This window comes from Labrys neptuniae, assembly GCF_040797145.1.
In the GTDB taxonomy this organism is placed as follows: domain Bacteria; phylum Pseudomonadota; class Alphaproteobacteria; order Rhizobiales; family Labraceae; genus Labrys; species Labrys neptuniae.
Window position 1 is genome coordinate 1 of record NZ_JBFNQD010000009.1, and the last position, 113,362, is coordinate 113,362.

At 65.1% G+C, this 113,362-nt stretch carries 104 protein-coding genes (1 of these 104 cut by a window edge); 49 read left to right on the forward strand and 55 right to left on the reverse strand.

The window, feature by feature from the left end; all coding sequences use genetic code 11:
• Positions 1-367: 367 nt before the first annotated feature.
• The 4 genes from ABXS05_RS22765 to addA are packed head-to-tail and all read left to right on the forward strand — an operon-like array spanning position 368 to position 7,723.
• The gene (locus ABXS05_RS22765; protein ID WP_367625481.1) at positions 368-838 is read left to right on the forward strand and encodes a hypothetical protein; all 471 of its coding nucleotides are present in this window, start codon (positions 368-370) and stop codon (positions 836-838) included.
• A gap of 3 nt (positions 839-841) precedes the next feature.
• Positions 842-1,129, forward strand: a complete 288-nt coding sequence (locus tag ABXS05_RS22770; RefSeq protein WP_149253385.1) for a type II toxin-antitoxin system RelE/ParE family toxin — start codon at positions 842-844, stop codon at positions 1,127-1,129.
• 43 nt (positions 1,130-1,172) lie between these two features.
• On the forward strand, positions 1,173-4,283 hold the full coding sequence (gene addB, locus ABXS05_RS22775; RefSeq protein WP_367625482.1) for a double-strand break repair protein AddB: 3,111 nt from the start codon (positions 1,173-1,175) through the stop codon (positions 4,281-4,283).
• Positions 4,280-7,723, forward strand: a complete 3,444-nt coding sequence (addA, locus tag ABXS05_RS22780) for a double-strand break repair helicase AddA (RefSeq protein WP_367625483.1) — start codon at positions 4,280-4,282, stop codon at positions 7,721-7,723. Before addB ends, addA begins: the two co-directional genes overlap by 4 nt.
• Positions 7,724-7,935: 212 nt before the next feature.
• Here the strand turns inward: addA and ABXS05_RS22785 are convergent, their stop codons facing one another.
• The gene (locus ABXS05_RS22785; protein ID WP_367625484.1) at positions 7,936-8,322 is read right to left on the reverse strand and encodes a winged helix-turn-helix transcriptional regulator; all 387 of its coding nucleotides are present in this window, start codon (positions 8,320-8,322) and stop codon (positions 7,936-7,938) included.
• 97 nt (positions 8,323-8,419) lie between these two features.
• Between ABXS05_RS22785 and ABXS05_RS22790 the strand changes: the two genes are divergently transcribed.
• A complete protein-coding gene (locus tag ABXS05_RS22790; protein WP_367625485.1) occupies positions 8,420-9,397 on the forward strand; it encodes a quinone oxidoreductase family protein in 978 nt (325 codons plus the stop codon).
• Positions 9,398-9,406: 9 nt separating this feature from the next.
• On the opposite strand, the gene ABXS05_RS22795 is transcribed toward ABXS05_RS22790, so the two are convergent.
• From ABXS05_RS22795 to ABXS05_RS22850, 12 genes are all read right to left on the reverse strand, one after another.
• Entirely contained in the window at positions 9,407-10,201 is a 795-nt protein-coding gene (locus tag ABXS05_RS22795) for an ABC transporter ATP-binding protein (protein ID WP_311937962.1), read from the reverse strand.
• Positions 10,202-10,211: 10 nt separating this feature from the next.
• Positions 10,212-11,153 carry an ABC transporter permease gene (locus ABXS05_RS22800; RefSeq protein WP_367625486.1) on the reverse strand — a complete coding sequence of 314 codons (942 nt, stop codon included), beginning with the start codon at positions 11,151-11,153 and terminating at the stop codon, positions 10,212-10,214.
• 182 nt (positions 11,154-11,335) lie between these two features.
• Positions 11,336-12,316: an ABC transporter substrate-binding protein gene (locus ABXS05_RS22805; protein WP_367625487.1), complete on the reverse strand. Its 981-nt coding sequence runs from the start codon at positions 12,314-12,316 to the stop codon at positions 11,336-11,338.
• Between the two features lie 96 nt (positions 12,317-12,412).
• Positions 12,413-13,378 carry an ABC transporter substrate-binding protein gene (locus ABXS05_RS22810; RefSeq protein WP_311937968.1) on the reverse strand — a complete coding sequence of 322 codons (966 nt, stop codon included), beginning with the start codon at positions 13,376-13,378 and terminating at the stop codon, positions 12,413-12,415.
• A 482-nt stretch (positions 13,379-13,860) separates the two neighbouring features.
• On the reverse strand, positions 13,861-15,558 hold the full coding sequence (gene rpsA / locus ABXS05_RS22815; protein ID WP_082980020.1) for a 30S ribosomal protein S1: 1,698 nt from the start codon (positions 15,556-15,558) through the stop codon (positions 13,861-13,863).
• 313 nt (positions 15,559-15,871) lie between these two features.
• Entirely contained in the window at positions 15,872-16,237 is a 366-nt protein-coding gene (locus ABXS05_RS22820; protein WP_367625488.1) for a cupin domain-containing protein, read from the reverse strand.
• Positions 16,238-16,269: 32 nt separating this feature from the next.
• On the reverse strand, positions 16,270-16,524 hold the full coding sequence (locus tag ABXS05_RS22825; RefSeq protein ID WP_367625489.1) for a formate dehydrogenase subunit delta: 255 nt from the start codon (positions 16,522-16,524) through the stop codon (positions 16,270-16,272).
• Positions 16,514-17,344 (reverse strand): formate dehydrogenase accessory sulfurtransferase FdhD, encoded by an 831-nt coding sequence (gene fdhD, locus ABXS05_RS22830; RefSeq protein WP_367625490.1) that lies wholly within the window; start codon positions 17,342-17,344, stop codon positions 16,514-16,516. Before fdhD ends, ABXS05_RS22825 begins: the two co-directional genes overlap by 11 nt.
• Positions 17,345-17,509: 165 nt before the next feature.
• Positions 17,510-20,341 (reverse strand): formate dehydrogenase subunit alpha, encoded by a 2,832-nt coding sequence (gene fdhF / locus ABXS05_RS22835; protein ID WP_311937977.1) that lies wholly within the window; start codon positions 20,339-20,341, stop codon positions 17,510-17,512.
• 18 nt (positions 20,342-20,359) lie between these two features.
• Positions 20,360-21,913, reverse strand: a complete 1,554-nt coding sequence (locus tag ABXS05_RS22840; RefSeq protein WP_311937979.1) for a formate dehydrogenase beta subunit — start codon at positions 21,911-21,913, stop codon at positions 20,360-20,362.
• Entirely contained in the window at positions 21,910-22,383 is a 474-nt protein-coding gene (locus ABXS05_RS22845; protein ID WP_105863428.1) for a formate dehydrogenase subunit gamma, read from the reverse strand. The genes ABXS05_RS22840 and ABXS05_RS22845 overlap by 4 nt, the downstream gene beginning before the upstream one ends.
• 183 nt (positions 22,384-22,566) lie before the next feature.
• Positions 22,567-23,031, reverse strand: coding sequence for a hypothetical protein (locus ABXS05_RS22850; protein WP_068293965.1), 465 nt, complete (start codon positions 23,029-23,031; stop codon positions 22,567-22,569).
• Between the two features lie 526 nt (positions 23,032-23,557).
• Here ABXS05_RS22850 and ABXS05_RS22855 point away from each other — a divergent pair.
• Positions 23,558-24,598 carry a carbohydrate kinase family protein gene (locus ABXS05_RS22855; protein WP_367625491.1) on the forward strand — a complete coding sequence of 347 codons (1,041 nt, stop codon included), beginning with the start codon at positions 23,558-23,560 and terminating at the stop codon, positions 24,596-24,598.
• A gap of 2 nt (positions 24,599-24,600) precedes the next feature.
• On the opposite strand, the gene ABXS05_RS22860 is transcribed toward ABXS05_RS22855, so the two are convergent.
• Positions 24,601-25,134 (reverse strand): DUF2569 domain-containing protein, encoded by a 534-nt coding sequence (locus ABXS05_RS22860; RefSeq protein ID WP_367625492.1) that lies wholly within the window; start codon positions 25,132-25,134, stop codon positions 24,601-24,603.
• A gap of 96 nt (positions 25,135-25,230) precedes the next feature.
• Positions 25,231-26,430 carry an MFS transporter gene (locus ABXS05_RS22865; protein WP_367625493.1) on the reverse strand — a complete coding sequence of 400 codons (1,200 nt, stop codon included), beginning with the start codon at positions 26,428-26,430 and terminating at the stop codon, positions 25,231-25,233.
• A 163-nt stretch (positions 26,431-26,593) separates the two neighbouring features.
• Between ABXS05_RS22865 and ABXS05_RS22870 the strand changes: the two genes are divergently transcribed.
• Positions 26,594-27,496, forward strand: coding sequence for a LysR family transcriptional regulator (locus ABXS05_RS22870; protein ID WP_367625494.1), 903 nt, complete (start codon positions 26,594-26,596; stop codon positions 27,494-27,496).
• 123 nt (positions 27,497-27,619) lie between these two features.
• Here ABXS05_RS22870 and ABXS05_RS22875 read toward each other — a convergent pair whose 3' ends face one another.
• The 5 genes from ABXS05_RS22875 to ABXS05_RS22895 all read right to left on the reverse strand — a co-directional run bounded on the left by ABXS05_RS22875 (position 27,620) and on the right by ABXS05_RS22895 (position 33,332).
• The gene (locus tag ABXS05_RS22875) at positions 27,620-28,804 is read right to left on the reverse strand and encodes an ABC transporter ATP-binding protein (RefSeq protein WP_367625495.1); all 1,185 of its coding nucleotides are present in this window, start codon (positions 28,802-28,804) and stop codon (positions 27,620-27,622) included.
• Positions 28,804-29,850 carry a Gfo/Idh/MocA family protein gene (locus ABXS05_RS22880; protein ID WP_367625496.1) on the reverse strand — a complete coding sequence of 349 codons (1,047 nt, stop codon included), beginning with the start codon at positions 29,848-29,850 and terminating at the stop codon, positions 28,804-28,806. The genes ABXS05_RS22875 and ABXS05_RS22880 overlap by 1 nt, the downstream gene beginning before the upstream one ends.
• 6 nt (positions 29,851-29,856) lie before the next feature.
• Complete coding sequence (locus ABXS05_RS22885) at positions 29,857-30,690, reverse strand: carbohydrate ABC transporter permease (protein WP_367625497.1); 834 nt, start codon at positions 30,688-30,690, stop codon at positions 29,857-29,859.
• 13 nt (positions 30,691-30,703) lie between these two features.
• A complete protein-coding gene (locus ABXS05_RS22890; RefSeq protein ID WP_311937996.1) occupies positions 30,704-31,621 on the reverse strand; it encodes a carbohydrate ABC transporter permease in 918 nt (305 codons plus the stop codon).
• A 274-nt stretch (positions 31,622-31,895) separates the two neighbouring features.
• The gene (locus ABXS05_RS22895) at positions 31,896-33,332 is read right to left on the reverse strand and encodes an extracellular solute-binding protein (RefSeq protein ID WP_367625498.1); all 1,437 of its coding nucleotides are present in this window, start codon (positions 33,330-33,332) and stop codon (positions 31,896-31,898) included.
• A 347-nt stretch (positions 33,333-33,679) separates the two neighbouring features.
• Between ABXS05_RS22895 and ABXS05_RS22900 the strand changes: the two genes are divergently transcribed.
• Positions 33,680-34,951: an ROK family transcriptional regulator gene (locus tag ABXS05_RS22900; protein WP_367625499.1), complete on the forward strand. Its 1,272-nt coding sequence runs from the start codon at positions 33,680-33,682 to the stop codon at positions 34,949-34,951.
• Between the two features lie 7 nt (positions 34,952-34,958).
• Here the strand turns inward: ABXS05_RS22900 and ABXS05_RS22905 are convergent, their stop codons facing one another.
• A complete protein-coding gene (locus tag ABXS05_RS22905; RefSeq protein WP_367625500.1) occupies positions 34,959-35,732 on the reverse strand; it encodes an SDR family NAD(P)-dependent oxidoreductase in 774 nt (257 codons plus the stop codon).
• Between the two features lie 454 nt (positions 35,733-36,186).
• Here ABXS05_RS22905 and ABXS05_RS22910 point away from each other — a divergent pair, with 454 nt between their 5' ends.
• The 6 genes from ABXS05_RS22910 to ABXS05_RS22935 all read left to right on the forward strand — a co-directional run bounded on the left by ABXS05_RS22910 (position 36,187) and on the right by ABXS05_RS22935 (position 42,890).
• The gene (locus tag ABXS05_RS22910) at positions 36,187-37,020 is read left to right on the forward strand and encodes a DeoR/GlpR family DNA-binding transcription regulator (protein ID WP_311938003.1); all 834 of its coding nucleotides are present in this window, start codon (positions 36,187-36,189) and stop codon (positions 37,018-37,020) included.
• A gap of 19 nt (positions 37,021-37,039) precedes the next feature.
• The gene (locus tag ABXS05_RS22915) at positions 37,040-37,840 is read left to right on the forward strand and encodes a BtpA/SgcQ family protein (RefSeq protein ID WP_311938005.1); all 801 of its coding nucleotides are present in this window, start codon (positions 37,040-37,042) and stop codon (positions 37,838-37,840) included.
• A gap of 102 nt (positions 37,841-37,942) precedes the next feature.
• On the forward strand, positions 37,943-39,442 hold the full coding sequence (locus ABXS05_RS22920) for an FGGY-family carbohydrate kinase (RefSeq protein ID WP_367625501.1): 1,500 nt from the start codon (positions 37,943-37,945) through the stop codon (positions 39,440-39,442).
• On the forward strand, positions 39,439-40,101 hold the full coding sequence (locus ABXS05_RS22925) for an HAD family hydrolase (RefSeq protein ID WP_367625502.1): 663 nt from the start codon (positions 39,439-39,441) through the stop codon (positions 40,099-40,101). Before ABXS05_RS22920 ends, ABXS05_RS22925 begins: the two co-directional genes overlap by 4 nt.
• A gap of 10 nt (positions 40,102-40,111) precedes the next feature.
• The gene (locus tag ABXS05_RS22930) at positions 40,112-40,432 is read left to right on the forward strand and encodes a N,N-dimethylformamidase alpha subunit family protein (protein WP_311938526.1); all 321 of its coding nucleotides are present in this window, start codon (positions 40,112-40,114) and stop codon (positions 40,430-40,432) included.
• A gap of 193 nt (positions 40,433-40,625) precedes the next feature.
• The gene (locus tag ABXS05_RS22935; protein ID WP_367625503.1) at positions 40,626-42,890 is read left to right on the forward strand and encodes a N,N-dimethylformamidase beta subunit family domain-containing protein; all 2,265 of its coding nucleotides are present in this window, start codon (positions 40,626-40,628) and stop codon (positions 42,888-42,890) included.
• Between the two features lie 29 nt (positions 42,891-42,919).
• On the opposite strand, the gene ABXS05_RS22940 is transcribed toward ABXS05_RS22935, so the two are convergent.
• On the reverse strand, positions 42,920-43,840 hold the full coding sequence (locus tag ABXS05_RS22940) for a hypothetical protein (protein ID WP_367625504.1): 921 nt from the start codon (positions 43,838-43,840) through the stop codon (positions 42,920-42,922).
• A gap of 79 nt (positions 43,841-43,919) precedes the next feature.
• Entirely contained in the window at positions 43,920-44,426 is a 507-nt protein-coding gene (locus ABXS05_RS22945) for a DUF2569 family protein (protein WP_311938532.1), read from the reverse strand.
• Between the two features lie 296 nt (positions 44,427-44,722).
• Between ABXS05_RS22945 and ABXS05_RS22950 the strand changes: the two genes are divergently transcribed.
• From ABXS05_RS22950 to ABXS05_RS22975, 6 genes are all read left to right on the forward strand, one after another.
• On the forward strand, positions 44,723-45,766 hold the full coding sequence (locus ABXS05_RS22950) for a LacI family DNA-binding transcriptional regulator (protein WP_311938534.1): 1,044 nt from the start codon (positions 44,723-44,725) through the stop codon (positions 45,764-45,766).
• Between the two features lie 73 nt (positions 45,767-45,839).
• Positions 45,840-47,117, forward strand: a complete 1,278-nt coding sequence (locus ABXS05_RS22955; protein ID WP_311938536.1) for an ABC transporter substrate-binding protein — start codon at positions 45,840-45,842, stop codon at positions 47,115-47,117.
• Between the two features lie 18 nt (positions 47,118-47,135).
• Positions 47,136-47,984, forward strand: a complete 849-nt coding sequence (locus ABXS05_RS22960; protein WP_367625505.1) for a carbohydrate ABC transporter permease — start codon at positions 47,136-47,138, stop codon at positions 47,982-47,984.
• Positions 47,981-48,820, forward strand: coding sequence for a carbohydrate ABC transporter permease (locus ABXS05_RS22965; protein WP_311938540.1), 840 nt, complete (start codon positions 47,981-47,983; stop codon positions 48,818-48,820). Before ABXS05_RS22960 ends, ABXS05_RS22965 begins: the two co-directional genes overlap by 4 nt.
• Positions 48,821-48,831: 11 nt before the next feature.
• Positions 48,832-49,869, forward strand: a complete 1,038-nt coding sequence (locus ABXS05_RS22970) for an ABC transporter ATP-binding protein (protein WP_367625506.1) — start codon at positions 48,832-48,834, stop codon at positions 49,867-49,869.
• 42 nt (positions 49,870-49,911) lie between these two features.
• On the forward strand, positions 49,912-51,195 hold the full coding sequence (locus tag ABXS05_RS22975) for an MGH1-like glycoside hydrolase domain-containing protein (RefSeq protein WP_367625507.1): 1,284 nt from the start codon (positions 49,912-49,914) through the stop codon (positions 51,193-51,195).
• A 6-nt stretch (positions 51,196-51,201) separates the two neighbouring features.
• On the opposite strand, the gene ABXS05_RS22980 is transcribed toward ABXS05_RS22975, so the two are convergent.
• The 7 genes from ABXS05_RS22980 to ABXS05_RS23010 all read right to left on the reverse strand — a co-directional run bounded on the left by ABXS05_RS22980 (position 51,202) and on the right by ABXS05_RS23010 (position 58,512).
• Entirely contained in the window at positions 51,202-52,692 is a 1,491-nt protein-coding gene (locus tag ABXS05_RS22980) for an HAL/PAL/TAL family ammonia-lyase (protein ID WP_367625508.1), read from the reverse strand.
• Positions 52,693-52,778: 86 nt separating this feature from the next.
• Entirely contained in the window at positions 52,779-53,558 is a 780-nt protein-coding gene (locus tag ABXS05_RS22985) for an ABC transporter ATP-binding protein (protein ID WP_068293909.1), read from the reverse strand.
• Positions 53,559-53,569: 11 nt separating this feature from the next.
• Positions 53,570-54,292 carry an ABC transporter permease gene (locus ABXS05_RS22990; RefSeq protein WP_311938549.1) on the reverse strand — a complete coding sequence of 241 codons (723 nt, stop codon included), beginning with the start codon at positions 54,290-54,292 and terminating at the stop codon, positions 53,570-53,572.
• A gap of 8 nt (positions 54,293-54,300) precedes the next feature.
• On the reverse strand, positions 54,301-55,047 hold the full coding sequence (locus ABXS05_RS22995; protein ID WP_311938616.1) for an ABC transporter permease: 747 nt from the start codon (positions 55,045-55,047) through the stop codon (positions 54,301-54,303).
• Between the two features lie 149 nt (positions 55,048-55,196).
• Positions 55,197-56,051 (reverse strand): transporter substrate-binding domain-containing protein, encoded by an 855-nt coding sequence (locus tag ABXS05_RS23000; protein ID WP_311938551.1) that lies wholly within the window; start codon positions 56,049-56,051, stop codon positions 55,197-55,199.
• A gap of 172 nt (positions 56,052-56,223) precedes the next feature.
• Positions 56,224-57,081: a transporter substrate-binding domain-containing protein gene (locus ABXS05_RS23005; protein ID WP_367625509.1), complete on the reverse strand. Its 858-nt coding sequence runs from the start codon at positions 57,079-57,081 to the stop codon at positions 56,224-56,226.
• A gap of 36 nt (positions 57,082-57,117) precedes the next feature.
• Complete coding sequence (locus ABXS05_RS23010) at positions 57,118-58,512, reverse strand: formimidoylglutamate deiminase (RefSeq protein ID WP_367625510.1); 1,395 nt, start codon at positions 58,510-58,512, stop codon at positions 57,118-57,120.
• 112 nt (positions 58,513-58,624) lie between these two features.
• Here ABXS05_RS23010 and hutC point away from each other — a divergent pair, with 112 nt between their 5' ends.
• The 3 genes from hutC to ABXS05_RS23025 all read left to right on the forward strand — a co-directional run bounded on the left by hutC (position 58,625) and on the right by ABXS05_RS23025 (position 62,833).
• Positions 58,625-59,428 carry a histidine utilization transcriptional repressor HutC gene (gene hutC / locus ABXS05_RS23015; RefSeq protein WP_367625511.1) on the forward strand — a complete coding sequence of 268 codons (804 nt, stop codon included), beginning with the start codon at positions 58,625-58,627 and terminating at the stop codon, positions 59,426-59,428.
• 83 nt (positions 59,429-59,511) lie between these two features.
• Positions 59,512-61,185 (forward strand): urocanate hydratase, encoded by a 1,674-nt coding sequence (gene hutU / locus ABXS05_RS23020; protein WP_311938558.1) that lies wholly within the window; start codon positions 59,512-59,514, stop codon positions 61,183-61,185.
• A gap of 457 nt (positions 61,186-61,642) precedes the next feature.
• Complete coding sequence (locus ABXS05_RS23025) at positions 61,643-62,833, forward strand: porin (RefSeq protein WP_311938560.1); 1,191 nt, start codon at positions 61,643-61,645, stop codon at positions 62,831-62,833.
• Positions 62,834-62,936: 103 nt separating this feature from the next.
• Here ABXS05_RS23025 and ABXS05_RS23030 read toward each other — a convergent pair whose 3' ends face one another.
• On the reverse strand, positions 62,937-64,469 hold the full coding sequence (locus ABXS05_RS23030) for an MFS transporter (RefSeq protein WP_367625512.1): 1,533 nt from the start codon (positions 64,467-64,469) through the stop codon (positions 62,937-62,939).
• Positions 64,470-64,650: 181 nt separating this feature from the next.
• Between ABXS05_RS23030 and ABXS05_RS23035 the strand changes: the two genes are divergently transcribed.
• Together ABXS05_RS23035 and ABXS05_RS23040 are read left to right on the forward strand one after the other, a co-directional pair.
• On the forward strand, positions 64,651-65,541 hold the full coding sequence (locus tag ABXS05_RS23035) for a LysR family transcriptional regulator (protein ID WP_367625513.1): 891 nt from the start codon (positions 64,651-64,653) through the stop codon (positions 65,539-65,541).
• Positions 65,542-65,640: 99 nt separating this feature from the next.
• The gene (locus ABXS05_RS23040) at positions 65,641-66,117 is read left to right on the forward strand and encodes a VOC family protein (RefSeq protein ID WP_367625514.1); all 477 of its coding nucleotides are present in this window, start codon (positions 65,641-65,643) and stop codon (positions 66,115-66,117) included.
• A 169-nt stretch (positions 66,118-66,286) separates the two neighbouring features.
• Here ABXS05_RS23040 and ABXS05_RS23045 read toward each other — a convergent pair whose 3' ends face one another.
• Positions 66,287-66,544, reverse strand: coding sequence for a hypothetical protein (locus ABXS05_RS23045; protein ID WP_367625515.1), 258 nt, complete (start codon positions 66,542-66,544; stop codon positions 66,287-66,289).
• Positions 66,545-66,638: 94 nt separating this feature from the next.
• On the opposite strand from ABXS05_RS23045, the gene ABXS05_RS23050 reads away from it, so the two are divergent.
• Entirely contained in the window at positions 66,639-67,556 is a 918-nt protein-coding gene (locus ABXS05_RS23050) for a LysR substrate-binding domain-containing protein (protein ID WP_367625516.1), read from the forward strand.
• Between the two features lie 73 nt (positions 67,557-67,629).
• Here the strand turns inward: ABXS05_RS23050 and ABXS05_RS23055 are convergent, their stop codons facing one another.
• A complete protein-coding gene (locus ABXS05_RS23055) occupies positions 67,630-68,058 on the reverse strand; it encodes an anthrone oxygenase family protein (RefSeq protein ID WP_367625517.1) in 429 nt (142 codons plus the stop codon).
• 50 nt (positions 68,059-68,108) lie between these two features.
• Between ABXS05_RS23055 and ABXS05_RS23060 the strand changes: the two genes are divergently transcribed.
• Positions 68,109-68,576, forward strand: coding sequence for a MarR family winged helix-turn-helix transcriptional regulator (locus ABXS05_RS23060; RefSeq protein WP_311938570.1), 468 nt, complete (start codon positions 68,109-68,111; stop codon positions 68,574-68,576).
• Positions 68,577-69,803: 1,227 nt separating this feature from the next.
• Here the strand turns inward: ABXS05_RS23060 and ABXS05_RS23065 are convergent.
• Complete coding sequence (locus ABXS05_RS23065) at positions 69,804-71,360, reverse strand: vWA domain-containing protein (RefSeq protein WP_367625518.1); 1,557 nt, start codon at positions 71,358-71,360, stop codon at positions 69,804-69,806.
• Positions 71,361-71,664: 304 nt separating this feature from the next.
• Here ABXS05_RS23065 and rtcR point away from each other — a divergent pair, with 304 nt between their 5' ends.
• Positions 71,665-73,260, forward strand: coding sequence for an RNA repair transcriptional activator RtcR (rtcR, locus tag ABXS05_RS23070; protein ID WP_367625519.1), 1,596 nt, complete (start codon positions 71,665-71,667; stop codon positions 73,258-73,260).
• Between the two features lie 227 nt (positions 73,261-73,487).
• On the opposite strand, the gene ABXS05_RS23075 is transcribed toward rtcR, so the two are convergent.
• Positions 73,488-74,093, reverse strand: a complete 606-nt coding sequence (locus tag ABXS05_RS23075; protein ID WP_367625520.1) for a TetR/AcrR family transcriptional regulator — start codon at positions 74,091-74,093, stop codon at positions 73,488-73,490.
• 84 nt (positions 74,094-74,177) lie between these two features.
• Between ABXS05_RS23075 and ABXS05_RS23080 the strand changes: the two genes are divergently transcribed.
• Positions 74,178-75,092: an alpha/beta hydrolase family protein gene (locus ABXS05_RS23080; RefSeq protein WP_367625521.1), complete on the forward strand. Its 915-nt coding sequence runs from the start codon at positions 74,178-74,180 to the stop codon at positions 75,090-75,092.
• Positions 75,093-75,134: 42 nt separating this feature from the next.
• Here ABXS05_RS23080 and ABXS05_RS23085 read toward each other — a convergent pair whose 3' ends face one another.
• The 3 genes from ABXS05_RS23085 to ABXS05_RS23095 form a co-directional block, all read right to left on the reverse strand.
• The gene (locus ABXS05_RS23085) at positions 75,135-75,656 is read right to left on the reverse strand and encodes a YegJ family protein (RefSeq protein WP_367625522.1); all 522 of its coding nucleotides are present in this window, start codon (positions 75,654-75,656) and stop codon (positions 75,135-75,137) included.
• Positions 75,657-75,941: 285 nt separating this feature from the next.
• Positions 75,942-76,547 (reverse strand): hypothetical protein, encoded by a 606-nt coding sequence (locus ABXS05_RS23090; RefSeq protein ID WP_367625523.1) that lies wholly within the window; start codon positions 76,545-76,547, stop codon positions 75,942-75,944.
• Between the two features lie 10 nt (positions 76,548-76,557).
• Positions 76,558-77,277 carry an SH3 domain-containing protein gene (locus ABXS05_RS23095; protein ID WP_311938582.1) on the reverse strand — a complete coding sequence of 240 codons (720 nt, stop codon included), beginning with the start codon at positions 77,275-77,277 and terminating at the stop codon, positions 76,558-76,560.
• Between the two features lie 151 nt (positions 77,278-77,428).
• On the opposite strand from ABXS05_RS23095, the gene ABXS05_RS23100 reads away from it, so the two are divergent.
• The 5 genes from ABXS05_RS23100 to ABXS05_RS23120 all read left to right on the forward strand — a co-directional run bounded on the left by ABXS05_RS23100 (position 77,429) and on the right by ABXS05_RS23120 (position 81,098).
• On the forward strand, positions 77,429-78,433 hold the full coding sequence (locus ABXS05_RS23100; RefSeq protein ID WP_311938584.1) for a 2-hydroxyacid dehydrogenase: 1,005 nt from the start codon (positions 77,429-77,431) through the stop codon (positions 78,431-78,433).
• 198 nt (positions 78,434-78,631) lie between these two features.
• The gene (locus ABXS05_RS23105; RefSeq protein WP_311938586.1) at positions 78,632-79,222 is read left to right on the forward strand and encodes a nucleoside 2-deoxyribosyltransferase; all 591 of its coding nucleotides are present in this window, start codon (positions 78,632-78,634) and stop codon (positions 79,220-79,222) included.
• A 69-nt stretch (positions 79,223-79,291) separates the two neighbouring features.
• Positions 79,292-80,041: an AraC family transcriptional regulator gene (locus ABXS05_RS23110; RefSeq protein ID WP_367625524.1), complete on the forward strand. Its 750-nt coding sequence runs from the start codon at positions 79,292-79,294 to the stop codon at positions 80,039-80,041.
• 83 nt (positions 80,042-80,124) lie between these two features.
• The gene (locus tag ABXS05_RS23115) at positions 80,125-80,736 is read left to right on the forward strand and encodes a LysE family translocator (RefSeq protein ID WP_311938590.1); all 612 of its coding nucleotides are present in this window, start codon (positions 80,125-80,127) and stop codon (positions 80,734-80,736) included.
• A gap of 65 nt (positions 80,737-80,801) precedes the next feature.
• Positions 80,802-81,098, forward strand: a complete 297-nt coding sequence (locus ABXS05_RS23120) for a DUF6958 family protein (RefSeq protein WP_367625525.1) — start codon at positions 80,802-80,804, stop codon at positions 81,096-81,098.
• Between the two features lie 52 nt (positions 81,099-81,150).
• On the opposite strand, the gene ABXS05_RS23125 is transcribed toward ABXS05_RS23120, so the two are convergent.
• The gene (locus ABXS05_RS23125; protein WP_367625526.1) at positions 81,151-82,167 is read right to left on the reverse strand and encodes an adenosine kinase; all 1,017 of its coding nucleotides are present in this window, start codon (positions 82,165-82,167) and stop codon (positions 81,151-81,153) included.
• Between the two features lie 102 nt (positions 82,168-82,269).
• Between ABXS05_RS23125 and murJ the strand changes: the two genes are divergently transcribed.
• Positions 82,270-83,841, forward strand: coding sequence for a murein biosynthesis integral membrane protein MurJ (gene murJ / locus ABXS05_RS23130; protein ID WP_367625527.1), 1,572 nt, complete (start codon positions 82,270-82,272; stop codon positions 83,839-83,841).
• Positions 83,842-83,887: 46 nt separating this feature from the next.
• On the opposite strand, the gene ABXS05_RS23135 is transcribed toward murJ, so the two are convergent.
• From ABXS05_RS23135 to nth, 7 genes are all read right to left on the reverse strand, one after another.
• Positions 83,888-84,451 carry a sugar O-acetyltransferase gene (locus tag ABXS05_RS23135; protein ID WP_367625628.1) on the reverse strand — a complete coding sequence of 188 codons (564 nt, stop codon included), beginning with the start codon at positions 84,449-84,451 and terminating at the stop codon, positions 83,888-83,890.
• A gap of 56 nt (positions 84,452-84,507) precedes the next feature.
• Entirely contained in the window at positions 84,508-84,813 is a 306-nt protein-coding gene (locus tag ABXS05_RS23140) for an NIPSNAP family protein (protein ID WP_367625528.1), read from the reverse strand.
• A gap of 202 nt (positions 84,814-85,015) precedes the next feature.
• Positions 85,016-85,759: a tRNA pseudouridine(38-40) synthase TruA gene (truA, locus tag ABXS05_RS23145; protein WP_367625529.1), complete on the reverse strand. Its 744-nt coding sequence runs from the start codon at positions 85,757-85,759 to the stop codon at positions 85,016-85,018.
• Between the two features lie 51 nt (positions 85,760-85,810).
• Entirely contained in the window at positions 85,811-86,737 is a 927-nt protein-coding gene (gene fmt / locus ABXS05_RS23150; protein ID WP_367625530.1) for a methionyl-tRNA formyltransferase, read from the reverse strand.
• Positions 86,738-86,741: 4 nt separating this feature from the next.
• A complete protein-coding gene (gene def / locus ABXS05_RS23155; protein ID WP_311938604.1) occupies positions 86,742-87,311 on the reverse strand; it encodes a peptide deformylase in 570 nt (189 codons plus the stop codon).
• A gap of 163 nt (positions 87,312-87,474) precedes the next feature.
• Positions 87,475-88,692: an MFS transporter gene (locus tag ABXS05_RS23160; protein ID WP_367625531.1), complete on the reverse strand. Its 1,218-nt coding sequence runs from the start codon at positions 88,690-88,692 to the stop codon at positions 87,475-87,477.
• A gap of 222 nt (positions 88,693-88,914) precedes the next feature.
• Positions 88,915-89,673, reverse strand: coding sequence for an endonuclease III (gene nth, locus ABXS05_RS23165; RefSeq protein ID WP_437178695.1), 759 nt, complete (start codon positions 89,671-89,673; stop codon positions 88,915-88,917).
• Positions 89,674-89,758: 85 nt separating this feature from the next.
• Between nth and ABXS05_RS23170 the strand changes: the two genes are divergently transcribed.
• Both ABXS05_RS23170 and ABXS05_RS23175 read left to right on the forward strand, forming a co-directional pair.
• Positions 89,759-90,226: a DUF2244 domain-containing protein gene (locus tag ABXS05_RS23170; protein ID WP_311938610.1), complete on the forward strand. Its 468-nt coding sequence runs from the start codon at positions 89,759-89,761 to the stop codon at positions 90,224-90,226.
• Positions 90,227-90,308: 82 nt separating this feature from the next.
• On the forward strand, positions 90,309-91,211 hold the full coding sequence (locus ABXS05_RS23175; RefSeq protein WP_367625533.1) for a methylated-DNA--[protein]-cysteine S-methyltransferase: 903 nt from the start codon (positions 90,309-90,311) through the stop codon (positions 91,209-91,211).
• Between the two features lie 112 nt (positions 91,212-91,323).
• Here the strand turns inward: ABXS05_RS23175 and lldD are convergent, their stop codons facing one another.
• Both lldD and ABXS05_RS23185 read right to left on the reverse strand, forming a co-directional pair.
• Positions 91,324-92,454 carry an FMN-dependent L-lactate dehydrogenase LldD gene (gene lldD, locus ABXS05_RS23180; RefSeq protein ID WP_311943633.1) on the reverse strand — a complete coding sequence of 377 codons (1,131 nt, stop codon included), beginning with the start codon at positions 92,452-92,454 and terminating at the stop codon, positions 91,324-91,326.
• Positions 92,455-92,577: 123 nt separating this feature from the next.
• On the reverse strand, positions 92,578-93,198 hold the full coding sequence (locus ABXS05_RS23185; RefSeq protein WP_311943636.1) for a 2,3-bisphosphoglycerate-dependent phosphoglycerate mutase: 621 nt from the start codon (positions 93,196-93,198) through the stop codon (positions 92,578-92,580).
• 172 nt (positions 93,199-93,370) lie between these two features.
• Here ABXS05_RS23185 and ABXS05_RS23190 point away from each other — a divergent pair, with 172 nt between their 5' ends.
• Together ABXS05_RS23190 and ABXS05_RS23195 are read left to right on the forward strand one after the other, a co-directional pair.
• Positions 93,371-94,453, forward strand: coding sequence for a cobalt-precorrin-5B (C(1))-methyltransferase (locus tag ABXS05_RS23190; protein WP_367625534.1), 1,083 nt, complete (start codon positions 93,371-93,373; stop codon positions 94,451-94,453).
• Between the two features lie 125 nt (positions 94,454-94,578).
• Complete coding sequence (locus ABXS05_RS23195; protein WP_367625535.1) at positions 94,579-95,217, forward strand: hypothetical protein; 639 nt, start codon at positions 94,579-94,581, stop codon at positions 95,215-95,217.
• A gap of 209 nt (positions 95,218-95,426) precedes the next feature.
• On the opposite strand, the gene ABXS05_RS23200 is transcribed toward ABXS05_RS23195, so the two are convergent.
• Complete coding sequence (locus ABXS05_RS23200) at positions 95,427-95,756, reverse strand: hypothetical protein (protein ID WP_311943640.1); 330 nt, start codon at positions 95,754-95,756, stop codon at positions 95,427-95,429.
• Positions 95,757-96,031: 275 nt separating this feature from the next.
• Here ABXS05_RS23200 and ABXS05_RS23205 point away from each other — a divergent pair, with 275 nt between their 5' ends.
• From ABXS05_RS23205 to ABXS05_RS23235, 7 genes are all read left to right on the forward strand, one after another.
• Entirely contained in the window at positions 96,032-99,391 is a 3,360-nt protein-coding gene (locus ABXS05_RS23205) for a transglutaminase family protein (RefSeq protein ID WP_367625536.1), read from the forward strand.
• 130 nt (positions 99,392-99,521) lie between these two features.
• Positions 99,522-102,053, forward strand: a complete 2,532-nt coding sequence (locus tag ABXS05_RS23210; RefSeq protein WP_311943644.1) for a circularly permuted type 2 ATP-grasp protein — start codon at positions 99,522-99,524, stop codon at positions 102,051-102,053.
• 122 nt (positions 102,054-102,175) lie between these two features.
• Entirely contained in the window at positions 102,176-102,523 is a 348-nt protein-coding gene (locus tag ABXS05_RS23215) for an endonuclease domain-containing protein (RefSeq protein ID WP_367625537.1), read from the forward strand.
• Between the two features lie 241 nt (positions 102,524-102,764).
• Positions 102,765-103,655 (forward strand): transglutaminase family protein, encoded by an 891-nt coding sequence (locus ABXS05_RS23220; RefSeq protein ID WP_367625538.1) that lies wholly within the window; start codon positions 102,765-102,767, stop codon positions 103,653-103,655.
• A 5-nt stretch (positions 103,656-103,660) separates the two neighbouring features.
• Positions 103,661-104,188 carry a molybdopterin adenylyltransferase gene (gene mog, locus ABXS05_RS23225; RefSeq protein ID WP_311943651.1) on the forward strand — a complete coding sequence of 176 codons (528 nt, stop codon included), beginning with the start codon at positions 103,661-103,663 and terminating at the stop codon, positions 104,186-104,188.
• A gap of 32 nt (positions 104,189-104,220) precedes the next feature.
• Entirely contained in the window at positions 104,221-104,628 is a 408-nt protein-coding gene (locus ABXS05_RS23230; RefSeq protein WP_311943653.1) for a VOC family protein, read from the forward strand.
• A 120-nt stretch (positions 104,629-104,748) separates the two neighbouring features.
• Complete coding sequence (locus tag ABXS05_RS23235; RefSeq protein ID WP_311943655.1) at positions 104,749-105,738, forward strand: GlxA family transcriptional regulator; 990 nt, start codon at positions 104,749-104,751, stop codon at positions 105,736-105,738.
• Positions 105,739-105,783: 45 nt separating this feature from the next.
• Here ABXS05_RS23235 and hrcA read toward each other — a convergent pair whose 3' ends face one another.
• Positions 105,784-106,857 (reverse strand): heat-inducible transcriptional repressor HrcA, encoded by a 1,074-nt coding sequence (gene hrcA / locus ABXS05_RS23240; protein ID WP_376717768.1) that lies wholly within the window; start codon positions 106,855-106,857, stop codon positions 105,784-105,786.
• A 141-nt stretch (positions 106,858-106,998) separates the two neighbouring features.
• Here hrcA and ABXS05_RS23245 point away from each other — a divergent pair, with 141 nt between their 5' ends.
• Complete coding sequence (locus ABXS05_RS23245) at positions 106,999-107,556, forward strand: DUF924 family protein (RefSeq protein WP_367625539.1); 558 nt, start codon at positions 106,999-107,001, stop codon at positions 107,554-107,556.
• Positions 107,557-107,680: 124 nt separating this feature from the next.
• Here the strand turns inward: ABXS05_RS23245 and ABXS05_RS23250 are convergent, their stop codons facing one another.
• Positions 107,681-109,024 carry a cobyrinic acid a,c-diamide synthase CobB gene (locus ABXS05_RS23250; protein ID WP_367625540.1) on the reverse strand — a complete coding sequence of 448 codons (1,344 nt, stop codon included), beginning with the start codon at positions 109,022-109,024 and terminating at the stop codon, positions 107,681-107,683.
• Positions 109,025-109,237: 213 nt separating this feature from the next.
• Here ABXS05_RS23250 and ABXS05_RS23255 point away from each other — a divergent pair, with 213 nt between their 5' ends.
• On the forward strand, positions 109,238-109,666 hold the full coding sequence (locus tag ABXS05_RS23255; RefSeq protein ID WP_068293755.1) for an Hsp20 family protein: 429 nt from the start codon (positions 109,238-109,240) through the stop codon (positions 109,664-109,666).
• A gap of 47 nt (positions 109,667-109,713) precedes the next feature.
• On the forward strand, positions 109,714-109,971 hold the full coding sequence (locus ABXS05_RS23260; RefSeq protein ID WP_311943662.1) for a BQ00720 family protein: 258 nt from the start codon (positions 109,714-109,716) through the stop codon (positions 109,969-109,971).
• A 144-nt stretch (positions 109,972-110,115) separates the two neighbouring features.
• Here ABXS05_RS23260 and ABXS05_RS23265 read toward each other — a convergent pair whose 3' ends face one another.
• The 4 genes from ABXS05_RS23265 to ABXS05_RS23280 form a co-directional block, all read right to left on the reverse strand.
• Positions 110,116-111,012, reverse strand: coding sequence for a DUF937 domain-containing protein (locus ABXS05_RS23265; RefSeq protein WP_367625541.1), 897 nt, complete (start codon positions 111,010-111,012; stop codon positions 110,116-110,118).
• Positions 111,013-111,283: 271 nt separating this feature from the next.
• Positions 111,284-112,066, reverse strand: coding sequence for a L,D-transpeptidase (locus tag ABXS05_RS23270; RefSeq protein ID WP_367625542.1), 783 nt, complete (start codon positions 112,064-112,066; stop codon positions 111,284-111,286).
• A gap of 194 nt (positions 112,067-112,260) precedes the next feature.
• Positions 112,261-112,992, reverse strand: a complete 732-nt coding sequence (locus ABXS05_RS23275) for a DUF2459 domain-containing protein (protein ID WP_311943668.1) — start codon at positions 112,990-112,992, stop codon at positions 112,261-112,263.
• 170 nt (positions 112,993-113,162) lie between these two features.
• Positions 113,163-113,362: the 3' portion of a hypothetical protein gene (locus ABXS05_RS23280; protein WP_311943670.1), read on the reverse strand. 22 nt of this gene lie beyond the right edge of the window; the window shows 200 of its 222 coding nt (coding positions 23-222); its start codon lies off the right edge, out of view; its stop codon occupies positions 113,163-113,165.

A 113,362-nucleotide genomic window follows, 5' to 3' on the forward strand; every position in this document is an offset into this window, starting at 1 on the left:
GTGTATGATCATCGCGCCTATCCCTGTGCTACGAGGTCCGGTGGTGCGGCCTCGATCAACTGTTCAGGTTGGGTACTGCAACGCGGGCGAGGACCAAGCCGGAAAACGGCCTCAAGGGGCCTGGGTGCACACGGTCTCTCGCCCGCACCCATCCTGACACAGTCTAACTACACAGGGTGCACGGGCATCCTGCCCGTTCTTGGAAACGCAACATTCACGGGAGAAGAAGAACGGGCAGGATGCCCGTGCACCCGGGTAAGGCCGACAATCCTCCAGCATTCGGAGGCGGCGGCTCCACAATCGCGATTGTCCTGCATCCGGAAGTTTATATAATAAGCTTCCGGAAATCATTGAATGAAAGTCAGGCATGGATAAGCCCGCCAAGACACCCGATCTCATCGACAGCAAAGCCGTGAAGGAACTGGTGGCGGCGCGCGCTTTGCGCGGAGCGACCGTGCTGGGGCGACCGGGCGGCTGGGGTGTGTTGGTACGCTACGGCAATGCCGAGCGCGCCGTCGCGGGCCAGAAATCGCGGCGCATGCGCCTGTGGCGCCATGCCGACAGCGCCATCGGCTTCGTGCGCAGCGAACTGGGCATGGACTGTTTCGACGTCGATGCGCAGGATTATCGCCCCGACGAAAGCGGGCGCCGGCGCCCGGATGCCTCGGAGCGGTTGAAGCGGCAGCAGGCGGTCATCGAGCATGATCGCTGGTTCCGCAGCCAAGTCCAAGATGCGATGAATGCCATAACAGAGGGAACGAATCCTCTGGTGGCTGAAGATGACCTGGCGAAGCGCCTCGGCTCACTCCGCGAGACTCTCAAGCGCAAGGCGGGCTGAACGATGCGAATCGTTTGGCGCGAAAGCGCGCTTGCGGATGTCGAGCGGGCGATCGGCTACATTGCACTGGAAAGCCCGAGGAGCGCAGAGCAACAACTGAGCCGCATCGAGCATCACGTACAGGTCCTCGTCGATCATCCGCGCATGGGCCGTGTCGGGCGTGTGACCGGGACGCGGGAACTTGTGGTCCCTCGAACGCCCTTCGTGATCGTCTACAGCCTGGGTGAGGACGTGGAACTGATACGTATCCTGCATGGTGCGCAACAATGGCCTCCGGAAGCTGAAGCCTGACACCTCTTGTCATCGCGGCGATCGCGCTGTTTATCTCTGCCCCATGGCGCATCGCCCGAATCTCCTGACCATCGCCCCCGGCTCGCCTTTCCTGGAAACGCTGGTCGACGCCCTGCTGGATGGAAGGCTGGTGCCGGGCTTCGCGCCGCGCGGGGACCCGCTCGCGCTGGCGAGCGCCACGCTCTATCTGCCGACCCGCCGCGCCATCCGCGCCTTGCGCGGCATCTTCCTCGACAGGCTGGGGAGCGAGGCCGCGCTGCTGCCCAATCTGAAGGCGCTTGGCGAGATCGATGACGACGAGGTCGCCTTCGCGGATGCGAGCGACGACCTGCCCGAACCAGTCGGCGGGCTCGACCGCCAGGTCGCCTTGACGCGCCTGATCCTGCAATGGAGCGCGGCGCTGAAGCAGGCCCTTCTGCCTATTCCGGGCGAGGAGGGCGCCGAGCCCCTGCTGATTCCCTCTTCGCCCGGCGACGCGGCAGGGCTTGCGGCCGAACTCGGCACTTTCCTGGATGGCCTGCAAATCGACCGGGTGCCGCCGGAGGCGATCCTCAATCTCGGCGAGAGCCATGCCGGGCTCTACGACAAATATTGGGACATCACGCTGCGCTTCCTCGAGATCGCCACCCTGCATTGGCCCGAGCATCTCAGGGAGATCGGCTGCAGCGACGCCGTTCTGCTGCGCAATGCCCGTATGGAGCGCGAGGCCGCCAGGCTTGCCGAGCGCCCCAAGACGGGCCCGGTGATCGTGGCCGGTTCGACCGGCTCCATCCCGGCCACCCGCGACCTCATCAAGGCGGTGGCTGCCCATCCCCAGGGGGCCGTCGTCCTGCCGGGGCTCGATCTCGACCTCGACGCCATCGGCTGGAACGCCATCGGCAAGGGCGAGGGAGCCCCCGGCCATCCCCAGGCCGGGCTTGCCGCTCTGCTGGCCGATATCGGCGCAGAACGCGCCAGTGTCACCGAACTCGCCGCGCCGCCGGCGCCCTTGGCGCTGCGTGCGGCCCTGGTGTCGCAGGCGTTGCGTCCGGCGGAGACCACGGATCTGTGGGCCGGCCGGCGCCATGCCGATCCCGCGGCGGTGGCCGAGGCCTTTGCGGGCGTCGCCCTCATCGAAGCAGCGCATGAAGGCGAGGAGGCCCTGGCGGCCGCCCTGGTGCTGCGCGAAGCCCTGACGGTGCCCGGCTGCAAGGCGGCGCTGGTGACACCGAACCGCCAGCTTGCCGAGCGCGTGGTCGCCGAACTCGGGCGCTGGGGCATCGAGGCGGACGACAGCGCCGGCCAGCCGCTGACGCAAACCCCGCCCGGCCTGTTCGCGCGCCTGGTGCTCGACGCCGCGCTGCATGATTTCGATCCCATCACCCTGTTGTCCCTGCTCAAGCACCCGCTCGCGCGTCTCGGCCTGCCCCGCGCGGATCTGGAGCGGGCGGTGACGGCGCTGGAAATCGGCGCCCTGCGCGGCCCCAGGCCGGCCGGTGGCCCGGCCGGTCTCGTGGCGGCCCTGGCGCTCGGCAAGGACTCGCTCGGCGATCCCCATTGCCCACCCGCTCGGCTGGTCCTCGGCGAAGAGGATTGGGCCGGAGCGGAGGCAATTATCGAGGCCCTTACCATCAGGCTCGAACCCTTCGCGGCGTTGCTGCGCCAGTCCGATCCCCTGCCGGCTGCCAGCTTCTTTGCTGCGCATCGCGCCGCCGTCGAGGCGCTGGGTGAAGCGGCGCCGGACGAAACCGATGCGCTCGGGGAAGGCGAGGCGGGAGAGGCGCTTGCGGGCTTCCTCGACGATCTCGGCACCATCACCCCCGAGGCCCTTGCCTTGCCGGCGCATGAATATCCCGGCCTGTTCGCGGCCCTGATCGCCGGGCGCTCGGTGCGGGGCGGCGAGCCCAAGCATCCGCGCATCGCGATTTACGGCCTGTTGGAAGCTCGTCTCCTGCCGGTTGACCGGTTGGTGCTGGCGGGGCTCGACGAGAGCGTCTGGCCGCCCGACGTCAAGACAGATCCCTGGCTGAACCGGCCGATGCGGGCGGCGATCGGCCTCTCGCCGCCGGAAAAGCGTATCGGCCTCGCCGCGCACGATTTCGAGCAGGCGCTCGGCTATGGCGACGTGGTGATCACGCGCTCGCTCAAGCGCGGCGGTTCGCCCAGCGTGCCGTCGCGCTGGCTGCAGCGGCTCGGGGCCTTCCTGGGCCCGACCTTCGACGCCATGCGCAGGCGGGGCGAGCATTATTGCGCCCTCGCGCGCCAGCTCGATGCGGCGGAAGGGCCGCCGCCCGTGCTCGGCGCGCCCAAGCCGACTCCGCCTCTCGCCCTGCGTCCGACCCGCCTGTCGGTCACCCAGATCGAGCACCTCGTGCGCGATCCCTATACGATCTACGCCCGCCACATCCTCAAGCTCGAACCGCTGGACGAGATCGCCATGCCGCCCGGAGCGGCTGAAAGAGGCACGCTGATCCATGGCGCGCTCGAGCGTTTCGCCGCCCTGTGCGCCGATGGCGTGCCGCCGGATGCCCTCGCGCTGATGATGGCGATCGGCGAGGAGCTCTTCGTCCCCCTCGCCGATTTTCCCGAGGTCCTGGCCTTCTGGCGGCCGCGCTTTGCGGCCATCGCCGAATTCCTGGTGGAATGGGAGCGCGAGCGCCGGCCACGCCTTGCCCGCGTGCTCAGCGAAATTCCCGGCAAGCTCGCCTGGCCGACCCTGGCCGAGAGATCCTTCACCTTGTCCGCCCGCGCCGACCGCATCGAAGTCGCTGCCGATGGCCGGGTCGCCATCCTCGACTTCAAGACTGGCCAGGCCCCGACGGCCAGGCAGGTCGAGACGGGGCTCGCGCCGCAATTGGCGCTGGAAATGGCGATGCTGCTCGAGGCCGGTTTCAGCGGCGTGCCGGCGCCTCAGGCGTTGGGCGATCCTGCCATCGTGCATCTTGCCGGCGGCGGCAAGGGGCCGAGCGAGAAACCGCTGATCTTCAAGGACACCACGCCGATCGAGGTCGCCTTGCAGAGCCTCGAACGGCTCAAGGCGTTGATCGACCGCTTCGAGAATGAGAAGATGCCCTATGCCTCGCTGCTGCACCCGATGTTCAAGGGGCGGCGCTATGGCGATTACGACCATCTCGCCCGGGTGCGCGAATGGTCCGTCAGCGCGGAGGAAGCATGACCCCGCGCAAGCCCTCTGTCGACACGGTTCACAACCAGCGCCTGGCCTCCGACCCCTCGCTGTCGGCCTGGGTGTCGGCCAATGCCGGATCGGGCAAGACCACCGTGCTGACGCGGCGTGTCATCCGCCTTTTGCTCGCCGGGGTCGATGCCTCCGCCATCCTCTGCCTCACCTTCACCAAGGCCGCCGCAGCGAACATGCAGAACCGCATCTTCGCCACGCTCGGCCAATGGGCCGTCGAGGAGGAGGGCAAGCTGGTCGCCGCGATCGAGGGCATCACCGGCTTCAAACCTGACGCAGCCGGCCTCAAGCGCGCACGCCAGCTCTTCGCGGCGGCGATCGAGACGCCCGGCGGCCTGAAGATCCTCACCATCCATGCCTTCTGCGAGCGTGTGCTGCACCTCTTCCCCTTCGAGGCCAATGTCCCCGCACAGTTCTCGGTGCTGGACGACAGGGCCGCGCGCGAATTGCTCGACACGGCCCGCACCAGCCTGATCCTGGAGGCGAACGCGCATCCCGAAGGCGGGCTCGGCCGCGCTATGGCGCGCCTCCTGGAGGATACCGGCGAGGGCGCCTTCGACGGGCTGCTCGCCGAGATCACCTTCGAGCGCGAAGCGCTGCGTCCCTTCCTGGGCGAGAAGGGCGCCGCGGACGCCCTCGACCAGTTGCGCGGCCTGCTCGAACTGGCGGAGGGCGAAAGCGTCGCCGCGATCGAGGCCGAGATCGACGAGGCCTCGATCCCCTTCAGCGAATGGGCGGCGATCGAGGCCGCTATGCGGGACTATGACGGCAAGCGCATCCTCGATCTGGCCGACAGGCTCGGCGCTGCCATCGCGGCGGCGCCGGCACGGCGTGCCGAGGCCTGGCGCGCTATCTACCTCACCGGTGCCGGCGAGGCACGCTCGGCCAATGCCTTCCTGGTCAAGGATTTCGCCAAGGACTACCCCGCCTATGCCGAGCAGCTCCTTGCCGAGCTGGAGCGCATCGCCGGGCTGCTGCTGCGGCGCAAGGCGGCCTCGGCCTATGAGCGCAGCGAGGCGCTGATCACTGTCGCTGCCGCCCTCCTCGGTCGCTACAAAGCCGGCAAAGTCATGCGGGCGGCGCTCGATTTCGACGATCTCGTGCAGAAAACAGCCGAGCTTCTTGGTAGGGCTGAATCAGCATGGGTACACTACAAGCTCGATCGCGGCATCGACCATATCCTGGTCGACGAGGCTCAGGATACCAGCCCTGCCCAATGGCATATCATCGCCAAACTGGCAGAAGAGCTCACCTCTGGCACAGGCGCGCGCAGCGAACGGCGCACCATCTTCGCGGTGGGAGACGAGAAGCAGTCGATCTTCTCGTTCCAGGGCGCCGCGCCGGCGGAATTCGCCCGCATGCGCAGCCATTTCCGACGCAAGGTGGATGAAGCCGAGGAGCGTTTCGAGGCGATCGAGCTCAAGCAGTCCTTCCGCTCGACGCCCGACATCCTCAGGGCGGTCGACCATGTCTTCGCCGCCGCCGACAATCGCCGCGGCCTGTCTTCGGACGACGTCGCCACCGTGCATGAGACCGTGCGGGCCCTCGATCCCGGCCGCGTCGAGGTCTGGCCGGTGGAAAAGCCGCAACCGGCGGCCGAGATCACCGCCTGGGACGCGCCGTTCGACGAGACGCCCGTCACCAGCCCGGTGGTGCGGCTGGCCCGCAAGATCGCCGCCGAGGTCGCGAACCTGATCCGCGAAGGTGATCCCGCAACGGGCGCGCGCTACGATGCCGGCGACGTCATGGTGCTGGTGCGCAGCCGCAACGCGCTGTTCGAGGCGGTGATACGTGCCCTGAAATTCGCCGGCGTGCCGGTGGCCGGCGCCGACCGCATCGTGCTGACGGACCATATCGTCGTGATGGACCTGATGGCGCTCGCCCGTTTCGTGCTGCTGCCGGCCGACGACTTGACACTGGCGACGGTGCTCAAGACCCCGCTGATCGGGCTCGACGACGAGGATCTCATCCGCCTGGCGCCGGGCCGCAAGGGCACGCTCTGGACCGCCCTGGGCGAAGCGTCGCGGGAGGATGAGCGCTTCGCCGCCGCCTTTGGCCGCCTCGCGGCCTGGCGCGCGGAGGCGGCCGGCAAGACGCCCTTCGCCTTTTTCGCCGACATCCTGGCGCGTGATGGCGGCCGGCGCATCATGCTCGCCCGCTTCGGCGCGGAGGCCGCCGATGCGCTGGACGAATTCCTGCGCGTGGCCGGCGACTATGAGCGGGCCAACACCGCCAGCCTGCAGGGCTTCCTCGCCTGGCTCGCCGAGGCCAAGGCCGAGATCAAGCGCGACATGGACGTGGCGCGCGGCGAAGTGCGCGTGATGACGGTGCATGGTTCAAAGGGGTTGGAGGCGCGGGTCGTCATCCTGGCCGACACCTGCAGCGCGCCGGACGGCCGGCACGATCCCAAGCTGTTTTTCCTGCAGGCGCCGGGAAAGCCTGCGGGCAGCGAGATCCCGGTCTGGTCGCCCAGCAAGACTGCGGACCCGGCGCCGGTCGCCGCCGCCCGCGATGCGATCCGGGTCGAGAACGAGGCCGAGCATCGCCGCCTGCTCTATGTCGCCCTGACGCGGGCCGAGGACCGGCTGGTCATTGCCGGCTTCGAGGGGGCCACGGCGCGGCGGCCAGGCAATTGGTACGACATGATCGCCGACGCTTTGCGCGAGGCAGGCGCCAGGGTCGAGCCGGACGGCGAAGGTGAGAGGCTGGTCTATGAGCCGACACCGCGGCGTGCGGTCGAAGGCCGGCCGGCAAGGGATGAGGAAGCGGCGGTGCCGGCCCCGGCCTGGCTGCGCCAGAAGGCGGTGGCGGAGCGGGCGGAGGAGGTCGCTCTCAGCCCGTCCGAGACGGAGCATCCCGAAGAGTTGGCCGGGTTGGCAGGAGCCTTGCCGGCCGATCCCCGCACCCTGCGGCGGGGGGCGTTGATCCACGCTTTGCTGCAATATCTGCCCGATATCGAGGCGCCGGTACGTCGCGACCAGGCCCTCGCCTTCCTCGGCCGGGCGGCGCCGCAATGGCCGGAGGACCACCAGGCCTGGGCCGAGGAGGCCCTGGCGGTGCTGGCCCTGCCTGATCTCGCACCGCTCTTTGCACCCGGCAGCCGCGCCGAGGTTGCCCTTGCAGGCCGCATCATCAGGCCGGGCCGGGCCGACTATGCTGTGTCCGGGCGAATCGACCGACTGGCCGTCGGGTCGGACACGGTCTGGATCGTCGACTTCAAGACCAACCGCCAGCCGCCGCGGGGGCTCGACGCGGTGCCGCAGGCCTATCTCGGCCAGCTCGGGCTCTACCGGCACCTGATGCTGCGGCTCTATCCGGGCAGGGAGGTGCGGGTCGCCCTGGTCTGGACCGCGACGGCCGCGATCTCGGAATTGCCGGCAGAGCGGCTGGAAGAGGCCGTGCAGGTGATTGTGGGGTGATTCCATACGCGGTGCGATACCCCTCATCCGGCTGCCGCCACCTTCTCCCGCAAGGGGAGAAGGGACTCGGGTGGTTCAAGTCGAGTTCAACCGGAGGGTCTTAAGGTGCCGCATCCAGAGCCCAATAAGCTCCCTTCTCCTCTTGCGGGACCCGGCACTTTCCTATGGAAGTGCCTTGGGTGGCGGCAGCTGGACGAGGGGAGAGGCTCCATCTAAGCTGCTCCCACCTGCCTCACCGGCCTGATGATGCAATCGCGTGTCTGGTCGAGCTCGTCGAGTTCGGCGGCGTGTCGCTGTCCCCAGTCGCACAGGGCCAGCAGCACCGGTTCGAGGCTCTGGCCGAGCGGGGTCGCCGAATAGTCGACGCGCGGCGGAACCTGCCGGAAGATCTCGCGATGGACGAGGCCGTGCTCTTCCATCTCGCGCAATTGCTGGATCAGCACCTTCTGGCTGATCTCGGGCACCAGCCGCTTCAGTTCGGACAGGCGCTTGGGGCTGTCCAACAGATAATAGAGGATCACCGCCTTCCAGCGGCCCGAGATCACCTTGAGGGCCCGCTCGACCGGCAGCATAGGCAGGCGCTTGATCAGCTCCGTCATGGTTACCTTCGGGTCTGTATGGCACGAAAGAGTGTGTAGAGACGAGAAGGAGAATAGCACAGAACCGGGGCATTCGAGACCAGCATCCGGTGATCCCATGCAAGCCATTCGTTTGAGCCGCTTCGGCGCTCCCGACGTCCTCGAGCCCGTCGAACTGTCCGTCCCCGCTCCTGGCAAGGGCGAGGCGCTGATCCGCATGCAGGCAGCGGGCGTGAACTATTTCGAGGTGCTGATGCGCCAGGATCGCTATGCCGTGACACCCGGACTGCCGATGGTGATGGGTGTCGAGGTGGCTGGCGTCGTCGAGGCCCTCGGCCCAGGCGCTGCGGGGCCGTCGCCCGGTACGCGCGTGGCCGCGCCGCTCTTCGCCATGGGCCGGGCCGGCGGCTATGCGCAGTTCGCCCTGGTCGACGCCGCCTTGCTGGTGCCGCTTCCCGAAGACTTGTCGTTCGAGGCGGCAACCGCCCTGATGGTGCAGGGCCTGACCGCGCTTCACCTTCTTCGCCGCAGCCCACCGGCAGGCAAGTCGATCCTGGTCAACGCCGCGACCGGCGGGGTGGGATCGCTGCTCGTCCAACTTGCCCGCAATGCTGGTGCGCGGCAGGTGATCGCTGCCGCCGGTTCGCCGGAGAAGCTCGATCTTGCCCGTTCCCTCGGCGCCGATGCCGGCGTCGATTATCGCAGCGCCGGCTGGGTCGACCAGGTGCTGGCGGCGACGCAGGGAGGTGGCGTCGACATCGTCTATGACCTTGTCGGCGGGGCGCAGACCGGTGCCTGCCTGGAAGCGCTCGCTCCAAGCGGCGAACTCGTCTGTGCAGCCATGGGACGGTTCGAACTCGGCCGGCCGGAGATCGAAGCCCTGCTCGGACGCAACCAGTCCGTGAAAGGTTTCGCCCTGCTGCCCCTGCTGGCGCCCGATACGCTGCGTGCCGATCTTGGCGACCTCTTCGCCCAGGCCGAGGCGGGCTCGCTCGAGGTCACGATCGGCGGCCGCTTCCCGCTGGCCCAGGCCGCCGAGGCGCATGAGAGCGTGCAGTCGCGCCGGAGTATGGGGAAGGTTGTCCTGATCCCCTGACGACGAGCCTCAGCCCAGCAGCAGGCTGTCGTCGTCGAGCTGTTCGCCGCGTACCTTGCTGAACAGCTTCAGCAGATCGGGGACATCGAGGCCCTTGCGATGCTCGGCGTCGAGATCGAAGGCGACCTGGCCTTCATGCAGCATCACCGTGCGGGTACCGTAATCGAGGGCGTGGCGCATCGAATGGGTCACCATCAGCGCGGTGAGCTGCTGTTCCTCGACGATCTTGCGGGTGAGTTCCAGCACGAAGTCGGCGGTGCGCGGATCAAGCGCCGCCGTATGCTCGTCGAGGAGCAGGATCTTCATGCCTGTCAGCGTCGCCATCAAGAGGCTGACAGCCTGACGCTGACCGCCGGAGAGCAGGCCCATGGAATCGCCGAGGCGATTTTCCAGGCCGAGGCCGAGCACGGAAAGCTTGTCGCGAAACACCGCGCGGCGGCTTCCGCTCAGCGAAGCGCCGAGACCGCGCGAGCGGCCACGCGCGAAGGCGAGTGCCATGTTCTCCTCGATCGATAGCCTCTCGCAGGTGCCGGCCATCGGATCCTGGAACACGCGTGCGATCAAGCTGGCGCGGCGCGGCGTCGGCCAGCGCTGCACGTCGACGCCCTCGATGACGATGCGGCCGCGCTCGGCCTGGGCATCGCCGCTCAGGACGTTGAGCAGCGTGGATTTGCCGGCGCCGTTGGAGCCGATCACGGTGACGAACTGGCCGGTCGGGATGGTCAGCGAAAGTCCCCGCAGCGCCCGGTTTTCCAGCGGCGTTCCGCGGCCGAAGGTGACGTGGATGTCCTTGATCTCGATCATCGCCGCCTCCTTACTTGGACGCTGATTTCGGCGCGGGCGAGAAGATCGCGCGCAGGCGGGGGAACTGGCTCGGCAGGATCAGCGCCAGGCCGACCAGCACCGAGGTCACCAGGTTCTGATCGCTCGAATTGAGCCCGATGGTGCGCGACCACTCGGAATTGAGCGCCAGCGCGATGGCGAGGCGATAGAGGATGGCGCCGACGATGCAGGCGACCAGCAGCCAGGCGATCGAGCGAGTGCGGAACAGGGTTTCGCCGAGGATGACGGCGGCGAGGCCGCCGACGATGGTGCCGGTGCCGAGCGTGATGTCGGCAAAGCCGCTGGTCTGGGCGAACAGGGCGCCGGCGAGGGCGACGAGGGCGTTGGAGATCGCCATGCCGACATAATTGTGCAGCTGGGTGGAGACGCCCTGCGCCCGCGCCATGCGCGGATTGGCGCCGGTCGCCCGCATGGCGAGGCCGAATTCGGAATTGAGAAACCAGCTGAGCAGCGCCCAGACGACCAGCACGATCACGCCGAGCATCCAGACCTTGAGCTGATAGGAGGGCGGTGCCCAGCCCAGGATCGCCGTCAGATGGTCGCGCGTCCAGGTTACCAAAGTCTCCTGGTTGAGCAGGGGAACGTTGGGCTTGCCCATGATGCGCAGATTGATCGAGTAGAGCGCCGTCATGGTCAGGATGCTGGCCAGCAATTGCAGGATGCGGAAGCGGATGTTGAGCCAGGCCGTCATCGCCCCGGCCAGGGCGCCGGCGACGATGGCCAGCGCCGTGGCCGAGAAGGGATCGAGGCCGGCGACGATGGCGGCGGCGGCCGTCGCGGCGCCCAGGGGGTAGGAACCGTCAACCGTCAGGTCGGGAAAGTCGAGCACCCGGAACGACAAAAACACGCCCAGCGCGATCAGCGCATAGATCAGGCCGATTTCAATCGAACCGATAAAAGCGAAAAGGCTCATGCATCAATCCCAACGGAATAGCGGGTCACGGGTGAATTGCGACGGCCCTGGTGCTCGACCGATCGGGCGTCATTGCGAGCGTAGCGAAGCAATCCAGGACCGGAATGCGTTGTACGCGGATGTGTGGATTGCTTCGCTACGCTCGCAATGATGCATGAGTCAATCACTACCGCCCGCGGATACTACTTTGCGACGTCCTTGGCACGAGCCAATACGGCTTGCGGCAGGGGCGCTCCCATCTTCTCGGCTGCCTTGGAGTTGACGACCAGGCTGACGCCCTTGGAGTTCTCGACCGGGATGTCGCCCGGTTTCTCGCCCTTGAGGATACGGGCCGCGACATGGCCGGCCTGGCGGCCGATCTCGAACTGGTCGAGGCCGAGGGCGGCGACCGCGCCGCGTCCGACGCTGTCGGGATCGCTGGCGAACACCGGAAGGCGGCTGTCGAAGCCGACCTGCAGCACCGATTCCAGCGCCGACACCACCAGATTGTCGTTAGGGATGTAGATCGCATCGGCCTTGCCCACCAGATTCTGGGCAGCCGAACCAACGTCGGAGGATTTGGTGGCCGGCGAGGGCAGGATCTCGAAGCCGCGTTCACCCGCCAGCTTGCGCAGGGCCTCGATCACCGACAGGCTGTTGACCTCGCCGGAATTGTAAACGACGCCCACGACCTTGGCCTTGGGCAGGACTTCCTTGATCAGGTCGAGCTGGCCGGCAGCCGGCGGAAAGTCGCTGACGCCGGTGATGTTGCCACCGGGCTTGTCGAGGGTCTTGATCAATTGAGCGCCGAGGGGATCGGTGACCGCGGCGAAGACGACGGGGATGTCCTTGGTCGCCGCGGCGACGGCCTGGGAGGAGGGCGTGGTGATCGGCACGATCACGGCCGGGGCCTCTCCGACGAATTTCTGGGCGATCTGGGCGGCTGTCGCCGGGTTGCCCTGGGCGGATTCGTAGAGGACGGTGATGGCCTCACCCTCGGCGTAACCCTTGTCCTTGAGGCCGGCCTTCACGCCCTCGCGGATGGCGTTGAGCGAGGGATGCTCGACAATGGCGGTGATGGCGACCACGGGCTTGTCCGCGGCAGCGGCCGCCTGGATCAGGCTGCCTTGGGCCAGGCTGGCGAGAAGAGCGGCGGCAAGGCCGAGGGAGCGGAGGGGGATCATGGCGCGGCGTGCTCGGAATGGGTTGATCTTACGAGGGCGGCCGCGCGTGGCGCGGCCGCTTTTCCGGTTATACGGATCCGGATTACTTGACGGCGGTCACTTGACGACCGTCTTGGCCTTGGCGACCAGATCGGCAGGCAGCGTCACACCCATCGGACCGGCGGTCTTCTGGTTGAGGAAGAGGTCGGTGGCGGAGGGAACGGCGACGGGAATGGCGCTGGGCTTTTCGCCCTTGAGGATACGCACCACCATCTCGCCGGCCAGGACGCCGGACTTGAAATAGTCGACGCCGATGGAAGCCACCGCGCCGCGCTCGACGCCGTTGGTGTCACCAGAGAAGACGGGGATCTTGTTTTCTGTACCGACCGTGATCACCGCTTCCAGGGCCGAGACCACGAGATTGTCGGTGGGCACGAAGATGGCGTCGGCCTTGCCGATCAGGCTCTGCGCCGCGGCGCCGACATCGGCCGACTTGGTGGCCGGTGCCTCGATCGTCTCGAAGCCGAGGGCGGCGGTTGCCTTTTTCATATTCTCGAGCTGCACGACCGAATTGGCCTCGCCCGGATTGTAGATGAAGCCGATCTTCTTGGCGTTGGGGGCGATCGCCTGGATCAGCTTGAGCTGGTCGGGCATCGGGGTCGCATCGGTCACACCGGTGACGTTGCCCTCGGGCTTGGCCGGATCCTTGACGAGCTGGGCGGCGACGGGATCGGTCACGGCGGTGAACACGATCGGAATGTCCTTGGTGGCGGCCAAGGCGGCCTGGGCCGACGGCGTGGCGATGCCGACGATCACGTCCGCTTTCTCGCCGACATATTTCTGTGCGATCTGCGCGGCAGTCGCCGGGCTGCCCTGCGCCGTCTCGAACTGGAAGTTGAGGGTATCGCCATCCTTGTAGCCGGCATCCTCCAGCGCCTTCTTGACACCGTCACGGGCGGCATTGAGGGCCGGATGCTCGACGATCGAGGTGACGGCCACGGTCTTCTTGTCGGCAGCAAAGGCGACGCTGCCGAGGAGGGCGAGTGCCACGCCGGCTACGAGTGTCAAACGATTGATACGCATGTGGTTGTTTCCCCCTTGCTCGCGAATTTCCCGCCGGGTGACGGCCATTCGGGGCTTGTAAGGCACAACCGATCAACCAAACGCTGCGGCAATGCAAGATGCTCATGCGCCGGAAAGGGGAAAAATTCACCAAACAAGCAAGGGCACCCGTTTAGGCGCCCTTTTTGGAAAGATTATTAAGCTGGAACGGTCCAACGCGAAATCTTGCCTGTGTATCGCTGGTACCAATTTTGCTGCCCGAACAGCTTTCGGCCGAGCGGTGTCAGGTCGGCCCTTGCAATCTTTTCTTCGCCGACGGTGCTGCGGTCCGAAGACCGGCACACCAGTTTGACGCGCCTTTCCCGGTGTGCCGGTCTTCAGACCGGCATGGGCCTCCGATGTTGGCGAGGGGCCTGAAAAGAAAGGGCGCGAACCCTGAAGGTCGCGCCCTTTCTGCAATCGTAGTGGTTCCGAGAGCCGGCTGAAAGCCGGCGGTCCCGGGCTTACTTCTTCTCGGTGCGGGCGCGCAGGGCGGCGCCGAGAATGTCGCCGAGCGAGGCGCCGGCGTCCGAAGAACCGTAAGCGGCGATCGCTTCCTTCTCTTCGGCCATTTCCAGAGCCTTGATCGAGACCTGGACCTTGCGGGCCTTGCGGTCGAACTGAATGACGCGGGCGTCAACCTTTTCGCCGGCAGCGAAGCGCTCGGGGCGCTGATCGGCGCGATCGCGGGCCAGATCGCCACGGCGGATGAAGGCCGTGAGGTCGGTGCCGGTGATCTTGACGTCGATGCCACCTTCCTTGACGTCGGTGACTTCGCAGGTGACGACCTGGTTCTTCTTCAGTTCGCCGGCATCGACGAAGGGGTCACCCGCAAGCTGCTTGATGCCCAGCGAGATGCGCTCCTTCTCGACGTCCACGTCGAGCACCACGGCCTTGACCATGTCGCCCTTGCGGAAGTCGTCGATGACCTGCTCGCCCGGACGGTTCCAGTCGAGGTCGGAGAGATGGACCATGCCGTCCACGTCGCCGTCGAGGCCAATGAACAGGCCGAACTCGGTCTTGTTCTTGACTTCGCCTTCGACCACCGAACCGTTCGGATGCTTGTCGGCAAAATCTTCCCAGGGATTGGAAAGGGTCTGCTTGAGGCCGAGCGAGATGCGGCGCTTGATCGGGTCGACCTCGAGGATCTGCACTTCCACTTCCTGCGAGGTGGAGACGATCTTGCCGGGGTGGACGTTCTTCTTGGTCCACGACATTTCGGAAACGTGGATCAGGCCTTCGATGCCCGGCTCCAGTTCCACGAACGCGCCGTAGTCCGTGATGTTGGTCACGCGGCCGGTGAACTTGGCCTGCAGCGGGTACTTGGCGTCGATGCCCAGCCACGGATCGGCCTGGAGCTGCTTCATGCCCAGCGAGATGCGGTGCGTCTCGTGGTTGATCTTGATGATCTTGACCTTGACCTGCTGGCCGATGGTCAGAAGCTCCGTCGGGTGGTTCACGCGGCGCCATGCGATGTCGGTGACATGCAGGAGGCCGTCGATGCCGCCCAGGTCAACGAACGCACCGTAATCGGTGATGTTCTTGACCACGCCGTCGACCACCTGACCCTCTTCGAGGTTCTGGACGATCTCGTGACGTTGCTCGGCGCGGCTCTCTTCGAGGACCGTGCGGCGGGAGACGACGATGTTGCCGCGGCGGCGATCCATCTTGAGGATCTGGAAGGGCTGCGGAACGTTCATCAGCGGGGTGACGTCGCGGATCGGACGGATGTCGACCTGGCTGCGCGGCAGGAAGGCCACGGCGCCGTCGAGATCGACGGTGAAACCACCCTTGACCTGGTTGAAGATGACGCCGTCGACCTTTTCATTGGCCTCGAACGACTTCTCCAGCTTGATCCAGCTTTCTTCGCGGCGAGCCTTGTCACGCGAGATGACGGCTTCGCCCAGCGCATTTTCGATGCGCTCGAGATAGACCTCGACCTCGTCGCCGACCTTGAGCGCGCTGTCGCGGCCCGGGCCGTTGAATTCCTTCAGAGCTACGCGGCCTTCGGTCTTGAGGCCGACATCGATGACCGCGAGGTCCTTCTCGATGGCGACGACGATACCCTTGACGACCGAACCTTCGGCCATATCGCCGGTGCCGAATGCTTCGTCGAGCATCGCGGCGAAATCTTCACGCAGCACGTTTTCCTGTACGGACATATGTTTTCCTGGCGCCGGCGGTTGGTGTTGATCATCGTTTCCGGAAAGCGGCAGGGCTGCTGGAGCAGCCACAGGCGGAGTGTTTTGAGAAAAAACACACCCGGCCGGCGCAAGGCCCGCAAGGCGGAAACGTCTTTCTGGTCTATTTTTCGAACGCCCGTCACATCTGCAATGACGGCTGAGCGTCAGATGGGCGGTTCCATATCAAGATGGAAGGGGCGGAGCAAGGCAAAAGGCGATTTTTTGCCGTTTTCCGGCCGGGAATCCTGCAAAAAAAGCCGAGGGACGCAGCGAGCGGGCGAGCGGGCTCCGATTAGTCCGGCATCGCCTGCTGCAGCACGCTGGGGGCGCCCGTGCGATAGTCCTCGCGCAGGGGATGGAAGACGTCCATCGTCCGGCAGGCCGTCAGGGCCCGGCCGGAATGCGGGGCGTTGGGTGGCACCACGGCGACCATGCCCGGCTTCAGCACCGTGGTAAGGCCGTCGACGGTGACTTCCAGCTCGCCTTCGAACTGATGCACCACCTGTTCATGCGGATGGGAATGCAGGGGCAACGTGGCACCGGCATCGATCTGCCAGAGCACGAAGGTCATCGCGCCCGAATGCATGAAACGGCCGTGGAAGCCGGGAATGACCGTGCGCGGTTCGATCTTCTCCCAATCGAAGAGGGTGTCGGACATGGAAATCTCCTGGATGCCTGTGATCCCGGAGTTCACGCCTTTTCGCGCAGGCTTTCCAGGGCCTTCTTCACCAAGGGATCGATGCCTTCGCCGCCGGCATCCAGATGCGCAAAGATCTGGTTGCGCATGCGCGGCTCCCAGAATTTGCGGATATGCTCGGCAATACCGGCGACCCGCACTTCCTCGCGCTGGGACGCGAAGAACAGGCCGATCTGGTTGGCCATCCTCACCAGCTTGGCGGAGGGGTCATGTGCGTGGCCCTCATGCGCGGCTTCATCATGCGACATGGGCGAGTTTCTCCGGAACGATACGGTGGGGATGGGTGAAGATCTCGAAGCCGTCGGAGCGGGCGATGCCGACCAGCGTGATGCCGGCCTCCTCGGCGGTACGGATGGCGAGGGCCGTGGGGGCGGAGACCGCCACCACGATGGAGGCACCCATCGCGGCCGATTTCTGCACCATTTCCACCGAGATCCGGCTGGTGAGGACGACGATGCCCGGCAGGCCTTGCGGTGCGGGGGCGATGGAACGCCGGGCCAGCGCGCCGGCGAGCTTGTCGAGCGCATTGTGCCGGCCGACATCCTCGCGCAGGGCGACGAGGCCGTCGGCTTTGGTCCAGAAGGCTGCAGCGTGCACGGCGCGGGTCTGCTGGTTCAGTATCTGGGCGGGCGCGAGTGAAGCGAGGGCGGTTTCGATATCGGCGGGTGACAGCTTGAGGTCACCGGCGACCGGCTGCGGCTTGCGTACCGCCTCGGTCAGGCTGTCGATGCCGCACAGGCCGCAGCCCGTGGGACCGGCCAGCATGCGCCGACGGGCGGCGAGCGCGGCGCCTCGATCGCCCTTCAGCCACATACGAAGTTCGACACCTTCCTCGTAATCGACGCGTTCGAACTCGGTGACGTCGTCGAGCGAGGCAATGATGCCTTCGGTGAGGGAGAAGCCGTAGGCGAAGTCCTCGAGATCGACAGGACTTCCCATCATCACGGCATGGGAACCGCCATCATAGACCAGCGAGATCGCCATCTCCTCGGGAACCATGCGCTCGCCTGGCGTGAACATGCCGTCACGCCAGGCAAAGCGGGAGATGGTGCGGACGGGATCGGTCATGGTGTTCTTCTCCTTCTCCCCCTGTGGGAGAAGGTGGCCGAAAGCCGGATGAGGGGTTGGATCAACCTCTCAACCCCTGATTTCAGCAATATGATCTGCATAGGTCACGAGACCCCTCATCCCCCTGCCGGGACCTTCTCCCGCAGGGGGAGAAGGGTGCTGTCCTCACTCCGCCGCGATGCGACGCGAGTTCTTCGCCATCGCCTCATATTCCTCCTGCCATTGCGACGGGCCGTTGGAAGGCATGACCTGAACCGCCGTCACCTTGTATTCGGGGCAATTGGTCGCCCAGTCCGAGAAGTCGGTGGTGATGACGTTGGCCTGCGTCGAGGGATGGTGGAAGGTGGTATAGACCACGCCCGGCGCCACGCGATCGGTGATGGTGGCCCGCAGCGAGGTCGAACCAGAGCGGCTTTCCAGGCGCACCCAGTCATGCTCGCGAATGCCACGCTGCTCGGCGTCGTGCGGATGGATTTCCAGCACATCCTCCTCGTGCCACATCGAGTTTTCGGTACGCCGGGTCTGCGCGCCGACATTGTACTGCGACAGGATGCGGCCGGTGGTGAGCAGCAGAGGGAAGCGTGCCCCGGTGCGCTCGTCGGTCGGGATGTATTCGGTGACCATGAAGCGGCCTTTGCCGCGGACGAAATGGTCGATATGCATGATCGGCGTACCCTCGGGCGCCTTGTCGTTGCAGGGCCACTGCACCGAGCCGTCCTGCTCCAGCTTCTCGTAGGAGACGCCGGCGAAGGAGGGTGTGAGGCGGGCGATCTCGTCCATGATCTGCGAGGGATGCTCGTAGGGCATGGGGAAGTCCATGGCTTCGGCGATCAGCAGCGTGATCTCCCAGTCGGCATAGCCGGCTTTGGGGGCCATCACCTTGCGCACACGCTGGATGCGGCGCTCGGCATTGGTGAAGGTGCCGTCCTTCTCCAGGAAGGAGGAGCCGGGCAGGAAGACATGGGCGTAGTTGGCGGTCTCGTTCAGGAAGAGATCCTGCACGACGACGCACTCCATGGCGGCCAGGCCCGCCGTGACATGCTTGGTGTCCGGATCGGACTGCACGATGTCCTCGCCCTGCACATAGAGGCCGAGGAACGAACCCTCGACGGCGGCGTCGAGCATGTTGGGAATGCGCAGGCCGGGTTCCTTTTCCAGGTGCACGCCCCAGAATTCCTCGAACATGTGGCGCACTTCATCGCCGGCGATGTGGCGATAGCCGGGCAACTCATGGGGGAACGAGCCCATGTCGCAGGAGCCCTGCACGTTGTTCTGGCCGCGCAGCGGGTTCACGCCGACGCCGCGGCGCCCGATATTGCCGGTGGCCATGGCGAGGTTGGCGATCGCCATCACCGTGGTCGAGCCCTGGCTGTGCTCGGTGACGCCGAGGCCGTAATAGATGGCGCCGTTGCCGCCGGTGGCGTAGAGGCGAGCGGCGCCGCGTACCAGTTCGGCCGGCACGCCGGTATATTTCTCCACTGCTTCCGGCGAATGCCTGGGATCGGCGACGAAGGCGGCCCAGTTCTGGAACTCGTCCCAGTCGCAGCGCTCGCGCACATAATCCTCGGCGACCAGGCCTTCGGTGACGATGACATGGGCCAGCGCCGTCACAATGGCGACATTGGTGCCCGGCAGCAGGGGCAGATGGTAATCGGCTTCGACATGCGGCGTGCGCACGATGTCGGTCTTGCGCGGATCGATGACGATCAGGCGGGCCCCTTCGCGCAGGCGCTTCTTCATGCGCGAACCGAAGACCGGGTGGCCGTCCGTCGGATTGGCGCCGATGACGACGATGACGTCGCTGTCCTCGACCGAATCGAAGTCCTGCGTGCCGGCGGAGGTGCCGAAGGTCTGGCCAAGGCCGTAGCCCGTCGGCGAATGGCAGACGCGGGCGCAGGTATCGACATTGTTGTTGCCGAAGCCACCGCGGATCAGCTTCTGGACAAGATAGGTCTCTTCATTGGTGCAGCGCGAGGAGGTGATGCCGCCGATCGAGGCCTTGCCGTGCTTGGCCTGGATGCGCTTGAACTCGGAAGCGGTGTAGGCGATCGCTTCTTCCCAGCTCACTTCCTTCCAGGGATCGGTGATCTTGGAGCGGATCATCGGCTTGAGGATGCGCTCCTTGTGAGTGGCGTAACCCCAGGCGAAGCGGCCCTTGACGCAGCTATGGCCGCGATTGGCCTTGCCGTCCTTGTAGGGCACCATGCGCACGACTTCCTCGCCGCGCATTTCGGCCTTGAAGGCGCAGCCGACGCCGCAATAGGCACAGGTCGTCACCACCGAATGCTCGGGCTGGCCGATCTCGATCACCTTGTTCTCGGTGAGCGTGGCCGTCGGGCAGGCCTGCACGCAGGCGCCGCAGGAGACACATTCGGAATCGAAGAAGGCTTCGTCCATGCCCGGCGAGACGCGGCTTTCGAAGCCGCGGCCGGAGATCGTCAGCGCGAAAGTGCCCTGTACTTCCTCGCAAGCACGCACGCAACGCGAGCAGACGATGCATTTGGAGGTGTCGAAGGTGAAGTAGGGGTTGGACGTATCCTTGTCGAGGCCGAGATGGTTGTCGCCCTCATAGCCATAGCGCACTTCGCGCAGGCCCACCGCGCCGGCCATGTCCTGCAATTCGCAATCGCCATTGGCAGCGCAGGTCAGGCAGTCGAGCGGATGGTCGGAGATGTAGAGCTCCATCACGCCCTTGCGGATCTCGGCGAGGCGCGAGGTCTGCGTCTTCACCTTGATGCCAGGCGCCACCGGCGTGGTGCAGGAGGCCGGCGTGCCGTTGCGGCCCTCGATCTCGACCAGGCACATGCGGCAGGAGCCCCAGGCGTCCATCATGTCGGTGGCGCAGAGCTTGGGGATCTGCGTCCCCATCTCCATGGCGGCGCGCATGATCGAGGTGCCCTCGGGCACCGTGATTTCCTGGCCGTCGATGGTCAGTGTGACCATCTTCTCCGACTTGGAGAGCGGCGTGCCGTAGTCGATTTCGTGGACGAGGGACATTGACTGTCTCCTTGGCGATTATTCGGCGGCGATGCGCTGGGGCGTGCCGTGGAAATCTTCGGGGAAATGGCGGATAGCCGAGAGGACCGGATAGGGCGTGAAACCGCCGAGGGCGCAGAGCGAGCCGAACTTCATGGTCTGGCAAAGGTCCTCGACCACGGCGATATTGCGCGTCACATCCTTGCCGGCGATGATCTTCTCGATGGTTTCCTTGCCCCTGACAGCGCCGATGCGGCAGGGCGTGCACTTGCCGCAGCTTTCGATGGCGCAGAATTCCATGGCGAAACGGGCCTGGCGGCGCATGTCGACGGTATCGTCGAACACCACGATGCCGCCATGGCCGATCAGGCCGTCCTTGGCCGCGAAGGCCTCGTAGTCGAAGGGCGTGTCGAAGAGTTCGCGCGGGAAATAGGCGCCCAGGGGGCCGCCGACCTGCACGGCGCGCACGGGACGGCCGGTGAAGCAGCCGCCGCCGATATCGTCGACGAGTTCGCCCAGCGTGATGCCGAAGGCGGTCTCGAACAGGCCGCCATAATTGAGATTGCCGGCGAGCTGGATCGGCATGGTGCCGCGCGAACGGCCCATGCCGAAATCGCGGTAATGCTCGGCGCCCTCGGCCAGGATGATCGGCACGGTGGCGAGCGAGAGCACGTTGTTGATCACGGTCGGCTTGCCGAACAGGCCCTTATGGGCCGGCAGCGGCGGCTTGGCGCGTACGGTACCGCGCTTGCCTTCCAAGCTTTCCAGCAGCGAGGTTTCCTCGCCGCAGACATAGGCACCGGCGCCGGTGCGGGTTTCCATGTTGAAATCATGGGCCGAGCCGAGAATGCCCTTGCCGAGCACATTGGCGCGGCGGGCCTTCTCGATGGCTGCATCCATGGCGGCGATGGCATGGGGATATTCGGAGCGGATATAGACATAGCCCTTGGTCGCACCGGTGGCGACGCCGGCAATGGCCATGCCCTCGATCAGGCAGAAGGGGTCGCCTTCCATCAGCATGCGGTCGGCGAAGGTGCCGCTGTCGCCTTCGTCGGCATTGCAGACGATGTATTTCTGTGGCCCGGCAGTGTCGGCAACCGTCTTCCACTTGATGCCGGTCGGAAAGCCTGCGCCGCCGCGGCCACGCAGGCCGGATTTGGTGACTTCGTCCACGATGGCCGATGGCCCGATGGCAATCGCCTTTTCCAGGCCCTTGAGGCCGCCATGGGCCTTGTAGTCGTCGAGGTCGCGCGGATCGACGATGCCGACGCGCGCGAAGGTCAGGCGGGTCTGACGCTTGAGGAAAGGCTGGTCTTCGGGCTTGCCTATCCGCAATTTATGGGCGCCGTCGCCGGCGAAGGCGGCGATCAGGCTGTCGGCGTCTTCCGGCTCGGCCGGGCCGTAGCCGATGCGGCCTTCAGGGGTGACCAGCTCCACCAGCGGGTCGAGCCAGGCCATGCCCCGCGAACCGTTACGGATGATCTCGATATCGAGCTTGCGGGCGATCGCTGCAACCTTGAGAGCTGCAGCGAGTTCATCGGCGCCACAGGCAATGGCGGCGGCATCGCGTGGAACGTAGATGCGCATGGTCATCGCACCACCTCTTCCAGGGCCTTGTCGAGACGCTTGGCATCGAGCCTGGCTACCAGGCGGCCGTCGATCATCGCGGCGGGGGAAATGGAGCACAGGCCCAGGCAATAGACCGGTTCGAGTGTAACGCGTCCATCCGGCGTTGTCTCGCCGAACTCGATACCGAGCTTTTCGACGAGGTGATCCGCCAAGGCTTCGCAGCCGGCGGATTGGCAGGCCTCGGCACGGCAGAGCTTGATGACATGCTCGCCGGCGGGTTCCCTGCGGAAATCATGGTAGAACGTCACCACGCCATGCACCTCGGCGCGGGAGAGATTGAGCGCTTCGGCCACCATGGGGACGGCCGGCTCGGGGACATAGCCGAAGGTTTCCACAAAGGAGTGGAGGATCGGCAGCAGCGGGCCTTCCAACGTCTGGCCTGCCGCGATGAGTTCAGCCGCGCGTGCGGTATTCCAATCTTCGTGGGCTGGCATGCCACTCTCTTTCGACTAGTTCCAGAGAGGAACAATGTGCCCTCGTTCCAACGCGATCAAGCATCAATTTTCGTCGAACGATAGAGATCTTCTATTAAGCTCCGCTCGTCACGAGAGACACTGGAAGACGGTTCGATCCGGGATCGTTCCGCAGCGGCGGACGATCCCGGATCTCCAAGAAGGTCAATATTGGTAGCAGACGCGCTGACGACGGATGCGCCAGCCATAATCGGTGTAGACCCGCACCCGCCGCCAGCGGCAGGCCGGTGCATAATCATAATAGCCGTCGTCATAATAGCCGCCGCCATAACCGCCATAGAGGCCCGGCGTCATCAGCAGGGGAGCGAGCGCGAGACCGGCGCCCCAGCCCCAGCCATCGTCACGCCAGCGCCGGCCGTAGCCGCCGCCATACCAGCGGCGATGACCCCAGCCGCCACCCCAACGACGGCCACCCCAGCCGCCACCGCCCCAACGGCGCCCGCCCCAACCGCCGCCGCCCCAGTGGCGGCCACCGCCGCCCCAGTTGCCGCCGCCATGATGGGGAAAGAAATAGCCGTTGCTGCGCGCTTCGGCCGGCGCGGTCGCTGTCATGGACGCCGCGCTCAGGGTAAGGGCCGCCAACGCGGCCACCAACAATTTACGAAACATGGAACACTCCTCGGAGAGGGAGTTCCGGCCTTCGTCGTAGCCGGGCCGGCAGGGCCTCTCCACCTGGAAATTACCTTAAGTTAACCATTAATCCAGAACAGATGAACTCTTGCTATCATCGCCGTTCATGTGGCGTTCATCTTGGCAGGCATGTCCGCCTAAGATCTTGAGATCATAGCATAAAACGGCGTGTTTGTCATCGAGGGACGAAGGGGCAGCAGGCGGAATGATTCCAGGCCCTGCTTGGGCAACAGCTTCTGCGTGCAGTGGAGACGGTGCCGGTTGCCTGCAGGCCCTCAGTCGCCGCAAGTATTCGCCTTCCGATACCACCCAAGGTAGAGTCATGGGTAGAGTCATGCCGGACACGGCCTGCGTGGAGCGGCGATCAGGCGTGGCTCGGCCGCGGCAATCGCGCCATTGCAAAAGGCGGCAATTGATTGTTTCTTTTCGCTACAAATAAACTCCGGGCCGTCGGTGAGTCGTGAGAGCGTCCTGCCGCCGGCCTGACATTCGACGGGTAGAGGAAATGCAGGGTGAGCGTTCAGCCTCGGCGCGTTCCGGGATCGTCACGGCGGGAACCTGGTGTGTCGACGGCAACAAGCTGGTTGAATATTGGCCGGGCGAGGATGGCCTCGTCGAGATCCTGCACGAGGAATCGCGCGGCGGCGGTTCGGGCTGCAACCTCGCCATCGATATCAAGCGTCTCGATCCGGACATCTGGGTGGAGACGCAGGGGCTGATCGGCGAGGACGAGGATGGCCGCCTGCTCCATGCCGAAGCCGACCGCTATGGCATCGACCGCCGCCGTCTGGTGATGACGCCGGAAGCCCGCACTTTGCACACCGATGCCTATACCTCCCAGCGCAGCGGCCGGCGCACCCACATCTTCAATCCGGGTGTGGCCTCGCTGATGACGCCGGAGCATTTCGATTTCGCCGACACGAAAGGGCGCATCCTTCACCTCGGCCTGCCCGGCGTACACAAGAAGATGGATGCCCCATGGAACGGGGATGCCAATGGCTGGCTGACCGTGCTGCGCATGGCGAAGCAGGCCGGTCTCATCACCAATCTGGAGCTGGCCACCGCTTCGCCGGCGCGCCTGCGTGAGCTGGTTCGTCCGCTTCTGGCCCATCTCGATCTCCTCATCGTCAATGACAGCGAGATGGGGGCGATCGGCGAGGAGGAGACGGTGCGGGACGATCGCACGGTGGTCGATGCCTGCATCAAGGCGGCACGCAAGGTCCTGGAGGCAGGCAATTGCCAGGTGGTGGCGGCGCATTTTCCGACCGGCGCCGTCGCCGTGACCCGGGACGGCGATATCGTTACCCAGCCCTCCATTCGCGTGCCCAAGCAGGCCATCGCCGGTGCCAATGGCGCGGGCGACGCCTTTGCTGCCGGTTTTCTCTACGGCTTCCACGAAGGCTGGGAGCTCCGGCGCTGCCTGGCGCTCGCCCACGCTGCAGCAGCGGCATCGCTGCGGTCCGTGACGACCTGCGACGCCGTCGCTCCCTGGCGCGAATGCCTGGCCCTTGCCGACGAATGGGGCTGGAACGACGGGATCGGCTGAGGTCAGAAGATTTCACCGATCTTGCGGTCGACGGCGGCATCCCGCGTGCGGAAGGTATTGGCGACACGGCGAGAGCGGTGGAAATAAGGAATCCAGATCGCCGAAGCGATCAATGCCCGGACGAGATCCTTGATATGGGTCGGATCGCTCGGCGTATTGGTCAGGTTCGAGATATAGGAATCCCCGCCCAGCTCCGCCAATGAGATCACGACCAACCCAATGTAGAAGGCTGTCATCAGGCGGGGCACGCTGGGTGAATGGGTGAAGATCCGGTAGAGGCATAGGGCGGCGAGCCCGCTCAGGGCAAAGCCTCCAAGAAGCGATGCCGCCACCGGCAGTCTCAAGGCCGCTGTCGTCTGGTTCTCGCCGGCGATGATGGCCTTCATCCCCTCCCATTCGGTGACGACGCCGTAGAGGTTGATCTTGGTGAACACCAAGGTTCCGATCAGTCCGATGATGGGCAGGATCATCCAGCCGCCGATGCCCCGTGGCCCATCCTGTACCTGCGCCGTCATGGTGTCGCTTGAATTGGCCATGTCGTTCCCCCACTGCCGTCGGGGATCATAATCGAACGGCCTCGTTCATTTGTGCAACACCGCACGGAACGCGTCCTTGCGGTCCTGTCGTGCTCGTCAAATCGCAGGAGGCTTTGGAAAGCTCGACGACCGCGCAAGCCAGGCCGTGAGCCAGGCCAAGGCCAGCAAGCACGCCATCGCCCAGGGCAGCACCGTGGCGCCCAAAGATCCGAGCAGGGCGCCGCCGGCCAGGCCCGCCACCGCAACGGCACTGTTCCAGACCGTGACGAACAGGGCCTGCGCGACATCGGCGGCCTCGCCGGCCGCCTGCACCGACGCAGTCTGGAACAGGGTCGGTATGCCGCCGGCGACCATGCCCCACACGGCCGTGACGGCCAGCACGACGACGGGAGACGTCGACCACAGGCCCAAAGCGACCGCGCAGGCGCCGAAGAGGACGAGATTGCCCAGCACCATCAGGCGCAGGCGCCGGTCGATCAAGGCGCCCACCACCCACAGCCCCGCCAGCCCGGCGAGGCCGAAGCACAGCAGCACGACATCCACGCGCTCCGCCAGGCCGGAGAGCACCAGGAAAGGCGCGATATAGGTGTAGAGCAGGTTGTGGGCGACGACGAACAGCCCCATCACGGCGAGGATCGGCCTGATGCCGGGCAGGGTCAGGATGGGCCGCAGCGCCAGGCGCTGATCCCCGCGGCGGCCGGCGAAATCTGGAAGGACGGCGAGGATCCAGCCGGCCAGCAGCAGGGCTACCACGCTCATCAGGCCGAAGGCGAGGCGCCAGCCGATCAGGGTACCGATGAAGGTGCCGGCCGGCACGCCGAGCGAAAAGGCCAGTGGCGCACCGATGCCGGTGAGGGCGATAGCCCGGCCGGCGAGACGGGAGGGGGCCATGCGGGCGGCATAGCCGGTGAGCAGCGCCCAGACCAGGCCGCCGCAGGCCCCGGCGAGGAAGCGGGCCACCAGCGTGACGGAAAGGCTCGAGGACATGGCCGTGACGGCATTGAGCGCGGCAAAGCCGATGATGGCGATGAGCAGCAGCAGCCGCCGTGGCAGGCTTTGGGTCAGCGTCATCAAGGGAATGGCGGTCACCAGCGAACCAGCCGCATAGGTGGTGACCAACTGGCCGGCGACAGCGTCGGAGACGCCGAGGCTCCCGCCCATCTGCGGCAGCAGCCCCGCCGGCATCACCTCCGTCATGATGGTGATGAAACCGGCCATGGCGAGGGCCAGCAGGCCGCCGACAGGCAGGCGATCGATGGCGGGCGAAGGGCCGCCGATCGAAACAGTCGAACTCATTGCAAGAACTCCCGAGGGAAGGCCATGGAAAGGGGCCCTCCACAGGAGGCGACTTGCCGGCCGTACGGGCAGGACCTTAGCCCTTTTTGTAAGGGCGAATAACTGGCTATAGTTCAAAACACTTTTGACATTTATGTCATAAATATTCGAGGCGGGAGACCTCATGGACAGTCTGGGCGCCCTCAATGCCTTCGTGCAGGCGGTCGATGCCGGCGGATTCACCGATGCCGGACGGCGGCTGGGCATCTCGCCTTCCGCGGTCAGCAAGGCGGTGGCGCGCCTGGAGGAGAGGCTGGGCACGCGCCTGTTTCATCGCTCGACCCGCAGCGTCACCTTGACGGCGGAAGGCATGCTTTTCCTTGAACGCTGCCGGCGCATCCTCGGCGAATTCGAGGCGGCGCAGACCGAGCTTGCCCGCAACCAGGCCGCCCCGCAGGGCAGGCTGCGCATCAGCCTGCCCTCGATGGGGCTGCGCTTCATGTCGAAGCTGGCCGAATTCCGGCGGCTCTATCCCCTGATCGAGCTCGAGCTCGACTTCTCCGACCAGCTCGTCGACGTGATCGAAGATGGTTTCGATGCGGTGATCCGCACCGGGGAGCAGGCCGATTCCCGCCTGATGAGCCGCACGCTTGGCTTCTATCGCAGGGCCCTCGTCGGATCCCCCGGCTATTTCCGCCAGGCCGGCTTGCCGCAGCATCCCGAAGACCTGTCGCGCCATGCCTGTCTGGTCTATCGCTTCCGCACCAGCGGCAAGTTGGACAAATGGCCGCTGCGCCGCGACGGCGAATGGCTGGATATCGAGCTGCCGGTCAGCATGGTGATGAACACGCTGGAGCCGCAGATCACCCTGGCGGAGGAAGGGCTCGGCCTTGCCTGCGTCCCCGATCTGGCTGTCCGGGAGCAGTTGCGTGCGGGAACGCTGGTCAGCGTTCTCGGCGACTATCTCGAGACGACCACCCGTATCCAGGTGATGTGGCCGTCCAGCCGACACTTGTCTCCCAAGCTGCGAGTCTTCGTGGATTTCATGGCGGCTGCCGAACTGATCCCGCCCCTCGACCCTCCCTGAAGCTGTCATTCCCAACGAGCGAAGCGAGGGAAGGGAATCCAGGGGCAATCATGGCGGCGCTGGCCCCTGGATCCCTATCCCGGGGCCTACGGCCCGCCGGGGATGGCGGAGCGCGTTTCCAACCTATCGCAGCGCCAGTCCGCTATCAGGCGCGAAGAAGCGGGCCTGGCCCATGTCGACGCCGATCTCGATATGGTCGCCACGCTCGGGCAACCGGGCCGGCTCGACGCGCGCGGTGATGCGGTTGGCCGCGCCGGCGCCCGCTTCCGACCCGGTGGCAAGCCGCCCGGTCCCTGCCACCGACGAGGCGGCGGGCAGGTCGAAGAAGACATAGGCGTCGGCGCCGGTCATCTCGGTAAGCAGCACTTCGCAGGAAAGGCCTTTGCCCGCGGCAACGGGCAGGCGGAAGCTCTCGGGCCTCAGGCCGAGAATGACGTCGCGGCCCTTGAAGGCGGCGAGGCCTGCATTGGCTTGAAGCAGTCCGGCCGGCAAAGGCAGGCGCAGCGAGGTGCCGGCAATCGCGGCAAAGGCAGTGCCGGCCTCCTCGCCGAGGCGCACCGTGAAGAAATTCATGGCCGGCGAGCCGATGAAGCCGGCGACGAACAGATTGACCGGGTTTTCATAGAGTTCGCGCGGCGGCGCGCATTGCTGGAGATTGCTTTCGCCCTCCTTCGCCACCGGCCGCAGCACGGCGACGCGGTCGCCCATGGTCATCGCCTCGACCTGATCGTGGGTGACATAGAGCGTGGTGACGCCGAGCTGCGCGTTGAGCAGCTTGAGTTCGGCGCGCATCTGCACGCGCAGCTTGGCATCGAGATTGGAGAGCGGCTCGTCCATCAGGAAGCATTGTGGGTCGCGCACGATGGCACGGCCCATCGCGACACGCTGGCGCTGGCCGCCGGACAGGGCACCGGGCTTGCGCTTGAGCAGATGGGTGAGATCGAGGATGCGGGCGGCCTTTTCCACCTTGTCCTTGATCACCGCCGGCGGCACTTTGCGCTGCCCGAGGCCGAAGGCCATGTTCTCGTAGACGTCCATATGCGGGTAGAGCGCATAATTCTGGAAGACCATGGCGACGTCCCGGTCGCCCGGATCGGCATTAGTGACGTCGCGGCCGCCGATCAGCACCTGGCCTTGCGACAGGTCCTCCAGGCCGGCGGCGCTGCGCAGCAAGGTCGACTTGCCGCATCCCGAAGGGCCGACCAGCACCAGGAATTCGCCATCCCTGATGTCGAGATCGACATTGGCGAGCGCCAGCGTGCCATCGGGGAAGCGTTTACCGACGGATTTGAAGGACAATGTCGCCATCAGACCCCTCCCTTCGCCAGCGTCACGGCATTGCCGCTGGCGGCGGCCTGTTCGATGGCCGCGAGCACGCGGGTGACCTTGAGGCCGTCGGTGGCATCGGCCAGCACGGGCGAACCGGTGGTGACGGCATCGACGAAGCGGGCGATGGCCTCCATCACGAAGCCGCCGATGCGCCCGCCCGCGGCGGGCGTCACTCCGAGCAGGTCAGCGGTCTTGAGGCCGGCGCCGGCATATTTGCGGAAGGCGCCGTTCTGGGCTGTATCGAGCTGCAGCGAGCCCTTCTCGCCGACGATCTCGGCCCGGAAGTCGAAGACCAGCGGCAGGTCGCGCGGCAGCACCCAGCTGTTCTCCAGAGTGGCGACGGCGCCATTGTCGAATTCCAAGAGCGAGATATGAACGTCGGCGGTGTCGACGCCCTGGGCGGCGAGGTGGCCGCGGCGCATCATCGCCTGCACCTTGACGACCTCGGCATCGAGCATGAAGCAGAGCGCATCGACCGCATGGCTGCCGAGGAACCACAGGGCAGAGGAGCGGCTCGCCCAGGACAACAGCTCGAAGGGCACGAATACGGTGTTGGAAAGCCGGGCCGAGGCATGCAGCGGCTTGCCGATCTCCCCCTGGGCGATGGTTTCCCGGGCGGTGTGGACGGCGGGGTTCACGCGGTTGTGGAAGTCCACCATCACCTTGACCCCGCTCCTGGCGGCGGCCTCGGCAATGGTCTCGGCTTCGGCGAGCGTGGTTGCCAGCGGCTTTTCGCTCATGACGTGCTTGCCGGCCTCGATGGCCGCCAGCACGATGTCGGCGTGGGCGAAGTCGGGCGTGGCCACCGTCACCGCCTCGACATCGGGATCGGCGATGAGGGCGCGGAAATCCTGATAGACCTTCTTCGCCCCGAACTGGCGCTGCATCTCGGCGGCCCGTTCCGGGTTGAGGTCGCATACGGCCGCCAGCTCGGCGCCAGGAATGGCATTCAGCGTCTTGCAGTGGAAGGAGCCCCACAGGCCGGCGCCGACGACACCGAAACGGGCGGATTTCTGGGTAGACATCAACAATTATCCTTTGACAGAACCGAAGGTGAGGCCGCGCACGACGTAGCGGTCGAGCGCGAGGAAGATGATCATCGGCGGCAGCATGGCGGCCAGCGCCGCGGCGCCGATGAAGCCCCAGGTCACGCCGGCCGTGCCGAAATATTGCAGCGTGCCGACCGGCAGCGTCGCCGTCGCGCGGTTGGCCAGTACCAGGGGAAAGGCGGCATTGTTCCAGGCGAAGACGAAGGCGAACATCGAGGTGACGATGATGCCGGGGCGCACTAAAGGCAGCACGATCTTGAGCACGATGGCCGGCGTCTTGGCGCCGTCGACGCGCGCGGCCTCCTCGATCTCCACCGGCACCTCGTCGATGAAGCTCTTCATCAGCCAGATCGAGAAGGGGATGGTCAGCGTCTGCATGATCAGGATCATGGAGAAATAGCTGCCCTTCAGGCCCACCGAGCTCGCCAGGATCGAATAGGGGATCAGGAAGGCCACGGGCGGGGCCATCAGGAGGCCGAGATACCAGAGCATGATGTTCTTGCGGCCGCGGATGCGGAACCGCGACAGCGCATAGGCCGCCGGCAGGGAGAAGGGCAGGTTGAGCAGCACCGCGCCGATGGCGACGATCAGGCTGTTGACGAGCTGGGGCAGGTTGTTGCCGGGATCGCCGAAGGTGTAGTGCAGCGAGGTCCAGTCCGGCTTGAAGGCCAGCACCGGCGGCATGGTGAAGAAGGTGTCGGACGGGCGGATCGCCAGCAGGGCGAACCACAGGATCGGGCCGATGAAGAAGGCGAGCAGCAGCAAAGTGAGTGCGTAGATTATCGCGGTGCCGGCCAGTTTCTTGCCCTTGCGCATGGTCGGCTCCTCCTCAATCCAGGTCTTTGAAGGCAAAGAAGACAAACAGGCCGATGATGGCGTTGACGATGATGACCATCATCCAGGTCATGGCGCTGGAGAGCCCGATGTTGAAGTCGACGAGGCCCTGCTGGTAGAGGCTGTAGCCGAGTGTGCGGGTGGAGGAGCCCGGTCCGCCCTTGGTCAGTACCAGCACCAGGTCGAAGGTGTTGAACAGCTGCATGAAGCGCAGCATCACCACGATCAGCGCCGTCTTGCGGATCAGCGGCAGCTTGATGCGCACCAGCATCGCCCAGGGCGAGGTCTTGTCGAGGCGGGCGGCCTCGATGATGTCGGGCGGCACCGAGAGCAGGCCGGCATAGAGCACGATGGCGAAGAACGGCGTCCACTGCCAGATGTCGGCGAACAGGATGGCCCAGAGGGCGGTGCTGCCGGAGCCGAGCAGGCCCTGTGCCGGCAGCGGAATGCCGGCCGAGGACAGCATCCAGGGGATCAGGCCTCCATTGGGATCGTACATGTAGCGGAAGAGGAAGCCGACCACGATCGGCGCGATGGTGGTGGGCATGATCAGCAAGGCGCGGGCGAGATTGAGCCCGGGCAACTTCTTCACCAGCAAGAGCGCGATGGCCAGGCCCAGGCAGAATTCGATGGCGGTGCCCACCAAAGTGAGCAGCAGCGTGTTCCACAAGGCGCCCAGGAAGAAGGAGTTCGAAAACGCCATCTCGTAATTGCCGCCGCCAATATAGCCCATCGGCACCGGGCTCATCTGCAGGTTCCAGAAGTAGAAGCTGTTCTTGAGCGCGAAGAGCAGCGGGAAGGCGATCAGGGCCAGCAGCAGGATGATCGAGGGGCTGATCAACAGATAGGGCAAAAAGGCCGGCACCCGGCGCTTCGGCCGGGCCGGGATGGCTGATGTTTCGGCTATGGTCATGGCTTTGCCCTCGCTGGTCTCGCGAATTTTCAAACGTCACGCAGCCCCTCACCCTTACCCTCTCCCCGTAAGAACGGGGCGAGGGAGTGGCAGTCGTCGCGCGAGAGGATAGCCGTGCCGAATACGGAACAGCGTCAAAGTCCCCCTCGCCCCGTTCTTACGGGGAGAGGGTAAGGGTGAGGGGCTGCACAATGCTGTCTGAAGACGAAGTCACCCCGCATCGTGAAAACGGCACGGCCCGCGCGGTGGGAGACCCGGCGGACCGTGCCCACTCTCACGCGAGCGAGGCGATCAGGGCCTTGGTCGCGTCGAGCGTGTCGTCATAGGTGGGCTGCTTGTAGGGGATGAGGAAATTGCCGGTCAGGATGTTGGAGAAGAAGGATTCGGTGTCCTTCAGCGCGACATCCGGAGCGGTGTCGCCCGACAGCACCTTGTTGAGGTTGAGGCCGTAAATGCCCTCGAGCGTGGTGTAGACGGGGCAGGGCGGCCGCACGATCTTGCCGTTGCCGCGCTTCAGGTCGGCGATCTGGGCGGGCAGATAGGGATAGATCTTCAGGAGGTCGGCGTCCTCGTAGAGCGAGGGGCGGGCAAAGTCCGAGAACTGGTGGCCATATTTGGTGTAGAGCGCCATGGCCTTCTGCGTCTTGGCCGAGGTCGCCCATTTGATGAACTTCCAGGCCCCGTCCTTGTTGGCGGTGTTGGAGGGGATGCCGAGGCTGTGGCCGCCGATCGAGACCACCTGGTCCTTGCCGGGGGAGCGCGGCAGGCGGGTGATGCCGAGCTTGTCGGCCACCACCGAATCCTTGCCGGACATATAGCCATCCTTGCGGCAGAGATAGGAATAGGGCGTCCACCAGTAGAACATGCCGACATCGCCTTTGGCGAAGCGCATGCCGGCATCGAACCAGTTGTAGCCGATCGCCTCGGGCGGGGAGTTCTTGTAGAGCTCGAGGAAGAGCTTGAGCGCCTCGACATTCTCCGGCGTGTTGATGGTGGGGGTGAAATCCCACTGGCCGGTGGGGAACTGCTTGAACCAGCGCACGCCGGAGCTGGCGGCGAGCTGGGTATACATGTGTACGATGGGCGCAGGCTGCTGGCCGGCGAGCACCGTGCCCGCCATCTTCTTGCCGTCGAATTCCTTGCCGTTGAGCTTCTTGACGATGTCGAGATAGTCGCTCCAGGTCCAGGAGCCGTCGTCGGGAATCTTCACGCCGGCGGCGTCGACGAAGTCCTTGCGATAGAGCACGCACTGGCCATAGGTCGCCACCGGCAGCGTGCCGACCTGGCCGCGCCAGGTGTTCATGGAATAGAGAACCTCGGGCACGAAGTCCTTGATGTCGGTGTCCTTGTCCGCCTTGATGAAGTCGTTGAGCGGCAGGATCCAGCGACTTTCCAGATATTGGCCGAGCCACATCTGGTCGACGGAGATGACGTCGGCATCCGGCTGGTTGGAGATGAAGGAGGAGGTGAGGCGGGCCTGCAGGGCTTCCAGCGAGATGCTCTCGATCTGCAGTTCGATGCCGGTCTCCTGCTTGAACTGATCGGCGAGGCCCTGGATGGCGTAATAGAAGGGGTCGCCCGCCAGCAGCACCCGCAAGGTCTTGCCCTGCGCGGAGGCTCGTCCGGAATTCAGGCCCAGGGCAGCGGCTCCCGCAAAGGCGGCCGTGCTGCGAAGCAAGGCGCGGCGCGAGATCTCAGGTATCGTAACCATGCTCGTTCTCTCCTCTGATGTCGGTCTGGTGGTGCAGTTCTTGTTGTTGCGAGGTCGGGCCGGTGGACCTGCCGCCTCGCTTGAGTGCTTGAACGCTGACCAGTTGGGGGCACTGGATGAATGCCCCTCATTGCGACCGGATGGTTGTGTCCCGCCGGTTTCTCTAATATGTTTGATGCTCACACAAACTAACTATATCGTCAAGGCGAAGCCTGACGATTCTGGGCGGGATGCGCGGGAAAGGGTGGGGGACATTCCCTCGCGCTGGCACTAAGAGTTGGCGGGCAATTCATTTCCCTGCGACGACCAGTGGTCTTCGCAGGCCTTTCAGTTCGGGACTGGCGGCCATGGCGTCCGAAGATAGGTTCTCGTCCGATGGCGAACGCGGCGGCCTTGCCGCGCTGAACGATTTGTTCGATGACACGTCGCGTCCCGATGCCCGCCGGCAGGGCCTGATTTCCTCGAGCTCCATAGGCCTGGCCAATCGTGGCCGCGTGCTGCAGGTGCTGTTCGATCTCGGACCGACCAGCCGTGCCGAACTGGCCAGGCATGTCGGGGTCAACCGTGCCACCATAACCGGCATCATCCAGCCCTTGATCGACCAGGGCATCTTGGTGGAAGGCGAGCCGCTGCCCTCGAAGGAAGGCGGCGGCAAGCCGGCACGGCCGATCTGGTTTGCCGAGGACGCTGCCCCGATCTGTGCGGTCCTGCTCATGCATGACGGCGTGCATTGCTGCTTGGTGTCGCTGGACGGCACCATCACGGCGGAAGTCAGGGCCCCCTTCCCTGAGGATGCCGCGACAGTGGAACCCCTGATCGACATCCTGTTCAACTGTGTCGGGCAGGTCCTCGATCTCGCCCATCGCCCGCCGCTCGGCATCGGCGTGGCGGCAGGCGGCATGATCGACACCGATACCGGCACGATCGTCGCGGTCAACCTGGCGCCCCTGCTCGACGGCTTCCCGCTCGGGCAGGCCCTGGCGCGCCGCTTCGGCCTGCCGGTGCGGGTCGACCACCATCCCCGCGCCTTGCTGGTCGGCGATCGCTGGTTCGGTATCGGACGCGGCAAGCCTAATTTCGCGGTGATCTATACCGGGGACGTGCTCGGTGGTGCCATCTTCCTCGACGGTCACCTGTATCGCGGGCCGGCCGGAGCGGGCGGGGAACTCGGCCATACCTTTGTCCAGGTGGACGGCGCGACCTGCCGCTGCGGGCGCAGGGGATGCTGGGAGACGATCGCCACCCTGGGCTGGCTGCGCCGCGAGGCCCTGCAACGCCATCTTCCCTCCTGTGAGGCCATGGATTCGCGCAGCCTTGCCCTGCTGGCCATGGAAAATGGCGGCGCGGCAGCCGGCCTCCTCGACCTCTATGCCCGCAACGTCGCCATCGGTATCGCCAATCTTCAGCAGACCATGGCGCCGAATTTCTTCGTACTGCACGGCGACGTGGTGGGCGGCGGTGCGACCCTGCTGGAGGCGATCGCCGCTCATATGCGCGACCTCGTGCCCTGGCGTCCTGGCAACGATATCCAACTCGTCATGGGGGACCTCGAAGACCGGGCGGCGCTACGCGGAGCCGCCGGCTTGATTCTGTCTGAGCTGCTGCATTTCGCGCTGTGACAGCGGATCAGCCCATATAGACGCCGCCCGTGACGTTCACGGCCTGGCCGGTCATGAAGGCGGCACCTTCCGAGGCGAGGAAGGCGACGAGGGGGGCGATGTCCTCCGGCGTCTCGATGCGGCCGAGCGGGGTCTGCGCGATATAGTCGGCGGCGACGGCTTCGGGCGTGATGCCACGAAGCTTGGCCTCCCACTCGATCTCGCGCTCCTGCATCGAGGTGCGCACGAAGCCCGGGCAGACGCAGTTGACGCGGATGCCGTGCGGCGCCATTTCGCGGGCGATCGCCTGGGTCCAGCCGACGACGGCGAATTTGCTGGCCGAATAATGCGCCAGCAGCGGCGCGCCGACCTTGCCGGCCAGCGAGGCCGTGTTGACGATCACGCCCTTGCGGCCCGCTTGAAGGAAATGGCGTACGGCGGTCTGGTTGGTCAGGAAGATGCCGCGAATGTTGACGTCGAAATTGAAGTCCCATTCCTCGTCGGTGAGGTCGACCACCTTGTTCATGGTGGAGACGCCGGCATTGCCGATCAGGAGGTCATAGCCGTCCCAGTCCTGTGCGATCGCCGCGAAGGCCGTTTCGACTGAATCGCGCTTGCGCACGTCGATGGCGATGCCGCGATGGCCTTGGCCGAGGCTGGCCGCCAGCTCCGAGGCGCGCTTCTCGTCGAGGTCCGCCACCGCGATCCTGACGCCCAGGCTTGCCAGGTGGCGGGCGATCGCCGCGCCGATGCCGGAGGCGCCACCTGTTACGATTGCCCGTTTTCCGGCCAGATCCTGCATCGATATGTTCCCGCTTTCGGATGAATCTCGAACATATTGAAACATAATCGAGCGTTATCGCACAAGCGTAAATGTTGGCGCGGTGGGATGCAGCTGTCATGAGAGCCGGAGGAACGGACCGGTGCCGGCACGTGGCCGGACTTTGGTCGTCATTTCAGGTGGCGATCGAGGACAAATAAAGACCAGGTAGCCGAAACCCTCCCTTGTGGACAAGTTTTGGCTGATGGCCCCCATCACGAGACGGCCTCCGCGACAAGGCGCGCCCAGGCGTGAACCCTGCCGGATCTGCCTGCCTTTATCGGCGGAAAATTCCTGCAGCTTGTGCAGATGGGGCTTGCTACCTGATCGAAGATGTTACATCTTGTGATCGATTATGTTCGATTTCGTCATGGTGCATGCTGCCTTTGTGGGCGCTACAAGGGCAATCTGAATGCAGCTGAACATGGCGAAGAGAATGCAGATGACGCCCGTGATGACGAATGCTTCCCGGATCCCGGCAACGGCGCGGCGCGACAGGCTGATCCAGATGATCGGCCAGCGCCGCTACATCAACGTATCCGATGCGGCGGTGGAGCTTCAGGTGTCGGAAATGACGATCAGGCGCGACCTCGACCGTCTTGCCGAAAGCGGGCTGATCAGCCGGGACCATGGCGGGGCGACGGCCCGGGCGCCCGAGACGGCGTTCGACGCCGAGGAGCCTGCCTTCGAAGTCCGTGGCCGGCGGCAGGCCGAGGCCAAGGAGAAGATCGCGCGGGCGGCAGCGCGTCTGGTGCAGCCGGGGCAGACCATCGGCATCGACACGGGCAGCACCACGCATCGTTTCGCGCGCGAGTTGCTCGACAGGCCCGGGCTCCGGCTGTTCTGCAGCAATCTGCGCACGGCGGGGCTGTTGGCCGGCGGCAAGAGCCCGGTCTATGCCCTCGGCGGATTGATCCGCCCCCATGAATTTTCGGTATGCGGGCCGATGGCGAGTTCGCAGCTCTCGTCTCTCTGGCTCGATGCCGTCTTCCTCGGCGTCTCCGGTATCACCGCCCAGGGCATTTTCGACTACACGCTCGAAGATGCCGAGATCAAGCGCGCCTTCATGGAGCGTTCCCGCCAGGTGGTGGTGCTGTGCGATTCCTCGAAGTTCGACCACCGCTCCCTCGTGCAGGTCGGCCCCTACGGGCAGATCCACGTCCTCGTCACCGACGCTGCCTTGCCCGAACACCTCGCCGAGCCGCTGGAAGCCGCCGGCGTTCGTATCCTTATCGCCGGGCAGGACGCGCCGGCTCTCTCAGAACCTTAAGTTTAGACAGGAGTTATCGATGGTTTTCGACTTCCTCGGCCCTCGCCGCAAGGCCGTGATCGCGATGGTGCATATCGGCGCGCTGCCCGGCGCCCCGCTCTTCGACGCGAAGGGCGGCGTGAACAAGCTCATCGACGATGCCGCCAAGGATATCGAGAACCTGCAGGACAATGGCGTGCATGCCGTGATGTTCGGCAATGAGAACGACCGGCCCTATCGCTTCAAGGCTCCGATCGAATCCCTGGCGGCGATGACGGCGATCGTCACCGCCCTGAAGCCGCTGCTCAAGGTACCCTTCGGCGTGAACTATCTGTGGGATCCTGCCGCCTCGGTGGCGATCGCGGGAGCGACCGGCGCCTCCTTCGCCCGCGAGATCTTCACCGGCCTGTTCGCCTCCGACATGGGATTGTGGCAGCCCAACGCGGCCGATGCCCACAAGCTGCGCCGCGAGATCGGGCGTCCGGACCTCAAGCTGCTCTACAATATCAATGCCGAATTCGCGTCTTCGCTGGACAGCCGGCCGATCGAACTGCGCGCCCGCAGCGCCGTGTTCTCCTCGCTGGCCGACGCCATCCTGGTCTCAGGCCCGCTCACCGGCCAGCCGGCCGCCGCCGCGGACCTCAAGAAGGTGGCCGAGACGGTCAAGGACGTGCCCGTCTTCGCCAATACCGGCGTCAATATCGACAATGTCGCCGACGTCCTGTCGGTGGCCTCCGGCGTGATCATCGGCACCCATTTCAAGGTCGACGGCAACACCTGGAATGCTGTCGATCCGGCGCGGGTGAAGCGCTTCATGGACAAGGTGGCGCCGCTGGCGTGAGGCTGGTGCCGCATCGGGGGGCGGGTCTTCAGACCCGCCTTCATGGAGCCGGGTCTGAAGACCCGCCCCCCACCTGCGAACACGCGTATTTCGGAACTTTCCATGCCCTGCGTCCTCGGCCTCGACATCGGCACGACCTCCACCATCGGCATCCTGATCCGCCTGCCGGGTGAGGTGCTCGGCCTCACTTCCCGCCCCGTGACGCTGCGCTCGCCCCATGCGGGCTGGGCGGAGGAGGATCCGAACCAGTGGTGGGAGAATGCTTGCGCCATCACCCGTGAGCTGATCGCCACGAGCGGCATCGCGCCCGGCGAGATCCACGCCGTCGGCGTCACCGGCATGCTGCCGGCCGTGGTGCTGCTGGATGGGAACGGCGAGTTGATCCGCCCGAGCATCCAGCAGAGCGACGGGCGTTGCGGGGAGGAGGTGGCCGAACTCGCCGCGGAGATCGCCGAAGACGTGTTCCTCGCCAGGGCCGGTAACGGCATCAACCAGCAATTGGTGACAGCCAAGCTGCGCTGGCTGGAAAAGCACGAGCCGGATGGTTTCAAGCGCATCGCCACCGTGTTCGGCTCCTACGACTACATCAACTGGCGCCTGACCGGGGTGAAGGCGGTCGAGCAGAACTGGGCGCTGGAGGCCGGTTTCACCGATCTCGCCACCCAGAACATCGCCGACGACCTGGTGTCGCTTGCCCATATCCCGCGCAGCGCCGTGCCGCCGCGCAGCCTCTCCCACCAAATTCTCGGCGCGGTGACGGCGGACGCGGCCGCAGCCACCGGGCTCAACGCCGGTACGCCCGTGGTGGGCGGGGCGGCCGATCATATCGCCTCGGCCCTGTGCGCCGGCGTGGTGGCCCCCGGCGACGTCCTCCTGAAGTTCGGCGGCTCGGCGGACGTGCTGATTGCCTCCGACAAGGTGGCGCCGGATCCGCGCATGTATCTCGACTACCATCTGGTACCCGGGCTCTATGTGCCTAATGGCTGCATGTCGACCGGCGGTTCGGGGCTCAACTGGTTTGCCGCGACCTTTGCAGGCGGCGAGCGCGAGGCGGCCGCAAAGGAAGGTCTCAGCCTGCACCAGCATCTCGACCGGCTCGCCGCCGACATCCCGGCCGGGGCCGAGGGCGTGCACATCCTGCCCTATTTCCTCGGCGAGAAGACGCCGATCCACGATCCCGTCATCCGCGGTTCCTTCTCGGGCCTCAGCCTGGCAACCGGCCTTCCCCATCTCTGGCGCGCCTTGCTCGAAGCCTATGCCTACGCTATCCGCCATCATGTCGAGACCCTGAACGACATGGGGCACGCCACCACCAACTACCTGGTTTCGGATGGCGGTTCGAACAGCGCGGTCTGGATGCAGATCGTCGCCGACGTGCTGCAGGTTCCCCTGCAGCGTCTCAACGGCCATCCCGGTTCCTGCCTCGGTGCGGCCTGGACGGCGGCCATCGGGGCGGGGCTTGCCTCGGAATGGCCCGATGTCTCGCGTTTCATCAGCCTGCGCGACCGGATCGAACCGAATGCGCAGAACAAGGCAGTCTATGAAGCGGGATACCGGGCCTTCCGCGGGCTCTATCGCCGGCTTCGTGAGGAGGATGTATGAGAATCGAGGCCATCGCCTGGGACATCGACGGCACGCTGGTGGACAGCGAGCCGCTGCACCAGGAGGCGCTCAACGCCATCAGCCACGATCTCGGCATCGACATGTCGGACCTGCATGACGACCGCTTCCGTGGCATTCATATGGGCGATGTCTGGCGCCTGCTGGAGAGCCGCATGCCGGCCGGGGTCACCGAAGAGAGCTGGGGCAAGGCGATCGTCGACTATTACATCGCCCGTGCCCACACGCTGGAACCCCTGCCAGGCGTGCTCGATCTCGTGCGCCGCTTCGCCGCCGCCGGTATCCGGCAGGCCTGCGTCTCCAATTCGAGCCGCCGCGTGGTCGATGCCAACATCGCCGGGCTCGGCATCCTGCCCTTTATCGCCTTCTCGATCAGCCTCGACGATGTCGCCAAGGGCAAGCCCGATCCCGAGCCCTATGCGACGGCCTGCCGCAGGCTCGGTGCTTTGCCGGCTCATGTTCTCGGCGTCGAGGATAGTCATACCGGGTTTGCCTCGGCCAAGGCCGCGGGCCTCCTGACCGCCTTTCACACCGTCGGCGGCGAAGCCCCTGCAGGCGCCGACCTCGTCTTTTCCGATATGCGCGATCTCGGGGCCTTCGTGCTCGCGCCGGTCGCCTCCGCCGCTCCATCCAGTTCGTGAAGGCAGTGCCATGGTCTACAAGATCGATCCCCAGGCGGACCGTCAATATATTGAGGAATTCCGGCGCTGCCCGATCGGACGCCACAGCCCCGGCCTGCAGCGCGTGCTGCATATCATGCGCCAGGACCCCAGCGGCAACCAGGTGATCCTGTTCTGCCGCAAGCCCTTCGAGGAATGGGTACTCGCCACCATGCCGCCCGACCGGCGCGATCCGATCGTCTACGAGGGCGAGCCCGTCTTCACCAGCCGCGAGGAGGCGGAATGGGAGATCTTCCGCCGGCGCTGGCGCCTGCTCACCGGTGAGAGCATCAACCTACCGTACCGGGATTGAGGCGCGGCGCGAAAACCTTCTCCCCTTGTGGGAGAAGGTGGCATTGCGAAGCAATGACGGATGAGGGATGGCGGCAAACACCCGCAAAGGTTGGGCTTCTCCCCTCATCCGCCCCTTCGGGGCACCTTCTCCCGCAAGGGGAGAAGGCTTTCTCGCCCCAACACGATAACAATTCCATCCGAGAGCCCACGCCATGCTGAAAATCACCGGCTATCCCGATCGCTATTCGGTCGCTCCCGGCGAGACCATCGCCTTCAAGATCTCGCTCGAGGAAGGAGATGGCTTCGACGCCCGGCTGGTGCGCGTGCGGCATGGCGATTGCAACCCCGAGGGACCGGGCCTGAAATTCCCGCATGTGCCGACTGCCATCGACGGGCGTCACGCGGGCCGGCCGCAGCGCATCGATGCCGGCTCCTACATGCAGGCCGAAACCGTGCCCGCGCTCGGCAGCGCGCCGTTCACCTTCTTCGCCATGCTCTGGCCGACCCTGCCGTCCCGCGGACCGCAGACCATCGCGGCGCAATGGGACCCCGTCACGCAGCGAGGCTTCCGCATCCAGATGCTGGAAGGCGGGCGCCTCGCCCTCATCGTGGGGGACGGCCCCGGCCGGCAGGCCGAATTCGCCCTGCGTGACGGCATGCTGGTGCGCCAATGGTATGCGATCGCGGTCGCCATCGATCCTGCCACAGGCCGCGTCATGCTCTCCCAGCGCCCGGTGAAGCCCTATGCCCACGTCTTCGATGCCGGCTTTGAGGAAACCAGCCTGAAGGTGTCGCTGCCATCGGTCGAGGCGCCCTTTACGCTCGCCGGCTGCCACCAGGCCGACGGCACGGTGGCCGAGCATTTCGACGGCAAGATCGACGGACCCGTTCTCCTGGCCGGCTTCCACGCCCCCGAACAGCATCAGGCCCTGCTGCTGTCGCCGCAGCCCGCGGCCTTGCGGGCCGGGATCATCGCGCAATGGGATTTCTCGCGGGAGATCGGCTCGACCAGGGCCGTCGATATCGGGCCCTCGCATCATCACGGCGAACTCTTCCATCTGCCGACCCGCGGCATGAAGGGCTGGAACTGGACCGGCGAGGAGCATGATTTCAACCTGAAGCCGGAACATTACGGCGCCATCCATTTCCATCACGACGATCTCTACGATGCGGGCTGGGAGACCTCCGTCAGCCTCGTCATTCCCGAGGAGCTGAAGAGCGGCCCCTATGCGCTGCACGTCACCTGCGGCGACAGCGACGAGACGGTCACGCGCGAAAACTACATCGCCTTCTTCGTGCGTCCGCCGCGCCGGCGCCCGAAAGGCTCACGCCCCAAGCTCGCCATGCTGGCCCCGACGGCCTCCTATATGGCCTATGCCAATCATGGCGAGCACATCACCGCACGGGGGGCGGAGCTTGCCATGAACCGTCTGCTCACCTTCGGCCATTCCGACGTCTATCTCTATGAGCATCCCGAACTCGGCGGTTCGCTCTATGACTGCCATGCCGACGGTTCGGGCGTGCATTATTCGAGCCGCCTCAGGCCCGTGCTCAATTTCTCGCCGCGCTATCATTCCTGGCTCGGTGGGCACGGTTCGGCCCTCTACCAATACAATGCCGATACCCATCTCTATGACTGGCTCGATTTCCGCGGCGTCGACTACGATGTCATCACCGACGAAGACCTGCATGAGGACGGCTACGAACTGTTGCGCGACTACCAGGTGGTGATCACCGGGACCCATCCCGAATATCATTCGACCCGGATGTGGGATGCCATGAAGGCGTGGATCGATCGCGGCGGCCGGCTGATGTATATGGGCGGCAATGGCTGGTACTGGCGCATCGCCTATCACCAGACCCTGCCGGGCGTGATCGAGCTGCGCCGGGCCGAGGACGGTATCCGCACCTGGATCGCCGAGCCGGGCGAATACTACCAGTCCTTCAACGGCGAATATGGCGGGCTGTGGCGCCGCATCGGCCGGGCGCCCAACGTGATCTGCGGCGTCGGCTTCATCGCGCAGGGCTTCGACGTCTCCAGCCCCTATCGCCGGGCCCCCGATGCCGACAATCCCCGCGCCGCCTTCATCTTCGAGGGGGTGCCGGACGAGATCATCGGCGATTTCGGCCTGATCGGCGGCGGCGCGGCCGGCATCGAACTCGATTGCCTGGCCACGGATCTGGGCTCGCCGCCCAACATGCTGCGCCTGGCCTCCTCGGTCGATCACTCGCCGATGATGCTGCTGGTCAACGAGGAATTCGGCGTGGTGCCGCCCAATATCGGCGGCGACACCAATCCGCGCGTGCATGCCGATCTGGCCTTTGGCGAAACACCCTCGGGCGGTGCCTTGTTCGCGACCTCCTCGATCGCCTGGTGCGGCTCGCTCAGCCACAACAACTACGACAACAACGTCTCCCGGATCACCTGGAACGTGCTGAGGCGCTTCCTGGAGGACGAACCCTTCCCGGTGGCGTGAGGAAAGAGTTCGGCGAGCAGAACCGTTCCCTATTTCCCGTAAGTGAGATTGATCCACCCGTCGGGGAATAGCTCGCCGGGCGTGGCGCCGCCGATCATGATGCGGAAGACGTCGTCGACCCCCACGGGCTGAGGCAGCTTGATCGAAAGATAGAAGGGCTTGGTGGCCTTGGGAAAATCCGTCAGCGCGGCGATGGTGTCGTCGACCTGTGCCGGGGGCATGTTGGTGAGGCTCAGGGTGATGCGCAGCCAGGCCGCGGCCTGGTCCTTGATCTGCTTCAGGCGGGCTGCAGGATCGGCCGAACCGCGCAGCAGGGTATAGCCGACCGGCAGGAGAAGCAGGCGCTGGATCTCGCCTTCCTCGTCCTGCAGGCTGAATTCGAGGGACTTCAGGGCTGTCCGTGTGACGATCGCCTTCGATTGGCCCCCGGTCGCTGTGGGATCGAAACGGGCGATTTCGGCGGAGGCGCTGAGTGCGCCATGCCGCATGTTGAAGGTGAACGCGGTGAGCTTCAGCGTCTTGCTCGTCGTGTCCAGCTCATAGTCGATGGAGAAGGCGAGCGGGTCTCGCGAGAGCTGCAGCATGTAGTCCTGGGCGGCATCGCCTGAACTGCCCGAGAGACGCATCCCGGCTGCCGTCAGGCGAAGCGCCAGCGGCAGCTTGCCGCTGTCAGCGGGATCGGGCTCGATCATATCGACATCGACCGTATCGATGGTGAACGATGTTGGCTTGGCCTCCGAACGCAGATTGCCGAAGAGGCAACCCTTCGCCCCCTTGGCTCCGGCTTTCTCGGCCGCGAGGTCGAGGGAGTGAGCCTTGGAGAAGGCAGCCAGCAGGTCGCGGCAGCCTTGCTCGGTACCTGGCGCGGCATTCTGGGCCAGGGCCGGCGTAGCCGACAGCAGCCAAACCGCCAGCAGGCCTGGCCAGAACGATCGGTGCTTCATCGTCATCGTCTCTCCTCAGGTCCAGCGATGCTTGCCGGTAAGGCTCTTGGAGAAAACGCACCCGGCCGGGGTAATCGTTCCCGCCTCACGAGAATATCTCGCTGAGTTGCCTGTCGGCCTCCTCCTGCGAGCGGAACGTATTCGCCACTCGCCGGGAGCGCCGGAAATAGGCGATCCAGATCAGGCATATGGCGGCGATGAAGGGCAGAACCCAATAGTCCTGTGGATTTGCCTGCTGCAGCATGTCCTCCACCACCCGATGGAGAAAGAAATCCAGGAAGCCGAGCACGAGTTCCACCGCATAATAGATGATCATCCATCTCGGTGTCCGGGGCGAGCGTTTCAGCATCAGATACAGGCAATAGGCGGCAAGGGCGGCCCTGACGACCGATGTGAAGGCGTAGGCAAGAAGCGGCAGCCGGGCAGCCTCGAAGCGGCCGTCCTCTGCGCCACCGACGAACGGGCCGAGCAGGTTCCAACCGGTCAGTGTGGAATAGATCTCGTAGGCTGAATAGAACGGATTGATGAGGATATCGAGCAGGGGCAGAAGGAGCCAGCCGCCGATGCCCACGGGACCGGCAATTCGGAGCAAAGAATCCGGCCTGTGTTCGCCCTCAACGCCCATGGGGTGTCACCATTGCCTCTTCCATTCTGTCCTTCGTGCATAGCATCCGTCGAGGACTCACCCAAGTGACGTAGTGACTGGCAAGTGACCTGGGTTACCCCACGGCGATGGTGCACCCAAATCTTCAGGCGAATGCCTGCCGAAATGGATCGTCGTTGAGGCGAGCCCGTGGCACGGGCCATGGCTCGCTCAGCAAGACGGTGCTTGACATTGATCAAAACGTTTTGGATTTTATTCAAAACGTTTTTGAAGAGAAAAAAGCGGTGAGTGAAACGTCGCGGGCGATCGGGCTCAAGGAGCTCGCCAGGGTGCTCGGCCTGTCGGTGCCGACGGTCTCGCGTGCGCTCGGCGGCTATTCCGACGTTTCCCAGAAGACGCGGGAGCGGGTGGTCCAGGCGGCCCGGGAGCATGGCTATGTCGCCAGCCGTGCTGGACGCATGCTGGTCTCGGGGCGCTCCAACGCCATCGGCATGATGTTGCCGCAGCCGGCGGGACAGATCACGGACGCCTTTGTCGGCGAGTTCCTGCTCGGCCTTGCCGACAGCCTTGCCGAATTGGGGCGCGATCTCTTCCTGGCCGCCAGTTCCCAAAGCCGCGACGAGCTGCAGGTCTTGCGCCACATGGTGGACGGCTCGCAGGCTGACGGCATCGTCATCAATCGCCTGACCGTCGACGATGCCCGGGCGCGCGTGCTGATCGCACGGCGCATTCCCTTCGTCGCCCATGGCCGGTTGATCGAGGCACCCGGTCCCTATTCCTGGCTTGACACCGATGGCGAGAAGGCGCTGGACGGGCTGGCGCGCCAGCTGGTCTCCCTTGGCCATCGGCGCTTCGCCCTGGTCATGCCCGACGTCGCCTACACCTTTGCCCATTTCCGCAGCCGGGGCCTGGAGCGGGCCTTGAGCGAGCTCGGCCTGCCGCTGCGGCCGGATCACATCGCCAAGGTCGCTCCCAACGATCATGACGGCGCCCATGCCGAGGCGCGTGCCCTGCTGTCGCTCGATCCCCGGCCGACGGCGGTGATCGCATTGACCGACCAGCTTGCCTTCGCCGTGCTCGAGGTCGCCCGCGAGCTCGGCCTCGGCGTGCCCGGGGATGTCTCGGTCGTCGGTTTCGACAATGTGCCGATGGCTGTATACGCCAATCCGCCCCTCACCACCTTCGACCAGAACATCCGGGAGAGCGGCCGTATTGCCGGCGACATGGTGGTGGCGCGGATAGAGCTGGGCGAGGCCGGCATCAGGACGCTGCTGCTGGAGCCGAAGCTGGAGCTTCGGGCCAGCCATGGTCCTGCGCCGGCCGACTGAGCGGCGCTACCGGTTCCAGGGCCCGCAGAGGCCCCGCACCAGGAGGAATGACCATGCACAAGGGGAGGCGAGCATGACCGTATCGATGAGAAGGCTCCTGGCAGGCGCCGTCCTGCTCGGTGCCCTGGCCACGCCTGCCGTGGCGATCGCGCAGAACCTGCTGTTCTGGTCGACCCAGGCGACGCCCGTGGAGGAATCGCAGGCCATTCGTGACGGCGTGCTGCCGGGCTTCGGCAAGTCTGTCACCTATTCGGCCCAGGAGGCAGGCCCGTTCATCACCCGTATCCAGGCCGAGCTGCAGGCGGGGGCTGGCGCCATCACCGTGCTGGGCGGGCTGCATGGCGAGCTTGCCAGTATTCCCGACGGTCTCGTCAATCTCGACGGCGTGGTGCCCGCGGGCGCCATCGCCGAAAGCTATATGCGCTTCGGAAAGCTCGGCACGGCAGAGCAGAAATACATTCCCTGGATGCAGGCGACCTATGTAATGATCGCCAGCAAGCAGGCGCTGCAATATCTGCCCAAGGGCGTGGACCTGCAGAAAATCACCTATGATGAGCTCTTTGCCTGGGGCAAGGCGATGGCTGAGGCCACCGGCGGTCCCAAGATCGGCTTTCCGGCCGGGCCGAAGGGGCTGTCGCATCGCTTCTTCCAGGGCTATCTGCTGCCTTCCTTCACCGGTGCGGCGGTGGTGAAGTTCAAGTCGCCCGAAGCCGAGAAGATGTGGAACGATTTCCGCGATTTCTGGCATGCGGCGGTGACGCCGGCCTCCACCTCCTATGCCTTCATGCAGGAACCCCTCCTGAACGGCGAGGTCTGGGTGGCCTGGGACCACGTTGCCCGGCTCAAGGACGCACTCAACCAGAAGCCGGATGATTTCGTGGTGTTTCCGGTGCCGGCCGGGCCGAAGGGACGCGCCAACATGCCGGTGATCACCGGTATCGCCGTGCCCAGGACCTCGAATGCGCCCGAGGATGCCAAAGCGCTGGCCGCCTATATGCTCAAGCCCGAGACGGAGATCGCCATGGTCAAGGCGACCGGCTTCTTCCCGGTGGTCGACGTCAAGCTGCCCGACGACATGCCGGTTAGCGCCAAGATCCTCGGGCCCGTGGTGGCGGCGCAGAATGCGGCGACCGATTCTCTGCCCGTATTGCTGCCGATCGGCATCGGCGATGCGGGTGGGCGCTACAACAAGGTCTTCTCCGATACCTTCCAGCGCATCGTGCTCGGCGGCCAGCCGGTGCGTGATGTGCTCGACCAGCAGGCGCAGGCCCTGCAGGCCATCCTCGATGAGAAGAAGGCGCCCTGCTGGGCGCCCGATCCGAAAAGCGAAGGGCCCTGCAAGGTTGAATAGCAAGCCTGGGAGCATGTTGTGAGCGACACTCGCCTTCTTCCCTATCTGCTGCTGGCCCCTGCGGCGCTCTTCCTGGTCGCCTTCTTCCTGGTGCCATTCGGCCAGGTGGCAGTGGAGGCCTTCACCCAATATGGCCAGCTCTCCACCGGCAATTTCCGCTCGATCATGAGCGATTGGAAATTCTGGCCGGCCCTGCGCAACACGGTGGTGCTGACGGTGATCGTGGTGCCGCTGCAGATCGCGCTTGCCCTGGCCATGGCCGCCCTGGTGATGAATCTCGGCAAGGGGCGCGATCTCGCCCTATATGTCTTCACCATCCCGCTCGGCATCTCCGATCTCGCAGCCGGGCTGATCTGGCTGGCCATCCTCGAGCAGAACGGCTTCCTCAACAGTGCCCGCCATGCCCTCGGCCTGATCGCCGGCCCCCAGCTCCTGCTCGGCTACCAGAACGTCATCCTGCTCTTCGCCGCGATCGTGCTGGCCGAACTCTGGCGGGCGACGGCGGTGGTACTGGTCATCCTGGTGGCCGGCATGTCTCTCATCCCGCGCGAATATTACGAAGCAGCGGAGGTGTTCGGCGCAGGGCCCTGGAAGCGCTTCGTCAGGATCACCCTGCCGCTGCTGCGGCCCAGCCTGCAGACGGCGCTGATCCTGCGCACCATCCTGGCCTTCGAGGTCTTTGCCATCGTGCTGGTGCTGGCCGGCACCAATCTGCCGGTGCTGATGGGCGAGACCTATGGCTGGCAATTCACCTTGCAGGACCGGGCCGGCGCTGCCGCCTATGCCATGGTGATCCTGGCGATCTCGATCGCCCTCACGATGTTCTTCCTGTGGGCGCTGGGCGAGAAGAAGGAGACGGTGGCATGAGCGAGGCCGTCGTCAGGCAGGACGATGCGGGCACCGTCGCCCCGGCCCGCTGGGGCCTGCGCTTCGCTGCCATCGTCCTGTGCGCCTGGGTGCTGGTGCCGATCTATCTGCTGGCGGTGGATGCCTTCAATGCGCCGAAGGCGGTCACGGGCTGGCCCAAGCAGTTCTGGCCGGCCTTCGACCTCACCAGCCTCGCCTTCTTCTGGAACTATGCCGGCGTCACCAGGGCCCTGGTGAATTCGCTGCTGGTGGCGGGCCTGACCATGGTGCTCTCCATTCTGATCGGCGCGCCGGCGGGCTATGCCCTGGCCCGCTTCCGTTTCCGGGGCAAGGGCGCCTTCCGCATCCTGGTCTTGATGACGCGGGCCTTTCCCCTGCCGCTGCTCGCCCTGCCTCTGGCGGTATTCTATCTGCGCACCGGCCTCGACGACACGCTGCTCGGCCTGGCGCTGATCCACACCGTGCTGGCGCTCCCCTTCGCCATCCTGATCACTTCCTCGCTTTTCATCAGCATCCCCGTGGAGCTGGAAGAAGCGGCCTGGGTGTTCGGTTGCAGCCGGGCCCAGGCCTTCGTCAGGATCGTGGTGCCCTTGGCGCTGCCCGGCATTGCGGCATCCGGCGTGTTCGCCTTCGTCACTTCCTGGAACGAGGTGTTCGCCGCTTCCGTGCTCACCGTGCAGAACCAGACCCTGACGGCCTTCCTGCTCACCAGCCTGGATGTCTCGCCGCTGCCGCTGAAATTTGCCGGTGCCTTCGTGCTGATCATCCCGGCCCTGATCTTCCTGTTCCTGGTGCGGAAATACCTGTTTTCGCTCTGGGGTATCGCCAATCGCTGAGGGAGGCTTCGATGGCGGACATCGAGATCCGGGGCGTGCGCAAGAGTTTCGGTTCCTACACGGCGCTGCACACGCTCGACCTGGCCATCCGGGACCAGGAGTTCCTGGTCCTGCTCGGCGCCTCGGGCTGTGGCAAGACCACGCTGCTGCGCATCGTCGCCGGCTTGGAGACGGCGAGCGGCGGGGAGGTTCATATCGGCGGCAGGCGGGTCGACGGGCTGCCGCCACGCGAGCGCGGGATCGCCATGGTGTTCCAGAACTATGCGGTGTTCCCGCATATGACGGTGTTCGAGAACATCGCCTTCGGCCTGCGCATGAAGAGGCTGCTCAACCAGGAAGTCGAGCAGCGCGTGAAGAGGGCCGCCGGGCTGATGCATATCGACCAGCTCCTGCAGCGTTATTCCGGCCAGCTCTCCGGCGGCCAGCGCCAGCGCGTCGCCGTCGCCCGCGCCCTGGCGGTGGAGCCGGCCGTCCTCCTGATGGACGAGCCGCTTTCCAATCTCGATGCGCTGCTCCGGCTCGAAATGCGGGCCGAGCTCAAGGGCATCCTGCAGGAGAGCCGCACCACCACGATCTATGTCACCCACGATCAGGTCGAGGCCATGAGTCTCGCCGACCGCATCGCCGTGATGCATCAGGGCCGGATCGTGCAGGCGGCTCCGGCGACGGAGGTCTATGCCTATCCGGCCACGCGCTTCGTCGGCGGCTTCATCGGCAATCCGCCGATGAATTTCCTGCCGGCGGCGGTGAGCGGGACCATCGCCGAGGTAGCCGGACTGAAGCTGTCCGCGCCCGCGACATCCCGGCCGATCGAATTTGCCATCCGGCCCGAGGAATTGGCGCCGAGCGGCGAGGGTTTGACGGGACGGGTGCGGGTGGTGGAGCCGCTCGGACCGCACCAGCTCGTCTCTCTCGATGTCGGCGGCCATCTCTTCCGTGCCATCGTCGACAATGACCATGCCGTGCGCCCCGGCGAAAACCTCACTCTGGCGCCGCGTCCCGGCAGCGTGCGCTGGTTCGACGTCGAGAGTTCGGCGGCCGTTCTCTGACGACATCACCCCTTTTCATGACGAACCGCTTGGGAGCCTTTCATGAGCCGACTTGACCGTGCCGCTGCCTTCGAGCGGGCTGCTGCCGTGCTGCGCGAGAATGATCGCGGCGCCTACACCATCCCGACCAAGGGGCTTTATCCCTTCCAGTGGAACTGGGATTCCTGCCTGACGGCGCTGGGGCTGCGCCACCTCGACGAGAACAGGGCCTGGCAGGAGGTCGAGACCCTGCTCGACCACCAATGGCCGGATGGCATGGTGCCGCACATCGTCTTCCATGTCGAAGACGACGGCTATTTTCCCGGTCCCGGCGTCTGGCGCACTGGCCGCCCGGTGCCGACCTCGGGCATCACCCAGCCGCCGGTGCTGGGCTATGTGATGAAGCGCCTGCATGACGAGGCCGGCGATCGCGAGCTCGCCCGGCGCAGGGCCCACGGCCTGCTGGCCAAGGCCGACGCCTGGCACCAATGGTTTTATGCCTGCCGCGACCCCGAAGGCACAGGCCTGGTCGCCATCATCCATCCCTGGGAATCCGGACGCGACAATTCCGTCGACTGGGACGAGGCGATGATGCGGGTGCCGACCGACGGGGTGGAGCCCTATGAGCGGCGCGACACCCGGCATGTCGATGCCGCCCAGCGCCCGCACAAGGCCGATTACGACCGCTTCCTCTGGCTGCTGCAGCGCTTTCGCAGCCTGGGCTGGGACAATGCCAGGCTGCACGAGGCCTCGCCTTTCCGCATGGTCGATCCCGGCTTCAACGCCATCCTGATCCGTTCCGACAGCGATCTTGCCGAGCTTGCGCAGACGCTGGGCGAGCCGGCGATCGCCGCCCGCGCCCGCGCCCGTGTCGCCAGGGCGAGGGCGGGCTTCGAACGCTTGTGGAGCGAGCGCTTCGGCCAGTATCTGTGCCTCGACCGTGTCTCGGGCCAATTGATCGACAGCCCGTCGATCGGCGGGCTCCTGCCCGTGTTCGCGGGGCTGGGCGAGGAAGCACGTCACAGGGCCATCGCCGAACGAATCGCGGCCTGGCGCCGGCGCACGCGCTACGGCATCGCCAGCCACGATCCCGCCGACCGGCGCTTCGAGCCGAAGCGCTATTGGCGTGGCCCGATCTGGATCATCGTCAACATGCTGGTCGCCGACGGGCTCCGGCGCTGCAAACTCGTCGAAGCCGCGGCCAAGGTCGAGGCCGACAGCCTGTCCCTGATCGAGGAAAGCGGCTTTGCCGAATATTACGATCCGATCTCCGGCGAGGGCCTCGGCGGCGGCCATTTCACCTGGACGGCCGCCATGGTGGCCGAACTGGTGAAGCGGGCGACCTGAACGGCCTCAGGCCGCGCCGGCGTCGGCACGGCGGATGATGCCGCGCGCGACGGCGATGTCGCCCGCCAGGGGGCGGTCGTCGCGATAGGGGGGCAGGGCCGTGCGCACGTCGCGGTAGAAGGCATCGGTGCCGGGGGCCTTGGCAAGGTCTTCGGCCTGCAGGTCATAGGCCTGGGCATCGGCGAGGAGTTCGATCGCCAGGATGTGCTCGGCATTGTCGAGAATCTGCAGCGCCTTGAGAGCAGCCGGTGTGGCGTGGCTGAGATGGTCCTCCTGCAGGCCCGAGGTGATGCCGCCATCCAGGCTGGCGGGGCTCGCCAGGCGCCGGTTGAGCGCTACCAGCGAGGTGGCGGTATATTGGGCGATCATGAAGCCCGAGGAGACCCCGCTGCCTACGGCGAGGAAGGCCGGCAGATCGCTGACATGCGGATTGACGAGGCGGTCGATCCGCCGCTCCGCCATTGCCGCGAGCTCGGCCACCGCAATGGCGAGCGTATCCATGGCGAGCGCGATGCCGGGCGCCACGGCATGCGCCTCCGAATAAACCTCGGGCGCTTCGGGCGTGCCCAGCACGGCCGGATTGTCGGTGACGGAAGCCAGTTCCCGGTCGATGGTCGAACCGATCTCGGCCAGCGCGTCGCGTACCGCGCCATGGACATGCGGCACGGCCCGCAGGCTGAGCGGGTCCTGGGTCTGGCGCCCGGCCGCGGCGGCGAGGATGGCGCTGCCGTCGAGCAAGGCGCGCAGATGCCGTCCCGTTGCCTGCATGCCCACGGAGATGCGCAGGGCGAGCGAGGTCTCGTCGAAGGCCCGGGGCTGGCTGCGCAGGTTCTCGAAGCTCATGGCGGCGGTGACGTCGGCCCAGTCGACCAGCCTTTCGCTGCGGGCCAGAGCGAGCGCGGCGAGGCCGGTGACGCAGGGCGAGCCGTTGACCAGGCTCAAGCCCTCCTTGGCCTCCAGCACCAATGGCGTGCGCCCGATGCGGGCCAGCGCCTCGCTGCCCGTCAGTCTTTGCCCGTCGAGCACGGCGTGGCCTTCGCCGATCAAGACCAGGGCGATATGGGCCATGTGGCTGAGATAGCCGACCGAACCGAGCGAAGGCACTTCGGGCAGGCAGTCATGCGCCAGCAGGACCAGCATCTGCTCGACGACCTCGGGCCTGACGCCGGAACGGCCATGGGCGTAGTTGTTGATGGCCGCGGCAATGATCGCACGCGTCTCGGTCTTGCCGACAGGAGCCCCGACGCCGACAGCATGGCTCATCAGGATGTTGCGCGACAAGTGCCGCTGCTGCGGCCGGTCGACGATGACGTTGGCAAGGCCGCCGACGCCGGTGTTCACGCCATAAGCGAGGATGCCACGCTCGACGATCGCATCGACGATGGCCCGGGCATAGGAGAGGCGCTGCCAGGCAGCTTCGGAAAGGGCGAGTTCCGCTCCTTCGGCGATGGCGGCGATTTCTCGCCAGGTGAGGGGGCGGTCAAGGATGATGGACATGGGGAAACCAGGACGAGGAGGAGTATCGGGATAGAGAAATTGAGGCCGAGGTTGCACAGCCCCTCACCTGCCGTCGCGCCAGATCGTCAATGATGCTGGCTGGAGATGAACTGCTTGAAACGCTCCGACTTCGTCTCCTTGAACAATTCATCGGGCGAGCCGTCCGCCTCCACCTCGCCCTTGTGCAGGAACATCACGCGGTTGGAGACGTTGCGGGCGAACCCCATCTCGTGGGTGACCACCAGCATGGTGCGGCCTTCCTCGGCGAGGCCGCGCATCACGCGAAGGACTTCGCCGACCAGTTCCGGGTCGAGCGCCGAGGTCGGCTCGTCGAACAGCATTACCTTGGGCTTCATCGCCAGGGCCCGGGCAATGGCGGCGCGCTGCTGCTGGCCGCCCGACATGTGCGAGGGGTAGTAATTGCGACGCTCGGCGAGGCCGACGCGCTCCAGCAGGGCCTCGGCCTCGGCGATGCACTCGGCCTTGGGGCGGCCCAGCACATGCACCGGGCCTTCGATCAGGTTCTGCAGAACCGTCATGTGCGACCAGAGATTGAAGCTCTGGAACACCATGCCGAGTTCGGAGCGGATGCGATCCACCTGCTTGCCGTTGGTCGGCTCGAGGTGACCTTTCTTGCCGCGGCGCATCTCGACCTTCTCGCCGGCGACGACGATCTCGCCGTCATCGGGGGTCTCGAGCAGGTTGATGCAGCGCAGGAAGGTGCTCTTGCCCGAGCCCGAGGCGCCGAGAATGGAGATCACGTCGCCCTGGTGGGCATCGAGCGAAATGCCCTTGAGCACTTCATGATCGCCGAAGCTCTTGCGGATGTTCTTGACGCTGAGAGCGATTTCGCTGGAAGCGGCCATGGCGTTTCCTTTCAGCCGACGATGGTGCGCGGTGTCTGCGCGCTCGGCGGCATGAAGCGCAGATGGGGGGAGAGGACACGCTCGGCCCGGCCGAGCAGGAAGATGATGACATAGCTCAGGGCGATGTAGACCAGGCCTGCCAGCGCCAGGACAGGCACGTCGAGCAAGGCCTGGCGGCCGATCTTCTGGGCGATGCCGGTCATCTCGACCACGCCGATCAGTCCGGCCAGCGAGGTCGATTTCAAGGTCAGGATCACCTCGGTCGAATAGGCCGGCAGGGCCTGGCGCAGGGCGATCGGCGCGATGATGCGGTAGAGCAGCTTGAAGCCGGACATGCCGATGGCACGCGCCGCCTCGATCTCCTTGGTCGAGACGGCCAGCAGGCCGCCGCGCAGGATTTCCGCCTGATAGGCAGCGGTGCAGAGCGCCATCACGAACACCGCCGAGGCGATGCGGTTCTTCAACACCAGCCAGAACCAGGATTCCTTCATAAACTGGAACTGGGCCAGGCCGTAGAAGATCAGGAAGATCTGGATCAGCAGCGGCGTGCCGCGAAAGATGAAGATGTAGGTCTTGGCGATACCGGACAGCAGCCCGTTGCTGCTCATACGCATCCACAGCACGATCAGGGCGAAGACCAGGCCGAGCAGGACGGAGAAGATGAAGAGCAACAACGTCGTCGGCAGGACGGCGAGGATCTTGCTGAGGGCTTCGAGGGCGAAATCAAGAGTCATGGCGGCACCTACGATCCCACGGGACGGCGGAAGCTCTTGGCTACCCGCCGTTCGCCGGCACTAAAGATCTGGGTCGAGAAGGTCGTCAGGATGAGATAGAGGCAGGCGGCCACGGTGTAGAACAGGAAGGGCTGGCGGGTCGATCCGTTCGCCTTGTTGGCGGCGTTCATGATCTCGACCAGGCCGGTGACGGAGATCAAAGCGGAGTCCTTGACGCTGAGCTGGAAGACGTTGCCGAGGCCGGGAATGGCAAAGCGCATGATCTGCGGCGCGATGATGCGGCGAAAACGCATGAAGCGCGGCATGCCGATGGCGCGGCCCGCCTCGATCTCGCCCTTGGCGATGGCGGTGAAGGCGCCGCGGAAGACTTCCGCCTGGTAGGCGGCGGAGATCAGGCCGACGCCGAGCGCGCCGGCCAGGAAGCTGTTGATCGTGGTACTGTTGCCGATGCCGAGCGCACCCAGCGAATTGCCGATCACATCGACCACACGGCCGAAATAGACCATGTAGATGATCAGCAGTTCCGGGGCTCCGCGCAGCACCACCGTATAGACATTGCCGACCAGGGTAGCCGGCATGTTGCCGGCAATCTTGGCCCAGGCGACCAGGGCGCCGACGACGGCGCCGATCAGCATCGCCGCGACGGTGACGGCCAGCGTCATTCCCGCGCCGCCGAGGAGATAGAGCCCCCAACCTGTCTCGCCGAAGCCGAGCGTGGCAACCAGATAGGAGATCTTGTCGGATAGGCTGGTGATCACGTCCACAATGCGGCTCTCCTCTCGGGGTAGGCCAGTGAGACATAGGCGATGGCGGCTCGCCGCGGCCGCTGTGGTGGCAGGGCCGGCAGTGTCGTCCCTTCAGTCCGCGGCCGGAGCTGGCCGGCCCGCGGACTGAGGCCGAAGACTTACGAGCCCTTGACGGGGGTCACGTCCAGCTTGAACCATTTCAGGCTGAGCTTCTTGACGGTGCCGTCGGCGATGGCGCTGCCGATCGCCTTGTCCCACATTTCGCGCAGATCGTTGTCCGACTGGCGGAAAGCCGGGCCGATGCCCTCGCCCCAGATCGGACCGGCAATCTGAGCACCGACGAGGGTCATCTGCTCATTGCCCGATTTGGCGAAGGCGGAGGTGAAATAGGTGTCGTCGTCGAAGCCGACATCGATACGCCCGCCCGTGATGTCGAGGTCGCGTTCGCCCGAGGTCTTGTATTCGGTGATGGTGGCGATGTCCTTGAAGTTCTCTTCGACGAATTTGGTGTAGACGGTGGCGGTCTGGATGCCGATGGTCTTGCCCTTCAGGGCTTCGCGCATCTTCTCGACCGTGCTCTTGTCATGGCCGGCCTCGCCCGTCAGCGTCACCGTGGTGCCGGTGCCGTCCATCTTGGCGAGGTCGCCGGTCTTCAGGCCGGCAAAACCCGCCGGGGTCTGGGCGTAGGGCTGCGAGAAGGCGACCTGCTTCTTGCGGTCGTCGGTGATCGACATCGCATCCATGATCATGTCGAACTTGCCGCCGTTCAGGCCGGCGATCATGCCGTCCCAGTCCTGCGCGATGAATTTGCACTCGATCTTCATGCGCCCGCACAGATCCTTGGCGAGGTCGATCTCGAAGCCGTCCATGCTGCCGTCGGGCTTGGTCAGGTTCCAGGGCTCATAGGCGCCTTCCAGGGCGATCGTGACCGTCTTCCATTCCTTGGCCACCGCCGGCATGGCCGTCAGGGCGGTCAGCGCCAGCAGCGCCGAGGAGATCAGGTACTTCTTCATTGTCGGTTCCCCTTTTGGGTTTTGGCCGCCCGGTCTTCCGGTCCGGCTTCATTCTGGATCGCCCTTGCAGTGCCTCAATCGGTCTTGTGCCGCTTGCTTGAGGCGCGATCCGGGCGGACCATGGTCCCCCGCCCGGATGCCAGCGCGGTCAGCGCTTTCGGACTTGCCTGACTCAGGACTTGGTCTGAGGCGACATGTCCGTCTTGAACCATTTCATGCTGAGCTTCTTGATCGTGCCGTCGGCAAGGGCTTCGCCGATCGCCTTGTCGAACATGTCGCGCAGTTCCGGATCGGATTTGCGGAAGGCCGGGCCGATGCCTTCGCTCCACACCGCGCCGGTGATTTCGGGACCGGCCAGCATCATTTCCGAGTGATCGGGGCGAGACAGCACCGAGTAATAGAAGGTGACGTCGCCGACGGTGGCGTCGACGCGGCCGGCAGAGAGGTCGAGATCGGCCTCACCCACGGTCTTGTATTCGGTGATGGTGGCCACGTCCTTGAAGTTCTTGGCCAGCCATTCGGCATAGTTGGTGGCAACCTGCACGCCGATGGTCTTGCCCTTCACGGCATCGCGCAGGGCGTCGACCGTCGGCTTGTCATGCGCGGCATCGCCCGTCAGCGTCACGATGGTGCCGGTGCCGGCGAGCTTGGCGAGGTCGTTGGACTTCAGCGTGGCGAAACCGGCGCGTTCGCCGGCATAGGGACGCGAGAAATCGATCTGCTTCTTGCGTTCCTCGGTGATCGACATGCCGTCCATGATCACGTCGAACTTGCCGGCATTGAGGCTCGGGATCATGCCGTCCCAATCCTGGGCAATGAACTTGCACTCGACCTTGATGCGTCCGCAGATATCCTTGGCGAGGTCGATCTCGAAGCCGTCCATGGTGCCGTCGGGCTTGGTCAGGTTCCAGGGCTCATAGGCGCCCTCCAGGCCGATGGTGACGGTCTTCCACTCCTTGGCCTGGGCGGCCGGAACGCTCATCAGCGTCGCCAGCGCCAGGATGGCGGTGGAAATGAGGGTCTTCTTCATCATCAATTCCCCTATGTTGACAGCAACCCGCGCGCCTCAATGGCGGGCCAGGTTTCTGATCGCGGTCTTGAAGGCCGCATTGATGATGTCGTCCTGGTCGTGACGCCCGTTGCGGATACGCCACTGCCCCTCAACCATGACGTCACGCACCGTACGGTCGCCAAGCGCGAACAGCCAGCGATCGACAATAGCGTCATCCTTGGCGCTGTCCATGAAAGCATCGTCGCCGTCGAGGACGACCAGGCTGGCGAGCTTTCCGGGGGCAATGGCGCCGATGGGCTGGCCGAGGGCCTGGGCACCGCCGGCGAGGGCCGCATCGTATATGTCGCGCCCGACCGAGCGATGCGGGCCATTGGCGAGGCGGTTGCGTTTTTCGTCGCGCAGGCGCTGCGAATATTCGAGCGTGCGCAGCTCGTCGACGACGCTGGGGGAGACATGGCTGTCGGTGCCGATGCCGAACCGCCCGCTCTGGGCGCGATAGGCGACCGCGTCGAAGATGCCGTCGCCGAGATTGGCTTCCGTCGCCGGGCAGAGGCCCGCAATGGCGCCGCTCGCCGCCATGCGCTGGAGCTCGGACGGATCGGCATGGGTGGCGTGGATCAGGCACCAGCGTTCGTCGACAGGCATATGGTCGAACAGCCACTGCATCGGGCGCTTGCCGCTCCAGGCCAGGCTGTCGTCGACTTCCTTCTGCTGCTCGGCGATGTGGATGTGCAGCGGCCCTGTCTTGAGCAGGCTCGCCATCAGCGTGTTCATCTCCTCCGGCGTCGCCGCGCGCAGCGAATGGAAGGCGTAGCCGAGCGTTGCACCCTGTGCGGCACAGGCCGGGGCGAGCTCCGCCATCAGGCGCTGGAAGCCGTCGATATCGTGGATGAAGCGGCGCTGGCCTTCATGGGGAGCAACGCCGCCGAAATTGGCATGGGCGTAGAAGACGGGCAGCAGCGTCATGCCGATGCCGCTGGTCCTGGCCGCGGCCAGGATGCGCTTGGCCATCTCGGCGCGGTCGGCGAAGAGGGCGCCGTCCTTGTCGTGATGCAGATAGTGGAATTCGGCGATCGAGCCGAAGCCGGCCTTGAGCAGATCGACATAGAGCCGGGTGGCGATCGCCTCGGCGTCCTCGGGCGTGATCTGGCCGACGGTGCGGTACATTTCCTCGCGCCAGGTCCAGAAGCTGTCGCTGCCCGCGCCGGACACTTCCGCAAGGCCGGACATGGCACGCTGGAAGGCGTGGGAATGCAGGTTGGGCATGGCAGGTAGCACCGGGCCGGCGGCGATCTCGGCGCCATCTGGGGCGACATCGGGGGTTACGGCGCCGATCCGGCCTGAAGCATCGATCTCGATGCGCACATTCCGGGCCCAGCCATCGGGCAGCAGGGCCTGGCTGGCGTACAGGCTGTGGTTGCTCTGGAGTTGTGGGCGGAAATCGGGCATGTTTGTGTACCGACGAGTTCGCAACTTGTATGTATAAGTTTTATACATAATTTTGCGATCGTGGCAAGTGCCGTATGAAGCGGTGAGTCGATTTTTGAGGAATGACGTCGTCATGAGCATGCCGCCGGACAGGAAGCCGGAGCCCGCCATACCCGCCACGCCGCTCTATGCCGAGGTAAAGCAGCACATCCTCGCGCGGGTGCGCAGCGGCGAGTGGCCGCCGGATCATCGCATCCCTTCCGAAAGCGAATTGGTCGAGCAACTCGGGGTCAGTCGCATGACGGTGAACCGGGCCTTGCGCGAGCTCAGCCTCGAAGGCGTGCTGGTGCGCATGCAGGGCAGGGGCTCCTTCGTCGCGGGCGGCAACAGCCATTCGGACGTGTTCGCCGTCACCAATATCGCCGAGGAGATCCGCGGTCGCGGCCACGACTACAGCGCGCAGGTGCTGCTGCTCGATACGTTGAAGGCGACGCCGGATATCGCCGATTTGCTCGAATTGCCGATCGGAAGCCCGGTTTTTCACTCGATTATCGTGCATTGCGACAATGAAGTGCCGATCCAGCTCGAGGATCGTTTCGTCAATCCCACGGTGGCGCCGGATTATCTCGATCACGATTTCTCCAAGGTGACGCCCAATGAAGTGCTCAGTGCGATGGTGCCGTGGAGCGAGGCGGAGCATCGCATCGAGGCGGTGCTGCCGCAGGCCTGGGAATGCAAGCTGCTGGCGATCTCGCGGGCCGATCCCTGCCTACTGATCCGTCGCCGCACCTTCGCGACCGGATGGGTGGGGGCGCCTGCCCCGGAGGCGGGCGGTGACGGGGAGGCCGTGCAGCATGTCGTCACCGCGGTGCGCCTGCTGTTGCCGGGCGGGCGCTATCGCATCGAGAACAGGCGGCATTCCAACCGCGTGGGGTAAATGTTCTGAACGGCTCAGCGGTCCTTGACAGTGGGGCCAATTTGCTGCTAACTTGTATATACAAGCAACAAGAGGTCATGTACATGCTCAGCAATGCCCGTTTCCGCGATGTCGAGATCCGCGCCCCGCGTGGCACCCAGCTCAATGCCAAGAGCTGGTTGACCGAAGCGCCGCTGCGCATGCTCATGAACAATCTCGATCCCGACGTCGCCGAGAACCCCAAGGAACTGGTGGTCTATGGCGGCATCGGCCGCGCCGCGCGCGACTGGGAGTGCTTCGACACCATCGTGCGCGAGTTGAAGAACCTCAACAATGACGAGACGCTGCTGGTGCAGTCCGGCAAGCCGGTCGGCGTGTTCAAGACCCATGCCGACGCCCCGCGCGTCCTCATCGCCAACTCCAACCTGGTGCCGCATTGGGCGACCTGGGAGAAGTTCAACCAGCTCGATGCCGAAGGCCTGATGATGTATGGCCAGATGACGGCCGGCTCCTGGATCTATATCGGCTCGCAGGGCATCGTGCAGGGCACCTATGAGACCTTCGTCGAAGCCGGCCGCCAGCATTATGGCGGCGACCTCGCCGGTCGCTGGGTGCTCACCGCCGGTCTCGGCGGCATGGGCGGCGCCCAGCCGTTGGCCGCGACCCTCGCCGGCGCCGTCTCGCTCAACATCGAATGCCAGCAGCAGAGCATCGATTTCCGCCTGCGCACCCGCTATGTCGACAAGCAGGCCAAGGATCTCGACGACGCGCTTGCGCTGATCAAGCATCATTGCGACCGCAAGGAAGCCGTCTCGATCGCCCTGCTCGGCAATGCCGCCGAGATCCTGCCCGAACTGGTGCGCCGCGGCGTCCGCCCGGACATGGTCACCGACCAGACCTCCGCCCATGACCCGCTGAACGGCTATCTGCCGATCGGCTGGACCTGGGAAGAATACAAGGAGCGCGCCCGCACCGAGCCGGCCCATGTCGTCGCCGAGGCCAAGAAGTCGATGGCGGTGCATGTGCGGGCCATGCTCGACTTCCAGAAGATGGGCGTGCCCACCTTCGACTACGGCAACAATATCCGCCAGATGGCCAAGGAAGTCGGCGTCGACAACGCCTTCGACTTCCCGGGCTTTGTGCCGGCCTATATCCGCCCGCTGTTCTGCCGCGGCATCGGCCCCTTCCGCTGGGCGGCCCTGTCGGGTGATCCGGCCGACATCGCCAAGACCGACGCCAAGGTCAAGGAACTGATCCCGGACGACAAGCACCTGCACAACTGGCTCGACATGGCCGCCGAGCGCATCGCCTTCCAGGGGCTGCCCGCCCGCATCTGCTGGGTCGGCCTCGGCCAGCGCCACCGCCTCGGCCTCGCCTTCAACGAGATGGTGCGCACCGGCGAACTCTCCGCTCCCGTCGTCATCGGCCGCGACCATCTCGATAGCGGCTCGGTCGCCTCGCCCAACCGCGAGACGGAATCCATGCGCGACGGCTCGGACGCCGTGTCCGACTGGCCACTGCTCAACGCCCTGCTCAACTGCGCCTCGGGCGCGACCTGGGTGTCGCTGCATCATGGCGGCGGCGTCGGCATGGGCTATTCGCAGCATTCAGGCATGGTCATCGTCTGCGACGGCAGCGAGGACGCTGACCGCCGCCTGGCCCGCGTGCTGGTCAACGATCCCGGCACCGGCGTGATGCGCCATGCCGACGCCGGCTACGACATTGCCATCGACTGGGCCAAGCAGCAGGGCATGAACCTGCCGATGCTGAACAAGTAAGGCAGCGTGCCGGCATCGTGCCGGAAAAGCGACCATGGCCAGCCGGTATCGGTTGGCTGCAAGGCGGGTCCTCGGGCCCGCCTTTTTCGTGCCCGGAAGGGTGTCTTCCTTCGTTGCGCGGAGACTTCGGTTTACCGTCTGGTGCAAGGCGAGGTTGCATCATGCCGCTGCTGCATTGTGACTTTTCAGTAACAAGGAGGCTAAAAAGAGGCATATTTCGGACGCGTGGCAAGAATTTCTATTGTCGATCTGGCCTGGTTGGTTCAGATTCGAACCGTAAATTTTTTAATTTCGTACTTTTGCTTCTGTTGCCGATACGATTTTAATCCGAAGACCTTCTGTCTTTTGTCGAGCGGCAGATGTTTTCTTGGAGGAAATCATGGTGAAAAAATCATTTATTTTAGGGACTGTGGCCGCTCTTACCAGTTTTGCGGCCGCCCACGCGGCGGATCTTCCCATGACCAAGGGCGAGGCCGTCGAATATGTGAAGGTCTGCACGGCCTTTGGACCTGGCTTCTTCTATATTCCCGGCAGCGACACCTGCCTGCGCATCGGCAGCGAGTTCCGCATAGACTATCGCGTCTATGGTGGCGGCAAGTTCAATCGCGACGACAACCGCACCGCCTTCAATGCCCAGGCCCGTGTCTGGTTCGATGCCCGCACCGAGACCGAATATGGCTTGCTGCGCTCCTATTTCCAGATCAACGCGGACAGCAACACCGCCACGCGGGTCAACGGCACGGAGCAGCGCAACCGCTTCACCATCGACAAGGCCTTCATCCAGTTCGGCGGCCTGACGGCCGGTTATGCGCATTCCTTCTTCGGCTTCTACGACAACGACTATGGCAACACCATCTTCGGCCCCTATTACGCCCAGTCGAACACGGTGAACCTCATCGCCTACACGGCACAGTTCGGCGGCGGCTTCTCGGCCACCCTGTCGGTCGAAGATGGCCGCGATCACCGCCAGAACGACGTGTTCGCCTATCAGGGCGGCCAGCAGGTGCCGGATGTCGTCGGCGTCCTCAGGCTCGACCAGGAATGGGGTACGGTGGCGCTCCAGGCGGCGGCCCACCAGTTCCGCAGTGCCTCGCGCTACGACAATGGTACGCCGGACGATCCCACCGATGATGTCGCGCTGCGGCACCAGAACAAATGGGGCTATGCGATCGGCGGCGATGTGCTGATCAAGATCCCGCAGCTCCAGGATGGCCATCTGGTGATCGAAGGCCAATATGCCGATGGCGCGCTGGACTATCTCGGCGCCGACAACCTCTATGCCCTCCGCTCGCAGGACTTCTACTACCGCAATGGCTTTTCGAGGCTCGAAGCCGGCAAGGGCTGGTCTGTTACGGCCGAACTGGGCGGCAATTTCACGCCGCAATGGGGCTTCAACATCGTACCGAGCTATATCGACACACGCTATGACGGTGCCGGCAGCAATGGCCAGGACCTGAAGGCCAAGGAATATGCCATCACCGGCAACCTGACCTACATGATCGTCAAGGGCCTGTCGGTGACGGGCGAGGTCTCCTACATCCGCTCGGAGTTCGATCGCGAGCTCGGCAACGAGACCTTTGCCGACAACCGGCCGAAGGAGAAGCTCAACTCGGTGGTCGGCGGCATCCGTATCAAGCGAATGTTCTGAGGGCGCTGCTGCAAATCGACACCAGCTCGGTTCGGTATCTGAGAAAAGGGGGCTTTGCGGCCCCCCTTTCGTTGTTCGCAAGGTCATTTGTCGGTGTGAGGCTTCAGCCGTTCGCCGAGACGCAGGTCGTCTCTGTCGTGACATCGTCGCGAGGCGTTTCTCGGCGCCCGAGGAAGACGAAGACCACGATGGCGGTGACCACGGTGATGGCGGCGAGCAGCAGGAGCAGCGTGGCGAACGCATCGCCATAGGCCTGGATCAGGGCGGGACGGGCAAGCTGCGGCAGCGCGCCGGCAGCGCCGGCTACGTCGCCCGTCACCAGCTTCTGGGCGCCCTCCCGGACATGCTCGCCGGCAAGATGGCCTGATATCAGGGCCGAGAGCAGGGCGCTGACGACGGCAAGCGCCACGCCTTCGCCAGCGACGCGGACCGTGGAGAAGATACCGGTCGCCATGCCGGCCCGTTCGCTCGGCACCACGGAGACGGCGAGGCCGTCCATCAGACCCCAGGGCAGGCTGATGCCGATGCCGATCACCGCCATGGGCGCGAGCATGGCGTTGACGTCGCCACCGACCGGCATGAAGCTCAGCCAGGCAAGCCCGGAAGCGCAGACCAGCAGGCCGAGGCTCGAGATCACGGCCGGTGCAATCCAGCGCGAAAGCCAGCCGGCCAGGAGCGGCAGAACCAGCAGCGGGGCGGACAGGGCCATCATCATCAGGCCCGCGGCCACCCCGCCGACGCCCTCGATACCGACAAAACGGATCGGCAGCAGGATCAGCAGCACCACGAAGGCATAGGCCGGCGCGGCCGCCAGCAATTGCACGCCGACGAAGCGACCATAGCGGAACAGGCTGAGGTCGAGCATCGGGCGGGGCGAATTGAGCTCGATGCGCACGAACAGCACCATCAGGGCGAGGGCGCCGACGAGCAGGGCGACGACGAGCGGGTCGCTCCAGCCGCTTTCGGGGGCCTGCAGCACGCCATAGGTGAACAGGGTCAAGGCGAGGGTGAAGCTGGTCGCGCCCGGCCAATCCAGTCCGCGGGCCTGAGGATCGCGGGATTCCCTGAGCACGACGACGCCGATGACGAAGGAGGCCGATGTCAGCGCGACGACGGCCAGAAAGATGCTGGGCCAGCCGAAGGTCTCGCTCATCAGGCCCGAACTGATCGGGCCGAAGGAAAGGCCGGCACCGAAGCTGGCACCGACCACGCTGAAGGCGCGCATGCGCGCGCTGCCGGAGAATTCCTGCGCCAGGGCGGCCATGCCGCCCGCAAAGGCAGCGGCAGCGGCAAGTCCCTGGAGCGCACGCAGGAGATCGAAGACCAGGATGGAGTGCGCTCCCACCAAAGCCAGCGAGGCCAGGGCGAAGCCGGCGACGCCGGTGAGGAAAACGCGCTTGCGGCCGAAGCTGTCCGACAGGGCGCCGGCGGCCATCAAGGTGCTGCCGAAGGTCAGCATGAAGGCATTGGTCACCCAGTTCAGGGCAACCGGGCTGCCGCCCAATGTCTCGGCGATGGCGGTCAGCGCCACCGCCGGTCCGGTGAAGGTGAGGGGCATGGCGATGGCGGCGAGGCAGACGGATAGCAGGATGAGCGCCTTGTGGGCCGCGCTCGGAGCCAAGGTTCGGTCTGTCATGAAATCGATGCTCAAAATATGGGTGGCAGGTCGCCGGCCAGAGCGGGATGCTCGGTAGGGCGGTTTGCCCTGGCGAAATGGCTTGACCCGTTGCGAGCAATCTATTCTTGCCGCATTATTAGAGAAATAGGGGCTTTGTTCCGAAGATAACGGAATAAAATTCCGTAATGGTGGAGAGCCTATGGACAGGAGCGGCAATCTCACCGCCTTCGTGCGCACGGCGGATCTCGGCAGTTTCGCCGCCGCCGGGCGGGTGCTCGGCCTTTCGGCCTCGGCCGTCGGCAAGGCTGTCGCCAAGCTGGAGCAGGATCTCGGCGTCCGCTTGTTCCAGCGCACCACCCGCACCATCCGCCTCACCGAGGAAGGGCGCCTGTTCCACGAACGCTGTCGCCGCATCCTCGACGATCTCGACGACGCCTGGGCTATCGTGGCGGGTTCGCGCGACGCTCCGCGAGGACGGCTGCGGGTGTCGACGCCGGTCGTCACCTACCACATCCTCATGCCCCTGATGCCGGAGTTCACAGCGCTCTATCCGGAGATCGAGCTCGACTTCGATTTCAACGACCGGTTGGTCGACCTGGTGGAGGAAGGGGTCGATGTCGCCATCCGCAGCGGCGATCTGCCGGATTCCCGGCTGATGTCGCGGGTGTTCTGCTCTTTCCGCCAGATGTTGTTCGCTTCGCCCGCTTATCTCGAGCGTCACGGCACGCCGCAGAAGCTGCGCGATCTCGATGGCCATCTCGCCATCCGCTACCGCTTTCTCAACAGCGGCAGGATGCTGGAATGGCCCTTGATCCTGCCGCCGGACGAGCCCGAACCGCGCACGCGCATCATCTTCACCTGCAACAATATGGAAGCCATGCGCGGCGCCACGCTCGGCGGGCTCGGCATCGGCGTCATGCCGGACTTCCTGGTGCGCGATGCCGTCGAGGCCGGAACATTGCGGACCGTGCTGCCGGATCACGTCGGCGGGCCGCGAAACTTCAACATGATCTGGCCGTCCAACCGGCATCTCTCGCCGAAGGTTCGCGTCTTCGTGGACTTCATGCAGGCCCGGCTCAGCGGGGTGTGAGCAAAAGTTCGCGGTAAAAAATAACGGTCTTGTCGGATCGGCAGGTCTTCCTTCGTCCTTGGGGCATCAGGCCGCGAAGAGGCCTCGGAGGAGAACGTCATGTCCAAGATTTCGCCGTGCCTGTGGTTTGCGGGAGAGGCCGAGGAGGCCGCCAATTTCTATGTGTCGCTGCTGCCGGATTCGCGCATCGACCATGTGCAGCGCAACGTCGCCGATGGTCCGGGCGGCAAGGCCGGCACGGTGCTGATGGTCCGCTTCACCTTGGCGGGCGAGAGCTATCTCGCCCTCAATGGCGGCGAAAAATGCGACTATAATCACGCCGTCTCCTTCCACATCGACTGCGCCGACCAGGCCGAGATCGACCGGCTGTGGGCGACGCTGGGCGAGAAGGGCGAACTGATCCATTGCGGCTGGCTCAAGGACCGCTATGGCGTGCACTGGCAGATCGTGCCCTCGATCCTGCCCACGCTGCTGGCCGATCCCGACCAGGCCAAGGCGCAGCGCGCCATGGCCGCCGTGCTCGGGGCGATCAAGTTCGACATCGCGGCGCTGCAGAAGGCCTATGAAGGGGTGTGAGACCGGGTGCATAACCCAGGTTGCATGACGGTAACGTTTCCTGGGACCGCCAGCATCTTGCTGGCTCTTGGAGGGGCGGCCTGTGCAGGCGAAAAAGCCAGCAGGATGCTGGCGGTCCCAGGGGTAGTCCTGAACTCGCCGTGCCGGTCAGCGCCTTGGAGATCTGGTGTTAGCGGGCGGCGATTGCGGTTCCCCGCATGGGCTGGTGCGAAGGTGTCCGGCACGCGGCCGCCTTGCCTGGATTGGAGGCTGCAACGCCCGCAACATGGCCGGGTGCCGGTGGCGGTTCCAGCGGCAAATCGGCCAGTTCCCGCAGGGACATGGCCTGCAGGCTGGGATGGTCGAGCGGCTCCAGGCTGCGGGCTGGCGTCAGCGGCTTGTGTGTCCAGTGCTGCTTAAGGGGCTTGAGTATCCTGGCAGTCAGCATGTTGACGATATCCTTGAATTACTGCCGCCGAATCTCCGATAAAGGGGGCGGAAAAAAAATGGAGTTTTGCGCGGGCATGCTATAGAAAAACTATATGGAAAGCCTGCTGCGATATCAGCTCGGCGCTCTCAGGGCGGTCGAGGCTGCCGGACGCCTGGGCTCGATGGCGAAGGCCGCCGAAGAGCTTGGCGTCACCGTGGGCGCCGTCAGCCAGCAGGTGCTCAAGGCCGAGCAGCGATTGGGCCGGCCGATCTTCACGCGCGGGCCGAAGGGGCTCGTGCCGACACCGCTCGGTCAATCCCTGCTCGCGGGCCTCACCCGCGGTTTCCGGGAGATCTCGCAGGCATTGACCACGGCCGAGGCGCGGGCCGAGCATGTGCTGACGGTGACGGTCGCGCCGGTTCTCGCCGCCAAATGGCTGGTGCCGCGCCTGCATCGCTTCCATGAGGCGCATCCGGGCCTGCAGCTGCGCATCGATGCCTCGGTCGAGCGGGTGGATTTCGATACCTCGGACGTCGATGTCGGCGTGCGCGTCGGCGCCGGGCCCTGGCCGGGCGTGCGGGCCGATTACCTCATGGATCAGAGCCTGTTCCCGCTCTGCTCGCCCGCACTTGCGGCTGGTATTCGGGACATCGAGGACCTGGTCAGGTTGCCGGCCATCATCGACTACAATTCGCCCGAGAGCTGGCCGATCTGGTTGGCCGCCTATGGCAAGTCGGACCTGTCGCTCGCGGCCGGTCCGGCCTTTTCGGATGCGGCGCTCTGCCTGGATGCAGCGATCGCCGGCCAGGGCGTCTCGATCGGTTGGCAGACCCTGGCCCAGGATGCGCTGCGCGACGGGCGCCTGGTCGCGCCTTTCCCGCGCCCGGTTCAAACCGGCTTGGCCTATTGGCTGGTGAGTTCGGCGCGGCGCAAGCCTTCAGCCAAGGTAAAGGCTTTCGAGACCTGGCTGCGAGCGGAGCTGGCCGATGTCGGGGCCGGGCCTCCTGGAGCAAAGCGTGTTCAGGACTGAACGCTTTTTTGCTCTTGCCCTTTGTTTCGACGCGTCTTTGCGATTCCAGACGACTCCGTCAAATCGCAAAACGCTATAGCGAGGCGCCGAGATAGGCCAGCGTCGCCGCTGCGCCGAGAGCGGTGCGGACGGCGTGCAGCCAGCCCCAGCGCAGGATGAGCCGGCGCGTCTGCGCGCCCGCCTCATTGTTCGGCGTTGCCTCCAGGAGCCGGTTGGTCGGCATGATGCCCAAGAGCGTATAGGGCCAGTTCGCCAGCATCAGCACCGCCCCTACCAGCCAGAGCCAACTGCCGGCGAGCCAGGCGGTGGCGATGCCGGCAAGACCGGAGGCAACGGCGAGGCTGGCCTGCATGGCAAGGCCGCGCGCATAGCTCGGCTTCCATTGCGCCAGCAGGGAGGCGTCGTCGAGGGCGAGCCGAGCCGGCTGCTCGGCGATGTTGATATAGAAGGCTGCGCCGGCGAAGAGGGCTGCGAGGATGAGGGCAATCTGACCGATCAGCATGGATCTGCTCCAATTTGACAATATGTTGTCGAATTGGATATATATTGTCAATGAATGAATCGAATCCCGCCCTGGTCGGCGAAGGCGTCACGGCCCTCATCCTCGAAGTCTTCCGCCTGAACGGACGCCTGCTCGCGGCCGGCGACCGGCTGGTGGCCGGGCTGGGCCTGAGCAGTGCGCGCTGGCAGGTGCTGGGCGCCATTGCGCTGGCCGGTACCCCGCAGCCCGTGGCCCATCTTGCCCGTTCCATGGGGCTCAACCGACAGGGCGTGCAGCGTATCGTCAACGAACTGGCGGACGAGGACATTCTCGCCTTCCGCGACAATCCCCATCATCGCCGGGCCAAATTGGTGGTGATGACGGCAAAGGGGAGGGCTGCCTATGAAGCCGCGAACCAACTGCAGAAGCCCTGGGTGGACGCCCTTTCGCGGGGATTGGCAGTTGAAGACGTGACGGCTTGCCTGCGCCTGATCGAAACCCTGCGTGTTCGGTTGGAAGCAGAGGCCGATCCGGAGTAGCGGAGGGGCCACGGGATGGCGACGAGAAGTGGCAGGCATCCGATGCGCTGCGGCGACAAGGATGGCGAAACATATGCTCTACCGTTGAGCTACGGGCCCAAAGGGCGTGTCGTCGGTTATGGTTTCGGGTTTGACGGGCGCGATTTTGACCGAGGAGAAGGAGGGTGAGGACGCAAGCCTTTCGGCTTGCTACGATACCCGACGTGCTCATCGGTCAAAAGCGCCCCGCCGCTGAAGGCGGTGAGGTGAAAAATGGCCATCTGCAGCGTCGCTTCGCTTGCCAAGACGCAAGTCTTGGCAGCGCTAGCTCCTCCCATCTAGCCATTTTTGACCTCATCAGACTCCAAACCGTAACCGGCGACACGCCCTTTTGGTGGACCCGACGGGACTCGAACCCGCATCACGTGGGGAATAGCCATGTAGTTCCGCCGGCATTCGCCGCAACGTTCCAAATCAGGCCGGGCAGGCGCGGCGACGAAAGGTGATGAAACTTCTACACCCGCGCGGGACCTTTCGGCCTGGCGCAAGGCTCTGGGTTCGAACCAGGAGGACCATGTAGTTCCATCGGCATTCGCCGCTCTGCTCGGTGTCGTCAAAGGGCCACGGCGACGAAGGTGATGAGAACGGGCTCCCGATAACGGTGAGTCGGGTGCAGTTCGCCGCTGCAGCGCCCCGGTGTTGCTGTATTCCCATCGGCATTCGCCGTGACGTGTCGAAATTCCTTTCAGTCGAGTGCGGCGACGAGGTTCGAGGGGGACGATTGCTGAGCTACCGCTTGCGCGGGGCGCCATCGAAAACGCCGACCTCCCCTTCGGATGAAAGGGCGCTCTAACCTGTAGTCCCGCCGGCATTCGCCGCTGATTGCAAAGAGCCATGATCGAGCCACGGCGACGAGAGTGATGAAACATCCTGCTCTATCCACTGAGCTACAGGCCTTGCGGCCTGGCGGGAATTGAACCCGCGACCTGGAGCGTGAAGGCTGTAGTTCCATCGGCATTCGCCGTGTCCGTATGAAATCTCCTGATGATAAGCGCCACGGCAACAAGAATGACGAAACGTTACCGCCTTGCGGCGGTCCGTGCTCTAACCATCTGAGCTATGCAGCTTGCGCCGCAGCGGGATTCGAACCCGCGACCCCGGGATTCAAAGTCTGTAGTTCCGTCGGCATTTGCCGTGCCTTTGGTTCCGGCCGGCAGCATGAAGCCGCCGGCTGGAAATCGTGTCGTATCAGAGCTCGATCTTCTCGATCTCGTCGACCCAATGCTCGGCGCCCATCTCGCCCTTGGTGAAGGCCGCGATGGTGTCGAACACCGCATCCGAGAAGCCGCCGATGTTCATCACATCGGCGCGCTCCTGCGCCTGGGTGGTCGTGTAGGGCTGGATGTCCAGGCAGACGAGCTTGGCACCGGGGTTGCTGGTCTTCACCCGCTCCCACTGCTTCATCATCTGCGTGGCCTCGCCGCCCCGGCGCGCATCGATCCAGGACTGGTTGTCCGAGACGAAGATCACCAGATCCACCTTGGCCTTCTCGTTCGCCAGCTTCTCCAGCGGCGCCGAGCAGTTTGTGCCGCCACCACCGATGGAGGCGAGCTTGCGGGCATTGGTCATCACCGTGTCGCGCGGCTCGAGGTCCACGCGGACCACGGTCTGCTCGAACGGGATCACCCGGGCCGACGGATTGGCCCGGAGCACCGAAGCCGCCACCAGGCCGGCCACGTCGATGCAGCGCACCTGCGTGGTCGCGCCCGGACGATAGCCGGTGACCGGCGAGGACATCGAACCCGACACGTCCGGGCAGACGACCACGCGGCCCTCGATCGCGAGCACGTTGGCGACCGCGGTTTCCATCGCATCGTGCAGCGCCTCGCGCACGACGGGCGGGATGTCCTGCCCGGCCTGCGCATAGGCCATCATCAGCTGATACGGGAACACCCGTGCCCGCTTGATGGCCTCGCGGTCGGCAAGCCGCGCGGCAAGCTTCTCGGCGAAACCCTCCACCTCGAACACGCCGTGGCGCGCGAAGGTGGCGAGATTCATCCGCAGCATCTGCCAGCCGGCCTTGTCGGCGATGGCTACCCAGTGCTGCCGGGTGAGCGGCAGCGCCGTCAGCATCTGGAACGGCACCGCCGGTACCGGCAGCGTCGGATCCTGCTTGAAGGCCTCGAACGCCCGGGCGATGTCAGGCAGCGCCTCCACATCGTAGGGTCGCCCGATCAACCAGGCATAGAGCGCCTCGCGCGCCTTGTCGGCGGGCTTGGGGTGGACCATCTTGATTACATCCGCGAGCGAGGGCGCGTTGCCGACGCTGGCGCGCATGATCTCGATGTCCGAGGCGGTCTCGAGCCAGGCCTGGACCAGCTTCTTCGGCCGGGTCCCCAGGGACTTACGGCCGACAGCGCCCGAACGCATGACCTGCACGAAATTGCGCAGCATCTTGCCATTATCGACCACGCGCGGGAACGCCTTGGCGAAATCGCCCGTCTGCAGCATCGAGAGATAGGCGAGCAGCAAGGCCGGCATATCCTTCATGTGGCCGCGCTGGCGGGCATAGATCGCCGCCTTGGCGATGAACGCGCTCTCCACCTCGCAGACCACCTTGAGCGTCTCGTCGAGCTGCGCCGTGGCGCTCGCATAGAAGGTGCGGTTCAGCGTGCCGGTGACGGCGAGCTGGGCCAGCGCGTGGCGCGGGGTGAACTCATAGGCCGGGGCACCGTGCTTGTTGGCGGTATTGGTCTTCGGCAGCATCTTCCCCACAAAGGAGGCAAACAGCGACTTATTTGCCATGGCAATCATCCTCGTTTGTTACGGGGATCTGATTGCAGGGAGCGTGCCAGGTTGAGGGTGTGTGTGAAATTATTTTATAAGATATTGATTTTGAACGGTAAAAAAAATCCAGCGAGCCTGGTGGGAATTTCTTGAACGGAAGGCTTGAGTTCAAAATTTAGATTTTTCGATAATAAAATATCCCATGATATAGATTACGGGGCGATGGGTCGTTCCTGGGATCGCAGGCTTCCAGCCTGCTCTTTCCTGAAAACACTGCGTTTCCAAGAGCAGGCTGGAAGCCTGCGATCCCAGGGGAGTCTCTATGAAAAAGCGTGTTGCCATCGGTTTTCTCGGCGTCAGCCTCGACAGCGGCAAGCGCGACAAGCGTTGGGAGCGCTGGCGGCCGACCGTGGCGCTCTGCCAGCAGGGCGATCTGCCGATCGACCGCCTCGAACTGATCCACGACATCAGGGCGACGTCGCTGGCCGAGCGGATCGTGGGCGACATCGCGGTGATCTCGCCGGGCACGCAAGTGGTCAGGCACATCATGAATCTCGCCGATGCCTGGGATTTCCAGGAGGTCTATGGCGCCCTCTACGATTTCGCCAGGGCCTATCCCTTCGATGTCGAGGAAGAGGATTATCTCGTCAACATCACCACCGGCACCCATGTCGCCCAGATCTGCTGGTTCCTCTTGACCGAGGCCCATTACGTGCCCGGCAAACTGATTCAGCTTTCGCCGCCCAAGCGCCAGGGCGAAGGCGTTGCCGGTTCCTATTCGATCGTGGATCTCGATCTCTCGCGCTACGATGCCATCGCCAGCCGTTTCAGGGCGGAGACGCATGAGGCGACCTCCTTCCTCAAATCCGGCATTCCGACCCGCAACACCGCCTTCAATGCCATGATCGACCAGATCGAGCGAGTGGCGATGCGCTCCCGCGCGCCGGTGCTGCTGACCGGGCCGACCGGGGCCGGCAAGTCGCTGCTGGCCCGCCGCATCTTCGAGCTCAAGCAGGCGCGGCGCCAGCTCACGGGCGATTTCGTCGAGGTCAACTGCGCGACCTTGCGCGGCGACCATACGATGTCGGCCCTGTTCGGCCATGTCCGCGGTGCCTTCACCGGCGCTCAGACCGACAGGGCCGGGCTCCTGCGGGCGGCCGATGGCGGATTGCTGTTCATGGACGAGATCGGCGAGCTCGGCCTCGACGAGCAGGCCATGATCCTCCGGGCCATCGAGGAGAAGCGCTTTCTGCCGGTCGGCGCCGACAAGGAGGCGGCCAGCGATTTCCAGCTGATCGCCGGCACCAATCGCGACCTGTCGGTGGATGTGCGTTCGGGCAAGTTCCGCGAGGACCTGCTGGCGCGCCTCAACCTGTGGACCTTCGAATTGCCGGGCCTGGCCGCGCGCCGCGAGGACATCGAGCCCAATCTCGACTTCGAGCTCACCCGCTATGCCGAGCGCGAGGGGGAAAACATCGCCTTCAACCGCGAAGCCCGCACCCGCTACCTCAGCTTCGCCACTGCGCCGGAAGCGCGCTGGACCGCCAACTTCCGCGATCTCTCAGCTTCAGTCACCCGCATGGCGACCCTGGCACCCGGCGGGCGCATCACCGAGGATGGGGTTGCCGAGGAAATCGCCCGCCTCGTCAGGCACTGGCGAGCCGGCGACGTCGAGGGGGCGGACAGGCTGCTCGCCGATTTCCTCGGCGAGGAGCGTGTTGCCGGCATCGACCGTTTCGACCAGGTGCAGCTGGCCGAGGTGATCCGTGTTTGCCGCGCCAGTTCGTCCCTCAGTGCGGCCGGACGGGTGCTGTTCGCGGCATCGCGCCAAGCCAAGGCCAGCTCGAACGATGCCGATCGCCTGCGCAAATATCTGACGCGCTTCGAGCTGGATTGGGAGGCGGTGAGGCAGGGCTGAGTGCCGCTGCCATCCGGCAAGCAATGTACTTATTTGCTGGCTATTTAAATCCAGGGCAAATGCCCAGGTGTGAACGCTTATTTGCTCCAACTCTTTGGCGGGACGCGTCTTTGCGATTCTTGGTGATTCCGGGAAATACCAAAACGCCATGGGACTGCAGTTGCATAGAGGAACGCTGGATAGGCTGACACTCCAAATCCCTTCGTGCGAAAAACGCGACTGTCGTGTTAGGCCGCTGGGCGCGCGCGCCGGGTTCTGCTTGAGAGAGCGGCGGTGATCAGCGTGGCGGCCGCCTTGCCGGCAGCCTCCATATAGTCGGGGTCGCGATGCAGCAGGACGACGGCAAAGCTGCCGTCGAGCAGCAGCACGACCTGCCGAGCCAGCAGGGCCGCGTCGCCGAGCCCTCCATTTTCCAGTTCGAGCCGCAGCCAGGCTTCGAAGCTCTTCTTATGGGCAGCTCCGATCTTGATGGCGGGGTGCCCCGGCAGGTCGGCAAGTTCGGCGGCGGTGCGCAGGAAGCCACAACCCTTCCAGCGCGGATGACGGGCTGCCACGGCGAGGTTGCGGAAGATCGCCTCGATCTTGGCCGCGATATCCCCCTGCGCCTCCCCGAACCAGCGCCGGAACAGGGCGAGGTTGGGCTGGTCGCGGGCCGCCAGATAGGCGGCGATCAGGTCGTCCTTGCTGGTGAAATGATAATAGAGCGTACGCTTGGTGACACCGGCCTTGGCGGCAACCGCGTCGACGCCGACATTGCGGATGCCCTTGTCGTAGAACAGGCGCGCTGCCGCCGAAACGATACGCTCGCGCGTGGTGGTCGCAGGCTCGGACATGGCTTGCCCTCAATGTATACTGACAAGTGAGTATAGTCGTTGCCGCGGGGCATGCTATCCCTTCATGCGGAGTGAGGACTGTCGATGGCGATGGACATGACACCGGCCGCGCCGGTCGAGATCACCTGCGGGGATGGAGTCGTTCTCGCCGGCCATCTCTGGCCGGCGGAAGGCGGAGGGGGAGCGGGCACGGTCGTCATCAATGCTGCGACAGGTGTGCTTGCCCGCTATTATCACCGCTATGCCCGTTTCCTCGCCGAGCAGGGCTTCGATGCCATTACCTATGACTATCGCGGCATCGGCCTGTCGCGCCCCGCGGATCTGAGGCGCTGCGGCTATCGCTGGAGCGAGTGGGGAACGCGCGATTTCGAGGCCGTGCTGGGCTTTGCCCGGCAGCGCCGGCCCGACGGGCCCCTCTTCGTGGTCGGTCATAGCATCGGCGGTTTCCTGCCGGGACTTGCCGGCAACGCCCGCTGGATCGACCGCATGCTGACCATCGGCGCCCAATATGCCTACTGGCCCGATTATGCGCGCAGTCGTCGCCTCGGGCTGGTCTGGCGCTGGCATGTGCTCATGCCCCTGTTTACGGCGATATTCGGCTATTTTCCGGGCCGGCGGCTGGGCTGGCTGGAGGACCTGCCGGCCGGTGTCGCCCTGGAATGGAGTTTCCGCGGCAGGCATGCCGAGAGCAGCCATCCGCGCCGGGAGCGGGCGGAGATCCTCGCGCGTTTTGCCGCCGTCTCCGCACCGATCCTGGCGGTGACCATGTCCGACGACGAGTTCGGCACGGTGCCGGCCATCCGGCGTGCGCTGGCCTATTACCGGTCGAGCTCGGCGACCGCGGTGCGCCTGAAGCCGCAGGACTACGACTTGGCCGAGATCGGTCATTTCAGCCTGTTCCATGACCGGCACCGGGCCGGTTTCTGGCAGGATACGCTCGCCTGGCTGAGGGACGGGGTGAACCCCTGGCCGCACCGCCGTTTCGAGACGGCGGAATGAGTCGGGATCTATCAGTGTCGCCCCAGTGGCAGAAAGCGGCGCCTATTGCGGCGAGGCGGCGCCCTCGCAGGCCAGGCCGATCTGGTCCTTCAGTTCCTGGGCCTCGCGCGGGTCCTCCTTGGCCAGCAGGACGCAGGTGGTGAAATTGCCCTGCAGCTTGCCGTCGCGATAATAGCCCCAGTCCCGGATCCGGCTCCTGAGGAAGGTGAGCTGCTGGCCGAACGCCACATTGCCCACCAGTTCCGGGCGGTTGTTGACCTTGCCGGTAAAGCGGTCACCCCGATGGCTGACCTCGTTGAGCCAGAAATATTCGGTCTGTGTGCCCTGTACGATCGGCACCTTTACGACAAAGCCGCTGGCGCCGCTGACCTTGCCGTCCAGGGCGTCGATGAAATCGGGCAGACTGTCCTGGGCCTTGGCGAAGGCGGCCTTCATGGCAGGATCGTCGTCCCTGGCCTTGAAGGTCGCGTCGCGGCCGGCCTTCTGGGTCACGGTTTCGGCACTGGCCGCGGACAGGCCCAGAAAGGCCAGGCTCGTCAGGGCGAGGAGGAGGGCTCTCGTCATCGGCGGCTCCGATTGCTAGAGCAAAACGCGTTCAGGCATGAACGCCTATTTTCTCTAGCTCTTCGTTCCGACGCGTCTTTGCGATTCGAGGCGATTCCGTCAAATCGCAAAACGCTTTAGCGCCATCGTAGCGGCAGGACTGGCCGGACCGCAACGGGGGTGAGCTTCCCGGGATCGCAGGCGTCCTCGCCTGCATCTTGAGCCGCGTCGTTTCCAACAGCAGGCGAGGACGCCTGCGATCCAGGAAACCAGGCCGTGGTGACGCACTATCTTTGAAGCTTGGCCTCAGGAGGCCGCCAGCATTGCTGTGAAACGGCCCAAGGCCGGGGCATCGAAATTGCCCACGCCAGTGAGTTGGAGATCGATGGCGTAAGGCCGCAGCGCGGCGGCGGTCGGCAGGAGCGCCGGCTCCGTCAGCCCGAGAAAGCAAGGCAGGCCAGCCAGTTCGATCAGGCGCCGGCAGGCGCTCAGATCATCCCCGCTGCCGACATGCAGATGCAGGGCATCGGCGAGGGAGGCATAGGCCTCCACCAAGACCTCGGCATCCGTGCCTCCAGGATCGATGGACTGGATGATCTTGCGGCCACGGATGATGCGCTTGAGGCCGGGATATTCGCCGGCGGCGATGGGCCTGGCCAGGCGAACGGCGAGCGCCGCCGAGGCGTCGACCTGCTGTGCCACGGTGCCGGCCGTCAGCGCGGGCGTGATCAGGACCGGCGTGACCGCCGGCGGCAGGCCGAGCGCGATCGCCGCCAGCATTTCGCTGCCTTCCGGGCCCGCCTGCGGAAAGGCGGTGGGGTCGAGCCCGATGGCATCGGCGCCCGCCTCGACCGCCATGCCGGCTTGCTCGCGGGAGGCGATCCCGCTGATCATCAGGCGAAGGCGGGGCACAGGCTCCGTCTCAGTCGATCGCTTCGCCGGGATAGGCGCCCCACAGATTGCTTTCCTGGATCCAGCCGTCGAAGCCCTCGCCCTGGATACGGCACCAGTTCGAGGCGCAATTCTTGATCGAGGCTTGCACGCCGGGCTGCAGCATGGCGACAGCCGTCGCCTTGGCGTCGGCGGTGGCATGGAGCGGCAGCGTCTGCTGCTTGGACCAGGGCGCGATCAGCGCCGTGCGCTTGCCCGAGAGCAGGTTCTGCAGCACCCAACCTTCGGAGCCGTCGGCGTCGCGGATGCGCCGCCAGTTCTCGAATTCGGCGATCACTTCCACCGGCAGGTTGGACTTCTGGTAGATGAAGGACACGGTCTGGTCGCGCGAGGGGCCCTGGCGCACATTCACCCTGTCGGGCTTCAGGCTGACGAAGCGAGGCATCGGCAGGCCGGAGACCGGGCCGAGCTGGTCCTTGCCGGCCTTGGGGTCCGGCAGCGAACCGGTGACGTCATCGGCAGGCTTGTCCGGGATGGCGGCCTTGCCTGCGCCGGCGATGAAGGCGGCCACGGTGGGATCGGCCAGCGTATCGGCGCTGATGCCATCGCTCGCCGCACCCGTCGGCTGCTTCAGCCGCTTGTGGTGAAGATAGTAGACCCCGCCGGCGACGATGAGGGCGCAGAAGGCACCGGCAAAACCGATCTTGGCAATGGGACTCAAACGGGGCGCTTCTTCTTCGTAATGGGACATGCCGGACCTCGACGCACACACTCGCCCGCAACCTCTCTCTGTTGCTGCGCCTGCCTGTCTGTTAGAGGAAGGACAGTGATGGGCTGCGGGCTTATCGGCGCAGTTTGTCTGAGGGCGGTGAACGCCGTCTTAAAGTTTGCGGGAGGTCGGCATGTCGTTACGAAAAAAACCGCGGGTCGTGGTCACGCGCCGCCTGCCGGACAGCGTGGAAACCCGCATGCGCGAACTGTTCGACGCGCAACTGAACCTGACCGACGAGAAGATGTCGCAGGAGGCCCTGATCGAAGCGGTGAAGACGGCCGACGTGCTGGTGCCCACCATCAATGATCGCGTCGACAAGGCCTTGATCGAGGCGGCCGGCAGCAACCTCAAGCTGATCGCCAATTTCGGCAATGGCGTCGACAATATCGACGTCGAGGCGGCGGTCGCCCGCAAGATCACCGTGACCAACACGCCCCGTGTCCTCACCGAGGACACCGCCGACATGACCATGGCGCTGATTCTCGCCGTGGCCCGGCGCGTGACCGAGGGGGCCAGGGTGATTCCCGAAGGTGACAATGCCTGGCCCGGCTGGTCGCCGACCTGGATGCTCGGGCGCCGCATCACCGGCAAGCGTCTCGGCATCATCGGCATGGGCCGCATCGGCCAGGCCCTGGCGCGCCGGGCCAAGGCCTTCGGCCTGCAGGTGCATTACCACAATCGCCATCATGTCGACCCCGCCGTCGAGGCCGAGCTGGAGGCGACCTATTGGGATTCACTCGACCAGATGCTGGCCCGCATGGACATCATCTCGGTCAATTGTCCGCACACGCCGGCGACCTATCACCTGCTCTCGGCCCGGCGGCTGAAGCTGCTCAAGCGCGAGGCCCTGGTGATCAACACGGCGCGCGGCGAGGTGATCGACGAAACCACGCTTGCCAAGATGCTCGATGCCGGCGAGATCGCCGGCGCCGGGCTCGATGTGTTCGAGCATGAACCGGCGGTCAATCCCCGCCTGGTCAAGCTCGCCAAGAGCGGGCGCGTGGTGCTGCTGCCGCATATGGGCTCGGCCACTATCGAAGGCCGAACCGACATGGGCGAGAAGGTCATCGTCAATATCCGTGCCTTCATGGATGGGCATAGTCCGCCGGACAAGGTCCTGCCGGAGATGCTGTGAAACCAGGTGGGTCGATCTCCAGATCGACCCATGCATGCGAGTTGGGGCGCTGTCATTCCCGGCGCTGCCGAAGGCAGCGGGAAGGGAATCCAGGGGCCACGAATGCGTCCCGCCGCTTCTGGATTCCCTTCCCCTCGCTGCGCTCGGCCGGGAATGACAGGTCGGACTTATGTAGATCGGTAGAAAGGGCACCCCCCAATGCGCGTTTATCTGGCCGGCCCCGAAGTCTTCCTGCCCAACGCCCGCGAGGTGCTCGACGCCAAGATCGAGCTCACCCGGCGCCATGGTTTTATCCCGGTCTCGCCCGGCGACCTGGAAATCCCGGCGCAGCCGACCAAGCGCGATTTCGGCCTCGCCATCAGCGCCGTCAATGAAAGGCTGATGCTGAGTGCCGATGCGATCATCGCCAATCTCACGCCCTTCCGCGGCATCGCCGCCGATACCGGCACGGTCTATGAGCTTGGCTTCATGTGCGCCCGCGGCTGTCCTGCCTTCGCCTTCTCCAATGTGGCCCAATCGCATTTCGAGCGGCTGCAGATCTATTACGACGGCCGGATCGCCGATGATGCGCAGGGCCGGCCGCGCGGCTCGGATGGCCTGGCGGTCGAGGATTTCGACATGGCCGAGAACCTGATGCTCGACGGTGGCATCGAGGCACGCGGCGGCGCCTTCGTCACGCGTACGGCGGCGCCGGGCCGGCTCTTCGAGGATCTTGCCGCCTTCGAGGAATGCCTCGAAATCGCCGCCGGGCGGCTGCTCCGGGACGGCAAGCCGTCTTCTTCGTCATAGGCGATCGGCATGGGCAGGCGAGGCCAGTTCGTCGCATGGCGGGGCCGCCTGCCCGGAATGGATGCGGTGATGGCCGAAAGCAGCCATCATTTTCCGCGTCACATGCATGACCAATATGGCATCGGGCTGATCGATCGCGGCAGCCAGAAGTCGGCCAGCGGGCGCGGTCCGGTCGAGGCTGGCGCAGGAGACGTCATCACGGTCAATCCCGGCGAGGTGCATGATGGCAGCCCCATCGGCGATCACGGCCGGGCCTGGCGCATGCTCTATTTCGATCCAGCCCTGATGCGAGAGGCGATCGGGGATATACGTGAAGGCGGGAGCGCCACCTTCGAGATCGCCGAGCCGGTGGTGCATGACAGCCGGGTCGCCGGCCTCTTCGCCAGCCTGTTCCAAAGCCTTACCGGGGATGTGACAGATGTCGACGGCCTCCGCCGCGAAGAGGCCTTGCTGATGTTGCTGGCGCATATTCCGGGGGCGGCCGCGGAGCGTTCCGCCATCCTTCCCGCCATCGGACTTGCCCGTGAACATATCGACAGCGATCCAATCGCGCCCGTAACCCTCTCTGATCTGGCGGGGATGACGGGCCTGAGCCGCTTCCAGGTGGTGCGCGGCTTCGCCCGTGCAACCGGTATGACGGCATATGCCTATGTGATGCAACGCCGGCTGCAACTGTCGCGACGCCATATTGCGGGAGGCATGGCGCTCGCCGAAGCCGCTGCGGCGGGCGGCTTTGCCGACCAGAGCCACATGACACGGCTGTTCGTGCGCAGCTACGGCATTTCGCCTGGTGCCTATGCGGCGGCACGGGTCTCCTGAACCGGGCTTCGCTCGCTGCAATTGTGTTCAAGACGGATCTGCCGTCGTCGGGGCATCCCTGTGTTTTTCACGGGAGCCGCTGCATGTCCCTCGACTATCTCGTCACCGCCCTCGTCATCATCCTTCTGCCCGGCACCGGCGTGCTCTACACGCTGGCACTCGGCCTGAGCCAGGGCTGGCGGGCCAGCGCCCTGGCCGCCTTCGGTTGCACGCTCGGCATCCTGCCTCATCTTGCTGCCGCCATTGTCGGCCTGGCGGCCCTGCTGCATGCCAGCGCCGTCGCCTTCCAGGTCCTGAGCTATCTCGGCGCCGCCTATCTTCTCTACATGGCCTGGAGCGTCTGGCGCGACGGCAGCACCCTGCAGTTGTCAGGCGAGCAGCAGCGCCTGCGGCCAGCGCGTATCATCCTGAAAGGCGTGGTCCTGAACATTCTCAATCCCAAATTGTCGCTGTTCTTCCTGGCCTTCCTGCCGCAGTTCGTTCCGCCCGCAGCGGAGTGGCCGATAGCCACCATGACCGAACTTTCCTTCTGGTTCATGGCCCTGACCTTCCTGGTCTTCCTCGGCTATGGCGCCTGCGCCTCGGCCGTCCGCAGCCAGGTGGCGCGGCGACCGGTCACGCTCATCTGGCTGCGGCGTGGCTTTGCCTTGGCTTTCGCCGGCCTGGGATTGAAGCTGGCTTTCTCGCGGTTGTGATGTCGGAAATACGCCGGCGCCGACGTCCTTGTTGCAGAGGATGCGATGTGCCGGAGGACCTGCCGATGACCGATAAGACCCGAATTGAACTGCTGAACATCAATCACCCCGGCAAGGCCTGGGCGGCGGATGCGGCCATGTACGCGGCGATGAAGGCCGCCATTCTGGCCTTGCTGCCGGATGGCAAGCCGGGCCTGACCGTGGCGCAGATCCAGGCCCGGGTGCCGGCCCTACTGCCGGAGAATCTCTATCCCGGCGGTGCCAAGGCGGGCTGGTGGGTCAAGGCCGTGCAGCTCGACCTCGAGGCGCGGAGTATCATCCGGCGCGAGAAGGTCTCGCCGCTACGTCTTCACAAGGCCTGACTCGTTTGAGAAAGGCCTCCTGGCCCTTCTCAAAAAAATACTTCGGCTCTTGTCAGAGCAGTCCGTTTTCCTGGGCCAACACGCGCAGATTGGTCTGCGGGCGGGCTCCGACATGCTGGATCACCTCGGCGGCGGCCAGCGCGCCGAGCTTGAGCGAGGCCAGATGCGGCAGGCCGCGGGCAAGGCCGAACAGGAAGCCTGAGGCGAAGAGGTCGCCGGCGCCGGTGGTATCGACCAGCTTGTCGATCGGGAAGGCCGGCACGGAGACGCGCGTGCCGCCCTCGATCGCCAGCGCCCCGTCTTCCGAGCGGGTCACGATGGCGAGGCGGCAGTCCTTCTCGACCTGGGCGAGCGCCGTCTCGAAATCAGAGGTCTCGTAGAGCGACTTGATCTCCTGGGTGTTGGCGAACACGGTGTCGACCACGCCCGAGCGCATGAGGTGGAGGAACTCGCCGCGGAAACGGTCGACGCAGAAGGAGTCGGACAGGGTGATCGCCACGCGCCGTCCGGCCTTGTGGGCGATATCGGCGGCTTTCAGGAAGGCGTCCTTGGCATCCTGGGGATCCCACAGATAGCCTTCCATATAGGTGATGGCGGCGCCTCGCACGACATCCTCTTCGATGTCGGCCGGGCCGAGCAGATGGCAGGCGCCGAGATAGGTGTTCATCGTGCGCTCGCCATCGGGCGTGATGAAGATGAAGCTCTTGGCGGTGGAGGGACCCTCGGTCAGCGGCACCGTCTCGAAATGGGTGCCCTGGGCGCGCAGGTCGTGGGTGAAGACCTTGCCGGCTTCGTCCCGCTTCACCTTGCCGAAATAGGCGGTCTTGCCACCCAGGGAGGCGACGCCGACTGCCGTATTGGCGGCCGACCCGCCCGAGATCTCGATGCTCTGGCCCATGGCGGCGTAGAGGTGGTCGGCCCGTTCCTCGCTGGTGAGGATCATGGCGCCCTTGGCGAGGCCTTCGCGGACCAGGAAATCGTCTTCGGTCTGGGCAAAGACATCGACAATGGCGTTGCCGATGGTGAGAACGTCGAAACGAGGTTTCGCGCTGGAAGGGGATTTGGGCATGCAGTATCTCTGTTTTGCGCGCGCGGACTATAGCGATGTGCTGCGTTGCGGCAAGGAAGAGTTGCGACGCAACCAGTGCCGTCGCTGTCGTTCGGAGTTCTGATGGCCTTCCTGCGTAACGCTGCCTCGGTCGGATTCGCGACTCTCGCCTCCCGCATTCTCGGTTTCATCCGTGACACCATGGTGGCGGCGGCGCTCGGGGCCGGGCCTGTGGCCGATGCCTTCGTGGTCGCCTTCCGCCTGCCGAGCCTGATGCGCCGGCTGTTTGCCGAAGGTGCCGTCAACACGGCTTTCGTGCCTCTTCATGCCGATGCCGACCGGCGCGGTGAGGGCGAGGCCTTTTCCGACCAGGTCTTCACGCAGGTCGCCCTGGCGTTCTTCCTGGCCTCGGCCCTGGCCCTCGTGGCGATGCCGCTGCTGATCGAGCTGATTGCACCCGGTTTCGGCAAAGGCGGCGGCCGTGTCGATCTTGCGGTTGCCCTGTCGCGTATCACTTTCACCTATTGCCTGGCGACGGCTGTGATGGTGGTGGCTTCGGCCGTGCTCAACGTGCATGGCCGTTTCACGGTGGCGGCCTATGCACCGGCTCTCGTCAATGTCGTTACCATCGCCGCCCTGCTCGGCGCCCCCTTGCTGGCCCGGCTCGACCAGGAGGCTTTGGCGCGCCTGCTGGCCTGGTCGATCTTCGTCGGAGGCCTCGCCCAGGGTGGACTGGTTTTCTGGGCCCTCCATCGGGCCCGCCTGCGGCTGCGGCTGGTCAAGCCGCGTTGGACACCTGCAGTCCGGCGTTTCTTCCTGCTCGCATTGCCGGGGGTGCTGACGGCGGGGGCGACGCAGGTCAACGCCTTCATCGGCCTGATCGTGGCCTCCGCCGATCCCGGTGCCATCACCTGGCTCTATTATGCCGATCGCCTCTACCAGCTGCCGCTGGGCATCATCGCGGTGGCGCTCGGCAATGCCCTGCTGCCGGAACTCGCCCGAGCCAGCAGCCAGGAAGACCGGCAGGCCGAGAGTGGTACTCTCAGCCGCGCCGTCGAATTCGCGGCCTTTCTCAGCTTACCGGCAGCACTGGCCCTGATCGTGCTGGCCGGGCCCATTGTCTCCGTCCTGTTTGAGCGGGGTGCCTTCTCGGCGGGTGACAGCGCCGCCACGGCCTTGGCCCTGGCGGGTTTTGCCGCCGGCCTGCCGGCCTTTGCCGGGGCCAAGGTGCTGCAGCCTCTCTTTTTCGCGCGCGCCCGCATGCGGCTGCCCTTCATCATCGCGCTGATCGGCGCCGTGGCCGACGTGGCCCTGTCGCTCGCGCTCTTTCCGGTCTGGCGCCAGGTCGGCATTGCCGCCGCCGCGGCGGCCTCCGGCTGGATCAATCTCGTCCTGCTGGCCCTGTTGGCCTGGCAAAGCGGGCTGTTGCAACTCGACAGGCCCGCCTGCCGCCGACTGCCCCGGATCGTTGGCGCCGCCGTCCTGATGCTGGCCGCCGTTTATGGAGCGGCGGGGGCCGTGGAGAGCTGGCTGATCGCAGGGCAGCCCCTGGCGGTGCGCGTAGTGACCCTTGCACTCCTCTGCGGCGGCGGGCTGATTTTCTACCTGGGTGGTTGCCTGCTGCTGGGAGCCATCGATCGCAAGGCCGGACTGCGGGCGCTACTGGCAGGCCGTGCGCCGGAGGCCGGCGGATAACCATCGGCCTTCATTGCGAATTCGGCTGTCGAAGCGGCCCATCCTGTCACGATTTGAAGCCGGTGCGGTCGGCCGTAGTGATGGTCCTGATGACCTGGGCTGGAACGCCGGCGGCAATCACGTTCGGCGGGATGTCGCGCGTGACCACGCTGCCCGATCCGACGATGGCATTGTCGCCGATACTCACGCCCGGATTGATATGGACGCCGGCACCAACCCAGACCCGATTGCCGATTCGTACCGGCCTGGCCTGGCAGGCGCCGGCAGCACGCTCGATCGGATCGATGGCATGGTTGGCGGTGTAGATGCCGACCCGTGGCCCGAGCAGCACGTAATCCCCGATCTCGACGCTGGCGCCATCCAGGATTACGCAGTCGAAATTGGCGTAGAAGGAGCGTCCGATGCTGATGTTGAAGCCGAACTCGCAGCGAAAGCTTGGCTCGAACAGGGCGCCGGGGCCGACCGATTTCAACAGGCTGCGCAGAATGGCCTCGCGCGCTTCGGCCGGCTCGCCGATGCTGCGGTGATAGGCGCTGGTGAGTTCGACCGCCCTGGCACGAGCGGCGATCAGTTCAGGGGTAAGGTCGTTATACACGGCGCCGCTGAGCATCAGGGCGCGCTGGGCTTCCAGATCCACCGGGGCCTCCTGTCTTCGAGAAGTGCGGCTCAGCCGAACACCGGGCGCATGAAGCTGCGTTCATAGCGCACGATGCTGCGAACCTGCTTTTCCTCGGCCAGGATGGCCTGGCATTCCGGATCGACGGCCAGGCGCTGGCGATAATCCTCGTAGGCGGCAAGGCTGGGGAAGCTGAACAGCGCATAAGCAAGGTCGCTGGCGCCCTCATGCGGCAGGAAATAGCCGTGATGCGTGCCGCCCATGCGATTGACCACGGGAATCCAGGCCTTGGCATAGGCTTCGAAGGCATCGAGCTTCCAGGGATCGACGACATATTTCAGATAGCAGGTAATCACGGATGGCCTCGCAGCTATGGCGTTTCGCGATTTGACGGAGTCACCTCGAATCGCAAAGACGCGTCGAACCGAAGAGTTGGAGCAGCAAGCGTTCAGTCATGAACGCGCGTTGCTCTGGAGCATGGTGCCGGAAAGAGGGCGCCCGTTTCCTACAACATCGGATCCGATTCTGGATCAGGCCCGCCGCTGCCGCGCAGGCAGATCAATAGTCGACGCCGGTGAGGTAGAGCCCGTGCGGCGGCGCCAGCGCGGCGCAGCGGGTGCGGTCGCGGGCTTCCAGCACATCGACCAGATCCGCCTTGCTCCAGTCGCCGGAGCCGACCCGGCGCAGCGATCCCACCATGGAGCGGACCTGGTTGTGCAGGAAGGAGCGGGCCGTGGCGATGACATGGATCTCGTCGCCCACGCGCATCACGTCGAGGCGGTCGAGCGTCTTCATCGGGCTCTGGGCCTGGCAATCGGCCGAGCGGAAAGTGGTGAAGTCGTGGTGGCCGATGAGACCCTGCGCCGCATGATGCATGGCTTCGGCGTCCAGGGACTTGCGGATGTGCCAGGCGCGATGGCGCTCCAGCGCCAAGGGCGGGCGGCGGTCGATCAGCCGATAGAGATAGCGCCGGCCCCTGGCGGAGAAGCGCGCGTCGAAACTGTCGGGCATCTTCTCGACGCCGAGGACGGTGACATAGTCGTCCTGCAGGGTCAGGTGAGCGTTGAGCGCGTCGCGTACCCTGTCGGTGGTCCAGTCCTTGGCCAGCATCACCGAGGCGACCTGCCCCGTGGCATGCACGCCGGCGTCGGTACGGCCGGCACCCTGGATGCGCAGGGTCTGGCCGGTGAAGGCGAGGATCGCCTCCTCGATCGCCTGCTGCGCAGACCGACCATTGGCCTGCGCCTGCCAGCCGACATAGGGCGTGCCGTCATATTCGATCAGGAGCTTGTAACGCGGCATTCGGGTACTTCGTTGCTGAAGTCAGGCCTCTACGCCATCAGGGCGCGGGAGTCACGCAAGCCGCGTGCCCTGCACCAGCGGCGCGCCCTTGAGGAATTCGGCGGCACCCATCGGAGTCTTGCCGGCGCGCTGGACCTGGACGAGGCGGATGGCGCCACTGCCGCAGGCGACCGTCAATTCGTCGTCGAGCAACGTGCCTGCGACGCCATAGCCATCGGCAAGCTGTGCGTGCAACACCTTCACCCGCTGCGGGCCTTGGCCCCAATCGGCTTCGAACCAGGCACCCGGGAAGGGAGATAGACCACAAATGTGGTTATGGATTTCCTGGGCCGGGCGCGACCAGTCGATACGGGCCTCTGCCTTGTCGATCTTGCGGGCGTAGGTCACGCCCTCTTCGCTCTGGGCCGTGAAGGTGAGTGTGCCGCGCGAAAGGGCGCCGAGCGCCCGGGCCATCAGGTCGGCGCCGAGGAGGGAAAGGCGGTCATGCAGCTCGCCGGCCGTCATGTCCGGCTCGATTTCGATGCTGTCGGCCAGCGCGACCGGGCCGGTATCGAGGCCTTCCTCCATGCGCATCACCATCACGCCGGTCTTGGTGTCGCCGGCCATGATGGCGCGCTGGATCGGGGCGGCGCCGCGCCAGCGCGGCAGCAGTGAGGCATGCAGATTGAGGCAGCCTTCCGCCGGGGCCTCCAGGGCCGCCTTGGGCAGGATCAGGCCATAGGCGACCACCACGGCGACATCGGCGCCGAGGCCGGCGAAGGTGGCGATGGTTTCCTCGTCGCGGAAGCTCTTGGGCGTGAACACGGGTATGCCGAAGCCTTCGGCCAGTTTGTGCACCGGTGAAGGCGCCAGAGCCATACCGCGGCCGGCCGGCGCCGGCGGCCTCGTGTAGACGGCAACGACCTCATGACCCTGGTTGAGGATCTCGGCCAGCACCGGGCGAGCGAACTCCGGTGTGCCCATGAAAACGACGCGCAACGCCTCAGCCTTCCGCCGGGCGCGGAGCTTCGCGCTCGCGTTTCTCGCGCTTGAACTGCGGCAGTTCACCGGTCTTGACCGCCTTGGTGAACTTGCGGATCACCATGTCGCGCTTGAGCTTGGAGATGTGGTCGATGAACAATTCGCCGTTGAGGTGGTCGATCTCGTGCTGCAGGCAGGTCGCCATCAATCCATCGGCTTCGAGCTCGGCCTGCTTGCCCTCGCGGTCGATATAGGCGACGCGCACCGTGGCCGGCCGCTCGACATCGGCATAGTAGTCGGGGATGGAGAGGCACCCCTCCTCATAGACGCTGCGCTCGTCCGACGACCACACGATCTCCGGATTGATGAAGACATGCGGCTCCGGCGGCTCGTCTTCCTTGGCGAGGTCGATGACGACAAGGCGGCGCGGCACGGCGATCTGGATCGCCGCCAGGCCGATGCCGGGCGCGTCATACATGGTTTCCAGCATGTCGTCGGCGAGCTGGAGCAGCTCCGCATCGACGCGCTCGATCGGCGCGGAGACGAGGCGGAGCTTGGAGTCGGGCAGGATGATGATCGGTTTGATGGCCATGTCAGGCAGATAGGATGCCGCGCGCGAGGCGTCAATGCGAAAGCGGGTTGGAGACGCTCCTGGGACCGCCGGCATCCTGCCGGCCTTTGGAACCACCGCGCTTGCAGGAGAGGAAGAAGCCGGCAGGATGCCGGCGGTCCCAGGAGAAACGGTACGAAACGCCCTATTCGAGCACGGTCATCACCTGTCCGCGCCGTTCCGGGCTGAAACGGATGACGACGATGATGCAGATGGCGACGACGCCAGCAAAGAGGGCCAGCGCATAGCCATAGCTGCTGCCGGGCGCCTCGGCTATGCCGGCCTGGTAGGGGCCGCCATAGGACGCAGCGAGATTGCCGGCCTGATAGATGAAGCCGGGCAGCGTCGCCCGCACGGAGCCCGGGGAAAGTTCGTTGAGGTGCACTGGAATGACGCCCCAGGCGCCTTGCACCGAGATCTGCATGATGAAGGCGCCGATGGCGAGCATCGTGGGCGTCGTGCTGTAGGCCCATAGCGGCAGGGTGGGCAGGGCGATCAGGCAGGCGATGGTGATGGCGTTGACGCGTCCGATCCGCTCGGACAGGGACCCGAAGAGCAGGCCACCGGCGATCGCACCGAGATTGGCGACGATGGTGATCCAGCTCACCGTGTGGGCATCGAAGCCGTGCTGTTTCTTCAGGAAGGTCGGATAGAGATCCTGCGTGCCGTGGCTGAAGAAATTGAAGAACATCATCAGCACCACGGCATAGAGGGCGATGCCCCAATGGCGCTGCAGGGTTTCGCCGAGACTAGGCTTCGCCTGGTCCCGCGCCTCGGTGAAAGCCGGCGATTCCGGCACATGCGACCGGATGAAGAGCACGATCAGGGCGGGCAGGACGCTGAGCAGGAACATGGTGCGCCAGCCGACGACATGGCCGCCGATGGTCTGGCCATAGATCAATCCATAGACGATGGCCGCCAGCAGATAGCCGGCCGGATAGCCTGCCTGGAGCAGGCCCGACACCAGGCCGCGGGCCGATGGCGGGATCGATTCCATCGCAAGCGAGCTGCCAAGGCCCCATTCGCCGCCCATGGCGATGCCGAAGATGGCGCGCAGGATCAGGAATACCATGAGATTGGGCGAGAAGGCGGCCAGGGCGCCGATCACCGAATAGCTGACGATGTTGAGCATCAGGATCGGCTTGCGCCCGAAGCGGTCGGCCAGCCTGCCGAAGATGAAGGCACCGATGAAGCGGGTCGCCAGAGTGAAGAACAAGGCTTCGGAAACGGCGGGAACGCCGACCTGGAATTCGGCCGCGATATCCGTGAGCAGGAAGGTCAGGAGGAAGAAGTCGAAGGCGTCGAGTGTCCAGCCGAGAAAGGAGGCGAGGACGGTCTTCTTCTGTTGTGAACTGAGGGGCAAGCGATTTCTCCCTTATGGCCATCGGCCGGCCACAGGGAAGGGACAGTCATTTCCATTCCTGCAGCCGCTTTTGCTTGGATCGACGCAATGAACGTCGCCAAGGAAGCCCCCTGCCGGCCATAGAAGTCCTGAAATCGTCGAAGCGCCACAAAAATATGCTGATTCAACTGATGCGTGTATTTGGTTGGGCATGCCCGCCGTCGAAGTTGAAACGCTCGACGATCACGCCGTCGTCTTGTCCTCGAACAGGCAGATGTCACGGATCAGGCAGGTGGGACAGGCAGGCTTGATCGCCTTGCAGACATAGCGCCCATGCAGGATGAGCCAGTGATGGGCGTGACGGGCATAGGTCGCCGGCACCACTTTCTCCAGCCCCAGTTCCACTGCCAGCGGCGTCTTGCCGGGCGCGAGGCCGGTGCGGTTGGCGACCCGGAAGAGATGGGTGTCCACGGCGATGGTCGGCAGGCCGAAGGCGATGTTGAGCACGACATTGGCGGTCTTGCGGCCGACGCCCGGCAGCGTTTCGAGGATCTCGCGCGAGCGCGGTACCTCCCCGCCATGGTCTTCCACCAGCAGCCGCGAAAGGGCGATGACGTTCTTGGCCTTGGTGCGGAACAGGCCGATGGTCTTGATGTGACCGATCAGCGCTTCCTCGCCGAGATCGATCATCTTGGCCGGCGTGTCGGCGATGGCGAACAGCGCCTTGGTCGCCTTGTTGACGCCGACATCGGTGGCCTGGGCCGAGAGCACCACCGCCACCAGCAAGGTATAGGCATTGACGTAGTCGAGTTCACCCTTGGGTTCGGGCAGGGCTTGCGAAAACCGGCGGAAGATCTCGGTGATTTCAGCCTGCGGCAGGGCGGCGCGCTGGGTGCCGGCCGAGGCCGCGGCTGCGTTGGCCTTCGCCTTGGTCCGGCCTGCCGATTTTGTCGCAGGGGAGGCAACGGACAGGGCGGGCTTTTGAGTCTGGCGGCGGGGCATGAAAGGCTTATAGTGGGCGGCCATGCAAAGCGCCAACCCGAAAACGCCTCAAGAAGCGGTCCAAGAAGCGGTCCAAGAAGCGGTCTTGGAGGAGCCGGTCTTCGATGCCGTGCTCTATCCCCATCGCTCGCTCGGGCCGCGGGGCTTTCGCAACCTCCTCGTCGTGGTCGGCTGTGCCTCGACGCTGCTTTCCATCCCTTTCTACATGATGGGGGCTTGGCCCGTGGTCGGCTTCTTCGGGCTCGATGTCGGCCTGCTCTATGTGATGTTCAAGCTCAATTATCGCGGGGCGAGGCTGCGCGAACATGTGTTGCTTACGCCCATCAGGCTCTTGTTCTCGCGCATCGATCCCAAGGGGCAGCGCCGGGAATGGGTCTTCAACCCGCGCTGGGTGCGGCTGCAGCGCGACGAGCATGAGGAGTTCGGCGTGATGCGCCTGGCCCTGGTCCAGCGCGGCCGCGAGGTTGAAATCGCCCGTTTCCTGGGGGCCTCCGAGAAGGGCGAATTTGCCGACGCCTTTACCCGGGCTCTCAACAAGGCGCGGCGTGTCTGACGGCCTTGTCGTAGCTTTCGGGTGGGAAGCCCGGTGAAGCAGGTCTATCCAGGGCACAAGTGATGATGCCTGGAGACATCCGATGTCGATAACCCTGCCTGATTTTGCCGAGGTGCCGCTCGCTTCGCCGCTCGCCAATTCCCCCGAGGACTATGATCGCATCCGCAAGGCGGTCGCCTATATCACCAGGAAGGCGCAGCACCAGCCTTCGCTCGAGGACATTGCCGGCCATGTCGGCCTGTCGGTCTCGCATTTCCACCATCTCTTCCGGCGCTGGGCCGGCATCACGCCCAAGGATTTCCTGGCGGCGGTGACGCTCGACCGGGCCCGCGACCTCCTGCGCGATTCCGCCTCGATCCTGGATGCCACCTACGAGCTCGGCCTGTCGGGTCCGGCGCGCTTGCACGATCTGTTCGTGACCCATGAGGCGATGACGCCAGGCTCGTTCAAGACGGGCGGGGCGGGCCTCACCATTTCATATGGCTTCCATCCCTCGCCCTTCGGCACGGCGCTGGTGATGGTGGCACCGCTGGGCCTGGCCGGAGTCGCCTTCGCCGATCCGGGCGAGGAGGCCGTTGCATTGGCCGACATGCGCAAGCGCTGGCCCAATGCGGAGCTGCGCGAGGATTCGATGGTGACGGCCCCCTATGCCGGCCGCATCTTCGATCCGAGCCGGTGGCAGGCCGACAGGCCGCTCAACGTGGTGATGATCGGCACCGATTTCGAAGTCCGCGTCTGGCGCACCTTGCTGAAGATCCCGATGGGGCGGGCCACCACCTATGGCAATATCGCCAGCCATATCGGCAATCCCAAGGCCTCGCGCGCCGTGGGGGCCGCGGTGGGCAGGAATCCGCTGTCCTTCGTGGTGCCCTGCCACCGTGTCATCGGCTGTTCCGGCGAATTGACCGGCTATCACTGGGGCCTCACCCGCAAGCAGGCCATGCTGGGCTGGGAAGGCGGACGGGTGCGCAGCGGGACGGCGTAAGATAAGGAGAGCGCGGACATCTCAGCGACTTGAAGACATGTCGCGATGTCCGCTCTTCCTTTCCGGAAACGTTGCGGTTCCAAGAGCGGACAGGATGTCCGCGCTCCAAGGCCTACGCCAGGCTGCTACGGCCGATCTGGTCGATGCGCTCCACGCCGGTCAGCGTCATCGCCACCCGCATCTCCTTGGCGATGATGTCGAGCAGGTTCTCGACGCCGGCCTGGCCGGCGCTCGCCAGAGCATAGGCGAAGGCACGGCCGAGCATGACGCCCTTGGCCCCCAGGGCCAGCATGCGCACCACGTCGAGGCCGGAGCGCACGCCGGAATCGGCGAGCACGGTCAGCTTGTCGCCGACGGCGTCGGCGATCGCCGGCAAGGCCCTCGCGCTGGAGAGCACGCCGTCGAGCTGGCGTCCGCCATGGTTGGAGACCACGATGCCGTCGGCGCCGAAGGCGACGGCATCACGCGCATCCTCGGGGTCGAGAATGCCCTTGATGATCATCGGTCCCTTCCAGAATTCGCGGATCCATTCGAGATCCGACCAACAGATCGAGGGATCGAAATTCTTGGCGAGCCAGCCGATATAGTCGGCCAGGCCTGTGGGCTTGCCGAGATAGCGCGAGACATTGCCGAGGTCGTGCGGCTTGCCCATCAGCCCGACATCGAGGGCCCATTGCGGCTTGAACATCGACTGCAGGATGCGGCGCTGCGGGCCGAACGGGCCCGACATGCCCGAATGCGGATCGCGATAGCGGGCGCCCGGGGTGGGCATGTCGACGGTGAAGACCAGCGTGGTGATGCCGGCGGCCTGGGCGCGCTCCAGGGCGTTCTTCATGAAGCCGCGGTCGCGCAGCACGTAGAGCTGGAACCAGATCGGGGCGGGGCTGGCCGGCACCACCTCCTCGATCGGGCAGATCGAGACGGTGGAGAGCGTCATAGCGATGCCTTTGGCAGCCGCGGCCTTGGCTACCTGCACCTCGCCGCGGCGGGCCAGCATGCCGGTGATGCCGACGGGGGCGAGGATCACCGGCATGGCGAATTTGCGCCCGAAGATCTCGGTCTCCAGGCTCAGCTTGTCGACATTCTTGAGAATGCGCTGCCTGAGGCTGATCCCTTCGAGATCGCTGACATTGGCCCGCAGCGTGTGCTCGGCATAGGCGCCGCCATCGACATAGTCGAACATGAAGCGCGGCAGCTTGCGCATGGCGGCGGCGCGATAGTCGGAGGGGGAGGCAATGATCATGGGAACGCAGGAAGCCGTAAGGAGATCGTTTCTCTCCGTTTAAGCATTATTGGAGGGGATGGCTATGCCTTCCCCTTCATTTTGTAAGACAAGTGCGCCGGAGCGCGCTTGCTTGCTGGAACCTCAGCCCTTCAGTTCCTGCTTGCTGGCGATGGTGGTATCCGGATTCAGGCGGTAGACGATCGGCACGCCGGTATCGAGCTCGCGCTTGACGATCTCCTCGCCCGTCAGGCCTTCGAGCGCCATGATCAAGGCGCGCAGCGAATTGCCATGGGCGCCGACCAGCACGGTCTTGCCGGCCATCACCTGGGGTTGGATACGGTAGATGTAATAGGGCAGCACGCGCGCGGCCGTATCCTTCAGACTCTCGCCGCCGGGCGGCGGCACATCGTAGGAGCGGCGCCAGATATGCACCTGTTCCTCGCCGAACTTCACCCGCGCCTCGTCCTTGTTGAGGCCGGAGAGATCGCCATAGTCGCGCTCGTTGAGGGCCTGGTCGCGGATGGTCTCGAGGTCTTCCTGGCCGAGTTCGCCGAGAATGATCTTGGTGGTATGCTGGGCGCGCGACAGCACGGAGGTGAAGGCGATGTCGGCCTTGAGCCCGAGCGCCTTGAGGCGACGCCCCGCCTCATGCGCTTCGGCCACGCCCTTCTCCGTCAGGCCGGGATCGCGCCAGCCCGTGAACAGGTTCTTAAGGTTCCAGTCGCTTTGGCCGTGGCGGCAGAGCACGAGAGTGGCGGTCATCAAAGGGGTCCCGTTTCAGGTCGCAATAGGGCTGACATAACCGGGATTGCAATTAATTGCACTGGCCGAATGCGCCGATGACTGGCAAAACGGTCGATGTCGCCGCCGCTGCTTTCTCGTCGGACCGTGTTTCAGGCGGCAGTCCCATCGACGATGTTGTCCGGTTCTCCTCGTGCGTGATCAAACCTCTCCTCTTCGCTATGGCTGGACTACCGGCGCCTGTGCCGCCGCGGCTGCCAAGGCTGCCTTTGCGGCGCTGCTCGGCGGGGAGTTTCCCGATCCGGTCGTCATCACCTTGCCGCGTGGCGAGCAGCCGGCCTTCGCCCTGGCGCGGCACGAAAGGGGCGAGGGCTATGCCTGCGCCACCATCGTCAAGGATGCGGGCGATGATCCCGACGTCACCCACGGTGCCCTGGTCTCCTCGACGGTGCGCCCTGGCGAACCGGGTACCGGGGTTACCTTCCGGGCGGGAGAGGGCGTGGGCACCGTCACGCGGCCGGGCCTGCCCTTGCCGGTGGGTGAGCCGGCCATCAATCCGGGGCCAAGGGGCATGATCGCCGCCGCCATCGCCGAGGTCGCGGCCGCGCATGGCGTTGCCGGGGACGTCGAGGTCACCGTCGCCATCGCCGATGGCGAGGCGATCGCGCGCAAGACCCTGAACGGCCGGCTCGGCATCGTCGGCGGCCTCTCCGTGCTGGGCACGACTGGCATCGTCGTGCCCTTCTCCTGCTCGGCCTGGATCCATTCGATCCATCGCGGCATCGACGTGGCACGCGGGGCCGGGCTTGATCATGTCGCTGGCGCTACCGGTGCCGCTTCGGAAGAGGCCGTGGCCAGGCTCTATGGCCTTCCGGAGATCGCACTGATCGACATGGGGGATTTCGTCGGCGGCATGCTGAAATATCTCAGGGTGCATCCGGTGCCGCGCGTCACCGTGGCCGGCGGCTTTGCCAAGATCACCAAGCTCGGCCAGGGCCTCCTGGATCTCCATTCGCGCGCCGGCCCGGTGGACCTGCGCTGGCTGGCGGAGCGGGTGGAGGAACTGGGCGGCGACGGCGAGACGACCTATCGCGTCTCGCAGGCCAATACCGCGATCGAGGCTCTGGAGATCGCCGGGGAGGCGGGGCTCGATCTGCCGCCCCTGGTGGCGCGGTATGCCTTGAAGACGGCGAAGGCGGTGATGCGCGATGCGGAGATCAGCCTCGACATCGCCATTTTCGATCGTGACGGCCGGCTGTTGGCGCGTGCGGATTGAAGTTCCGACGCGTGAGCTAGGTTGAATATAAGGGCTGTTTTAGCCATGATATTGCAAAATTCAGTTGCAGAAGTGTCGTTTTAATCGGGATTTTCGCGACTACTATTTGTGATAGGGATTCTTGATTGTCAGATTGGTTTGATTTGGTTCCCGGCTGGTTGGGTCGCAAACTGAAGCCCGAAGACGGGGCGCCACTTCAAGATATTGACGCCGCCGTCAAAAAGATCGCCGCACAGGGTTTTTCTGTGCCTGCGGCATTACGCGCGCTGCATTTGCGCTTAGGGGCTTGCAAGCCATTAATGCGCGGGTTCAATCGCTTCGTTGCGCCATCGGCATGGAAAGTCCTCGATGGCCACCTGCTGTTTCTCGATGAAAATCAGGATGTGTGTCAATGGATACTAGATGCCGACAGTCGGGTATGGATGGTAGTCAATGAAGAACGACATCCTGAAGAGCTGACATTGGGTGACTTCCTTGCTGTCGTCTTGCCTTACCAGTTGGCGCAGGGTGGATGGCCTTGCACGGCAGACATGGTATTGCCATTGGCCGATGCTACAGCTGTGCGGCAGAAGATCGCGATTGAATTGGGTTGGCCGGAAATCGTTCGCCACAATGGTTTGACGATCTACGGTAAGGATGCGTCAATGTTGTGGTGGTTGGACCCGGCACGCGACGATACTGACCAGCATTTGTTCGTGAGCTGCCTGCACCAATCTGATCTCGACGATTTATGTTCACGCTTTGGCTTTGCGGACCTTGGGTGAGGATGCCATGGTTCATCGAGCGGCTCGCATAGGCGGTTCGGCCTGTCGCGCAATTCCCGATTTTTGCGACGCACGGCCCACCCTTTGAAATCCCAGTACAATTCCTGTTGCAAAAGTCGGTTGCAAAAGCCCCATTTTGCGAGGGATTTTCGCAGCATCCGATAACGAACTCCGTGTGGCGGACATTGACCCGTGACCAAATACCGGCCTCAGCCGTGGCCGGTATTGGTGATGATGCAGTTGAGGAACTTCACATAGGAGCCCAGGCCGGTGCGCGGAGCGGGCTGGTTGCGGGCAAAGCAGCGGTCCTGCACCTCGGCGGCGGGCGGCGCGCGCCAGATTCGGCGCAACTGGTTGTAGGACATGATTTCCTGCGTTTCGCAGTTCTGGACCATCACGGCATTTCCCTTGCCGAGCTGCTGGCAGAACAGCTTGTACTGGTAGACCGGCAAGGTGGTGGCCTGGGCGGGCTGGGCCCCCGCGCAGAAGGCGGACAGGCAGAGCAAGAGAGCGGCGAAACCGGACGCCGGACGCTTCATGATGGTATTCCTCGACCAAAAGGGCGTTGCCAAAAGGGCATCGCTCGGTCTGCTTACCGTGCCGGTGTTAAAAAAACGTCGCCGGGCGCCATGTAGCGTCCTCTTGATCAAGCCGCAGGCTCGAGCAAGAGGACGCTACAAGATTTCAAATATTCTGCTTGCTGGGCAAGGTCGGGAATTGGGCATTCGCCGGCCGCGCCTGCCTTCTGAATAGGCTTGCCTAGTCGGCAGGCATGTCGGTACGCTGTGCATGTTTCTTGATCGGGGGTCCCATCTTGTCGATCGTTGCCGCCCTCTATCACCGCACGACCTATGACTATGACCGTCCGGTGATCCTGTCTCCCCAGATCATCCGGCTCCGGCCCGCTCCTCATTCCCGAACGCGTATCGTCAGCTATGCGCTGAAGGTCGAGCCTGCTCAACATTTCATCAACTGGCAGCAGGATCCGCACGGCAATTGGCTCGCCCGCTTCGTGTTTCCGGAACCGGCGACCCGTTTCCAGATCGAGGTCGACCTCGTTGCCGATTTTTCGGTGATCAATCCCTTCGATTTCTTCGTGGAGGACTACGCCACCCATCTGCCCTTCGCCTATCCGGCCGAGCTGGCGCATGAGCTCGCGCCCTATCTGGAGATCGAGCCGGCAGGAGAGGGGCTCGCTGCCTTCATGGCCTCGATCGACATGGGTGGCCAGCAGGTCGTCGATTTCCTCGTCGGGCTCAACCAGCGCCTGCAGAGCGAAGTCGCCTATACGATCCGTATGGAGCCGGGCGTGCAAAGCCCGGAGGAGACGCTGGCGTTGCGCTCGGGCTCCTGCCGCGACAGCGCCTGGCTGCTGGTGCAGGTCCTGCGCCGGCTCGGCCTCGCCGCGCGTTTCGTCTCCGGCTATTCGATCCAGCTCACCCATGATCTCAAGGCGCTCGACGGCCCGCGCGGCGTCGATGCCGATTTCGCCGACCTGCATGCCTGGGCCGAGGTCTATCTGCCGGGTGCGGGCTGGATCGGCATGGATGCCACCTCCGGGCTGCTCACCGGCGAAGGTCACATCCCGCTGGCGGCGACGCCTCATTATGCCTCGGCGGCCCCGATCAGCGGCTCGCTGAGCGCGGCCGGGCCCGTCAAGACCGAATTCTCCTTCGAGATGCCAGTGCGGCGCATCGCCGAATCCCCGCGCGTGACCTTCCCCTTCTCCGATGAGAGCTGGCGCGAGCTCGATGCGCTGGGCCAGGAGGTCGAGGCCGATCTCGTCGGCCAGGACGTGCGCCTGACGCTGGGCGGTGAGCCCACTTTCGTCTCCATCGACGACTATCAGGGTGAGGAGTGGAACACCGGTGCGGTCGGCCCGACCAAGCGCGGCCTTGCCGACAGTTTGATCCGCCGCCTGCGCACGGCCTTCGCGCCCGGCGGGTTCCTGCATTACGGCCAGGGCAAATGGTATCCCGGCGAATCCCTGCCGCGCTGGGCCTTCGCGCTCTACTGGCGCAAGGACGGCCAGCCGATCTGGCGCAACGCCGAGCTGATCGCCCGCGAACCGAAGCCGGCGGGCGGGCCGAACGGCAAGCATCCGATCCGCAAGGTCTTCGATCCCGAGCCGATGCGCATCCTGGCCGGGGGCGTGGCGGAGCGCCTGGGCATCGAGCCCGACTTTGCCGTGCCGGCCTATGAGGATGCTGCCCACTGGATTCTGCAGGAGGGCCAGCTACCCGACAATGTCGATCCGATGGAGTCGAAGCTCGCCAATCCCGAGGACCGCGCCCGCATCGCCCGTGTCTTCGATCGCGGGCTCGACCAGCCGGCTGCCTATGTCCTGCCCGTGCAGCGCTGGAACGCGGAGCGGCGCGATGGCTGGGTCAGCGAACTCTGGCGCATGCGCAGGGGGCACCTGTTCCTGGTACCTGGCGATTCGCCGGCCGGCTACCGGCTGCCGCTGTCGAGCCTGCCCCACGTCCCGCCCGCCGCCTTTCCGCATGTGCATGCAGCCGATCCGATCGTGCCGCGCGGCCAGTTGCCGGACCGATCGGAGCTGTCGCGCCAGTTCCGGCGCATCGACGCCAACAAGGAGGGCAGCCTCAAGCAGCAGACGCAGGTCGGCCAGGAGTTCGGCACCGGCGTGGTGCGCACGGCGATGACCTTCGAAATCCGCGACGGCGTTTTATGCGTGTTCATGCCGCCGGTGGCCGGCGTCCAGGATTATCTCGAATTGCTCGCCGCCGTCGAGGAGACGGCCGAGGCCAGCGGCCTGACCGTGCATATCGAAGGCTACCCCCCGCCTTATGATCCACGCATCCAGGTGATCAAGGTCACGCCCGATCCCGGCGTGATCGAGGTCAATATCCAGCCTGGCGCCTCCTGGGCCGAGACGGTGGCGATCACCTCCACCATCTATGAGGAGGCCAGGCTCAGCCGGCTCGGCGCGGACAAGTTCATGATCGACGGTCGCCATGTCGGCACCGGCGGCGGCAACCATGTCGTGCTCGGCGGCGTTACGCCCGCCGACAGCCCCTTCCTCCGGCGGCCGGACCTGCTCAAGAGCATCGTGCTCTACTGGCAGCGCCATCCTTCGCTGTCCTATCTATTCTCGGGATTGTTCATCGGGCCGACCAGCCAGGCGCCGCGCATCGACGAGGCCCGGCATGACAGCCTCTACGAACTCGAGATCGCCATGGAGCGAATCAGGGGGCCGCATATCGGCAGGCCCGCCGACAACCCGCCGCCCTGGCTGGTCGATCGCCTCTTCCGCAACCTCCTGGTCGACGTCTCCGGCAATACCCATCGTGCCGAGATCTGCATCGACAAGCTCTATTCGCCGGATTCGGCCACGGGCCGTCTCGGCCTGATCGAGTTCCGCTCCTTCGAGATGCCGCCGGACTATCGCATGTCGCTGGCCCAGCAGCTTCTGCTGCGGGCCCTGATCGCCTGGTTCTGGCGCGAGCCGCAGGAGGGCTCCTTCGTGCGCTGGGGCAGCCAGCTGCATGACCGCTTCATGCTGCCCCATTTCGTCTGGGCCGATTTCCAGGACGTGCTCGCCGATCTCGCCCGCGCCGGCTATGCCTTCGATCCGGTGTGGTACCAGGCTCAGCTCGAATTCCGCTTCCCGTTCTACGGCAAGGTCGATTATGAAGGGGTGAGCCTGGAAGTGCGCCAGGCCCTCGAGCCTTGGCATGTGCTGGGCGAGGAGGGCTTTGCCGGGGGAACGGTGCGATACGTGGATAGTTCAACCGAGCGGCTGCAGGTCAAGGTCGAGGGCTTCAATCCGGCCCGCCATGTCATCGCCTGCAATGGCCGGCGCCTGCCGATGAACGCCACCGGCCGGGCCGGGGAGGCCGTTGCCGGCGTACGCTTCAAGGCCTGGCAGCCTGCCTCCGGCCTGCACCCGACCATCCCGGTGCATGCACCGTTGACCTTCGATGTCATCGACACCTGGTCGAACCGCTCGCTCGGTGGCTGCACCTATCATGTCGCCCATCCGGGCGGGCGCAATTACGAGACCTTCCCGGTCAACGCCTATGAGGCACAGGCCCGGCGCCTCGCCCGCTTCCAGCCCATCGGCCACACGCCGGGCTGGCCGGCGGTTCCGTCCGAGGAAAGCAATGGGGAGTTTCCCTTCACCCTCGACCTGCGCAGGGCGGTTCGATGAGGGGGAGAAAGACAGCGGATGTTTTTCTTGGCGGATTGGATGCATTCACCCTTCTTCCCTTGTGGGAGAAGGGATCTTGTTCTGACAGGCTGGTCTTCCTGAGCCGCATTCACTGTGCTGGGCTGCCCTGATGCTCGCCCGGTCCCGCAATCCCGGTCTGCGTTCCCTGCTCGCGGACTATCGGCCCTTGCCCGGTGTTGCCGACGAGTTGATGACCGCGGCGGGGGAGGTGCGTCCGCACTGGCTGCCGGTGCTCAACGAAATGGCACGCTACCGGCCCGCCGTCGTCTCGCAGCGCTTTGCGGTTGCCGATCGCCAGATCAAGAATTCCGGCGTCTATTACCGCGTCTACGACACGCCGGACGGGCGCGACCGGCCCTGGCCCCTCGCCCATGTGCCGCTGGTGATCCCCGATGCCGAATGGCGCGGCATCGAGGCGGGTATCGCGCAGCGAGCACAACTGCTCGAAACCGTGCTGTCGGACCTCTACGGGCCGGCCACGCTGGTGCGGGATGGTGCGCTGCCGGCCGCGGTGATCGCCGGCAATCCCGATTTCCAGCGCGCCGTGGCCGGCAGCACGCCGCTCGGCGGCGAGCACTTGGTCATCTATGCCGCCGATCTCGGGCGGGGACCCGATGGTCGCTGGTGGGTGCTCAAGGACCGCGCCCAGGCTCCTTCCGGCATGGGGTACGCGCTGGAGAACCGACTCGCCATCTCGGCCGCATTGCCGGCTCTCTACCGCGACATGCAGGTCGAGCGGCTGGCAGGCTTCTTCCAGGCCATGCGCTCCACTCTCGCCGCCAAGGCCGGGCGGGAGGGATCGCGCATCGGCTTGCTGACGCCGGGGCCCGCCAACGAGACCTATTTCGAACACGCCTATCTCGCCCGCTATCTCGGTCTGCTGCTGGTGGAGGGCGCCGATCTCACCGTGCAGGACGGCACGGTCTATGTCCGCACCATCGAGGGACTGAAACGCATCGATGCCCTGGTGCGGCGCCTCGACGCCGACTTTGCCGATCCGCTCGAACTCAATGCCGGTTCGCGGCTCGGCGTGCCTGGCCTGGTCCAGGCCGTCCGGCAGGGTTCGGTTGCCCTGGCCAACAGCCTGGGGGCCGGCCTGGTCGAGGCGCCGGCCATGCTGGCTTTCATGCCGGCTCTGGCGCGCCGGCTCACCGGCAGCGATCTCATCCTCCCGAATGTCGCCACCTGGTGGTGCGGCGAGGCCGGGGCACGCGAGGAGGTCCTGCGCGATTTCGAACGGTTGGCAGTCCTGCCGGCTTTCACGCGCGAGGTCGCCGGCCTGACGCGCGGCGGCGCGAGCGCCGTGGCCGACCTGGATAAAAAGGGCCAGGCACGCCTGCGCGATGTCGTGAAGGCCCATCCCCTCGAGGTGGTGGCCCAGGAAGTCGTCAGGCTCTCGACCATGCCGGTCTGGAACGGCAAGCGCCTGGAACCGCACCCCTTCACGCTGCGGGTCTACGCCGTCGCGACGCCGGAGGGCTGGAAGGTGATGCGCGGCGGCTTCTGCCGTGTCGGCGACAGCAATGACCCGCGTGCCCTGTCGATGCAGTTTGGCGGGCGTTCCGCCGATGCCTGGGTGACGTCGGAACGGCCTGTCGATCATGTCAGCCTGTTGCCGGCGCCCGGCAAGGTGGCAATCAAGCGCAGCCTCGGCCATCTGCCGAGCCGGGCGGCCGACAATCTGTTCTGGCTCGGGCGCTATCTCGAGCGCGCCGAGGCGACCCTGCGCGTCGTGCGGGCCGTGGGCGAGATCGCGGCGGAAGCCGACGAGGAGGTCGTCGCCGCCACGCAGCGCCTCACCGACCTGCTGGTCGCCTGGGGAGCGGCCAAGAATTGGGGAGCTGCCAAGAGCGAGAAGGCGGAGCCTGCCGCCTCCCGCAGAGCCGCCAAGGCGCCGGTCGAGCCGGTTGCGATCGCCGAAGGCATCCTGCGCGACGTGCTCGACGGTGAGGAATATGGCGGCATGCCCGCTTTGATCGGCGCGGCGGCGCGCACCGCTTCCGCCATTCGCGAAAGGCTGTCGCGTGATGCGACACAGGCCATCGCCGATCTCGGCGCCATGGTGGTTGGCGATCGCAACCTGCCGTCGGCCGACAGGGCGGATCGCTATCTGCACACGCTGGCGGCGCTGTCAGGCCTTGCCCATGAGAACATGAACCAGCTCTCGGGCTGGCGTTTCCTGCGCATCGGGCATCATATCGAACGCTCCATCCAGACCTGCCGCCTTGCCCGCCGCCTGGCCGACGAGAGCGCCAGCGCCGACATGCTCGACGCCCTGCTGCGCGTGACGGACAGCCGCATCACCTATCGGGCCCGCTATCTGATGGGAACGCTGCGCCTGCCGGTACTCGATCTCGTCCTGCTCGACGACGGCAATCCCCGCTCGGTCGCCTATCAGATCATTCACGCTGCCGAGCATCTTGCGGCCCTGCCTCGTACGTCTAGGGACGGCGAAGTGGACGCGCTCACCCGCGCCATCCGGCTGATGCGGGCGGAGATCGAGACGACGCAGGCCGCCGACGTCGACGACCGCCTGATTCTTGGTTTGGAAAACCGGCTGCTCGCTTTGTCCTCGGAGTTGTCGGCCCGCTATTTCAACCAGGACGAAGCCATGGCCGAGATCGCCGAGGGGCTGGGGTGATGGTAGGGCAAACATCACCCCGGACAAAAGGCTAACGGATAGGGCGCTACGCCGGGTGTCCCCCTCGCCCCGTTCTTACGGGGAGAGGGCAGGGGTGAGGGGCAGCGCAAAGGATTCTTATCGTGCGTAGTGCTGATCCACCGATCCATGGCCATGCTCAACGGCTGCGCCGGCAGGCGCCGAAGGCCGAACGACTCTTATGGGCGAACCTGAGAAATCGCGGACTCGCCGGACACAAATTCGTTCGCCAATTGCCGCTGGGATCTTATTTTGTGGATTTTGCCTGCCGCGAATCGCGGCTGATCATCGAGATCGACGGAGCAACGCATTCGACGGACGAAGAGAGAGTGCGTGATCAGGGGCGCGAGCGATATCTGAAAGCACAAGGTTATCGCATTTTGCGTGTGCAAAATGCTGATATTTACGAGAGTGTCGATGGTGTGTGCGAACTCATTTTGGCGACGATTTGACATGAATTTTCGGATCGGCCACGCCGCCCCTCACCCTTACCCTCTCCCCGTAAGAACGGGGCGAGGGGGCTCAGATGTCGCGTTTGAAATTGGAGGTGGTTCGTCTCGCCCGACGGTTGGGCAAGATGGTATCTCTCAGAGCATGGCGGCGCATTGGAAGTCCCCTCGCCCCGTTCTTACGGGGAGAGGGTAAGGGTGAGGGGCGTCGTCGCCCATAGATGAATTCTGCTTGCATTTTCCGATGAGTTCCGCCGTGCTCTATCTCATCCGCCACACCACGACCTATCTCTACCGCACCGAAGTCGCGGCGGCTCGCTGCACGTTGCACCTCCAGCCTGAGACCGGTGGCAATCAGCGGGTGTTCTCGGCCCAGCTCACCATCGCCCCCAAGCCGCTGGAGCAGACCGAGGCGGTCGACTTCTTCGGCAACCGCACCACCCATGTCCGCTTTGCCGGCACGGCTACCCGGCATCGCTTCGAGTCGCGCGTGCGCATCGAGGTCCAGCCTCGCGAGACGCCCCATGCCCTGCTGACTCCATCCTGGGGTGAGGTCACCCAGAGCGCGCTGCTGGTGCCCGACCTCTGCGGTTCGGCGCCGGCACATTATCTGTTCGCCAGCCGTTTCGTACCGCTGCTCGCGGAGGCGCGCGACTACGCGCTTGTCTCCTTCGAACCGGGACGCCCGGTGCTCGATGGAGCGATCGAGATGATGAAGCGCATCCATCGCGATTTCGTCTATGATCCCAACGCCACCGATATTTCGACCCCGCTCGACGTGGTGGCCCGCACGCGCCACGGTGTCTGCCAGGACTTCGCGCATTGGATGTTGGCGGGACTGCGTGCGATCGGTATTCCCGCCGCCTATGTTTCGGGTTATCTGCGAACCCATCCGCCGCCCGGCCAGGAACGGCTGGTGGGAGCGGATGCCAGCCATGCCTGGGTTTCGGTATGGTGCGGCGCCGGGCTCGGCTGGGTCGATCTCGATCCGACCAATGCGGTGCCCGCGAATGAGGACCATGTGCGCGTCGCAGTCGGGCGCGATTATGCCGATGTCGCCCCGGTGGACGGCGTCGTCGTCGCTTCGGCCGGGCACAGCCTGCGCGTCTCCGTGGATGTCGCGCCGTTAGGATGATCGAAATGACTGCCAGGATCGGAATTCTGACCATCTCGGATCGCGCCAGCGCCGGGATCTACGAAGACAAGAGCGGCCCGGCCATCGCCGGCTTCATGCAACGTGTGCTGACCTCGCCCTGGGAGCCGGTGGTGCGGGTCATCGCCGACGAGCAGGACCTGATCGAGCGGACGCTGATCGAACTCGCCGACGAGGCGGGTTGTTGCCTCGTCTGCACCACCGGCGGCACGGGCCCGGCCCGGCGCGACGTTACGCCGGAAGCCACCGAGGCGGTGTGTGCCAAGATGATGCCGGGCTTCGGCGAACTGATGCGCCAGGAAAGCCTGAAATATGTGCCGACCGCCATCCTGTCGCGCCAGACGGCGGGCATTCGCGGCCGGAGCCTGATCGTCAACCTGCCGGGCAAGCCGGCCTCGATCGAGCAATGCCTGATGGCGGTCTTCCCCGCCATCCCCTATTGCATCGACCTGATCGAAGGTCCGCGGCTGGAGACGGATCCGGCTCTCTGCAAGGCGTTCAGGCCCGGTGGCTGATCGGCAGGCCGGACCCAGCAAGGAGCAAGGCCATGTTCAGCCATGTCACGGTCGGCGTCGGCGACCTCAAGCGCGCTGCTCGCTTCTACGATGCCCTGCTGGCGCCGCTCGGGCTGCGCCAGCGCCCCGTCACGCCCGATGATGGCCCAGACGCCCGCTGCTGGGTCGACCCCACCAGGCCGTTACCGCGCTTTTATGCCTACAATCCCTTCGACCGTCACCCCGCCACGGTCGGCAATGGCAGCATGGTCGCCTTCCAGGCCGCTTCGCCCGAGGCGGTCGACGCCGCCTATGCCGGTGGCATGGCGGCCGGTGGCGCCGACGAGGGGCAGCCAGGCGAAAGGCCGCATTACGGCAAGGGCTATTACGGTGCCTATCTGCGCGATCCCGATGGCAACAAGATCCATATTGTCTATCGTGGCGACTTGATTGCGCCATAGAGAAAATTGCGATTCGAAGAGATCGAGATTTTCTCTAATCCTTTGTTTTGACGCATTTTCTTAATCGAAAAGTCGATCGACTTTTCTCGAAAATGCTTTGACCGCCCGGAGCCAATAGTCGTGTTCAAGCCGCATGCGGGGCCGGGGCCTATCCGGATCGATTTCCTGCTGGTGCCGCAATTCTCGATGATGGCGTTCTCGGCTGCCGTCGAGCCTTTGCGCGTCGCCAACCGCATGGCCAGGCGGCAGGTCTTCGACTGGCGGGCCTGGTCGATGGATGGCGAGCCGGTCAAGGCTTCCAATGGCTGGCCGATCCCAGTGGGAGGCGCTCTGCCCTCCAGCGGCGACATTCCTACCTTGATCGTCTGCTCCAGCTTCGAGCCGGAGCACTATGCCAGCAAGGCGATGCTGGCTCGCTTGCGCCATCTCGCGCGCCGCGGCACCGAGATCGGCGCACTCGATACCGGGGCTTGGATCCTCGCTGCAGCCGGTCTGCTCAGTGGCGGCAAGGTCACCATGCATTGGGAGGCGGCGCCCGGCTTCGCCGAAGCCTTTCCGGACATCGAGATCAGCGAGGCCCTGTTCGAGGTGTCGGCCAAGCATTTCACCTGTGCCGGCGGCACGGCGGCGCTCGACCTGATGCTCGACATGATCGCCCGCCAATATGGGCAGGCCCTGGCGGTGGCCGTGTCCGAGCAGTTCATCCACGACAGGCTGCGCCCGCGCCACGACCGCCAGCGCATGAGCCTGCCCAAGCGGCTGGGGGTCGCCAATGGCAAGCTGATCCGCGTGGTGGCGGCGATGGAGGCCAATCTGGAGACGCCGCTCGACGCCAAGGCCCTTGCCGCCCTGTCCGGTGTCTCCGCCCGGCAGCTCGAACGCCTGTTCCGGGCGGAGCTCAAGGATTCACCGGCCAATTACTATCTGCAGCTCAGGTTGCAGCGCGCCCGCCTGCTTTTGCGCCAGACCGACATGAGCGTGATGGAGATCGCCATGGCCTGCGGCTATTCCTCCGCATCATGTCTTTCGCGATCCTATCGCGCGCATTTTGCGATAACGCCGCGCGAAGATCGGCGGGAAGGCGAAAATCCCGGCGTTCAAAAGCGCTGACCATGCCGGGACGGGCATGTTGCCGGCCGCCCCTGGCCTGCCGAGTCAGGGCTTGAGCAACTTCCCGATGACCTTTGCGGTATAATCGACCATTGGCACCACGCGGGCATAGTTCAGCCGCGTCGGCCCGATCACGCCGAGCACGCCCACGATCTTCTGGTTGGCATCGCGGAAGGGTGCGGCGATCATCGAGGAGCCCGAGAGCGAGAACAGTTTGTTCTCCGAGCCGATGAAGATGCGCACGCCGTCGCCGCCCTCGGCACGGCCGAGCAGGTCGATCAGGTCCTTCTTGGCCTCGATGTCGGCAAAGAGCAGGCGGATGCGCTCCAGGTCTTCGCCGGCATGCAGGTCTTCCAGGAGATTGGCCTGGCCGCGCACGATGAGCTGCTGCGGCATGTCGGAAGGGCCGCCGCTCCAGCTTGCCAGGCCGGTATTGATCAGCTTGGTGGTGAGATCGTCGAGTTCCGCGCGCCCGGCGTCGAGGGCGCTGCTCATCTCGCGCTTGAGGTCCTCGATCGTCTTGCCGCGAGCGCGGGCGTTGAGATAGTTGGAGGCCTCCACCAGCGCCGATGTCGGCAGGCCGGCCGGCACGGTGATGACCCGGTTTTCCACCGCGCCTTCCTCTGAGACCAGGATGACCAGGGCCTGGGTGGGTTCGAGGCGTACGAATTCGATATGCTTCAGCCGCTGGTCGCGCTTGCCGGTGACGACCACGCCGGCACCGCGCGACAGGCCGGACAGGGTGGCCGAGGCCTCGATCAGCACGTCCTCGAGGGAGCGCGAGGATGTCCTTGCCCGGATCTGCGCGTCGATCTGGGCGCGGTCCTGCGCGGCGAGGTCGCCGAATTCCAGCATGGCGTCGACGAAGAAGCGCAAGCCGAGTTCGGTCGGCAGCCGCCCGGCGCTGGTATGCGGCGCCTGGATCAGGCCGAGCACCTCCAGGTCCTGCATGACATTGCGCACCGACGCGGGCGACAGCGAGGTGGGCAGCAGGCGCGAAATGTTGCGGGAGCCGACGGGCTCCCCGGTCGCAAGATAGGAATCGACGATCTGACGGAATATCTCGCGCGAGCGTTCGTTCAGCTGGGCAAGTTCACTCGAAGGAATGGTCGGCGTCACAGCGGACAAGGTCTGTCTCCTCGACGCTAATGTGACGAGCATTCGGCGATTGTTCAATGGTGGAATTGTAGTTTCCGCAGCGCTATGCAGATTCCTCCTTCGTTCAAGTTTCGCCTCTAGTCTCGTCAGCGCAAGGAGAACATGGTCATGGTCGATTCGGTTCCACCTTCCGCGAGCGCCGTCGTCGATTTCTGGGTTGCGGCGGGTCCCGAACGCTGGTTCGAGAAGGATGAAGGGTTCGATTGCGATTTTCGCACGCGTTTCCTCACCCTGCATCAGGCTGCCATGCGTGGCGAACTCGCGGACTGGGAGGCGACGGCGCCCGGTGCGCTCGCGCTGGTGCTGCTGCTCGACCAGTTTCCGCGCAATGCCTTTCGCGATACGCCGGCGATGTATGCCGGCGATCCCCAGGCACGACAGGTTGCAGCCGCGGCTCTGGCTCATGGCCATGACCGCCGCATTGCGCCGGAGCTGCGCATCTTCTTCTATCTGCCCTTCATGCATTCGGAGGAGCTTGCCGACCAGGAGCGCTGCCTCGCTCTGTGCCGGACGCTGGAAGGCGACTATCTGAAGTATGCCGAGGAGCATCGCGACATCATCGCCCGCTTCGGCCGCTTTCCTCATCGCAATGATATTCTTGGCCGCGTCTGCACGCCGGAAGAACGCCGTTTTCTCGACGAGGGCGGCTTTGCGGGCTGAAGCCCTCCGTCATTGCGAGCGCAGCGAAGCAATCCAGGAGCCACGTGTTTTACCAAGACTGGATTGCTTTGCTGCGCTCGCAATGACGCAGGCGCGGTCTCTCTGCCAAATCACGACTGTGGAGTTATGCTCTGTCGATCACATGGAAGAAGGAGCCGGTGACCCGGCCGCGATGGCTGCCGAGGGCCCCCAGGGAGGTACCGTTGGCATCGCTGACCTCGAAGAGCGGCGTGTCGCCGGAGCGCAAGGTGGTCGAGTAGTGAAACTCATGGCCGCGCACCAGGCTGCCACGGTTGCCGAGCGGGCAATCCTGCTTCAGTTCGGCGAGACGATAGCCCAGATTCATCTTGCGCTTGGCGAAGCTGGTTTCGAGGTCGAGCAGGCCGGTCATGCGGTGGGCCGTGCCTTCCGCATCCGTCAGGACCTGGCCGAGCACCATGTAGCCCCCGCATTCGCCATGCACGGGACGGGTCTGCGCGAACTGGCGCAGGGCTCGCTGGAAACGGGTGGCGGTGGCGAGCCGCGCGCCGTGGAGTTCGGGATAGCCGCCCGGCAGCCAGGCGATGTCGGCATCCTCTGCCGGCCCCTCATCGGCCAGCGGCGAGAAGGGGATGATCTCGGCGCCCTGGCGGCGCCAGCCGGCGATCAGATGCGGATAGACGAAGGAGAAGGCGGCGTCGCGGGCCAGCGCGATGCGCTGGCCGGGCGGGCGTAAGCCCGCATCCTTGATATCGGCCGGCGGAAGACCTGCCTGGTCCAGCCCCGTCGGCAGTTTGGTCGGCCCGGCGAGGGACCGGATGGCCTCGATGCTGCAATGGGCCTCGACGAAATCCGCCAAAGCTTCCAGCCGCTGGTCGAGTTCGGCGGTCTCGTCGGCCTGGACCAGGCCGAGATGGCGTTCAGGCAGCACGAGGTCGGCATTGCGGGGCAGGACGCCGACCACGGGCAGGCCGGCCTCCTCGATGCCCTTGCGTGCCAAAGCCTCGTGCCGGGAGCTGGCGACCTTGTTGAGCACCACGCCGGCAATGCGCACATCGGGGCGGAAACTGGCAAAGCCCTTGGCGACGGCACCGGCAGACTGGGACTGGCCGGAAATGTCGAGAATCAGCAGCACTGGCCAGCCCTGCCGCGCCGCGAGGCCGGACGAGGAGCCGTCCCCGCTGGCACCGTCGCTGACAACGCCGTCGAACAGCCCCATCAGCGCCTCGCCGATGAAGAGCTCGGCATCGCTGCCGGCCTGGTGGATCAGGCTGTCGAGGAGGGCCGGGCGCATCGCCCAGCTGTCGAGATTGTAGCTCACCCGCGCGGCGGCCGCGGCATGAAAGCCGGGATCGATATAGTCGGGGCCGCATTTCATCGGCTGTACGGCAATGCCGCTGCGGGCGAGGGCGCGCAGCAGGCCGAGCACCAGAGTGGTCTTGCCGGAGCCGGAGCGGGGCGCGGCAATGAGAAGGCCGGGAGGGATCATATGCCGTTCCTGCCTCGCCCGGGAGCGGCGCGCAAGAGCGTTTCCACCAAAACACGTTTGCCCCGGAGGGCTTGGCCCGGAAATCCTCACTGCATTCCCGAGCCCCTCTTGAAACCCCCTTGCGCTTGCCCATATTGAGATTGTTCCGGAGTTGCCGGAACGGGGATGCCGTCAGGGTCCCACTCCAAAGTCGCTTCCTGCGAGGGCTTTGCAATGTCGCGCGTACCAACCTTGAACTCGCCCTTCCTGCTCGGTTTCGATGAGATCGAACGAGCACTGGACAGGGTCGCCAAAGCCGCCAATGACGGCTATCCGCCCTATAATATCGAGCGGGTCGGTTCCTGTGATCGACCACCCGAGCGGTTGAGAATCACCCTCGCCGTCGCTGGCTTCAGCCGCGAGGAGCTTGACGTCTCGATCGAGGAAAACCAGCTCGTCATCCGCGGGCGCCAGGTGGACGACAAATCCCGCGTCTTCCTGCATCGCGGCATCGCAGCCCGCCAGTTCCAGCGCACTTTCCTCCTCGCCGATGGCATGGAGGTGATGGGTGCGGATTTGAAGAACGGGCTGCTTTCCGTCGATCTGATCCGCCCGGAGCCCGAGCGCGTCGCCAAGCGCATCGACATCGCGGTGCGGGACTGACGAACCGCTTGCTTTTTTCCATTGTATTCAACGTTCAGGAGGGTCCCATGATCCGGAACGATAAGACTGCTGTGCCTACTCCCGAGATGCTGGCCGCCCTGGGCGCCGGGCATGTCGCCTATGTCAAGCCGATCATGTCGGAGGATGCCATGCGGCTCTATCCGCAGCTCGGCGAAATCCGTCCCGGCTTGAAGCTGTTCACCCTCAATGCCGCCGACGGCACGCCGATCATGATCGCCGACTCGGCCGAGGGCGCGGTGGCCAATGCCTGGGAACAGGAACTGGTGCCGGTTTCCCTGCACTGAGCAGCTCACGAGAAGTGCATCCGCCAGGAGCGGATCCAGGGCGGCGAAGCGCAAGCTTCGTCGCCTTTCTTGTGTCGAGGCCAACCGGCGAAGCGCAAGCTTCGTCGCCTTCTCTATCGAGATATGCCCCGGCTTCGTCGCTCTTCAGGCGAGCGGGGGTGATGCGGCGGGCATCTCGATCTGGCCGGTGGTGGCCGGTGCGCTCGCCTGAGGGCGCTTGTAGAGGAAGTACCAGGCGAGGGCGCCGACGACCAGGATGGCGATGATGAGATAGAGCCAGGTCATGCTGCCGCTCGATTGCGGTGGCGGCGGGGGAGCGGCCTGGTGCTGGACCTGAGGGCTGGGAGACGGTTTGGTGTCGAGTGTCGACCGGCTGGCTGGTGCTGCCGTTTCGCCGGATCCGAGGGTCGACGTGCCCGCCTGAGGTCCCGGTGCGGCCGAACCCAGCGTGGATTGCGGCGGCGTGGTCCGGAAGGCGCCGCTGACCGCCGTGTCCAGGCCTTGCAGAAAGCCGCTATCGGCAAGTCCCGCCGCGAGGCTGGCCGGGAGTGCCGCCGTGATCGCCTGTTTCTCGCCCGCAAAGAGCGTGGCCACCGCATTGCCGTCCGCCCAATTCTCCGGCGATTGGTTGCCGAGGGCGCCGACGACGGCCGGGCCGACAAGACCGAGCACGGAAGCGGCGGCCTGCGGTGGGGCGCCGGTGGCCTGGCCGAGGACATTGGCCAGCTGGTTGACGCCTTCGGCGCCGAGCAGGGAGGTCAGCACGTTGCCGCCGCTGGCCAAGGCATTGGCATCGCCGCTGGTCACGCCGGCAGACAGCGTGTCGAACAGGCCCGGATCCTGGCTGGAGATCAGATCGGAAATGCCCTTGGCCCCGTCGGGAGAAGAGGCCTCGCTGGCGAAGGCCCCGAGCACGGAGGGAATCGCGGCGCCGACCAGTTTTCCGGCCAGGGCCGGGTCGATGCCGATGATTGCAGCGGCGCGCTCGATGAGATCGGGGGTGATCAATTGGGAGACGAGGCTGGGAAGATTGATGGCCATTTCATTCCTCGTGTCAGAAAATTTATGGATACCTTAGTACCCAATCGTCTCCGTTGCAAAATTCAATGGCGTGGGGCCGGCTGTTCTTGCCGCCCGCCAAGTGCCCGGCAGAATGACGTTTCGCGAAGATTCAAATTCCTTTACGGAATAGGAAAGATTTGAATTTCGTATGTCGCGCCGAACCTCGTTTTGAGGATTGCCGCTTGGCTGATCGCCCGGCCAGGCGGTGCGCCATCATGGCCGAGCGAAGATTATCCTGCTCTTCGAGCGGTCAGGCCGAGCGGCTGGCACCTACCGGCAGCACGATCACCTTGGTGCCGACGGGAACGCGCTTGTAGAGATCGATGATGTCCTGGTTGGTCAGCCGGATGCAGCCGGACGAGACCTTGGTGCCGATGGCGGATGGGTTGGTGGTCCCATGCAGGCGATACAGCGTGTCGCGGCCGCCGCTATAGAGATAGAGCGCGCGGGCGCCCAGCGGGTTGCTGGGGCCGCCGGCCATGCCGGACCGATAGCGGCCATATTGCTTGGGATTGCGGGCGATCATGGTGGGGGTCGGGGTCCAGCGCGGCCACGTGGCCTTGCGCGCGATGATCGCCTCGCCCTGGAAATTGTACTCCGCGACCTTGCCGACGCCGACCCCGTAGCGCAGCGCCTTGCCGTTGCCCTGGATCAGATAGAGGAAACGCTTGTTGGGGTCGACGACGATGGTGCCGGTCTTTTCCGATGATTGATAGGAAACCTCGCGGCGCCAGAAACGGGGTGCCACGCTGGCCAGATCCACGGCCTTGATCGGGTAGGCGCCATCCCTGGAGCCGGCATAGAGGGCGGCATAATGGGGGTCGAGCGCCTCGGCCGTTTCCGGTGTGGCGGCGGGGGCGTTCCGGGCCTCCTCGGGCTTGACGATGGGCAGGGCGGCGAGCTGTGCGCTCGCGCCCGCCTGCGGGGCAACGGCCGGGGTTGCCAGAGAGGTGTCGATCTTCGCGCTCGTCGTGACGCAGCTTGCAAGCATCAGCGGCAAGGCCAGAAGGATAATGCTTCGTGCCAGTATCATTTTAGTCCAGATATGTGCTGCTTTTATTCGTCCGCGCCTGCCGGAGCTCGGAAGCTGCGGCGGCGTCTCGGTGAGGCTGGGGCGTAGGCAGCCATTGCGGCAGGATTGTGCGCCCGTGGCGAGCTTGTCGGCGGCGGATGCAAAAGCGCCCGAGGGTGTGTTCTTCCGGCAACAAGATTGTCGTACCGCTTGCTCTAGCTGGTTCGGCCTTCCCCGAGGGGCCAGGTGACGCTGAAGCTGAAAGGCGCGAAGCGGGCATGGGGCAGGCCGGCGGCTGCGAGGGCCTCGGCCACCCATTGATTGCAGGTGTTGAACGGTCCGTAGCGCCCCCTGGCGAGATAGAAGGCTTCGAGCCCCGTGCCGCCGGGGCGCTGCTGGGCCTTGCCGGCGGTGTCCGGCTGCAGGCTCGCGCGAATATGGGCGATCAGGGCCTGCCGGCCTTCCCTGTCAACCGCAAGCGGCAGGCAGTCGGGATTGGCGACCGGCGGATTGAGGGCGACCACCCTGAGGGCGGTGTCGTGCCGGCCGGCAAGGGCCGCCAGGGCCGTCGATATCCTGGTGTCGGCCCAGGTCGGCGTGTCCTGGAAAAAGACGAGGTCGCCCCAACCGAAGGCCAGATAGGCCTCGCTGGGCAGGTCGGGGGGCGTGACGGCCGGAAACAGTCCCGCCCAATCGACCAGCGCGTCCCGGCTCGGCATCACGATGTCGGTATGGGCGAGGGAGGCGCACAGATAGAGGGGCGGCTCGCTGTCGGCCTGCTGGGCTCGCCCAGGCGCGGGCAGGAGTGCGAAGCCGATGGCGACAAGCAAGAAGCCGAGAAGGGCGAGGAACGGCAGGGCGGCGAGTGCGGACAGGAGGCGCAGGCTCTGCGAGAGCCGCGTGCGCCTCATCGTTCCGGCCACAACCCCGCTGGCGGGATCAGGCATGCTGCGAAGACGCCTGCAAGGCTCCCCCCATGATGGTCGGACGCTTTTTCGCGATTCGAGATGATTCCGCCGAATCGCAAAACGCTTCGTGCGCGCAAACCAACTGAACCGGTTCGATCATAAGGCTCGGATGGGAGAAAGACGAGGGCCGACGCGAGACGGAGGTGTTCTCAGGCCTTGTCGGTCAGGCCGCGGTAGACCTTGGCTGGCCAGGTCAGGGCATCGGGAAGCGCTCGGGCGATGCTGCTGGCAAAATCGGAGGCCGAGCCGCTGCTCCACTGCCCTTGGACCACAGGGGCCAGTTGGACGCCCACCCCGATCAGATAGACGATGATCAACAAGGATAGAATGGCACGCATGGTGAGCTCTC

Bases quoted from the DNA above. Each gene is read 5' to 3' on its own strand.
- ABXS05_RS23030 (WP_367625512.1), bottom strand. From the start codon at position 64,469: ATGACAGACCGAACCTTGGCTCCGAGCGCGGCCCACAAGGCGCTCATC.
- ABXS05_RS22990 (WP_311938549.1), bottom strand. From the start codon at position 54,292: ATGACTCTTGATTTCGCCCTCGAAGCCCTCAGCAAGATCCTCGCCGTC.
- nth (WP_437178695.1), bottom strand. From the start codon at position 89,673: ATGCCCCGCCGCCAGACTCAAAAGCCCGCCCTGTCCGTTGCCTCCCCT.
- ABXS05_RS22900 (WP_367625499.1), top strand. From the start codon at position 33,680: ATGGCGTCCGAAGATAGGTTCTCGTCCGATGGCGAACGCGGCGGCCTT.
- ABXS05_RS22965 (WP_311938540.1), top strand. From the start codon at position 47,981: ATGAGCGAGGCCGTCGTCAGGCAGGACGATGCGGGCACCGTCGCCCCG.
- ABXS05_RS23055 (WP_367625517.1), bottom strand. From the start codon at position 68,058: ATGCTGATCGGTCAGATTGCCCTCATCCTCGCAGCCCTCTTCGCCGGC.
- ABXS05_RS22840 (WP_311937979.1), bottom strand. From the start codon at position 21,913: ATGACCATGCGCATCTACGTTCCACGCGATGCCGCCGCCATTGCCTGT.
- def (WP_311938604.1), bottom strand. From the start codon at position 87,311: ATGGCCATCAAACCGATCATCATCCTGCCCGACTCCAAGCTCCGCCTC.
- ABXS05_RS23025 (WP_311938560.1), top strand. From the start codon at position 61,643: ATGACCAAGGGCGAGGCCGTCGAATATGTGAAGGTCTGCACGGCCTTT.
- fdhF (WP_311937977.1), bottom strand. From the start codon at position 20,341: ATGTCCCTCGTCCACGAAATCGACTACGGCACGCCGCTCTCCAAGTCG.
- ABXS05_RS23245 (WP_367625539.1), top strand. From the start codon at position 106,999: ATGGTCATGGTCGATTCGGTTCCACCTTCCGCGAGCGCCGTCGTCGAT.
- ABXS05_RS22795 (WP_311937962.1), bottom strand. From the start codon at position 10,201: ATGATCGAGATCAAGGACATCCACGTCACCTTCGGCCGCGGAACGCCG.
- ABXS05_RS22985 (WP_068293909.1), bottom strand. From the start codon at position 53,558: ATGGCCGCTTCCAGCGAAATCGCTCTCAGCGTCAAGAACATCCGCAAG.
- ABXS05_RS23115 (WP_311938590.1), top strand. From the start codon at position 80,125: ATGTCCCTCGACTATCTCGTCACCGCCCTCGTCATCATCCTTCTGCCC.
- ABXS05_RS22810 (WP_311937968.1), bottom strand. From the start codon at position 13,378: ATGCGTATCAATCGTTTGACACTCGTAGCCGGCGTGGCACTCGCCCTC.
- ABXS05_RS23110 (WP_367625524.1), top strand. From the start codon at position 79,292: ATGGCCGAAAGCAGCCATCATTTTCCGCGTCACATGCATGACCAATAT.
- ABXS05_RS22790 (WP_367625485.1), top strand. From the start codon at position 8,420: ATGCAAGCCATTCGTTTGAGCCGCTTCGGCGCTCCCGACGTCCTCGAG.
- ABXS05_RS22975 (WP_367625507.1), top strand. From the start codon at position 49,912: ATGAGCCGACTTGACCGTGCCGCTGCCTTCGAGCGGGCTGCTGCCGTG.
- ABXS05_RS22980 (WP_367625508.1), bottom strand. From the start codon at position 52,692: ATGTCCATCATCCTTGACCGCCCCCTCACCTGGCGAGAAATCGCCGCC.
- ABXS05_RS23105 (WP_311938586.1), top strand. From the start codon at position 78,632: ATGCGCGTTTATCTGGCCGGCCCCGAAGTCTTCCTGCCCAACGCCCGC.
- ABXS05_RS23085 (WP_367625522.1), bottom strand. From the start codon at position 75,656: ATGACGAGAGCCCTCCTCCTCGCCCTGACGAGCCTGGCCTTTCTGGGC.
- addA (WP_367625483.1), top strand. From the start codon at position 4,280: ATGACCCCGCGCAAGCCCTCTGTCGACACGGTTCACAACCAGCGCCTG.
- ABXS05_RS22820 (WP_367625488.1), bottom strand. From the start codon at position 16,237: ATGTCCGACACCCTCTTCGATTGGGAGAAGATCGAACCGCGCACGGTC.
- ABXS05_RS23080 (WP_367625521.1), top strand. From the start codon at position 74,178: ATGGCGATGGACATGACACCGGCCGCGCCGGTCGAGATCACCTGCGGG.
- ABXS05_RS23250 (WP_367625540.1), bottom strand. From the start codon at position 109,024: ATGATCCCTCCCGGCCTTCTCATTGCCGCGCCCCGCTCCGGCTCCGGC.
- ABXS05_RS23270 (WP_367625542.1), bottom strand. From the start codon at position 112,066: ATGATACTGGCACGAAGCATTATCCTTCTGGCCTTGCCGCTGATGCTT.
- ABXS05_RS23200 (WP_311943640.1), bottom strand. From the start codon at position 95,756: ATGAAGCGTCCGGCGTCCGGTTTCGCCGCTCTCTTGCTCTGCCTGTCC.
- ABXS05_RS22825 (WP_367625489.1), bottom strand. From the start codon at position 16,524: ATGTCGCATGATGAAGCCGCGCATGAGGGCCACGCACATGACCCCTCC.
- ABXS05_RS23230 (WP_311943653.1), top strand. From the start codon at position 104,221: ATGTTCAGCCATGTCACGGTCGGCGTCGGCGACCTCAAGCGCGCTGCT.
- murJ (WP_367625527.1), top strand. From the start codon at position 82,270: ATGGCCTTCCTGCGTAACGCTGCCTCGGTCGGATTCGCGACTCTCGCC.
- ABXS05_RS22785 (WP_367625484.1), bottom strand. From the start codon at position 8,322: ATGACGGAGCTGATCAAGCGCCTGCCTATGCTGCCGGTCGAGCGGGCC.
- ABXS05_RS22875 (WP_367625495.1), bottom strand. From the start codon at position 28,804: ATGGCGACATTGTCCTTCAAATCCGTCGGTAAACGCTTCCCCGATGGC.
- ABXS05_RS23005 (WP_367625509.1), bottom strand. From the start codon at position 57,081: ATGAAGAAGACCCTCATTTCCACCGCCATCCTGGCGCTGGCGACGCTG.
- ABXS05_RS22865 (WP_367625493.1), bottom strand. From the start codon at position 26,430: ATGAGTTCGACTGTTTCGATCGGCGGCCCTTCGCCCGCCATCGATCGC.
- ABXS05_RS23265 (WP_367625541.1), bottom strand. From the start codon at position 111,012: ATGGCCATCAATCTTCCCAGCCTCGTCTCCCAATTGATCACCCCCGAT.
- ABXS05_RS23000 (WP_311938551.1), bottom strand. From the start codon at position 56,051: ATGAAGAAGTACCTGATCTCCTCGGCGCTGCTGGCGCTGACCGCCCTG.
- ABXS05_RS22855 (WP_367625491.1), top strand. From the start codon at position 23,558: ATGCAGGGTGAGCGTTCAGCCTCGGCGCGTTCCGGGATCGTCACGGCG.
- ABXS05_RS22925 (WP_367625502.1), top strand. From the start codon at position 39,439: ATGAGAATCGAGGCCATCGCCTGGGACATCGACGGCACGCTGGTGGAC.
- ABXS05_RS23050 (WP_367625516.1), top strand. From the start codon at position 66,639: ATGGAAAGCCTGCTGCGATATCAGCTCGGCGCTCTCAGGGCGGTCGAG.
- ABXS05_RS23075 (WP_367625520.1), bottom strand. From the start codon at position 74,093: ATGTCCGAGCCTGCGACCACCACGCGCGAGCGTATCGTTTCGGCGGCA.
- ABXS05_RS22770 (WP_149253385.1), top strand. From the start codon at position 842: ATGCGAATCGTTTGGCGCGAAAGCGCGCTTGCGGATGTCGAGCGGGCG.
- ABXS05_RS23185 (WP_311943636.1), bottom strand. From the start codon at position 93,198: ATGACCGCCACTCTCGTGCTCTGCCGCCACGGCCAAAGCGACTGGAAC.
- hutC (WP_367625511.1), top strand. From the start codon at position 58,625: ATGAGCATGCCGCCGGACAGGAAGCCGGAGCCCGCCATACCCGCCACG.
- ABXS05_RS22800 (WP_367625486.1), bottom strand. From the start codon at position 11,153: ATGAGCCTTTTCGCTTTTATCGGTTCGATTGAAATCGGCCTGATCTAT.
- ABXS05_RS22970 (WP_367625506.1), top strand. From the start codon at position 48,832: ATGGCGGACATCGAGATCCGGGGCGTGCGCAAGAGTTTCGGTTCCTAC.
- ABXS05_RS22885 (WP_367625497.1), bottom strand. From the start codon at position 30,690: ATGCGCAAGGGCAAGAAACTGGCCGGCACCGCGATAATCTACGCACTC.
- ABXS05_RS23100 (WP_311938584.1), top strand. From the start codon at position 77,429: ATGTCGTTACGAAAAAAACCGCGGGTCGTGGTCACGCGCCGCCTGCCG.
- ABXS05_RS23040 (WP_367625514.1), top strand. From the start codon at position 65,641: ATGTCCAAGATTTCGCCGTGCCTGTGGTTTGCGGGAGAGGCCGAGGAG.
- ABXS05_RS23220 (WP_367625538.1), top strand. From the start codon at position 102,765: ATGAGTTCCGCCGTGCTCTATCTCATCCGCCACACCACGACCTATCTC.
- ABXS05_RS23035 (WP_367625513.1), top strand. From the start codon at position 64,651: ATGGACAGGAGCGGCAATCTCACCGCCTTCGTGCGCACGGCGGATCTC.
- rtcR (WP_367625519.1), top strand. From the start codon at position 71,665: ATGAAAAAGCGTGTTGCCATCGGTTTTCTCGGCGTCAGCCTCGACAGC.
- ABXS05_RS22845 (WP_105863428.1), bottom strand. From the start codon at position 22,383: ATGCCAGCCCACGAAGATTGGAATACCGCACGCGCGGCTGAACTCATC.
- ABXS05_RS22905 (WP_367625500.1), bottom strand. From the start codon at position 35,732: ATGCAGGATCTGGCCGGAAAACGGGCAATCGTAACAGGTGGCGCCTCC.
- ABXS05_RS23010 (WP_367625510.1), bottom strand. From the start codon at position 58,512: ATGCCCGATTTCCGCCCACAACTCCAGAGCAACCACAGCCTGTACGCC.
- ABXS05_RS22915 (WP_311938005.1), top strand. From the start codon at position 37,040: ATGGTTTTCGACTTCCTCGGCCCTCGCCGCAAGGCCGTGATCGCGATG.
- ABXS05_RS22860 (WP_367625492.1), bottom strand. From the start codon at position 25,134: ATGGCCAATTCAAGCGACACCATGACGGCGCAGGTACAGGATGGGCCA.
- ABXS05_RS23210 (WP_311943644.1), top strand. From the start codon at position 99,522: ATGCTCGCCCGGTCCCGCAATCCCGGTCTGCGTTCCCTGCTCGCGGAC.
- ABXS05_RS23260 (WP_311943662.1), top strand. From the start codon at position 109,714: ATGATCCGGAACGATAAGACTGCTGTGCCTACTCCCGAGATGCTGGCC.
- ABXS05_RS22930 (WP_311938526.1), top strand. From the start codon at position 40,112: ATGGTCTACAAGATCGATCCCCAGGCGGACCGTCAATATATTGAGGAA.
- ABXS05_RS23125 (WP_367625526.1), bottom strand. From the start codon at position 82,167: ATGCCCAAATCCCCTTCCAGCGCGAAACCTCGTTTCGACGTTCTCACC.
- ABXS05_RS22850 (WP_068293965.1), bottom strand. From the start codon at position 23,031: ATGTTTCGTAAATTGTTGGTGGCCGCGTTGGCGGCCCTTACCCTGAGC.
- ABXS05_RS23135 (WP_367625628.1), bottom strand. From the start codon at position 84,451: ATGCTCAGCGGCGCCGTGTATAACGACCTTACCCCTGAACTGATCGCC.
- ABXS05_RS22920 (WP_367625501.1), top strand. From the start codon at position 37,943: ATGCCCTGCGTCCTCGGCCTCGACATCGGCACGACCTCCACCATCGGC.
- ABXS05_RS23060 (WP_311938570.1), top strand. From the start codon at position 68,109: ATGAATGAATCGAATCCCGCCCTGGTCGGCGAAGGCGTCACGGCCCTC.
- rpsA (WP_082980020.1), bottom strand. From the start codon at position 15,558: ATGTCCGTACAGGAAAACGTGCTGCGTGAAGATTTCGCCGCGATGCTC.
- ABXS05_RS23065 (WP_367625518.1), bottom strand. From the start codon at position 71,360: ATGGCAAATAAGTCGCTGTTTGCCTCCTTTGTGGGGAAGATGCTGCCG.
- ABXS05_RS23275 (WP_311943668.1), bottom strand. From the start codon at position 112,992: ATGCCTGATCCCGCCAGCGGGGTTGTGGCCGGAACGATGAGGCGCACG.
- ABXS05_RS22765 (WP_367625481.1), top strand. From the start codon at position 368: ATGGATAAGCCCGCCAAGACACCCGATCTCATCGACAGCAAAGCCGTG.
- ABXS05_RS22895 (WP_367625498.1), bottom strand. From the start codon at position 33,332: ATGGTTACGATACCTGAGATCTCGCGCCGCGCCTTGCTTCGCAGCACG.
- ABXS05_RS22955 (WP_311938536.1), top strand. From the start codon at position 45,840: ATGACCGTATCGATGAGAAGGCTCCTGGCAGGCGCCGTCCTGCTCGGT.
- ABXS05_RS22870 (WP_367625494.1), top strand. From the start codon at position 26,594: ATGGACAGTCTGGGCGCCCTCAATGCCTTCGTGCAGGCGGTCGATGCC.
- addB (WP_367625482.1), top strand. From the start codon at position 1,173: ATGGCGCATCGCCCGAATCTCCTGACCATCGCCCCCGGCTCGCCTTTC.
- ABXS05_RS23095 (WP_311938582.1), bottom strand. From the start codon at position 77,277: ATGTCCCATTACGAAGAAGAAGCGCCCCGTTTGAGTCCCATTGCCAAG.
- ABXS05_RS22880 (WP_367625496.1), bottom strand. From the start codon at position 29,850: ATGTCTACCCAGAAATCCGCCCGTTTCGGTGTCGTCGGCGCCGGCCTG.
- ABXS05_RS23045 (WP_367625515.1), bottom strand. From the start codon at position 66,544: ATGCTGACTGCCAGGATACTCAAGCCCCTTAAGCAGCACTGGACACAC.
- mog (WP_311943651.1), top strand. From the start codon at position 103,661: ATGACTGCCAGGATCGGAATTCTGACCATCTCGGATCGCGCCAGCGCC.
- ABXS05_RS22805 (WP_367625487.1), bottom strand. From the start codon at position 12,316: ATGATCCCCCTCCGCTCCCTCGGCCTTGCCGCCGCTCTTCTCGCCAGC.
- ABXS05_RS23255 (WP_068293755.1), top strand. From the start codon at position 109,238: ATGTCGCGCGTACCAACCTTGAACTCGCCCTTCCTGCTCGGTTTCGAT.
- ABXS05_RS22890 (WP_311937996.1), bottom strand. From the start codon at position 31,621: ATGACCATAGCCGAAACATCAGCCATCCCGGCCCGGCCGAAGCGCCGG.
- hutU (WP_311938558.1), top strand. From the start codon at position 59,512: ATGCTCAGCAATGCCCGTTTCCGCGATGTCGAGATCCGCGCCCCGCGT.
- ABXS05_RS23175 (WP_367625533.1), top strand. From the start codon at position 90,309: ATGTCGATAACCCTGCCTGATTTTGCCGAGGTGCCGCTCGCTTCGCCG.
- ABXS05_RS22940 (WP_367625504.1), bottom strand. From the start codon at position 43,840: ATGACGATGAAGCACCGATCGTTCTGGCCAGGCCTGCTGGCGGTTTGG.
- ABXS05_RS23120 (WP_367625525.1), top strand. From the start codon at position 80,802: ATGACCGATAAGACCCGAATTGAACTGCTGAACATCAATCACCCCGGC.
- truA (WP_367625529.1), bottom strand. From the start codon at position 85,759: ATGCCGCGTTACAAGCTCCTGATCGAATATGACGGCACGCCCTATGTC.
- ABXS05_RS22910 (WP_311938003.1), top strand. From the start codon at position 36,187: ATGCAGATGACGCCCGTGATGACGAATGCTTCCCGGATCCCGGCAACG.
- fdhD (WP_367625490.1), bottom strand. From the start codon at position 17,344: ATGACCGATCCCGTCCGCACCATCTCCCGCTTTGCCTGGCGTGACGGC.
- ABXS05_RS22935 (WP_367625503.1), top strand. From the start codon at position 40,626: ATGCTGAAAATCACCGGCTATCCCGATCGCTATTCGGTCGCTCCCGGC.
- lldD (WP_311943633.1), bottom strand. From the start codon at position 92,454: ATGATCATTGCCTCCCCCTCCGACTATCGCGCCGCCGCCATGCGCAAG.